The 112,852-nt window shown below is 63.1% G+C and carries 105 protein-coding genes, 2 tRNA genes and 1 riboswitch (2 of these 108 only partly in view); of the genes, 30 read left to right on the top strand and 77 right to left on the bottom strand.

What is annotated here, in order from left to right; genetic code table 11:
• The 3 genes from ACGYK9_RS04955 to ACGYK9_RS04945 form a co-directional block, all read right to left on the bottom strand.
• Positions 1–124, bottom strand: the 5' portion of a protein-coding gene (locus ACGYK9_RS04955; RefSeq protein ID WP_394412332.1) for a C4-dicarboxylate TRAP transporter substrate-binding protein. 932 nt of this gene lie to the left of the window's left edge; only the first 124 of its 1,056 coding nucleotides appear in the window; its start codon is at positions 122–124; its stop codon lies off the left edge, out of view.
• Positions 125–391: 267 nt separating this feature from the next.
• Positions 392–1,162: an MBL fold metallo-hydrolase gene (locus tag ACGYK9_RS04950; protein ID WP_394412335.1), complete on the bottom strand. Its 771-nt coding sequence runs from the start codon at positions 1,160–1,162 to the stop codon at positions 392–394.
• An 80-nt stretch (positions 1,163–1,242) separates the two neighbouring features.
• On the bottom strand, positions 1,243–2,073 hold the full coding sequence (locus ACGYK9_RS04945) for a 3-keto-5-aminohexanoate cleavage protein (RefSeq protein ID WP_394412338.1): 831 nt from the start codon (positions 2,071–2,073) through the stop codon (positions 1,243–1,245).
• A 148-nt stretch (positions 2,074–2,221) separates the two neighbouring features.
• On the opposite strand from ACGYK9_RS04945, the gene ACGYK9_RS04940 reads away from it, so the two are divergent.
• A complete protein-coding gene (locus ACGYK9_RS04940) occupies positions 2,222–2,689 on the top strand; it encodes an REP-associated tyrosine transposase (RefSeq protein WP_394412341.1) in 468 nt (155 codons plus the stop codon).
• Between the two features lie 148 nt (positions 2,690–2,837).
• Here the strand turns inward: ACGYK9_RS04940 and lepA are convergent, their stop codons facing one another.
• Entirely contained in the window at positions 2,838–4,640 is a 1,803-nt protein-coding gene (gene lepA, locus ACGYK9_RS04935) for a translation elongation factor 4 (protein WP_067266602.1), read from the bottom strand.
• A gap of 214 nt (positions 4,641–4,854) precedes the next feature.
• Here lepA and ACGYK9_RS04930 point away from each other — a divergent pair, with 214 nt between their 5' ends.
• Positions 4,855–5,217 carry a hypothetical protein gene (locus ACGYK9_RS04930; protein ID WP_276154098.1) on the top strand — a complete coding sequence of 121 codons (363 nt, stop codon included), beginning with the start codon at positions 4,855–4,857 and terminating at the stop codon, positions 5,215–5,217.
• Between the two features lie 4 nt (positions 5,218–5,221).
• Here the strand turns inward: ACGYK9_RS04930 and ACGYK9_RS04925 are convergent, their stop codons facing one another.
• The 7 genes from ACGYK9_RS04925 to ACGYK9_RS04895 all read right to left on the bottom strand — a co-directional run bounded on the left by ACGYK9_RS04925 (position 5,222) and on the right by ACGYK9_RS04895 (position 9,967).
• Complete coding sequence (locus tag ACGYK9_RS04925) at positions 5,222–5,683, bottom strand: low molecular weight phosphatase family protein (RefSeq protein WP_394412344.1); 462 nt, start codon at positions 5,681–5,683, stop codon at positions 5,222–5,224.
• Positions 5,684–6,187: a UPF0262 family protein gene (locus ACGYK9_RS04920; protein WP_269451601.1), complete on the bottom strand. Its 504-nt coding sequence runs from the start codon at positions 6,185–6,187 to the stop codon at positions 5,684–5,686.
• 149 nt (positions 6,188–6,336) lie between these two features.
• Complete coding sequence (gene hisD, locus ACGYK9_RS04915) at positions 6,337–7,638, bottom strand: histidinol dehydrogenase (protein ID WP_394412347.1); 1,302 nt, start codon at positions 7,636–7,638, stop codon at positions 6,337–6,339.
• Positions 7,639–7,688: 50 nt separating this feature from the next.
• Entirely contained in the window at positions 7,689–8,018 is a 330-nt protein-coding gene (locus ACGYK9_RS04910; RefSeq protein WP_394412350.1) for a hypothetical protein, read from the bottom strand.
• A gap of 30 nt (positions 8,019–8,048) precedes the next feature.
• Entirely contained in the window at positions 8,049–8,519 is a 471-nt protein-coding gene (locus ACGYK9_RS04905; protein ID WP_394412353.1) for a DUF2948 family protein, read from the bottom strand.
• Positions 8,516–9,787: a UDP-N-acetylglucosamine 1-carboxyvinyltransferase gene (gene murA / locus ACGYK9_RS04900; RefSeq protein WP_394412355.1), complete on the bottom strand. Its 1,272-nt coding sequence runs from the start codon at positions 9,785–9,787 to the stop codon at positions 8,516–8,518. Before murA ends, ACGYK9_RS04905 begins: the two co-directional genes overlap by 4 nt.
• 3 nt (positions 9,788–9,790) lie before the next feature.
• The gene (locus tag ACGYK9_RS04895) at positions 9,791–9,967 is read right to left on the bottom strand and encodes a hypothetical protein (RefSeq protein WP_168612795.1); all 177 of its coding nucleotides are present in this window, start codon (positions 9,965–9,967) and stop codon (positions 9,791–9,793) included.
• An 85-nt stretch (positions 9,968–10,052) separates the two neighbouring features.
• Here ACGYK9_RS04895 and ACGYK9_RS04890 point away from each other — a divergent pair.
• A tRNA-Thr gene (locus tag ACGYK9_RS04890) sits at positions 10,053–10,127 on the top strand.
• Between the two features lie 130 nt (positions 10,128–10,257).
• Here ACGYK9_RS04890 and ACGYK9_RS04885 read toward each other — a convergent pair.
• Positions 10,258–10,779: a superoxide dismutase family protein gene (locus ACGYK9_RS04885; protein ID WP_394412358.1), complete on the bottom strand. Its 522-nt coding sequence runs from the start codon at positions 10,777–10,779 to the stop codon at positions 10,258–10,260.
• A gap of 104 nt (positions 10,780–10,883) precedes the next feature.
• Between ACGYK9_RS04885 and ACGYK9_RS04880 the strand changes: the two genes are divergently transcribed.
• Positions 10,884–10,960: transfer RNA gene (locus ACGYK9_RS04880), tRNA-Arg, on the top strand.
• A gap of 28 nt (positions 10,961–10,988) precedes the next feature.
• Here ACGYK9_RS04880 and ACGYK9_RS04875 read toward each other — a convergent pair.
• From ACGYK9_RS04875 to ACGYK9_RS04865, 3 genes are all read right to left on the bottom strand, one after another.
• Positions 10,989–11,348, bottom strand: a complete 360-nt coding sequence (locus tag ACGYK9_RS04875) for a response regulator (protein ID WP_394412361.1) — start codon at positions 11,346–11,348, stop codon at positions 10,989–10,991.
• 6 nt (positions 11,349–11,354) lie between these two features.
• Positions 11,355–12,803 carry a histidine kinase dimerization/phosphoacceptor domain -containing protein gene (locus ACGYK9_RS04870; protein WP_394412364.1) on the bottom strand — a complete coding sequence of 483 codons (1,449 nt, stop codon included), beginning with the start codon at positions 12,801–12,803 and terminating at the stop codon, positions 11,355–11,357.
• Positions 12,804–13,132: 329 nt separating this feature from the next.
• A complete protein-coding gene (locus ACGYK9_RS04865) occupies positions 13,133–14,632 on the bottom strand; it encodes an MHYT domain-containing protein (protein ID WP_394412368.1) in 1,500 nt (499 codons plus the stop codon).
• A gap of 415 nt (positions 14,633–15,047) precedes the next feature.
• On the opposite strand from ACGYK9_RS04865, the gene ACGYK9_RS04860 reads away from it, so the two are divergent.
• Positions 15,048–16,853 carry a histidine kinase N-terminal 7TM domain-containing protein gene (locus ACGYK9_RS04860; protein WP_394412371.1) on the top strand — a complete coding sequence of 602 codons (1,806 nt, stop codon included), beginning with the start codon at positions 15,048–15,050 and terminating at the stop codon, positions 16,851–16,853.
• A 15-nt stretch (positions 16,854–16,868) separates the two neighbouring features.
• On the opposite strand, the gene ACGYK9_RS04855 is transcribed toward ACGYK9_RS04860, so the two are convergent.
• On the bottom strand, positions 16,869–17,576 hold the full coding sequence (locus ACGYK9_RS04855; protein ID WP_394412374.1) for an SDR family oxidoreductase: 708 nt from the start codon (positions 17,574–17,576) through the stop codon (positions 16,869–16,871).
• A gap of 67 nt (positions 17,577–17,643) precedes the next feature.
• The gene (locus ACGYK9_RS04850; RefSeq protein WP_168612790.1) at positions 17,644–18,363 is read right to left on the bottom strand and encodes a LuxR family transcriptional regulator; all 720 of its coding nucleotides are present in this window, start codon (positions 18,361–18,363) and stop codon (positions 17,644–17,646) included.
• A 621-nt stretch (positions 18,364–18,984) separates the two neighbouring features.
• Between ACGYK9_RS04850 and ACGYK9_RS04845 the strand changes: the two genes are divergently transcribed.
• From ACGYK9_RS04845 to arsJ, 3 genes are read left to right on the top strand one after another with little or no spacing between them, the layout of a single operon-like run.
• Entirely contained in the window at positions 18,985–19,827 is an 843-nt protein-coding gene (locus tag ACGYK9_RS04845; RefSeq protein ID WP_394412380.1) for a helix-turn-helix domain-containing protein, read from the top strand.
• Positions 19,824–20,822, top strand: coding sequence for an ArsJ-associated glyceraldehyde-3-phosphate dehydrogenase (locus ACGYK9_RS04840; RefSeq protein WP_394412382.1), 999 nt, complete (start codon positions 19,824–19,826; stop codon positions 20,820–20,822). Before ACGYK9_RS04845 ends, ACGYK9_RS04840 begins: the two co-directional genes overlap by 4 nt.
• Positions 20,819–22,081: an organoarsenical effux MFS transporter ArsJ gene (gene arsJ, locus ACGYK9_RS04835; RefSeq protein ID WP_394412385.1), complete on the top strand. Its 1,263-nt coding sequence runs from the start codon at positions 20,819–20,821 to the stop codon at positions 22,079–22,081. The genes ACGYK9_RS04840 and arsJ overlap by 4 nt, the downstream gene beginning before the upstream one ends.
• A 3-nt stretch (positions 22,082–22,084) precedes the next feature.
• Here the strand turns inward: arsJ and ACGYK9_RS04830 are convergent, their stop codons facing one another.
• The 12 genes from ACGYK9_RS04830 to ACGYK9_RS04775 form a co-directional block, all read right to left on the bottom strand.
• Positions 22,085–23,590 (bottom strand): mannitol dehydrogenase family protein, encoded by a 1,506-nt coding sequence (locus ACGYK9_RS04830; RefSeq protein WP_394412388.1) that lies wholly within the window; start codon positions 23,588–23,590, stop codon positions 22,085–22,087.
• Between the two features lie 72 nt (positions 23,591–23,662).
• Positions 23,663–24,667: an ABC transporter ATP-binding protein gene (locus tag ACGYK9_RS04825; protein ID WP_394412390.1), complete on the bottom strand. Its 1,005-nt coding sequence runs from the start codon at positions 24,665–24,667 to the stop codon at positions 23,663–23,665.
• A 15-nt stretch (positions 24,668–24,682) separates the two neighbouring features.
• Complete coding sequence (locus ACGYK9_RS04820) at positions 24,683–25,513, bottom strand: carbohydrate ABC transporter permease (RefSeq protein ID WP_136720471.1); 831 nt, start codon at positions 25,511–25,513, stop codon at positions 24,683–24,685.
• Between the two features lie 12 nt (positions 25,514–25,525).
• Entirely contained in the window at positions 25,526–26,392 is an 867-nt protein-coding gene (locus tag ACGYK9_RS04815; protein WP_136720472.1) for a carbohydrate ABC transporter permease, read from the bottom strand.
• A 117-nt stretch (positions 26,393–26,509) separates the two neighbouring features.
• The gene (locus tag ACGYK9_RS04810; RefSeq protein WP_136720473.1) at positions 26,510–27,814 is read right to left on the bottom strand and encodes a sugar ABC transporter substrate-binding protein; all 1,305 of its coding nucleotides are present in this window, start codon (positions 27,812–27,814) and stop codon (positions 26,510–26,512) included.
• 115 nt (positions 27,815–27,929) lie between these two features.
• The gene (locus tag ACGYK9_RS04805; RefSeq protein ID WP_394412393.1) at positions 27,930–28,961 is read right to left on the bottom strand and encodes a LacI family DNA-binding transcriptional regulator; all 1,032 of its coding nucleotides are present in this window, start codon (positions 28,959–28,961) and stop codon (positions 27,930–27,932) included.
• A gap of 148 nt (positions 28,962–29,109) precedes the next feature.
• The gene (gene eda / locus ACGYK9_RS04800; protein WP_394412395.1) at positions 29,110–29,763 is read right to left on the bottom strand and encodes a bifunctional 4-hydroxy-2-oxoglutarate aldolase/2-dehydro-3-deoxy-phosphogluconate aldolase; all 654 of its coding nucleotides are present in this window, start codon (positions 29,761–29,763) and stop codon (positions 29,110–29,112) included.
• 3 nt (positions 29,764–29,766) lie between these two features.
• The gene (edd, locus tag ACGYK9_RS04795) at positions 29,767–31,575 is read right to left on the bottom strand and encodes a phosphogluconate dehydratase (RefSeq protein WP_394412398.1); all 1,809 of its coding nucleotides are present in this window, start codon (positions 31,573–31,575) and stop codon (positions 29,767–29,769) included.
• A complete protein-coding gene (zwf, locus tag ACGYK9_RS04790; RefSeq protein ID WP_394412401.1) occupies positions 31,572–33,035 on the bottom strand; it encodes a glucose-6-phosphate dehydrogenase in 1,464 nt (487 codons plus the stop codon). Before zwf ends, edd begins: the two co-directional genes overlap by 4 nt.
• Positions 33,036–33,184: 149 nt before the next feature.
• Entirely contained in the window at positions 33,185–34,111 is a 927-nt protein-coding gene (locus tag ACGYK9_RS04785; protein WP_394412404.1) for a carbohydrate kinase, read from the bottom strand.
• 3 nt (positions 34,112–34,114) lie between these two features.
• Positions 34,115–35,242 carry an ROK family transcriptional regulator gene (locus ACGYK9_RS04780; RefSeq protein ID WP_394412673.1) on the bottom strand — a complete coding sequence of 376 codons (1,128 nt, stop codon included), beginning with the start codon at positions 35,240–35,242 and terminating at the stop codon, positions 34,115–34,117.
• 198 nt (positions 35,243–35,440) lie between these two features.
• Positions 35,441–36,511, bottom strand: coding sequence for an alcohol dehydrogenase family protein (locus tag ACGYK9_RS04775; protein WP_394412407.1), 1,071 nt, complete (start codon positions 36,509–36,511; stop codon positions 35,441–35,443).
• An 87-nt stretch (positions 36,512–36,598) separates the two neighbouring features.
• On the opposite strand from ACGYK9_RS04775, the gene ACGYK9_RS04770 reads away from it, so the two are divergent.
• The gene (locus ACGYK9_RS04770) at positions 36,599–37,132 is read left to right on the top strand and encodes a TetR/AcrR family transcriptional regulator (protein WP_394412410.1); all 534 of its coding nucleotides are present in this window, start codon (positions 36,599–36,601) and stop codon (positions 37,130–37,132) included.
• A gap of 18 nt (positions 37,133–37,150) precedes the next feature.
• Positions 37,151–38,086, top strand: a complete 936-nt coding sequence (locus tag ACGYK9_RS04765) for a DMT family transporter (protein ID WP_394412413.1) — start codon at positions 37,151–37,153, stop codon at positions 38,084–38,086.
• 14 nt (positions 38,087–38,100) lie between these two features.
• On the opposite strand, the gene ACGYK9_RS04760 is transcribed toward ACGYK9_RS04765, so the two are convergent.
• The 7 genes from ACGYK9_RS04760 to ACGYK9_RS04730 form a co-directional block, all read right to left on the bottom strand.
• The gene (locus ACGYK9_RS04760; protein ID WP_394412416.1) at positions 38,101–39,060 is read right to left on the bottom strand and encodes a 2-hydroxyacid dehydrogenase; all 960 of its coding nucleotides are present in this window, start codon (positions 39,058–39,060) and stop codon (positions 38,101–38,103) included.
• Positions 39,061–39,063: 3 nt separating this feature from the next.
• Entirely contained in the window at positions 39,064–39,225 is a 162-nt protein-coding gene (locus ACGYK9_RS04755; protein ID WP_394412419.1) for a hypothetical protein, read from the bottom strand.
• Between the two features lie 10 nt (positions 39,226–39,235).
• Positions 39,236–40,591, bottom strand: coding sequence for an amidase (locus ACGYK9_RS04750; RefSeq protein WP_394412422.1), 1,356 nt, complete (start codon positions 40,589–40,591; stop codon positions 39,236–39,238).
• On the bottom strand, positions 40,581–41,999 hold the full coding sequence (locus ACGYK9_RS04745; RefSeq protein ID WP_394412425.1) for a TRAP transporter large permease subunit: 1,419 nt from the start codon (positions 41,997–41,999) through the stop codon (positions 40,581–40,583). The genes ACGYK9_RS04750 and ACGYK9_RS04745 overlap by 11 nt, the downstream gene beginning before the upstream one ends.
• A complete protein-coding gene (locus ACGYK9_RS04740) occupies positions 41,996–42,580 on the bottom strand; it encodes a TRAP transporter small permease subunit (protein WP_093928097.1) in 585 nt (194 codons plus the stop codon). Before ACGYK9_RS04740 ends, ACGYK9_RS04745 begins: the two co-directional genes overlap by 4 nt.
• A gap of 75 nt (positions 42,581–42,655) precedes the next feature.
• On the bottom strand, positions 42,656–43,786 hold the full coding sequence (locus ACGYK9_RS04735; RefSeq protein WP_067266961.1) for a TRAP transporter substrate-binding protein: 1,131 nt from the start codon (positions 43,784–43,786) through the stop codon (positions 42,656–42,658).
• Between the two features lie 234 nt (positions 43,787–44,020).
• On the bottom strand, positions 44,021–44,968 hold the full coding sequence (locus tag ACGYK9_RS04730) for an SDR family oxidoreductase (protein WP_394412428.1): 948 nt from the start codon (positions 44,966–44,968) through the stop codon (positions 44,021–44,023).
• Between the two features lie 154 nt (positions 44,969–45,122).
• On the opposite strand from ACGYK9_RS04730, the gene ACGYK9_RS04725 reads away from it, so the two are divergent.
• The gene (locus tag ACGYK9_RS04725; protein ID WP_394412430.1) at positions 45,123–46,016 is read left to right on the top strand and encodes an AraC family transcriptional regulator N-terminal domain-containing protein; all 894 of its coding nucleotides are present in this window, start codon (positions 45,123–45,125) and stop codon (positions 46,014–46,016) included.
• 24 nt (positions 46,017–46,040) lie between these two features.
• Here the strand turns inward: ACGYK9_RS04725 and ACGYK9_RS04720 are convergent, their stop codons facing one another.
• The 7 genes from ACGYK9_RS04720 to ACGYK9_RS04690 form a co-directional block, all read right to left on the bottom strand.
• Positions 46,041–47,180: a M20/M25/M40 family metallo-hydrolase gene (locus ACGYK9_RS04720; protein ID WP_394412433.1), complete on the bottom strand. Its 1,140-nt coding sequence runs from the start codon at positions 47,178–47,180 to the stop codon at positions 46,041–46,043.
• 71 nt (positions 47,181–47,251) lie between these two features.
• Complete coding sequence (locus ACGYK9_RS04715; protein WP_394412436.1) at positions 47,252–48,424, bottom strand: M20 aminoacylase family protein; 1,173 nt, start codon at positions 48,422–48,424, stop codon at positions 47,252–47,254.
• Complete coding sequence (locus ACGYK9_RS04710) at positions 48,421–50,106, bottom strand: ABC transporter ATP-binding protein (protein ID WP_394412439.1); 1,686 nt, start codon at positions 50,104–50,106, stop codon at positions 48,421–48,423. The genes ACGYK9_RS04715 and ACGYK9_RS04710 overlap by 4 nt, the downstream gene beginning before the upstream one ends.
• Positions 50,107–50,109: 3 nt before the next feature.
• Positions 50,110–50,997, bottom strand: coding sequence for an ABC transporter permease (locus ACGYK9_RS04705; protein WP_394412442.1), 888 nt, complete (start codon positions 50,995–50,997; stop codon positions 50,110–50,112).
• 1 nt (position 50,998) lies between these two features.
• On the bottom strand, positions 50,999–51,940 hold the full coding sequence (locus ACGYK9_RS04700; RefSeq protein WP_067266948.1) for an ABC transporter permease: 942 nt from the start codon (positions 51,938–51,940) through the stop codon (positions 50,999–51,001).
• 111 nt (positions 51,941–52,051) lie between these two features.
• On the bottom strand, positions 52,052–53,662 hold the full coding sequence (locus ACGYK9_RS04695; RefSeq protein ID WP_394412445.1) for an ABC transporter substrate-binding protein: 1,611 nt from the start codon (positions 53,660–53,662) through the stop codon (positions 52,052–52,054).
• Between the two features lie 33 nt (positions 53,663–53,695).
• A complete protein-coding gene (locus tag ACGYK9_RS04690; RefSeq protein ID WP_394412448.1) occupies positions 53,696–55,252 on the bottom strand; it encodes a M81 family metallopeptidase in 1,557 nt (518 codons plus the stop codon).
• Between the two features lie 147 nt (positions 55,253–55,399).
• Here ACGYK9_RS04690 and ACGYK9_RS04685 point away from each other — a divergent pair, with 147 nt between their 5' ends.
• Positions 55,400–56,206: an IclR family transcriptional regulator gene (locus tag ACGYK9_RS04685; protein ID WP_209217109.1), complete on the top strand. Its 807-nt coding sequence runs from the start codon at positions 55,400–55,402 to the stop codon at positions 56,204–56,206.
• 146 nt (positions 56,207–56,352) lie between these two features.
• Positions 56,353–57,771 (top strand): amidase, encoded by a 1,419-nt coding sequence (locus tag ACGYK9_RS04680; RefSeq protein ID WP_394412453.1) that lies wholly within the window; start codon positions 56,353–56,355, stop codon positions 57,769–57,771.
• A gap of 97 nt (positions 57,772–57,868) precedes the next feature.
• On the opposite strand, the gene ACGYK9_RS04675 is transcribed toward ACGYK9_RS04680, so the two are convergent.
• The 9 genes from ACGYK9_RS04675 to ACGYK9_RS04635 form a co-directional block, all read right to left on the bottom strand.
• Positions 57,869–59,347, bottom strand: a complete 1,479-nt coding sequence (locus tag ACGYK9_RS04675) for a chlorohydrolase family protein (RefSeq protein WP_394412456.1) — start codon at positions 59,345–59,347, stop codon at positions 57,869–57,871.
• Entirely contained in the window at positions 59,332–60,537 is a 1,206-nt protein-coding gene (locus tag ACGYK9_RS04670; protein ID WP_271688999.1) for an amidohydrolase family protein, read from the bottom strand. The genes ACGYK9_RS04675 and ACGYK9_RS04670 overlap by 16 nt, the downstream gene beginning before the upstream one ends.
• 12 nt (positions 60,538–60,549) lie before the next feature.
• Positions 60,550–61,290 (bottom strand): aspartate/glutamate racemase family protein, encoded by a 741-nt coding sequence (locus ACGYK9_RS04665; protein ID WP_209217105.1) that lies wholly within the window; start codon positions 61,288–61,290, stop codon positions 60,550–60,552.
• Positions 61,290–61,922, bottom strand: coding sequence for a flavin reductase family protein (locus ACGYK9_RS04660; RefSeq protein ID WP_394412459.1), 633 nt, complete (start codon positions 61,920–61,922; stop codon positions 61,290–61,292). Before ACGYK9_RS04660 ends, ACGYK9_RS04665 begins: the two co-directional genes overlap by 1 nt.
• 5 nt (positions 61,923–61,927) lie before the next feature.
• Complete coding sequence (locus tag ACGYK9_RS04655; protein ID WP_322329008.1) at positions 61,928–62,965, bottom strand: oligopeptide/dipeptide ABC transporter ATP-binding protein; 1,038 nt, start codon at positions 62,963–62,965, stop codon at positions 61,928–61,930.
• Entirely contained in the window at positions 62,962–63,927 is a 966-nt protein-coding gene (locus ACGYK9_RS04650) for an ABC transporter ATP-binding protein (protein ID WP_394412464.1), read from the bottom strand. The genes ACGYK9_RS04655 and ACGYK9_RS04650 overlap by 4 nt, the downstream gene beginning before the upstream one ends.
• 9 nt (positions 63,928–63,936) lie before the next feature.
• Entirely contained in the window at positions 63,937–64,860 is a 924-nt protein-coding gene (locus ACGYK9_RS04645) for an ABC transporter permease (protein WP_168613040.1), read from the bottom strand.
• 12 nt (positions 64,861–64,872) lie between these two features.
• Positions 64,873–65,859 carry an ABC transporter permease gene (locus tag ACGYK9_RS04640; RefSeq protein WP_168613039.1) on the bottom strand — a complete coding sequence of 329 codons (987 nt, stop codon included), beginning with the start codon at positions 65,857–65,859 and terminating at the stop codon, positions 64,873–64,875.
• Between the two features lie 66 nt (positions 65,860–65,925).
• On the bottom strand, positions 65,926–67,491 hold the full coding sequence (locus ACGYK9_RS04635) for an ABC transporter substrate-binding protein (protein ID WP_394412467.1): 1,566 nt from the start codon (positions 67,489–67,491) through the stop codon (positions 65,926–65,928).
• A gap of 200 nt (positions 67,492–67,691) precedes the next feature.
• Between ACGYK9_RS04635 and ACGYK9_RS04630 the strand changes: the two genes are divergently transcribed.
• Both ACGYK9_RS04630 and ACGYK9_RS04625 read left to right on the top strand, forming a co-directional pair.
• Positions 67,692–68,387 carry a GntR family transcriptional regulator gene (locus ACGYK9_RS04630; RefSeq protein ID WP_394412470.1) on the top strand — a complete coding sequence of 232 codons (696 nt, stop codon included), beginning with the start codon at positions 67,692–67,694 and terminating at the stop codon, positions 68,385–68,387.
• A complete protein-coding gene (locus ACGYK9_RS04625) occupies positions 68,387–69,775 on the top strand; it encodes an amidohydrolase family protein (RefSeq protein WP_394412473.1) in 1,389 nt (462 codons plus the stop codon). Before ACGYK9_RS04630 ends, ACGYK9_RS04625 begins: the two co-directional genes overlap by 1 nt.
• A 58-nt stretch (positions 69,776–69,833) precedes the next feature.
• On the opposite strand, the gene ACGYK9_RS04620 is transcribed toward ACGYK9_RS04625, so the two are convergent.
• Both ACGYK9_RS04620 and ACGYK9_RS04615 read right to left on the bottom strand, forming a co-directional pair.
• Positions 69,834–71,288, bottom strand: coding sequence for an alanine/glycine:cation symporter family protein (locus ACGYK9_RS04620; RefSeq protein ID WP_394412476.1), 1,455 nt, complete (start codon positions 71,286–71,288; stop codon positions 69,834–69,836).
• Between the two features lie 225 nt (positions 71,289–71,513).
• Complete coding sequence (locus ACGYK9_RS04615; RefSeq protein ID WP_067268114.1) at positions 71,514–71,825, bottom strand: ETC complex I subunit; 312 nt, start codon at positions 71,823–71,825, stop codon at positions 71,514–71,516.
• A 141-nt stretch (positions 71,826–71,966) separates the two neighbouring features.
• Between ACGYK9_RS04615 and ACGYK9_RS04610 the strand changes: the two genes are divergently transcribed.
• Together ACGYK9_RS04610 and uvrB are read left to right on the top strand one after the other, a co-directional pair.
• Entirely contained in the window at positions 71,967–72,251 is a 285-nt protein-coding gene (locus ACGYK9_RS04610; protein ID WP_394402424.1) for an antifreeze protein, read from the top strand.
• 87 nt (positions 72,252–72,338) lie between these two features.
• The gene (uvrB, locus tag ACGYK9_RS04605) at positions 72,339–74,543 is read left to right on the top strand and encodes an excinuclease ABC subunit UvrB (protein WP_067268117.1); all 2,205 of its coding nucleotides are present in this window, start codon (positions 72,339–72,341) and stop codon (positions 74,541–74,543) included.
• Positions 74,544–74,603: 60 nt separating this feature from the next.
• On the opposite strand, the gene ACGYK9_RS04600 is transcribed toward uvrB, so the two are convergent.
• Both ACGYK9_RS04600 and ACGYK9_RS04595 read right to left on the bottom strand, forming a co-directional pair.
• Positions 74,604–74,873 (bottom strand): GlsB/YeaQ/YmgE family stress response membrane protein, encoded by a 270-nt coding sequence (locus tag ACGYK9_RS04600; protein ID WP_209217057.1) that lies wholly within the window; start codon positions 74,871–74,873, stop codon positions 74,604–74,606.
• A gap of 232 nt (positions 74,874–75,105) precedes the next feature.
• Positions 75,106–75,462: a PRC-barrel domain-containing protein gene (locus tag ACGYK9_RS04595; protein ID WP_394412480.1), complete on the bottom strand. Its 357-nt coding sequence runs from the start codon at positions 75,460–75,462 to the stop codon at positions 75,106–75,108.
• Positions 75,463–75,643: 181 nt separating this feature from the next.
• On the opposite strand from ACGYK9_RS04595, the gene ACGYK9_RS04590 reads away from it, so the two are divergent.
• Together ACGYK9_RS04590 and ACGYK9_RS04585 are read left to right on the top strand one after the other, a co-directional pair.
• Positions 75,644–75,829, top strand: a complete 186-nt coding sequence (locus tag ACGYK9_RS04590) for a PLDc N-terminal domain-containing protein (protein ID WP_394412483.1) — start codon at positions 75,644–75,646, stop codon at positions 75,827–75,829.
• A gap of 128 nt (positions 75,830–75,957) precedes the next feature.
• Positions 75,958–76,629, top strand: coding sequence for a hypothetical protein (locus ACGYK9_RS04585; RefSeq protein WP_394412486.1), 672 nt, complete (start codon positions 75,958–75,960; stop codon positions 76,627–76,629).
• A gap of 59 nt (positions 76,630–76,688) precedes the next feature.
• Here the strand turns inward: ACGYK9_RS04585 and ACGYK9_RS04580 are convergent, their stop codons facing one another.
• From ACGYK9_RS04580 to ACGYK9_RS04570, 3 genes are all read right to left on the bottom strand, one after another.
• Positions 76,689–78,977, bottom strand: coding sequence for a glycosyl hydrolase family 28-related protein (locus ACGYK9_RS04580; RefSeq protein ID WP_394412489.1), 2,289 nt, complete (start codon positions 78,975–78,977; stop codon positions 76,689–76,691).
• A 147-nt stretch (positions 78,978–79,124) separates the two neighbouring features.
• Positions 79,125–79,538 (bottom strand): DUF4864 domain-containing protein, encoded by a 414-nt coding sequence (locus tag ACGYK9_RS04575; RefSeq protein WP_209217053.1) that lies wholly within the window; start codon positions 79,536–79,538, stop codon positions 79,125–79,127.
• Positions 79,539–79,598: 60 nt separating this feature from the next.
• Positions 79,599–81,179 (bottom strand): lysine--tRNA ligase, encoded by a 1,581-nt coding sequence (locus ACGYK9_RS04570; protein WP_394402420.1) that lies wholly within the window; start codon positions 81,177–81,179, stop codon positions 79,599–79,601.
• 122 nt (positions 81,180–81,301) lie between these two features.
• Between ACGYK9_RS04570 and ACGYK9_RS04565 the strand changes: the two genes are divergently transcribed.
• Entirely contained in the window at positions 81,302–81,724 is a 423-nt protein-coding gene (locus ACGYK9_RS04565; RefSeq protein ID WP_394412495.1) for a tellurite resistance TerB family protein, read from the top strand.
• A 7-nt stretch (positions 81,725–81,731) separates the two neighbouring features.
• On the opposite strand, the gene dacB is transcribed toward ACGYK9_RS04565, so the two are convergent.
• A complete protein-coding gene (dacB, locus tag ACGYK9_RS04560) occupies positions 81,732–83,345 on the bottom strand; it encodes a D-alanyl-D-alanine carboxypeptidase/D-alanyl-D-alanine-endopeptidase (protein WP_394412498.1) in 1,614 nt (537 codons plus the stop codon).
• Positions 83,346–83,445: 100 nt separating this feature from the next.
• Here dacB and ACGYK9_RS04555 point away from each other — a divergent pair, with 100 nt between their 5' ends.
• The gene (locus ACGYK9_RS04555; RefSeq protein WP_394412501.1) at positions 83,446–84,279 is read left to right on the top strand and encodes a DMT family transporter; all 834 of its coding nucleotides are present in this window, start codon (positions 83,446–83,448) and stop codon (positions 84,277–84,279) included.
• Here the strand turns inward: ACGYK9_RS04555 and ACGYK9_RS04550 are convergent.
• The 3 genes from ACGYK9_RS04550 to ACGYK9_RS04540 all read right to left on the bottom strand — a co-directional run bounded on the left by ACGYK9_RS04550 (position 84,271) and on the right by ACGYK9_RS04540 (position 86,943).
• A complete protein-coding gene (locus ACGYK9_RS04550; protein WP_394412504.1) occupies positions 84,271–84,864 on the bottom strand; it encodes a nicotinate-nucleotide adenylyltransferase in 594 nt (197 codons plus the stop codon). The two genes, ACGYK9_RS04555 and ACGYK9_RS04550, sit on opposite strands and share 9 nt — an antisense overlap.
• A gap of 82 nt (positions 84,865–84,946) precedes the next feature.
• Complete coding sequence (locus ACGYK9_RS04545; RefSeq protein ID WP_394412507.1) at positions 84,947–86,494, bottom strand: alanine/glycine:cation symporter family protein; 1,548 nt, start codon at positions 86,492–86,494, stop codon at positions 84,947–84,949.
• 11 nt (positions 86,495–86,505) lie between these two features.
• On the bottom strand, positions 86,506–86,943 hold the full coding sequence (locus tag ACGYK9_RS04540; RefSeq protein WP_168612985.1) for a universal stress protein: 438 nt from the start codon (positions 86,941–86,943) through the stop codon (positions 86,506–86,508).
• Between the two features lie 342 nt (positions 86,944–87,285).
• On the opposite strand from ACGYK9_RS04540, the gene ettA reads away from it, so the two are divergent.
• On the top strand, positions 87,286–88,941 hold the full coding sequence (gene ettA / locus ACGYK9_RS04535) for an energy-dependent translational throttle protein EttA (protein ID WP_394412510.1): 1,656 nt from the start codon (positions 87,286–87,288) through the stop codon (positions 88,939–88,941).
• Positions 88,942–89,139: 198 nt separating this feature from the next.
• Here ettA and ACGYK9_RS04530 read toward each other — a convergent pair whose 3' ends face one another.
• Entirely contained in the window at positions 89,140–90,117 is a 978-nt protein-coding gene (locus ACGYK9_RS04530; RefSeq protein WP_394412513.1) for a PleD family two-component system response regulator, read from the bottom strand.
• Between the two features lie 374 nt (positions 90,118–90,491).
• Between ACGYK9_RS04530 and ACGYK9_RS04525 the strand changes: the two genes are divergently transcribed.
• Both ACGYK9_RS04525 and ACGYK9_RS04520 read left to right on the top strand, forming a co-directional pair.
• Entirely contained in the window at positions 90,492–90,698 is a 207-nt protein-coding gene (locus tag ACGYK9_RS04525) for a cold-shock protein (protein WP_067265226.1), read from the top strand.
• Positions 90,699–90,839: 141 nt separating this feature from the next.
• Entirely contained in the window at positions 90,840–91,391 is a 552-nt protein-coding gene (locus tag ACGYK9_RS04520) for a L,D-transpeptidase (RefSeq protein WP_394412516.1), read from the top strand.
• 314 nt (positions 91,392–91,705) lie between these two features.
• On the opposite strand, the gene ACGYK9_RS04515 is transcribed toward ACGYK9_RS04520, so the two are convergent.
• The 6 genes from ACGYK9_RS04515 to ACGYK9_RS04490 form a co-directional block, all read right to left on the bottom strand.
• Positions 91,706–92,686, bottom strand: a complete 981-nt coding sequence (locus tag ACGYK9_RS04515; protein WP_394412519.1) for an ABC transporter substrate-binding protein — start codon at positions 92,684–92,686, stop codon at positions 91,706–91,708.
• Between the two features lie 27 nt (positions 92,687–92,713).
• Positions 92,714–93,553, bottom strand: coding sequence for an ABC transporter permease (locus tag ACGYK9_RS04510; protein ID WP_271689920.1), 840 nt, complete (start codon positions 93,551–93,553; stop codon positions 92,714–92,716).
• The gene (locus ACGYK9_RS04505) at positions 93,553–94,413 is read right to left on the bottom strand and encodes an ABC transporter permease (RefSeq protein WP_394412522.1); all 861 of its coding nucleotides are present in this window, start codon (positions 94,411–94,413) and stop codon (positions 93,553–93,555) included. The genes ACGYK9_RS04510 and ACGYK9_RS04505 overlap by 1 nt, the downstream gene beginning before the upstream one ends.
• Positions 94,413–95,198, bottom strand: coding sequence for an ABC transporter ATP-binding protein (locus ACGYK9_RS04500; protein WP_067265237.1), 786 nt, complete (start codon positions 95,196–95,198; stop codon positions 94,413–94,415). Before ACGYK9_RS04500 ends, ACGYK9_RS04505 begins: the two co-directional genes overlap by 1 nt.
• Before the next feature lie 74 nt (positions 95,199–95,272).
• Complete coding sequence (hydA, locus tag ACGYK9_RS04495; protein WP_394412526.1) at positions 95,273–96,733, bottom strand: dihydropyrimidinase; 1,461 nt, start codon at positions 96,731–96,733, stop codon at positions 95,273–95,275.
• A 72-nt stretch (positions 96,734–96,805) separates the two neighbouring features.
• Positions 96,806–98,056, bottom strand: coding sequence for a Zn-dependent hydrolase (locus tag ACGYK9_RS04490; protein WP_394412528.1), 1,251 nt, complete (start codon positions 98,054–98,056; stop codon positions 96,806–96,808).
• Between the two features lie 156 nt (positions 98,057–98,212).
• Between ACGYK9_RS04490 and ACGYK9_RS04485 the strand changes: the two genes are divergently transcribed.
• On the top strand, positions 98,213–98,851 hold the full coding sequence (locus ACGYK9_RS04485; RefSeq protein WP_394412531.1) for a TetR family transcriptional regulator C-terminal domain-containing protein: 639 nt from the start codon (positions 98,213–98,215) through the stop codon (positions 98,849–98,851).
• A gap of 99 nt (positions 98,852–98,950) precedes the next feature.
• Positions 98,951–99,163, top strand: coding sequence for a hypothetical protein (locus ACGYK9_RS04480; RefSeq protein WP_394412534.1), 213 nt, complete (start codon positions 98,951–98,953; stop codon positions 99,161–99,163).
• A 24-nt stretch (positions 99,164–99,187) separates the two neighbouring features.
• Here ACGYK9_RS04480 and preA read toward each other — a convergent pair whose 3' ends face one another.
• A complete protein-coding gene (gene preA / locus ACGYK9_RS04475) occupies positions 99,188–100,501 on the bottom strand; it encodes an NAD-dependent dihydropyrimidine dehydrogenase subunit PreA (protein WP_394412537.1) in 1,314 nt (437 codons plus the stop codon).
• A gap of 25 nt (positions 100,502–100,526) precedes the next feature.
• Positions 100,527–101,858, bottom strand: coding sequence for an NAD(P)-dependent oxidoreductase (locus tag ACGYK9_RS04470; RefSeq protein WP_394412539.1), 1,332 nt, complete (start codon positions 101,856–101,858; stop codon positions 100,527–100,529).
• Between the two features lie 331 nt (positions 101,859–102,189).
• Here ACGYK9_RS04470 and ACGYK9_RS04465 point away from each other — a divergent pair, with 331 nt between their 5' ends.
• Positions 102,190–102,396 carry a cold-shock protein gene (locus tag ACGYK9_RS04465; protein WP_209217039.1) on the top strand — a complete coding sequence of 69 codons (207 nt, stop codon included), beginning with the start codon at positions 102,190–102,192 and terminating at the stop codon, positions 102,394–102,396.
• Positions 102,397–102,445: 49 nt separating this feature from the next.
• Here ACGYK9_RS04465 and ACGYK9_RS04460 read toward each other — a convergent pair whose 3' ends face one another.
• On the bottom strand, positions 102,446–103,102 hold the full coding sequence (locus tag ACGYK9_RS04460; RefSeq protein WP_394412542.1) for an arylesterase: 657 nt from the start codon (positions 103,100–103,102) through the stop codon (positions 102,446–102,448).
• Between the two features lie 50 nt (positions 103,103–103,152).
• On the opposite strand from ACGYK9_RS04460, the gene ACGYK9_RS04455 reads away from it, so the two are divergent.
• Both ACGYK9_RS04455 and ACGYK9_RS04450 read left to right on the top strand, forming a co-directional pair.
• On the top strand, positions 103,153–103,821 hold the full coding sequence (locus ACGYK9_RS04455) for an ABC transporter ATP-binding protein (protein WP_394412545.1): 669 nt from the start codon (positions 103,153–103,155) through the stop codon (positions 103,819–103,821).
• The gene (locus ACGYK9_RS04450; RefSeq protein WP_394412548.1) at positions 103,818–106,349 is read left to right on the top strand and encodes an ABC transporter permease; all 2,532 of its coding nucleotides are present in this window, start codon (positions 103,818–103,820) and stop codon (positions 106,347–106,349) included. The genes ACGYK9_RS04455 and ACGYK9_RS04450 overlap by 4 nt, the downstream gene beginning before the upstream one ends.
• 34 nt (positions 106,350–106,383) lie before the next feature.
• Here the strand turns inward: ACGYK9_RS04450 and gcvP are convergent, their stop codons facing one another.
• The 3 genes from gcvP to gcvT all read right to left on the bottom strand — a co-directional run bounded on the left by gcvP (position 106,384) and on the right by gcvT (position 110,852).
• Complete coding sequence (gcvP, locus tag ACGYK9_RS04445; protein ID WP_394412551.1) at positions 106,384–109,230, bottom strand: aminomethyl-transferring glycine dehydrogenase; 2,847 nt, start codon at positions 109,228–109,230, stop codon at positions 106,384–106,386.
• Positions 109,231–109,337: 107 nt separating this feature from the next.
• Entirely contained in the window at positions 109,338–109,697 is a 360-nt protein-coding gene (gene gcvH / locus ACGYK9_RS04440; RefSeq protein ID WP_067265267.1) for a glycine cleavage system protein GcvH, read from the bottom strand.
• A gap of 21 nt (positions 109,698–109,718) precedes the next feature.
• Positions 109,719–110,852 (bottom strand): glycine cleavage system aminomethyltransferase GcvT, encoded by a 1,134-nt coding sequence (gcvT, locus tag ACGYK9_RS04435; RefSeq protein WP_394412554.1) that lies wholly within the window; start codon positions 110,850–110,852, stop codon positions 109,719–109,721.
• A 149-nt stretch (positions 110,853–111,001) separates the two neighbouring features.
• Positions 111,002–111,088, bottom strand: a riboswitch (glycine riboswitch).
• A gap of 101 nt (positions 111,089–111,189) precedes the next feature.
• Here gcvT and ACGYK9_RS04430 point away from each other — a divergent pair.
• Positions 111,190–111,780 carry a gamma-glutamylcyclotransferase family protein gene (locus ACGYK9_RS04430; protein WP_394412557.1) on the top strand — a complete coding sequence of 197 codons (591 nt, stop codon included), beginning with the start codon at positions 111,190–111,192 and terminating at the stop codon, positions 111,778–111,780.
• 108 nt (positions 111,781–111,888) lie between these two features.
• Here the strand turns inward: ACGYK9_RS04430 and gltX are convergent, their stop codons facing one another.
• Positions 111,889–112,852, bottom strand: partial view of a glutamate--tRNA ligase gene (gene gltX / locus ACGYK9_RS04425; protein WP_394412560.1) — the 3' portion only. It continues 374 nt past the right edge of the window; only the last 964 of its 1,338 coding nucleotides appear in the window; its start codon lies off the right edge, out of view — the gene reads right to left on this strand; its stop codon occupies positions 111,889–111,891.

The raw sequence follows: 112,852 nt of genomic DNA, 5'->3' as shown, positions 1-112,852 counted from the left end.
ACGCCTGCGCGCGCGCACCGCGGTTCGGCCCGGCTTCCCCATGAATCAACACGGTCTCAGCGCTTACCGCGCCACCAGCCAGCGCCAGAGCTGCGGCGCAGCTCAGGTGTTTGAAAATTGTCATGTCGGCTCCTCCCAGAGACTTGTTTCGCAATGCGAACCGTTGTTTCGCATTTGTCGCAGGTCACGCTAGTCCGCGGACCGAAGGCGATCAAGCGAAACTTCGGCTAAAGGCAGGGAGAGCGGTTAGGCTATTGAATTTGTTAAGGGAAAATTTCCCGAAGGTTGGTGCAGGCGTGGAACAGCCCCACCAGACCCCGGAATCGGCTGCTCGGATCGAACGGCCCGTAGAAAAGGCGGCCACGCCCGCTCAGGACATGGCCGCTGAATCTTAATACCAGTCGCCGAATTTGACCTCGACATCGGTGCCGACGCGTTTGGCGAACTCTTGCGGGTCTTGGGTGCCGCCGTCTTTGCCCCGGAAGTGATAGGGGTAGACGTAAGCGGGCTTGAACTCGGCCACCGCCGAGGCGGCGGCGTTGGAATCCATGGTGAAGGGCAGGTTCATACAGACAAAAGCCAGCGAGATATCGGTCAGCCCGCGCATCTCGGGCGTGTCTTCGGTATCGCCCGAGATATAGACGCGGAAGCCGTCGAAGCCGAGGATATAGCCGTTGTCGCGCCCCTCGGGGTGGAACTTCTTGCGCTCTTCGGTGGTGTTATAGGCCGGGATCGCGTTGATCGGCAGGCCGTTGAACTCGGTATTCTCGCCATTGGCGATTTTGCTGGCCTTGGCGGCAAGCGCTTCGGGCAGCATGTCGAACACGGCGGGGTTGGTGATGATCTGCACGTCATCGCCTGCCAGTGCGGCCAGCGTATCTGCATTATAGTGATCCCCATGCTCATGGGTGATGAGGATCAGATCCGCCGGCGGGAAATCGCTGTATTGCGCGGGCTCGCCGACCGGATCAACATAGATCACGCCCTTTGGCGTCTCCAACACGATGGAGGCGTGATCGACGGGGTGGACGGTGATCGGTCCTGCGTCTGTGTCGAAGGTATCACCGCTCTGCGTGGCGGCGCGGGCGGCGAAAGGCAGCAGGGTCACGACGCCAGCGGCGGCGGCGGAGGTGGCAAGGAAATGGCGGCGGGTCTGGGACATTTCAGGCTCCTGTTGGTTGCTGGAACGGGACATAGCGGCCCCGCTCCGCATTTCAACGCGGCACCCGCCATGCGGCAAGCCTAGGCCGGGCGGAGGCCGAGAATTTCACGCGCTTGTGTAGCCGTGGCGACCGGACGCTCGTATTTCGCGCAGAGATCCGCCGCCCGCTGGATCAGCGCCGCGTTCGAGGGCGCCAGCGTATCGCGATCAAGGCGCACGTTATCCTCAAGCCCCGCGCGGGTGTGGCCGCCCGCCGCGATGGCCCATTCGTTCAGCACGATCTGGTTCGGCCCGATCCCGGCGGCACACCACTGCGCATCAGGCGCGAGGCGGTTCAGCGTCTTGATGTAGAAATCAAAGGTCTCACGGTCCACCGGCATGGCGTTTTTCACGCCCATGACGAATTGCACATAGAGCTGGCCGGGAATGCGCCCGTCGCGGTTCATCTCGGCGGCCTTGTGGATGTGGCTGAGATCAAAGGCTTCGATCTCGGGCTTGATCTCATGGGCTTTCATCTCCGAGGCCAGCCAATCGACCAATTCCGGCGGGTTCTCGTAAACCCGCGTCGGGAAGTTGTTGGACCCGACCGAGAGCGAGGCCATGTCGGGCCGCAGCGAAAGCATCCCGCCCCGCTCCCGCCCCGCGCCCGAACGCCCGCCGGTGGAGAACTGGATGATCATGCCGGGGCAGTGCTTTTGCACGCCTTCCATCAGCCGCGCGAACCTCTCGGGGTCCGAGGACGGGGTCTCGTCCTCGTTGCGCACATGGGCGTGGCAGATCGAGGCCCCGGCCTCGAAGGCCGCGTGGGTCGACTCGACCTGCTCGGCGATCGAGATCGGCACGGCGGGGTTGGCGGCTTTGGTGGGGACGGAGCCGGTGATGGCGACGCAGAGGATGCAGGGGGTGGTCATGGGGGGTGGTCCTGTAGTGTTTGGTGCTCAGGGTCGCATATGGCGGGGGCGGTGTACACTGGTTGGGAAGGTTCAGGCGCTGCCAAACCCCGAGGAGGTTTGGCACGAGGTTTACCATTCCTTTACCACCTGGGGGCAACCTCCACGGATGTCCTCCTATCGCCGTCCTCGCATTGCCGGTGCGACCATCTTCTTCACCGTCAACTTAGCCGACCGCCGGTCGGACATTCTGGTCCGGCATGTAGATTTTCTGCGCACTGCGATACGCCAAACCAAGGCAGAACGGCCGTTCCGGATCGACGCCTTCGTGGTGCTGCCGGATCATCTACATTGCGTTTGGACCCTGCCTCCCGGCGACTGCGATTACTCGCTGCGCTGGCGATTGATCAAGGCGCGGTTTTCAAGGGTCTTGCCGAAAGGCGCAACGCGGTCGAGCCATGACAGGCGCGGCGAACGCGGCCTTTGGCAGCGCCGCTTCTGGGAGCACCACATTCGGGATCGACGCGACTTCGACGCGCATGTCGGGTATTGTTGGAACAATCCCGTCAAGCACGGGTACGTCGAAAAACCAGAAGATTGGCGCTTGTCGTCCATCCACCGAAATGCGGCCCCGTAGGGTGCGTGGTCCCCACGCAACTTTGCATGCGAGGCGGCGCGTGCGTTGACGGTGTTCTTTGCGGGCGGTGACATGGTTTGAAAGGTGCGTGCGGAGCACGCACCTTACGGGTGGTTTTGGGGACCGCGCACCGAAAAATGGCCAGCTCTTAGCTGTCCATCTTCAGCGCCGAAATAAACGCCTCCTGCGGGATATCCACCTTCCCGAACTGGCGCATCTTCTTCTTACCGGCCTTCTGCTTCTCCAGCAGCTTCTTCTTCCGCGTGGCGTCGCCGCCGTAACACTTCGCCGTCACGTCCTTACGCATCGCCGAGAGCGTCTCGCGCGCGATGACCTTGCCGCCGATGGCCGCCTGGATCGGGATCTTAAACATGTGGCGCGGGATCAGGTCTTTGAGCTTTTCCACCATCGCCCGGCCGCGCATTTCGGCGCGGTCGCGGTGGACCATGGTTGAGAGCGCGTCGACGGGTTCATCGTTCACGAGGATCTGCATCTTGACCAGATTGTCCTGACGGTAGCCGATCATCTGATAATCAAAACTGGCGTAGCCCTTGGTGACCGACTTCAGCCGGTCGTAGAAATCGAACACCACCTCGTTCAGCGGCAGGTCATAGACCACCATGGCGCGGGAACCGGCATAGGTCAGGTCTTCCTGAATGCCGCGGCGGTCTTGGCAGAGCTTCAGCACGTCGCCGAGGTAGTCGTCGGGCACGAGGATCGTCGCCTTGATCCGCGGCTCCTCCATGTGATCGACCAGCGTCATGTCGGGCATGTCGGCAGGGTTGTGCAGCTCCTGCATCTCCCCGTCCTTCATGTGGACGTGGTAGATCACCGAAGGCGCGGTGGTGATGAGGTCGATGTCATACTCGCGCTCAAGCCGGTCGCGGATCACCTCAAGGTGCAAAAGGCCAAGGAAGCCGCAGCGGAAGCCGAAGCCAAGCGCGGCGGAAGTCTCCATCTCGTAAGTGAAGGAGGCGTCGTTCAGGGCGAGCTTCTCGATCGCCTCGCGCATGTCCTCGAAATCATTGGCGTCGACCGGGAAGAGACCACAGAACACCACCGGCACCGAGGGTTTGAAGCCCGGCAGCGCGGTTTCGCATTTGCGCTTCTCATGGGTGATCGTGTCGCCAACGCGGGTGTCGCGGACCTGTTTGATCGAGGCGTTGAGATAGCCGATCTCGCCGGGGCCGAGGCTGTCGACGCCGACCATCTTGGGCCGATAGACGCCTACGTCGTCCACGTCATAGGTGCCGCCGGTTTTCATCATGCGGATGCGGTCGCCCTTCTTCAGGGTGCCCTCCACGATGCGCACGATACAAATGACGCCAAGGTATTGGTCGTATTTACTGTCCACCAGCATCGCCTTCAGCGGCGCGTCGGGGTCGCCGCCCGTGGGCGCGGGCAGCTTGTTGACGATGGCTTCCAGCACGTCCGGGATGCCGACGCCGGTCTTGGCCGAGATCAGACAGGCCTCGGAGGCGTCGATGCCGATCACGTCCTCGATCTGTTCGCGCACGCGGTCGGGGTCGGAGGCGGGCAGGTCGACCTTGTTCAGCACCGGCACGATCTCATGATCTGCGTCGATTGCGGTATAGACATTGGCCAGCGTCTGCGCCTCAACCCCCTGCGTGGCGTCCACGACCAGCAGCGAGCCCTCGACCGCCTGCATGGAGCGCGCGACCTCATAGGCGAAGTCGACGTGTCCGGGCGTGTCGATCAGGTTCAACACATAGGTCTTGCCGTCCTTGGCCGGGTATTCGATGCGGACGGTGTTGGCCTTGATGGTGATGCCCCGCTCCCGCTCGATATCCATGTTATCCAGAAGCTGGCTTTGCATGTCGCGTTCGGCGACCGTGCCGGTGAGTTGGATCAACCGGTCGGCCAGCGTGGATTTGCCGTGGTCGATATGCGCCACGATGGAGAAGTTGCGGATGTTTTCAAGCGGTGTCATGCAAGGGGATATGGCGCAGAGCCGCGCCTGCGTCAATTGGCCATGAACGCGCCCATGCCCCCTGCCCGCACGTCACGGCGCTTTATCGCGGGTCGAAGGGCGCAGCCCCCCAATGGAGAATTGCGCGAAGCCCCCTTTTGCGGCATAGTGACGGGCAGAGCAGATCGGGCCGACAAGGGGAAAACCCCATGGTCCAGAACAATAGGGCAAATCAATGCGGACAGTTGCAAGTTTGATGGCGCTCGCCATCTTGGCGGGTTGTGGCGGATCACGTTATTCCAGCGATGCCGCCGTAGGACGTTTTTCCCCGACACCGGTGCTTTTCGCCACGGGACCAATTCAAAAGGCCTGTCTGGCCGATGGGCGCCGCGGTTCCAGCCATGCGCGCTGCGGCTGTGTGCAGGCGGTGGCGGATCAGACGCTGTCGCGCTCGGACCAGCGCCAGGGTGCCAAGATTTTCCGCGACCCGCACCGTTTGCAGGAAATGCGCCAATCCGATAACAAAAGCGACAACGCCTTCTGGAGCACTTGGAAAGCCTTTGGCCAAAGCGCTGCGGCGGCCTGTTCGAACACCTGAACGCTCAGCTTTCGCTAAGCGGCGGGCCAAAGCGGTCAATCAGCCGTCCGACGATCTGATCGCGGGCGGCGCGAAACTGCGTGAGCTTGGCCTCGCGCCCCTCGCCCAGCCCGGTGGGATCGAGGATCGGCCAATACTCCACATCAAGATGGTAAAACCGCGTCAGTTCCAGCGCCCGGCGCTGGCTGGCGGGGCTTAGCGCGATGACAAGGTCGAATGAACCAAGGTCGTCGCCCCATTCCTCCATCTCATCGAAACTGCGGCTGCGGTGGCGGTCCAACTCTACATCCAACTCGCTGCATACGGCGATGGAAAAGCCGTCGATCTCCATATCGTTCTTGACGCCGACGGATTGGACATAGGTGCCGGTGCCGTAAAACTTCTTCATCAACCCCTCGGCCATGGGAGAGCGGACGGCGTTGTGATCGCAGCAGAAGAGAACGGATTGAGGCAGCGGCTGCGTCATTTATCCGCCGAAATGCAGAACACAGATCAGGGTAAAGAGCCGCCGCGCGGTGTCGGTGTCGATCTCGGCCTTGCCCGACAGCCGCTCTTGCAGCACGCGGGAGCCTTCGTTGTGGATGCCGCGCCGGGCCATGTCGATCGTCTCGATCTGGCTGGGGGGCAGTTTCTTGACCGCTTCGAAATAGCTTTCGCAGATTTGGAAGTAATCCTTCACCACTTGCCGGAAGGGGCCGAGGGAGAGGTGAAATTCCGCTGCCTTTTCAGCCGCCTCGGTCTGCACATCAAAGACCAGACGTTTGTCGCGGATAGAGAGGGACAGATGGTAAGGCCCTTCGGGCACCGGCCCCTTTTCGCGTTCGGGCAGGATGAAACTGTTCTCTTCCAGCAGGTCGAACATGGCCACCTTACGCTCCTGATCGATCTCGGGCGTGGGCGGCGGCATGTTCGCGTCATCAAGCGCGATATGGGTGATGCGGGTCATCGGCGCATCCTTTTTGCTGGCGATACCCTTTCGTGGATAGCGCAGCGGTGGGGAGGGGGCAATGCGCGAGAACACGCGCGCCCGCGATTGCGCCCCGTCAGCGCATTTGACGATACGTCAGAAGCATCGGCAGGGCCGAGAGCGCGCAGGCGGGGGCAGCGCTGCCCCCTGCCCTAGTCGTTGAGTTTGCGCAGACGCGCGGTGACCGACAGGCCATGCGCCTCAAGGCTTTCGGACTGGGCCAGCCGCTCTGCCGCGGGGCCGATGGCCTTGAGCGCCTCGGGCGACATCTGCGCCAGCGTCGTCCGCTTCATGAAATCCAGCACCGACAGGCCAGAGGAGAAACGCGCCGAGCGCGCCGTGGGCAGAACGTGGTTCGGCCCGCCGACGTAATCGCCGATCGCCTCGGGCGTCCATTGGCCAAGGAAGATCGCCCCGGCGTGGGTGATCTTGTCCGACAGCGCCTTCGGGTCCGCCACGCAAAGCTCAAGGTGCTCTGGCGCGATGCGGTTGCTGAGGGCGGCGGCGGCGTCAAGGTCCGGCACGGTGATGATCGCCCCATTGTCGCGCCAGCTTGCGCCCGCGATGGCGCGGCGTTCGAGGGTGAGCAGACGTTTCTCAACCGCCTCTTCCACCGCGCGGGCAAAGGCAGAGTCAGTGGTGATCAGGATGCTCTGCGCGCTCTCGTCATGTTCGGCTTGGCTGAGCAGATCGAGGGCGATGAAATCGGGATCATTCTCTCCATCAGCGATGACAAGGATCTCGGATGGCCCCGCGATCATGTCGATGCCGACCTTGCCAAAAACGCGGCGTTTGGCGGCGGCGACGAAAGCGTTGCCGGGGCCGGTGATCTTGTCCACCGGGGGGATCGTTTCAGTGCCATAGGCCAGTGCCGCCACGGCCTGCGCGCCGCCGATGCGGTAAATCTCATCCACCCCGGCGATGCGGGCGGCCAGCAGCACAAGCGGGTTCAGTACGCCATCGGGCGTCGGCACGACCATCGCCAGACGCGCCACCCCCGCTACCTTGGCCGGGACCGCGTTCATCAGCACCGAAGACGGATAGCTTGCCAACCCGCCCGGCACATAGAGGCCCGCGGCGGAAACCGGCGTCCAGCGCCAGCCCAGCGTGGCGCCATCGGGGTCGGTCCACTCCGCATCCTCCGGCAATTGGCGGGCGTGATAGGCGCGTATGCGGTCGGCGGCGAGTTCCAGCGCCTTGCGGTCTTCGGGAGAGACTTCGGCCACGGCGGCGTCGACCTCTTCCGCGCTGATACGCAGGGTCTCGGCGGTCAGGGTCACGCGGTCGAATTTCTGCGACAGGTCGATCACGGCGGCATCGCCACGGGCGCGCACATCGGCAATGATCTCGGCCACCACGGCATCGACATCGGGGCTGTCCTCGCGCTTGGCGTTTAGCAGTTTGTCAAAAGCCGCTTCGAAATCGGCGGCAGAGGCATCGAGCGTGACGGGCATGGGTTCAAGCTTTCGTAGAGGGGCCGCTGCGCAGGGCTAGCCCGAAAATGTTAAGACGCCTGCGGGCGGCGCAGGCTCGGCTCGGCCCGCAGACCCGCGGTTTTAGAGGTGGCAGCGGGGGCGGCACGCTGCGCCAGTCGCATGGCGCGGGTGTCTTGAGCGTTGTCGAAGATTGCACGCGCCACTTGAGCAACAAGAATGGCAGACAAGCCACCCGAGACCAGCGCAAGCGGCACCACCAAAGTCGCGACAGAGAGCGATGCAAGCATTTGCACCCCGCCTAGCACACACCCTAGCAGGATCAGCGCCCAGCCGGAGACCTCGGTCAGAAACGCGGTGATGCGACCCCGGGTAAATCTGTTCTGTTTCAGTTCAGGCATCTTGCGATCCTTGCCCGCCGTGCGGCGGCGTCACTCAGGGTGAACGGGCCGTTTCTTGGACGGGGCGACATAGGGGCGGGTCACGTCCTTGAGCGTTACCTCAAGCGCTTCGACCTGCAACCGGATCGCGCCATCGCCAGCCAATGTCAGCGTCACATGGCCCGACGGCGCGTCGCCCTCTTCAAAAGCGATATCGAGCAGCGACAGGATCGTATCGGCATCGCCCTGCGGCACGCCTTGGCTGGCAACACGCTGCACGTTGTTGAACATCAGCACCGATTGCACCCGTTCGGGCGCATGACGCGCCGCCCCCGTATCCTCATGCCGCAAGCGGTTCAGCAGCAGCGCAAAGCGCGCGCCCGCGCGGTGCCAGCGCATTTCGGAGGCGGGAAAGACCGCGTCTTGGGTCAGCGAGGCGATCACCGTCAGATCCTCGGCATCCAATGCGCCAAGGTTCAGCGGCGCTTCGCGGCCATCTTCGAAACGTGCATCTTCGGTCATTTGTCGCTGATCCTTTCGATATCCGCCCCAACGCCGCGCAGTTTGGAGACCACATGCTCATAGCCGCGATCAAGGTGGTAGACCCGGCTGACCGTGGTCTCCCCAGTGGCGGCCAACCCGGCGAGGATGAGGGAAATCGACGCCCGCAGATCGGTCGCCATAACCGGCGCCCCTTTGAGCTTTTCGACACCGGTGACCTTGGCCGTACCACCCTGCACATCAATCCGCGCACCCATGCGTATCAGCTCCGGCGCGTGCATGAAGCGATTCTCAAAAATCTTTTCTTCCAGAACCGAGGTGCCTTCGGCGGTGCAGAGCAGCGCCATCATCTGCGCTTGAAGATCGGTCGGGAAACCGGGGAACGGCTCGGTGGTGACATCCACCGCCGAAATCCGCCCGTTGCGCCGTGCGACTTTGAGGCCCGCATCAGTCTCACTCACGTCGATGCCCGCCGCGTCGAGCTTTTCGCAAAACGCCTCCAGCAGGTCGATTCGCCCGCCCAGAAGCTCGACCTCACCGCCGCAGAAGGCGGGGGCCAGCATATAGGTGCCAAGCTCGATCCGGTCGGTCACGACCTTATGGGTGGCGCCATGCAGGCTGTCGACGCCCTGAATGGTGATGCTGGAGGTCCCATCGCCTTCGATCTGCGCGCCCATGGCCCGCAGACAATCCGCAAGATCGACGATCTCAGGCTCGCGCGCGGCGTTATTGATGACGGTGGTTCCTTTGGCGAGGGTGGCGGCCATGAGGATATTCTCGGTCGCTCCGACAGAGGCAAAGGGGAAGTCGATCACCGCCCCCTTCAGTTTGCCGCCCGCAGCCTTGGCATGAAGATAGCCGTCCCGCAGGTCGATCTCCGCCCCCATCTTGGCCAGACCGTCGGTGTGAATGTCCATCGGGCGCGCGCCAATCGCGCAGCCGCCGGGGAGCGAGACTTCGGCATGGCCTTCGCGCGCCAAAAGCGGCCCCAAGACCAGATTCGACGCGCGCATCTTGCGCACGATGTCATATTCGGCCCTTGTGTTGATCTCCCCATGGCTTGCCATGGTGATGACCTTGCCGTCCTGCATCGCGGCCACTTCGGCGCCGAGAGACTGCAAGAGCTGCGTCATCGTGCGAATGTCGCTGAGACGCGGCGCATTGGTCAGCGTCAGCGGCTCTTCGCTCAGCAATGTCGCGGGCATCAGCGCCAGACAGGCGTTCTTTGCGCCCGCGATGGGAATTTGCCCGTTGAGCGCACCGCCGCCCCTGACCAGAATGGAATCCATCGTTCAGCTGTCCTTTTCCGGCCCCTCGGGGCCATTGCCTGTATCCTGCGCCACATCCTCGGCCCGCGCGCGCGCCTGCGCCTTGCGCCGCGCCATATTCGCCTTGAGCGCAGCCTTCAGCCGCGCCTCCCGCGCAGAGGGTGTTTTCGCGTTCTTTTCCGGGGCGTTTTGCTTTGCCATGCCGCCTATCTAGCGCAGGGGGCAAGAAGGGTCCAGATCAGGGGTTGCGCCCCCTTTCGATTACGGCTAATCACCCGCCCACGGCGCTGCTGTAGCTCAGAGGTAGAGCACTCCCTTGGTAAGGGAGAGGTCGAGAGTTCAATTCTCTCCAGCAGCACCATGAAACTCCCTTATTTCCAGCTATGCCTCGCAAGAGCGATGGTCCCTCGACACCTCAAGCACCCTTACAGATCGAATCGACACCCCCGCCCCGATAACCCGGGACGGCGGCGCCAAAACCTCACATCAAATCACGACGCCTCAAACACGCCACAAGCGATACGCGAACCCGCGTCGCCCGATGGCTGCGATTCGTAATCGTCTGCGCCGCTGTGAATGATGAAGGCCGCACCGTCCTCATCATTGATCATGGTCTCGATATCGAGCAGGTCGAGAAAGACTTCGGCTTCCAGCACCCCATCTTCACCCACGACCATATTGGGCATATCACCGGGATGCGGCCCACCTTCGACGAGCACACCGTGCTTGCGGTCCCCCGCGATATGACCACCGGCGGATTTGAAATCCTCGGCCGAACAATCGCCGGTCTCATGCAGGTGCACGCCGTGGGTGCCCGCAGGCACGCCGGTCACGTCGATCTTGACCAAGGTGCGGCCCGATGCGGTCGTGTTCAGCGAAACATTGCCCGAGATATCGTTAGAATTGCCAGCGACCTGAGCCGTCGCCGCCGTTTGCATATGGCTTTCGGCCTGCGCCGCCACGGCGCCAGTTGTGGCCAAAGCAGCCCCGAGTAGGATATTGCGCAGATACATGGCTTCCTCCTTTGGGTTATATGTCCGATGATGGCTCAACCCACCCGGCCCGCGTCGGGTTCCTCTTGATGCAGGGCGAGGCTTGCCCCTATAAGCGGCCGAGTGCTCCCTTAGCTCAGCTGGATAGAGCAGCCGACTTCTAATCGGCAGGCCGAGGGTTCGAATCCTTCAGGGAGCGCCACTTTCTTCCACACTTGGGCCCTCCCCACCTAAACGCGCGAAAAATCCTCGATCGCCGCGGCGATGAGATGCGGGAAGGTCGGCTTGCCAAGCATGGCAACAGGCTCAAGCGCGCTTAGCCGCTGCTGGGTGAGATCGTCCAGATTGCCGCTCATGAAGACGCAGCGGATGTTGTGTTCTGCCAGCAGCCACTGCGCCACCTCTTCACCGGAATCGCCATTGGCGAGCCGCAGGTCCATGAAGGCCAGATCGGGCCGGGTCTGCGCCACCACCTCCCGGCAGGTCGCGAAATCCTTGACCGGGCCAAGGACGGAATGTTGAAGCTGTTCGAGCTGCATCTGAAGGTCCAACGCAATCAAGAATTCGTCTTCGACAATCAGAATATTCACCGGGCATCACCCGGCGGGCATGGGAACCTCAATTTCAACGCAATAACCATGCTCTGTTGCCCTCTTATCCATCGTCGCCCCAAGCTGGCCGACAATGCCCGCCACGATCTTCGAACCGAGACCGACCCTACCTACACTCTCCGCGTTGCCGATCCCATCGTCCGACACCGTTAACGTCAAAAGGTCTCCCTCTTGATGCAAACGAACATCAACCCTGCCCTGTTCCCGCGCGACGAAGGCATGTTTATGCGCATTGGTCACAAGCTCATTGATCAGCAGCGCAAGGTTGATGGCCAAATCGGTCGGCACGGTGACCGACGGCGCATCGACGACAGTCTCGATCTGCTTGCTATCTGTTTCGGTACTGGCTGAAAGGAAATCGACAAGCTGCGGGATGTATTCACCGACATCCACATGGGTAACGTTATGCGATTTATAGATAAGTTCATGGACGGAGCTTACCGCATGCACCCGGAGCGAGGCCTGTTGCAGGCTGTGTTTGACAGACGCATCGTCCACCGACGCAGCCTCAAGACGCAGAATGCTCGACACCAGATGCAGGCTGTTCTTAATCCGGTGGTTCACGTCGCCAAGCAGTGTTTCCTTCTGCTCAAGAAGCTTGTCACGCTCGGTCAGGGTCTTCTGCAAGACCTCTTCGCGCTTCTTGGAATGGGTCAGATCGAGGGTGGCACCGATGAACCGCGCGGGCTTGTCATGTTCGAAAAGAACTTCACCACGCGTGTTCAGCCACCGGGTTTCCCCATTGGGCAAGACGATCCGATAATCGGCATTCACCGTGGCATCATTGGCCATCGTTTCGCCCAAGCTTTGGTTCACATGCGCCAGATCATCGGGATGGATACGCCGGAACAGCTTGGCCATGGGGATTGTCCCCTCGGTATCGGCATAGCCGAACAGATTGGCCAATTCCTGCGAGATATTCGCGGTTCCGGTCTGAAGGTCCAACTCACCATAGCCGATCCCCGACACCTGCTTGGCCAGATTGAGCCGTATCGCCTGATCACGGCGACCGATAAATTCCGAGGTGACATCCTCGACATGGTGGATCAGCGCGATCAGCTTGCCATCTTCGAACACGGGCGTGTTCAATGGTTGCCAATATTTCTCTTCAAAGGCCCCGTCGGCGCTGTCGCGAATGGGGATATTGTACTTCTGCACGGCCATGCGGTGCTGTTTGCCCGTGGCGGCGACGATCTCAAGCGACTTGCCCAGATTATTGGTGCCATCTGCCGTCGCGTCGGAAGGGTCATCCGGGAAAGCGTCGAACAGATGTTTCCCGACGAGGTCCTCCGCTTTTGACCCGGTGATGAATAGGTACCGGTCATTCACGTCGATAATCTTCAAATCGGTATCTAGAACGAGATACCCGTGGGGGGATGCCGCAAAAATTGCAGATCTCGACACGCTACCGTTCGCCGATCTTTCACCACCCATATTCTTCCCTATAAACTTCCTTCAATCTCTCTGGCCACCATATCCCCTTAACTTTGAACAGAAAAGCTCAGCCTCCTTGATATAAGTTAAGCAGCGATATGGCGGCGCGCCGCAGCAAATGATGGCCTGCTCAATTATTCGGCAAGCTAAGAACTCAGGTAATGAATGACGCGCATAAATGGCGCGTCTTTTTACGATTGGCGCTTTTGCACCTCTATTCAAGTCGCAGCACCCTGAGGCGTGCCAATTGAATTAAGACTGCGCGCATTCGCTTACTCGACCGGCGTATTCAGAGGGAGAGGCCCCGCCCCGAATTGGGAAAGGGCCGATCACGCGGCCACAAGCGCTTCCTCTGCCGCGATTTCCGAGGCGCAGAGGGGCAGATCGACGGTGAACTTCGTCCCAATGCCAACGGTGCTTTCTACGCGGATGTCCCCCTCATGCGCGGCGGCGAGCTTTTTGCTGATCGCAAGGCCAAGACCAGTGCCGCCATCAGCGCTTTTGCTGGCTGTTTCCGCTTGAATGAAGGCTTGGAAAATCCGCTGCAAATCCTCTGCCGGCATCCCGCAACCGTTGTCTTCGACCTCAAGTCGGCATGTATCGCCGACCCGCTTGGCGCGCATGCGAATGCTGGAGGCCGAGGAGAACTTCAGCGCGTTGCCCAAGAGATTGATCAGGATCTGCTTGCAGCGCCCGCGGTCGGCGAAAACGTCAAATTCATCATATTCGATTTCCAGCACCGCCTGTTTTTCCTTGGCCAGCCCCTGAAATTGCTCTGCCAATTCGGCCAGCAAATCGCCCGCCGCAAAAGAGGTTCTGTTGAGCTTCACGGAATTCAATTCAATGCTCGTATAGTCGAGAAGTTCGTTGATAATGGTCAACAGATGGTCGCCCGCCGATTTGATACGCCCGCCGTAGCGCTCTGTCTGGTCGCCCAACTCATCGAAATGCACCTTTGAGATCGGCTCGTTCGGTTTCAGCTTGGCCATGGTATGGCCTTTGAGGTTGGTCAGAAAGCTGGCGTAGCCGTTGATGATGGTCAGCGGCGTGCGCAGCTCATGGCTCAGAACACTCATGAACTCCGACTTGGCGCGGCTGGCATCGCGGGCCTCATCCCGCGCTTGGCGCAGCTCGACGATGTTCTCCATCCGGGTGCGGTTTTCGATGAAATAGGTGAAAAGCCCGCCCATCACGATCATCGCAGCCGTCCCCGCGATGACCATCGCCAGCAATCTGAATTCATCCGGGTTGCTATGACCGGTCAAACAGGTCGGCGTCACATGAAAGGCGGCCATGCCGGTGAAATGCAGCCCGATGATCGCCAGCGCAAAGCTGCCCGTCATCTTGCCCGTGGCGTATTTCCCGTTTTGCGCGCCAAAGAACAAGGCCACAGTCGATAGCACCATGGCCAGCAGAACCGAGGCGACGAGATAGGTCTTGTCCCAAAAGATGACCCCCTCGATCCGATAGGCGACCATCCCGGTGTAATGCATGGCCGAGATCGACAGCCCCAAGATCACCCCGCCAATCACGGTGGTGACCCGCCTGCGGAACATCCCGGCGATCAGAATGCCCACCGTAGACCCGATAATCGCGATCAGTAGCGAGGCGAAGGTCAGCCCGAAATCAAAGCTGACCGGCGCGTCGGGCTGATAGGCCAGCATGGCGATGAAATGCGTGCACCAGATGGCGATGCCCGAGGTCACGGCGGTCAGAAAATACCACAACAACGCCTGTCGCGGCGTTTGTTTAAGCGCGTGCCGGTAAAGGTTTGCGATCACCCAGCTGCCGAATGCGCACAAAAGCGCGGCAAGCAAGACCAGCGTCATATCGTGGTCCGAGTGCATAGAATGAGCCACAGTCAGCATTTTTAAACCTCAAGATAATGAGGCCAGTGTTGCGCAAGGATTGCGTCGAAACATTGTTCGAGTGCGTTCTTTTTGGCGGTAATTTCATCTGATGAAACTCCAGCCCGGCCCAAAGGGCGCAGGCGGCACGCCAGCCGATAAACCGCCGCCCTCCCCTGCCGTTGAGGGCGCCGCGATCCCCGTTCTAAGCGCCCTTTCGCCCCGGCCCGGGCGGGGAATCACAGCGAGCAAACCGCGGGGATGGCGGTACAAAAAAGAGCGATTCACATCCAAGGGTTGCATTTACCGGCCATAATACGTCACTACAGCGCCAAACTTGCGCCGTATTTTAATGCTGGTCTGCGCACATTCATTTTGGTTCATAGGTATTTCCGCCATGCTAACGTGTTTCCAAGGGTTGATGCTCGACCCGGTCTATTGGACCGTGCTCGCCGTCAGCACGATCGCCGCAGCTGTCGCCTTTTGGACGCTCAAGTTCCAAGAGTTCCATGGCAAAATTTACTATGCGCTCACCTTTTTGGGGATGATCTGGACCCTGATGATGGTCGGGGCCGAAGCCGCAACGCCCGCCTATGCCTGCCAGATGCAACAGGCCCAGCTGGCGTGGTTGGGCCACGGGCTGGTGCCGGTGGCTTGGTCGTTCTTTATCTTCGAGTATGTCGGCCCCTCCAGCCAGTCGCGCGGATGGATGAGCCTTCTGGCCCTGATTGCCGTGCCGCTTGCGGCTTTCGGCCTTGCGGCGACGAACGATTGGCACCACCTGATCTATACCGCCGAGACCGCACTTCAGCCGGGCGACGATCAGATCACCTTTGAACATGGGCCGGGGTATTTCCTCGTTCTTGCCGGGCTCTATTGCTTCGTGATGGCGACGCTCATCTGGCTGGGGCGCGCGTTCTTCCGCGCCAAACGCGCGGCTTGGCCATTGCTGACGATGCTGGTGGTGATCACGCTGATCCCGCTGGGCGCGAACGCGGCCTACGCGCTGCTTGGTTTTACCGTCGTCGGCCTTGACCCGACGGCCTTCATGTTCACCTTGGGCATCTTCGCCTTTTCGTGGTTGCTGGTCACGAACAAGACGATGGACATGCCCTCGGTCGGGCAATCGACCCTGTTCGACACGATGAGCGAACCGCTGATCCTTTTGGACGCGCGGCGCCGCGTCATCCGCTCAAACGCCGCGGCCAAGCGCAGCGGGCTTCTGTCCGATCCGACATTGGGCCACGATCTGATCGCGGGGATCGAAGCACAAATGGCGCAGAACGGCTCGGCCCATATCACCTGTAACGAACGGCTGTATGAGCCGCGCGTTCAGCCCATCGAAAACCCCCTTGCCCCCGCTGGCCCCGCCATCGGCTGGAGCGTCACCTTCGTCGATGTCACCGACCGGATCGCCACCACCACGGCGCTAGAGCACGCGTTGAAAGAGGCGGATGAGGCGAACCGCGCCAAAGATGAATTCATCTCGGTCGTCAGCCATGAGCTGCGCACGCCGCTGACCTCATTGAAAGGCGGCCTGGCTCTGGCCCTCAGCGGCAAGCTGGGAGAGATCAAAGGCCCGCTGCGCTCCTCGCTCGACATTGCCCATCGCAACGGGGTGCGCCTGTCGCGGTTGGTCGATAATATCCTGCTGGTGCAAAAGCTTGAAGTGCAGGCGCTTTCGCTCGAATGGCTGCCGGTCGACCTGCCCGCCCTGCTGCGCGAGAGTATCGAGGAAAACCGCATGTATGCCCATGAGCGCGGCGTGCGGCTGGATATCGGCAGTGTCGGCCAGCCCGCCGTGGTCTTGGGCGATGCCTTTGCCATCCGGCAGGTGGTCGACAACCTGATCTCGAACGCGGTGAAATTCTCGAATGTGGGGGACACGGTGGAGGGCACGCTGACCACCAACAACGGCCGTGTGCGGGTCTCGATCCGCGATCATGGGCGCGGCATTCCCGAGGGGATGGAGGAAAAGGTCTTTGGCCGTTTCGGGCAGCTTGACGACGACGGGCAGAAATCGACCCAAGGCTCCGGCCTCGGCCTGCATATCTCCCGCCAACTGGCGCGGCAGATGGCGGGGGATCTGTTTTACGAAAGCGAAGTAGGCGTCGGATCGACCTTCCATGTCGAATTCGGCATCGGGGCCGAGGCAAAGACCGCCCAGCAAGCGGCCCCAAGCGCGTTGCAAAGCACCGACTAAGCCCCGCGCCCGCGCTTAAAGTTCAATACGGATATCGTGGATCCACAGTTTCGGCGGACGGGACAGGACAAAGACCACCACATCGGCCAGATCATCCGGCTCGGTGAAGATATGGTTCGGCACGTCCTCTCCGGCCTTGGCGAACATGCCGGTGTTGGTGCCCGACTGATACAGCCCGCCCACCCGCACGCCGGTGTTTTCCTCATCCGCCTTCAGCACCTCGGTAAAGCCGCGCACGCCGTATTTCGTGGCCGTATAGACCGACTGCCCCGCCTGCGCCACGACACCGGATTTGGAGACGACATTGAGAATGATCGCCTCGTCATTGTCGCGCAGCGCGGGCAGCGTGGCCTGCGTCATCTGCATGAGGCCAGTCAAATTGGTCTGCACCGTCGCTTGCAGCATTTCGGGCGCGATCGTGTCGAGCGGGCCTGCCTTGTGCCAGATCCCTGCGTTGTTGATCAGGATGTCCAAGCCGCCAAAACGGTCCACCACCTGCGCGGCGGTCTGGTCGATCGCCGAAGGGTCTTGCAGATCGCAGGTCAGCCCCACCGCCTCCGCCGCGCCGGCGGCTTCGCAGGCTTCTGCCACGGCCTGAAGACGTGTCTCATCGCGGCCCAGAATGGCCAGCCGCGCGCCTGTCTCCGCCAGTTTTAAACAGATGTGCCGCCCGATCCCGTCGCTGCCGCCGGTGACCAAAATACGTTTGTCGCGCAGTTCCATATCGCTCTCCTATGTTGCGGGCGGCTTACCGTGCGGCAAAGCCGCCGCCAAGCCCTGCCCCGCCCGGTCAGATCGTGATGATCTGGGCCCGGATCGCCTTGGCCACCGCATGGGTCTTGTTGGTCACGTCCAGCTTGGCACAGGCGTTATACAGATGATGGTTCACCGTGCTGGCCGCCACCGTCATGATCTGCGCCGTCTCCCATGCCGTTTTGCCCACCGCGGCCCATTTCAGCACTTCCTTTTCACGGTTGCTCAGCCGTGGCCCCGGCGCGGCGGGGGCGATATCCGCCACCATATCGCTTTGGATCAGACAGCCCAGATAGATCGCATCGGCGATGATCCCGCGCTTGTATTTGCGCCATTCGTGAATGCGCAGGTCAGAGTTCAGCGTCAGCACCGCCTTGCCATGCGCGTGGTCCCGAATGGGGATCGACACACCGTTCTGGCGCACGCCGAACTCCATCGCCTCGCCAAAGAAGTTGCGCGTGGTCCGGTCGACCTTGGGCAGCTCGCTCCAATCCACCGGCAGGGTACCTTCGAGGGATTTGTCGACCACCGGGTCGATCAGATGGTAGTTTTCCTCTTGGTAGCGCGTCAGCCAAGCGGGATCATAGGTCGAGTGAATGACCGGATCACTGCCACTGGCGCCAGTCTTGTGAAACCCCAGATAGGACAGGTTGTTCAGCCCCATATCCTGCGCCAAGACCTGCAACATCTCGGCGGGTTTGATGTCGGGGCGTTGTTCTTTCAATAGGAGGTAGCGGTCGGAAAGCGGTGTCACCATAGGGCGGCGTTCAAAAGCTCATGTGATTAAAAACTGAGCATTCAATTAGGGCACCTCAACCAGTGAGGGAACATGCCCGCCGTCGAATGATTTCTCGGAATAGGGGAAACGGGCCAAAACGTTGCAATTTTGTCCCTATGACCAAGGGTCAAGCGAAAGGCCCGCCCGACGAAAGGTCGGCACGTCCGCCTGCCCGCAAAGCGGTGCAGAGCATAAAGCGGCCCCCGCCCGAAAACCAATGCGCCCCTTACAAAAACACGGTCGTCCAACACAGCGGACAGGGGCGCGGCTTCCGAAAGCGGGGACCGAAACAGAGCCAAATAGCAGGCCCTGTCAAAAGGTCGCGTCAGCCTGAGCGCGCATCTTATGTCTGACGGCCATTCAGCACAGCCGCAAACTCGGATAGCAAGATTCGCGCCGTCGATCTTCAAGCATTTGTTATAGTTTGATTAAATTTCCGGCGCATCTTGACTGCGCGCGCCGGGGCGCATCTGTAAAGCTGGTAATATTTATAGGTTTCGATGAATCGCCGCGGATAGGGGCGATACGGGCGCAGGCGATTTGGCACTGTTACAAAAACTTCACTGGCGTAAAGCCTCATAATTCTGTAATTCATGAATTATGGAACAAATGATCCCCAACCGCCTTGCCACCCTCGGCCATCCGCAGCGCCTCGCGCTGTTTCGGCTGCTCATGCGCCGCTACCCTGACAGGGTGCCCGCGACCGAACTGGCGCAGGCGCTCGGCCTCAAGCCCAACACCCTCTCGACCTATATCGGCGCGCTGATGCAGGCGGGGTTGGTGAGCCAAGAACGGCAGGGCACATCCCTGCGCTATGCGATCGATATCGAAGCCGCGCGGGACACCATCGGCTACCTGCTGAACGACTGCTGCCGTGGCCGCCCCGAAATTTGCCTCCCCCTCACCTCTTCAGATGGAAACGCCCCCATGACCGACGACAAGTTCAACGTCCTGTTCATCTGCACCGGCAATTCCGCCCGGTCGATCTTTGCCGAAAGCATCCTGCGCGACCTCGCGGGGGACCGGTTCAATGTCTATTCGGCAGGCACCCGCCCGCAGTCTGAGCTGAACCCTTTCGCCGTCGAAGTGCTTGAACAAAAGGGCCATGACGTGACCCACCTCAGGTCAAAACATATCTCTGAGTTTCAGGCCGCGGATGCGCCTGCCTTCGACTTCGTCTTTACCGTCTGCAATCAGGCCGCCAATGAAGAATGCCCCACATGGCCGGGCCAGCCGATCACGGCGCATTGGGGGCTGCCCGATCCGGTCAAGGTCGAAGGCTCCGACGCGGAAAAGAGCCTCGCCTTCCAACAAGCCTATGGCACCCTGCGCAACCGGATGCTGGGTTTTACCAGCCTGCCACTTACCTCGCTCGACCGCATCTCGCTGCAAAAGGCGCTGGATGACGCGGGCCAAACCGACAAAGAAGGATCTCCCGCATGACCACCTACGCGATCAACGGCCTTGGCCGTATCGGCAAGCTCGCCCTGAAACCGCTGCTGGACCAAGGTGCCGAGATTGCATGGATCAACGATGCGGTGGGCGACCCGGAAATGCACGCGCATCTGCTGGAATTCGACACGGTGCACGGGCGCTGGCAGGCCGATTTCGCCCATGACGCCGACAGCGTGACGATCAACGGCACCCGCCTGCCCTTCATCGGCACGCGTGACCTCAGCGCGCTGCCGCTTGACGGGGTGGATGTGGTGATCGATTGCACCGGCGTCTTCAAGACCGAGGCGAAACTCGCCCCCTATTTCGAAGCCGGGGTGAAGAAGGTGGTGATCTCGGCCCCCGTAAAAGACGGGGATGCGGCCAATATCGTCTATGGCGTCAATGACGATGTCTATGATCCCGCACGGCACCGGATCGTCACGGCGGCAAGCTGCACGACCAACTGCCTCGCCCCGGTGGTGAAGGTCATCCACGAGGCGCTGCGGATCAAACATGGCTCCATCACCACGATCCATGATGTGACCAACACGCAAACTATCGTCGACCGCCCCGCCAAGGACCTGCGCCGCGCCCGTTCGGCCCTGAACTCCCTGATCCCGACGACCACGGGCAGCGCCACGGCGATCACCCTGATCTACCCCGAGCTTAAAGGCCGGTTGAACGGCCATGCGGTGCGGGTGCCGCTGCTGAACGCCTCGCTGACCGACTGTGTCTTTGAGGTGGAGCGGGAGACGACCGTGGAAGAGGTGAACGCCCTGTTCAAAGCCGCCGCCGAAGGAGAGTTGAAAAACATCCTCGGCTATGAGGAGCGCCCGCTGGTCTCGACCGATTACACCAATGATACGCGGTCCAGCATCGTCGATGCGCCCTCCACCATGGTGGTGAACGGGACGCAGGTGAAAATCTACGCGTGGTACGACAATGAGATGGGCTATGCCCACCGTCTGGTCGATGTGGCGTTGATGGTCGGGGCAAGCCTGTGAGCCAGAGCGCGACCCGCCCCGAGGGGCTTTCGGCCTATATCGCGGTCACGGCGGCCTATTGGGCCTTCATGCTGACCGATGGCGCGTTGCGCATGTTGGTGTTGCTGCATTTCCACCGGCTTGGCTTTTCGCCGGTGCAACTGGCCTATCTCTTTGTGCTGTATGAGATCGCGGGGGTTGTGACCAACCTCTGCGCGGGTTGGATCGCGGCGCGGTTTGGGCTGGCCTCGACGCTTTATGCGGGGCTGGGCTTGCAGATCGTGGCGCTGCTGGCGCTGGCGCAGCTTGACCCCACATGGGCGGTTGGCGCCTCGGTCGTTTTCGTCATGCTGGTGCAGGGGGCCAGCGGCGTGGCCAAGGATTTGGCCAAGATGTCATCGAAATCCGCTGTCAAACTGCTCGCCCCGGCTGAGGATGGCGGGCTGTTTCGCTGGGTGGCGCTGCTGACCGGCTCCAAGAACATGGTCAAGGGCTTGGGCTTTCTGCTCGGCGCGGCTTTGCTGGCGACGCTTGGCTTTGTCTGGGCGGTGCTCGGGATGGCCGCGATCCTTGCGCTGATCTTGCTCGCCGTGCTGACCGCCATGCCGCCCGGCCTGCCCAAGGGCCGCAAGGGGGCGAAGTTCTCGGAAGTCTTCTCAAAATCCGCCAATGTGAACTGGCTCAGCGCGGCGCGGGTGTTTCTTTTCGGCGCGCGGGATGTGTGGTTCGTGGTGGGCATCCCGATCTATTTCTACGCGGTCCTCTCGGATGGCACGGAGGAAAGCAACCGCGCGGCCTTTTTCATGATCGGCACCTTTATGGCGGTCTGGGTGATCCTCTACGGGCTGGTGCAAATCTACGCCCCGCGCCTGCTCCGCGCGAAATCCCGCCCGGCAGGAGACCTGATCTCAGCCGCGAAGGGCTGGGCGTGGTCGCTTGCCGCCGTGCCTGCGGCGCTGACGCTGGCGGCGCTGTTCAGCGACGGGCCGCAGGGCTGGCTCACCGTGACGCTTGTGATCGGCCTCTTGGCCTTTGGCGCGGTCTTTGCGGTGAACTCATCACTGCATTCCTACCTCATCCTCTCTTTCACCAAGGCTGAGCGGGTGACGATGGATGTGGGGTTTTACTACATGGCCAATGCCGCCGGGCGGCTCTTGGGCACGCTGATGTCGGGGCTAAGCTATCAGATCGGCGGCCTGCCCCTGATGCTGGGCGCGGCGGCGATCATGGTGGCCCTGTCGGCGCTGCTGGTCGGGTTCTTGAAACCCGACCAGAGTTAGCCCTCAGCCCACCTTGCTGGCGCGACCGTTGCTTTCATCGGCCTGCGTATAGGCGCTCATCGCCGCGACTGCGCCTGCGTCCCAGATGAGCGAGAGCCAAGCGACAAAGGCATCGCGGAACGCCTCGGCCTGGGCCAGATCACCGTAGAGGCGCTCTTGCTCAAGCCAGGCTTCAGGCCGTTCCCGCGCGGCCTGCGCCACGGCTTTCAGCGCGTCCCAAATGGGATCATTCGCCGCAATCTCCGTGCCATCTTCCCGCGTGCCCGCACACATCCGGGCCCAGAGCGCTTCGACCAAGGCCAAACCAGTAACCGAGCGCCCCGCCGCCAGCTGATCCCGCAGGATCGGCAGGACAAAGCCCGTGTGCCGCGCCGAACCGTCAAAGGCGACGCGGCGGGTAGTGTCGACGATGCGCGGGTTCGAGAAGCGCTGTTCGATCAGGTCGAGATAGGCAAGCGGCGTCATGCCCGGCACCGGGGCGACCGTCTGGGTGATCTCTTCGGCCTGCACGCGGTGGAACATCGCGCGGATCGCCGGATGGGCCATAGTGCCGGAAATCGTCTCGATCCCCAGCACCTCACCGACATTGGCCAAGACCTGATGGCCCGCGTTGAGGATGCGGATTTTCATCTTCTCATAGGCGTGCACCTCGTCCGAGAAGGTGGCCCCCACCTGATCCCAATCCGGGCGGCCCGCGCAGAAGTCGTCCTCGATCACCCATTGGCGGAAGGCTTCATGGGTGACGGGGGCCGCGTCGTTCACGCCGAACTCCCGCGCCTGCGCGATCTCGGCGGGGCCGGTGGCCGGGGCGATGCAATCGACCATGGAGTTGGGGAAACTGCCGTTCGCCTCGATCCAATCGGCCAGTGCCGGGTCGGACATGCGCGCCAGCGACACGACCGCTTGGCGCAGGATATCGCCATTGCCTTGCAGATTGTCACAGCTCAGCCCCGTGAACGGCCCCTGCCCCGCATCACGGCGCAGCCGCAGGGCCGCGACCATGGCCCCAAAGGCGGTGCGCGGGGTTTCGGGATGGGCCGCGTCATGGATGATATCCGCATGGGCCGCGTCGAACCCCTTGCTTACGGGGTCGATGTAATAGCCGCTTTCCGTGACCGTCAGCCCGACGATGCGAATGGCCGGATCGGCCATGGCGCGGATCAGGGCACCGTTGCCCTCTTCGATTGGCAGGTAGTCGATCATCGAGCCCACAACCTCGGCCGAGGTCTGCGCGGGGTCGAGTTCGATCAGCGTTGTCAGACAGTCCTGCGCCAAAAGCTTCTCGCGCATGGCCGCATCATAGGGGCGCACGCCCGCGCCGAGGATCGCCCAGTCATGCGCTTGGCCGCTCTGCATCAAACGATGCAGATACCACGCCTGATGCGCGCGGTGGAAATTGCCCACGCCGATATGCACGATGCCGGGGGTCAGGGCGCTGCGGTCATAGCTGGGGTGGGCGATGTCGAGATCACCCAGCGTCGCGTTCGAGAGGTCTACCAGTTTATCCATGATCCACATCCTTAAAGGGCCGCGCACCGGGGAAAGGGTGCGGGGGTCGGCCTGTCATTTCTGCCGCTTGCATTAGTCGACCCGAAGGCCCTGCGCGTCGAACCGGTGCAGCTTGTCCGCCTGTGGGGTCAGGAAAATCCGGTCCCCATGTCGGACCGACAATTCGCCATCCACGCGCACGGTCATCGGGTCGCAGCCCGCCACGCCATGGACGTGCAAGAAGGTGTCGGAGCCCAGATGCTCGGCCACGCCGATGGTGCCCTCCCATGCGCCTTCGGTGGTGGAGACGTCGAAATGCTCGGGCCGGATGCCGATGGTCGGCGCGCCGCGCGCTTCGGCTTCGGCGCCCTTGATCAGGTTCATCTTGGGCGAGCCGATGAAGCCCGCGACAAATTCGTTGCGCGGCTTGTAGTAAAGCTCAAGCGGGGAGCCGACCTGTTCGATATGCCCCGCCCGCAGCACCACGATTTTATCGGCCATGGTCATCGCTTCGACCTGATCGTGGGTCACGTAGATCATCGTTGTCGCCAGCCGCTTGTGCAGCTCGCTGATCTCAAGCCGCATGCCCACCCGCAGCGCAGCGTCGAGGTTCGACAGCGGCTCGTCGAAAAGGAAAGCCGAAGGTTCGCGCACGATGGCACGGCCAATGGCAACCCGCTGGCGCTGACCGCCCGAGAGTTGGCCCGGACGGCGGTCAAGATAGTCGGTGAGGTTCAGCGCCTTGGCAGCAGCTTCGATCCGGCGCTGCTGTTCCTCCGCCGGAACGCCCGCCATCTTCATCGGAAAGGCGATGTTCTTGCGCACCGACATATGCGGATAAAGCGCGTAGGATTGGAACACCATCGCCAGACCCCGTTTCGCGGGCGGCACGTTAGTCGCATCGGTGCCGTCGATCTCGATATGGCCCGAGGTGATGTCCTCCAGACCCGCGATCAGCCGCAGCAGGGTCGATTTACCGCAGCCCGAGGGGCCAACAAAGACCGTGAACTCGCCATCTTCGATGGTCAGATCAAGGGGCGGAATGACTTCCACATCGCCGAAGCTTTTGGAAACCTGATTGAGTTTGATTTGTCCCATGTGACTGTCCCTTGCTTACTTGACCGCGCCGAAAGTCAGGCCGCTGACGAGTTGTTTCTGGCTGAACCAGCCGAGGATGAGGATTGGCGCGATGGCCATGGTGGAGGCCGCGCTGAGCTTGGCGTAGAAGAGGCCCTCGGGGCTGGAATAGCTCGCGATGAAGGCAGTGAGCGGCGCGGCCTTGGCCGCGGTGAGGTTGAGCGTCCAGAAGGCTTCGTTCCATGCGAGGATGAAGTTCAACAACAGGGTGGAAGCAATGCCCGGCACCGCCATGGGGGTGAGGACGTAAAGCACCTCTTCGCGCAGGCTTGCCCCATCCATCCGTGCCGCTTCCAAGATCTCACCGGGGATTTCACGGAAGTAAGTGTAGAGCATCCAGACGATGATCGGCAGGTTAATGAGCATTAGGATGATGACCAGTGCGATCTTGCTGTCGAGCACGCCGAACTGGATGCAGAGCAGATAGATCGGGTAGAGCACGCCCACTGCGGGAAGCATCTTGGTCGAGAGCATCCAGAGCAGGATATCCTTGGTCCGCTTGCCGGGAACGAAGGCCATCGACCATGCGGCAGGCACTGCGATCATGATGCCAAGGATGGTCGAGCCGCCCGCGATGACGATGGAGTTCCACAGGAAGCGCCCGTAGTTCGACCGTTCCAGAACCGCCTCGTAATTCGCCAGCGTCCAGTCGAAGCCGAGGAAGATTGGCGGGTCGGCGATGGCCTGTGCTTCGGTCTTGAAGCTGGTGAGTATGGTCCAAAGGATGGGGAAGAAGATCAGGAAACCGATGCCCCAAGCGAGGGCCGTGTTGACGATCTTGCGTTGCCTTGTGACTGCGCGTGCCATGATGTCTCCTCCTCAGGCGTCCAGGTTCTTGCCGACGATGCGCATCAGGAAGATGGCGACGATATTGGCGAGAATGATTGCATAGACACCGCCCGCCGATCCGAGGCCGATGTTCTGGCTTTCCAGCACGCGCTGGAAGATGAGATAGGTCAGTGTTTTGGTGCCGAAGGCCCCGCCCGTGGTCACGAAAATCTCCGCAAAGATCGACAGCAGAAAGATCGTCTGGATCAAGATCACCACGGTGATCGCGCGGCCCAGATGCGGCAGGGTGATATAGGCGAAACGTTTGGTCACCGGCGCGCCGTCCATCTCGGCGGCGTCAAGCTGCTCGCGGTCAAGCGACTGGATCGCGGTGAGCAGGATCAGCGTCGCGAAGGGCAGCCATTGCCAGGATACGATGATGATGATCGACGACAGCGAGGCTTGGCTCATCCATTGCACCGGGGTGGCGCCAAAGAACTCCCACAGATGCGCGAAGAGACCATAGTTCGGGTCCATGAACATGTTCTTCCACACCAGCGCCGACACGGTGGGCATGACGAAGAAGGGCGCGATGACAAGGATGCGGACAAAGCCCTGCCCCCACATCGGCTGGTTCAACAGAAGGGCAAGTAGGATGCCAAGGCAGACCGTGATCGCCAGCACACCGCCGACGATGATCAGCGTGGTCATCACCGAGGGCCAGAAAGAGCTGGAGGTGACGAAGCGCACATAGTTGTCGAAGCCGACCCAACCCAGATCACCGCCGCGCATCGGCAGGTATTTCTTGAAAGAGAAGTAGAGCGTCATGGTCAGCGGGATGAGCATCCATCCAAGCAGCAAGACCACCGCCGGGGCCATCATCAGGCGTGCCGCTGATCGGGAATGTTGGGTAGCCATCGGGCACATCTCCTCTGCCGGCGGCGAATGCCGCGTTTAGGTGAAGGGTATCATATCGGGTGGTGGGGCGGAAAAGGGCGGCGGTGTTCGCCGCCCTTTAGCCTGTGAAGCGGCGGCTTAACGGTAGCCTGCGGCTTCCATTGCGTCGTTGGTCAGGTCTTGGGCCTTCTCAAGCGCCTCTTCGACGGTCTGTTGACCGGCATAGGCGGCAGAGAACTCTTGGCTCACGTCGGTCGCGATGCCTGCAAACTCGGGGATCGCGGCGAATTGCACACCGACGTAAGGAGTCGGATCGACGGTGGAGTTCTCAGGATCGGCCGAGAGGATCGAGTCGAGCGTCATCTGCGCGAAGGGCACTTTCTGGTACTCGGGGTTCTCGTAAAGCGACTTGCGCGCACCGGGAGGGACGTTCGCCCAGCCTTCGTTCTCGGCGACCATCTCAATATAATCTTTCGAGGTGGCCCATTCGATGAACTCCTTTGCGGCGTCTTCTTTCTGAGTGCCCGCCGGGATTGCCAGCGCCCATGCCCAGAGCCAGTTGGAGCGTTTGCCAAGGCCCGTGTCCGGTGCCAGCGCAAAGCCAACCTTGTCGGCCACGGTGGAATCCTCGGGGTTGGTCACGAAGGAGGCCGCCACGGTGGCGTCGATCCACATGCCGCATTTGCCCTGTTGGAACAGCGAGAGGTTCTCGTTGAAGCCGTTGGAGGCATAGCCCGCCGGGCCGCTTTCATCCATCAGGTCTTTGTAGAAGTTGATCGTGTTGGCCCATGCCTCGGTGTCGAACTGGGCGTTCCAGTCTTCATCGAACCAACGCGCGCCAAAGGAGTTGGACATCGCGGTGATGAGCGCACCGCCCTCGCCCCAACCGGCCTTGCCGCGCAGGCAGATGCCGTTGATGTCGTTCTCACGATCGGTCATCGCGGCGGCGGCTTCGCGGATGAATTCCCATGTCGGGTCTTTCGGCATTTCCATGCCGGCTTTTTCCATCAGATCAGTGCGATACATGATCATGGAGCTTTCGCCGTAGAACGGTGCCGCATAAAGCGTGCCGTCGTGGCTCAGGCCGCCGGCCATGGCGGGCAGGATATCGTCTGCGTCGTATTCTTCGCTGAGGTCGTCCAGCGGCACCAGCCAGCCGTTCGCGCCCCAGATCGGCGTCTCATACATGCCGATGGTCATGATGTCGAAAGAGCCACCCTTGGTCGAGATGTCGGTGGTGACGCGCTGGCGCAGCACGTTCTCTTCCAAAGTGACCCACTCCACTTCGTGGCCGGTCTCTTCGGTGAATTTGTCGGTGTAGCCTTGCATGCGGATCATGTCGCCGTTGTTCACGGTGGCGATGGTGATCGTCTCGGCAACCGCGCCGCCCGCCATGATCAGGCCCAGAGCCGTCGCAGCGTAAAGTGATTTATCGCAGAACATCGATAGTTCCTCCCTCTATAGATGATGAACCGAGACTAACGACCCACGCAACGCGCAGTCAAATTAAATTTTACGCGCGATAACTATTTTCTGAGCAACTCGCGAACTCAATGACTTAGGCAGATGCGCGCATCACCAGCTTGCCGTCAAATAGCGTTTCTTCGGGCTCGGCCAGCCGGGTTTCGCTTTCGATGATGCGAAACAGGGTACTGGCGGCACGATTCGCGATCGCCCCGTAATCCTGCGCGATGGTGGTCAGCGGCGGGCAGGTATAGCGCGAAAACGGGTGGTCGTCCTGCCCCGCGATCCGCATGGCGCAATCCTTGCCATGCCCCACCCGCAGCCCCATCCCATAGGCCGCGGAGAGCATCCCGATGGCCAGACGGTCGTTCGAGCAAAGCACCGTATCCGTCTCGAACGCCCCCGCCGAGATCAGCTTGCCGCCCTCGGTCGCGCCGATCTCTTCAAAGTTCCAGCCCTCCCCCGGCACCTGATGGATATGCGGCGCAAAGCCGTGCCGCTCCATCGCTTCCAGATAGGCTTGGCGGCGCTTGTTGGCGTTGGGGTTGCTGGGGGTCTTCATCTCGAAAAAACAGGGCGGCTCACCGCTGCGACAAAGGTATTCGACGATCAAATCAACGCTCTGGAAGTTGTCCGTGCCGACGAAAGCCTCGCAAACCCCTTCGACATTGGCGTCAAAGGCCACCACTGGCACGTCCTTGCAAAAGCGCGCGATCTTGTCGCGGTCCGAGGCTTTGCCGAAGGGTGCCAGCAGCACGCCCGCCGGTTTCAGCGCCCGAAGCGAGTCAAGATTGGCCCGCTCCTGCGCGGGATTGCCGTGAGAGCTGAGCAAAATCGGGCTATAGCCTTCGGCGAGACAGGCCAGCTCCACCTCACGGCCAATCTCGGAAAAGAACGGGTCCGCCAGATTGGGAACGACAACGCCGATGTTGCGGGTTTTGCGGCGGTTTTGGTTCACCGCATAGACGTTCGGGCGGTAGTCATACTGGCTCAGCGCGGCTTCGATCCGCTCCCGGGTCGAGCGCCGCACGCTGTCGGCATCGTTAAAGTATTTCGACAGGGTGGGCCGCGAAATGCCGCTCACGGCGGCAAACTCCTCCATATTGCGGATCTTCTGCTGGCCCATCTTAACCCTCCCTTGACGAAACGCTGCGCGCGTAAACTAAAGTCAATATAGAGATAAGTTTGTCCAGCCAGCAAGGGGTTGGTGGCGTCAGGCTTTCCGCGGCCCTTTGGGGTGCAACGGAAAGCCTGCGCTCGGCCCTCTTCCGGGGTTAACCGGCCTTGCCCAATTGCGCTGCGGCGCGGGCCAGCGCTTCGATCCCGGCCCAGTCCCCGGCATCGATCAGCTTCTTCGGCGCGACCCAGCTGCCGCCCGCGCAAAGCACATTTGGCAGGCTCAGGTAGCTTTCCGCATTGTCGGGGCTGACACCGCCCGTCGGGCAGAAGGTGATCTGCGGCAGGGGCGCGCCGATGGCCTTGAGCGCAGGCGCGCCACCCGAGGCTTCGGCGGGGAAGAACTTCAGCATGTCATAGCCGCGCGCGAACAACTGCATCGCCTCGCTCGCCGTGGCGGCGCCGGGCAAGAGGGGCAGCTCTTCCTCCTCGCAGGCCGCGATCAGCGCGTCGGTGGCACCGGGGGAGACGCCAAAGGTCGCCCCCGCCCGTTTCGCTGCACGCACATCTTCGGGGGTGACCAGCGTCCCCGCCCCCACATGCCCCCCCGCGACCTCCGCCATCGCGGCAATCGCGTCGAGTGCGGCAGGCGTGCGCAGGGTCACCTCCAAAGCAGGAAGCCCCCCGGCGATCAGTGCTTCGGCCAAGGGCCGGGCGTCGGCGACATCTTCGATCACCAGCACGGGCACGATCGGGGCAAGCGCACAGATTTCGCGGGTACGACGGCTGGCGTCTTTTGCAGTAAGGGTCATGGATCAACCTCCAAAAATGGTTGCGCCGGTAGTAGCAGAACCGACTGTGTCGCGGAACATAGCGAACAACTCGCGCCCCGTCCCGGCATGATAAGCAGAAAGATCAGCGGTGACGTTGGGACGGTCGTCGAATTCTTCGGCCAGCACGTCAAGCGTCCCTGCCACGGCATCAACCCGCAGCAGATCACCGTCTTGCACCCGCGCGATGGGGCCACCGTCGACCGCCTCGGGGCTGACGTGGATCGCCGCAGGCACTTTGCCCGACGCGCCCGACATGCGCCCATCGGTGACCAGCGCCACCTTCTGCCCGCGCCCCTGAAGGATCGACAGAAGCGGCGTCAGGCTGTGCAACTCGGGCATGCCGTTGGCCTTGGGCCCTTGGAAGCGGACGACGACGACCAGATCGCCGGTCAGCTCCCCGGCCTTGAAGGCCGCCTTCACCTCGTTTTGATCCGCGAAAACCCGCGCCGGGGCTTCGATAACGTGATGTTCGGGCGCCACGGCAGAGACCTTCATACAGGCGGTCCCGAGCGACCCGGCCATGCGGCGCAGCCCGCCGGTGGGCTGGAAAGGATCGCTGGCAGGGCGGAGGATTTTCTCGTTCAAGCTCTCGCCTGCGCCCTTCTCCCAGACCAGACCTTCGGCCTTCAGCTTCGGCTCGGCGGTGTAATGCTCCAACCCCTGTCCGGCGACGGTCTGGGTGTCGGGGTGCAGATGGCCGGAGTTGAGCAATTCGCCGATCATATAGCCCAGCCCCCCGGCAGCGTGGAAATGGTTCACATCCGCCAGACCGTTGGGATAGACCCGCGCCAGCAGCGGCGTGACGTCAGAGATGTCCGAGAAATCCTCCCAATCCAGAATGATCCCCCCGGCCCGCGCCATGGCGATAAGGTGGATCAGCAGGTTGGTCGACCCGCCCGTGGCGTTGAGCCCGACGATCCCGTTCACGAAGGCCTTTTCATCCAGAACCGAGGCGACGGGGGTATAATCATTGCCCATAGCGCTCAGCGCCAATGCGCGTTTCGCGCCTTCTTGGGTCAGCGCATCGCGCAAAGACCCATTCGGCGGCACAAAGCTCGCCCCCGGCAAGTGCAGCCCCATGAACTCCATCAGCATCTGGTTGGTGTTGGCGGTGCCGTAAAATGTGCAGGTGCCCGGCCCGTGATAGGCGGCCATCTCGGCGGCCATCAGCGCGTCGCGCCCGACTTCGCCCGCGGCGAACTGCTGACGCACCTTGGCCTTCTCATCATTCGACAGCCCGCTTTCCATCGGCCCGGCAGGCAGGAAGACGGCCGGCAGATGGCCGAAAGCCTGCGCCGCGATCACCAGCCCGGGCACGATCTTGTCGCAAACCCCAAGAAAAACCGCCGCGTCAAATGTGTTGTGGCTGAGCGCCACGGAGGCCGCCAAGGCGATCACATCGCGCGAGAAAAGCGACAGCTCCATCCCAGCCTCGCCTTGGGTCACCCCGTCGCACATGGCGGGAACCCCGCCCGCGACCTGCGCAGTGCCCCCCGCCGCACGAACGGCCTCGCGGATCAGATCGGGGAAGCGCTCAAACGGCTGATGCGCCGAGAGCATGTCGTTATAGGTGGTCACGATCCCGAGGTTGCCCGCGCTGGTGGTCGCCAGCCGGTCCTTATCCGCGCCAGAGGCGGCATAGGCATGGGCCTGCCCGCTACAGGACAGATGCGCGCGGGCCGGACCCTTGGCGCGGGCGGTTTCCATCCGGTCGAGGTAGGGCCGCCGGGTCGCCTCGCTGCGGGCGATGATACGGTCGGTGACGCGGTCAATCGTGGAATGCAGGGTCATGTCTCGTCCTTTCGTGTGATCTCGCGCCAGCGGCGGCCGTCGCGGTGCATCAGCATCAGCGCCTCTTCGGGGCCGGAGCTGCCGGGGTCATAGGGGTACGGGGGTTGCCGGGTCTCTTCCCAGCCGTGAATGATCGGATCGGCCCAGGCCCAAGCGGCTTCGACCTCATCCCCGCGCATGAAGAGCGTTTGATCGCCGCGGATCACATCCATGATGAGCCGCTCATAGGCGTCCTGCGGGGTGCCCTGTTCGCCCAAGGCATCGGCAAAGGTCATATCCAGCGCCACTTCGGCCAGACGCATGCCGCCGGGGCCGGGGTCTTTGATGGTGTTGCGCAGGGTGATGCCCTCGTCCGGTTGCAACCGGATGATCAGCGCGTTGCCCTTGTGGCCCTCTGTCGCGGGGAAGATCATATGCGGCGGGTCACGGAAGATCACCGCAATCTCGGAACTGCGCCCGCGCAGCTTTTTGCCCGTGCGCAGGTAGAACGGCGTGCCCGCCCACCGCCAATTGGCGATCTTGACCTTCATCGCGACGAAGCTTTCGGTGCGGCTGTCGGGGTCGCCCGCATGGTCGCGGTAGCTGCCCGCGCCATTGGCGGCGCGGTACTGGCCGCGAGCAATGTCCTTCTGCGCCACAGGCTCCAGCGCCTCAATCACCTTCACCTTCTCATCGCGCACCGCGTTGGGGTCAAAGCGCGAGGGCGGCTCCATCGCCGTCAGACACAGCAGTTGCATCAGGTGGTTCTGCACCATGTCGCGCATGGCACCGGATTTATCGTAATACTCGCCCCGCCCTTCGACACCGAGGCTCTCGGACACGGTGATCTGCACATGGTCGATATGTGTGGAATTCCACAGCGGCTCCCACAGCGCATTGGCGAAACGCAGCGCCATGAGGTTCTGCACCGTCTCTTTGCCAAGGTAATGGTCGATCCGGTAAATCTGGCTTTCGTCGAAATTGGCACGCAGATCGGCGTTCAGCGCCTGCGCAGTTTCCAAATCATGGCCAAAGGGCTTTTCGACGACGATGCGGCTTTCGGCGGTGGCGATGCCGTGGTCATGCAGCTTGCCACCGATCGTGCCGAACAGCGACGGCGAAACCGAGAGGTAGAAGGCCCGCACCACATCATCGCGCATCAGGTCTTTGAGGTCTGCCCAGCCCGCATCGCCCGAGGCATCCACGCGCACGTAATGCACCATGCCAAGGAACCGCTCCAAGGCGGCGCGCTCTTGCGCGAGCTTGGGGGCGAACTCCAACAGGCTGTCGCGGATCATCTTGCGGAAGGCGTCGGCATCAAGCTTTGAACGGGCCGCGCCGACGATCCACGCGGCTTCTGGCATCTGGCCGACGGTGAAGCGGTGGAACAGACCGGGCAGAATCTTGCGCCGGGCAAGATCGCCGGTCGCGCCGAAAATGACGAGGTCGAAAGGATCAACGGGGATTACGCGCGATACCATGGGGTCAGCCCTCCTGCCTGCGCAGGCGCGCTACGGCACCCTGTTTTCGATTGGACAAAGCCATCACCACCCCCTTCGCGCCCTCCTCCGGGCGGCCACTGGTAGCGCTAACATACTTGAGCGAAAAAGATAGGCGGTTCTTCAACATTTCATATTTCCTCTACCCAAGGTGGGTTCGCCCCGGCCCGCGAAACGGTCACGGCGGCAACCCGCGCGCCATAGGCCAGCGCTTCGGACAAAACCTCTGGCGCAAGGGTGGCAAGGGCAGATTTATGCAACTGCCCAAGCTCCGACATCTTGGCCAGAACGCCTGCGTTGAACGTGTCGCCCGCGCCGACCGTATCGACGATTTCGGCTTTGACGGCGGGCACTTGCACCTCTTCGCCATTCGCCAGATAGCCCGTCGCCCCCTCGCCCCCGCGGGTCAGGATGACAACCGATGGGCCCTTCTTTAGCAACTCGCCCACCTTGTCGCGCAGCGACAGCGGCGCGGGGTTGATCCAGTTCAGATCCTCATCCGACACTTTCACGATATCCGACAACGCCAGCATCCGGTCGAGCCTTTGACGGTAACGCTCGATATCCTTGATGAAACCGGGGCGGATGTTGGGGTCGATCATCACCGCGCGGCCCTCGGTGTTGCGCGCCAACAGCTCGGCATAGGCATCCGCCCCCGGCTCACAGGCCAGACTGATCCCGCCAAAATACAGCGCCGAAACCTCGCTCGAAAGCGCAGGCATATCCTCCGGCGCGATCATGCGACCCGCCGAGTTTTCGTCGTAGAAATCATAGGTCGCATGGCCGCCGACCAGCCGAACGAAGGCCAGCGTCGTCGGCCGGTCGGACAGGACAACGTGCGACACATCCACATGGCTCGCCTTCAGCCCGTCGACCAACTGCCGCCCGAACATGTCAGACGACAGGCCCGAGAGCATCCCCACCTGCGCGCCGAGCCGCCCCAGGGCGATGGCCGTGTTGAACACCGCCCCGCCCGCATGGGGCACAAAGCCATCGGGGCCTGCCTTGGTCGGGGTCGGGATCATATCGATCAGGGCTTCTCCGCAGCAAAGGATCATCTGTCAGCCTTTCAAAAATGCGTCACGGTCGACGAGGAAACGGTCCGAAAGCGGCAGGCTCGCCGCGCCGAGCGCGCGGGCGTCGCTGCCGACGGTGCCTTCGCGCAATTCGGGAAGGGTGACGCCCGGCAGGGGCCGGGCGGCGAGGTGGCGGCGCGTGCGGGCGACCAATTCGGCACGAACCTCTGCGGGCACAGACCCGTCGATCATCACCGTGTCGAAATCAATCAGACATGTCGCGGCCCGGATCGCCTGCGCCAAGGCCTCGGTCGTGCTGTCGAGCCATGGGTGCAAAATGTCATCGCCAAAACCCCAAGCCGCCGGATCGCTCCACGGGGCGCGGCGGGTCTCTCCGGCCTCTTGCAAGGCGCCCTCTAAAGTCGCCAAAGAGGCCACATCGACCAATTGCCGCGCCGCATCCCCGGCCAACGGCATGGAGCCGAGCGCCCCGGCATTGCCGCTTTTGCCGGTGTAGAGCTTGCTGTCCAGCACCAGCCCGCCGCCGACGAAATAGCCGATGTAGAAATAGAGGAAATCGCGCGGTTTGTCCTGCGCGCCAAAGACCAGTTCCGCCCCACAAGCAGCAGAGGTGTCATTGCAGATATAGATCGGCAGATCGACCAGTTCCGCCAAAGCCGCTTCGATATCAAAGGTCTGCCACGCGCTTAGATCGCCGCCCGCGACCTCCCATTCCCAGATGCCAAAGGGCAGGGCCACGCCCAGTCCAGCCACCCGCGCCTGCTGCTCGGCGGAGAGGATGGCAAGCGCGTCCTGCAAAGCGCGCGCGGCAAAGGCCATGACCGCATCGGGCGTGGGATGGGCATAGGTCTCGCTGCTGTGGCGGGTCACCTGCCCTTCGAAATCGGTCAGGATCAATTCGACGCTGCGCCGCCCGACCTTTAGCCCCAGAAAAAACGCGCCCTCGGCGTTCAGGCTGATCGGCACCGATGGCTGCCCCACCCGGCCCCGCACCCGCGCGCCTTTCTTCAGCAAACCCTCGGCTTCGAGGGCGCGCATAATGACGGAGACGGTCTGCGCCGAGAGGCCCGTAAGCCGGGCAATCTCGGCCTTGGACGTCGGCCCGCTGCGCCGGATGAGCGACAGGACCAGCCGTTCGTTATAAGCCCGCATCCCGCTCTGGTTCGAGCCGCGCGCGGCGCGGTCGTCGACTGTCTGTAGCTGCTGCAAACTGGCCTCCCCCCGGTTCATGCGGCGTTTCACCGGAGAAATCCCAGATGTAAGCAAGTGAGTCAACGCTTAAATCAATCTGATTGATTTATTGCGCGATGAAGGGCCGACCGCCTAAAGGCGAGCGGCCCGCTTTTGCGGTTAATCCGCCACAGTGATCCCGATTTTCCCCATATGGGACTTTTCGATGAACGCCTCCTGCGCCTGCTTCAGATCGCGCAGCGCATAGGTTTCCGCCACGACAGGCCGGATTTCTCCGCGTTCGATATAGCCCACCAGATCGGCAAAAACGCTCGGCTCTTGCCGGGTGCTGCCCAACAGTGTCAGGTCCTTGAGGTAAAGCGTGCGCAGGTCCAACTCCACGATCGGCCCGGCAATCGCGCCCGAGGTCACATAGCGCCCACGCGTCACCAGCGCGTCAAGCAATTTGGGCCAACCCGCCCCGCCGACGAGGTCGAGCACCACGTCATAGCTGTCCTCCGGCAGGGTCGCATCCCGGTCGAAGGTCTCATCCGCGCCAAGCGCCCTCAGCGCCTCCATCTTGCCGGGGCTGGTCACCGCCGTCACATGCGCGCCGCGCCGTATCGCCAGTTGCACCGCCGCCGAGCCGACCCCGCCCGAGGCGCCGGTGATTAACACACGCTCGGCCCCCAAAGCGGCACGCTGGATCATCCCCTCGGCCGTCGAAAAGGCGCAGGGAAAGGAAGCGAGTTCGAGGTCCGTGAGGGGGCTGTCGACCCGCAGGGCATTGCTGGCCTCGGCGGTTGCATATTCCGCGAAACCGCCGTCCCGCTCCGATCCGAAGGTGACGAGATCATCCGGCCCCGCGCCCGCAGGGCTGTACATGGGGCGGATCAGAACCCGTTCGCCAATCCGGCCTTGGTCGACATCCGCGCCCACCGCCACGATCTCTCCGCAGCAATCGGCCCCTTGGATGCGTGGGAAGCTCAAGGCACCAGCCCAGCCGCCATCGGCGTCCGACGCGCCGTCGTAACCTTCGCTCGCCGCCGAACCAGTGTCGCCGCGCACCGCTTTGGAATACCAGCCCGTGCGCGTGTTCACATCCGTGTTGTTCACCGCCGCCGCGCCGACGCGGACCAGAACCTCTCCGGCGGCGGGCTTTGGCACCGCGACATCTTCGCGCCATTCTAGCTTGTCCAAGCCGCCGTGGCCGGTCAGCAGCATGGCTTTCATGGTCTCTGGTAGTGTCATCGCGCGGGCTCCTTCAGGGTAGGATTGTCAAATGTAGAATGATTGCTCTACTTGCGTAGGTAGAGCGATCCCTCTACATCGTCAAGCATGATAGATACCAAAAGCAAGATCGCCGCCGGGCTGGAACGTGCCTTTGCCACCCGCGGCTTTGCCGACCCCAGCGTCGAAGACCTGCGCGATGCGGCCGGGGTGAGCCTGCGCACGCTCTACAAATACACCCCCTCGCGCGCCGAAATGGTGCTGGCGGCACTGGAGAACCGGCAACAACGCTATCTGGCGCTGGTCTTCGGCGATCTGCCCGAGACCCCGACCAAGGCGCTTGAGGCAATTCTGACCCGCGTCGGGCAGTGGATGGAAACGGAAACCTCGCACGGCTGCCTGTTCCACGCCGCCGTCGCCGCCGACCCCGGCAGCGAAAAACTGCACGCCTTGCTCTCACGCCATAAGGCCGAGGTCGCGGCCAAGGCCGCCGCAGCCGCCGATCTGCCGGGCGCGGAGACCGAGTTGCTGTTGATCCTCGAAGGGCTCACACAGACTTGGCCGCTACGCGGGGCGCAGGCGGTGACCGCCGCGCAGCATTTGGCCAAAACCCTGCTGCGCGATGCGCGCCAGCACCAATGACATGCTAGGGGCGTTTCCATGATGCAGGGCCACCGCTGGGGCGTGATCGCCATCCTTTTCGCTGCTGTGGTCTGGGGCACGACCGGCACCGCCGCCACCTTCGCCCCCGAGGTCAGCGCCGCCGCCATCGGTGCCGCTGCCATGGGGCTGGGCGGGATCGCACAGGCCCTCTCGGCCGGGCGGGGCATCCTGAACCAACGGCGGCGGCTCTGGCAACAGCGCCGCCTGCTGGTCATCGGGGCGCTTGCCGTGGCGGTCTATCCGCTGGCCTTTTACGGCGCGATGCGGCTGGCGGGGGTAACGGTGGGCACGGTCATCACCATCGGCTCCGCCCCGCTGCTCTCGGCGCTGATCGAATACCTGCTGGAAGGCCGACGCCTGACCCTGCGCTGGTCCTTCGGCGCGGCGGTCGGGCTGATCGGCATGGGGCTGATTTGCCTAGCCGAAGGCGATGCCCATGGAAGCGCGGTAAGCGCGCCCTCCGTCCCTCTGGGCGTTTTGCTGGGTCTGATCGGCGGCTTCACCTACGCACTTTATTCGTGGAGCGCGCGCCGGATGATGCTGCAAGGCACCGGCTCTGCCGTGGCCATGGGGGCGACCTTTGGGCTGGGCGGGCTCTTGCTGATGCCGGTGCTGGCGGTCTCGGGCGGGGCGTTTCTGGCCTCTTGGGCCAACGCCGCGGTGGGGCTCTACATGGCCGCCGTACCGATGTTTCTGGGCTACATCGCCTTCGGCTACGGCCTCGCCCGGGTGGAGGCGAGCACGGCCACCGTGATCACCCTGTTCGAGCCGGTCGTCGCGGCGGTGCTGGCCGTGCTGATCGTGGGCGAGCGTCTGCCCCCGCTGGGCTGGATCGGCGTGGCGCTGGTGATCGGCTGCTTGGCCATCATCACCCTACCCGCCCCACGAGGGTCGGGGCGGAACACCCCTGCCCCGCCACCGCGCGCCACCTAGAAGAGCCGCTGCCGCTACACCTGATCCGGCGGCGCCTCGCCCCGGAAAAAATGGGCGAGATTGTCCAGCGCCTTGAAGCCCATCGCGTCGCGGGTGGCCACGGAGGCGCTGCCGACATGGGGCATCATCATGACGTTATCATGGGCCGCAAAGGCCGGGTTGCCGCCCGGCTCGGTCACGAAGCAATCCAACCCCGCCGCCCCGACATGGCCCGAGGTGAGCGCGTCGAGCAGCGCCGCCTCATCCACCAGATTGCCCCGCGCGGTGTTGACGATCACGCAGCCCTTGGGCAGCCGCGCCAAGCGCGCGGCGTTCATCAGGCCCACCGTCTCAGGCGTGGCGGGACAGTGCAGCGAGAGGAAGTCCGAGACCGCCAGCAGGTCGTCCAATTCGGCGTGATACGTGGCCCCCGCCTCCGCTTCCGGGTCCAGACGGCGGCGGTTGTGGTAATGTATTTCCATGTCCAGCCCCCGCGCCTTGCGGGCAAAGGCCCGGCCCACGCCGCCCATCCCGATGATGCCAAGCCGCGCGCCGGAAAGCTGTTTTCCCACCAGCATCGCAGGCGACCACGACTGCCACTGCCCGCTGCGTACCAGCCGGTCCCCGGCAACCGCATGACGGGCCGCGCCCAGCATCAACATCAGCGCCAGTTCCGCCGTGGCATCCGACAAAACACCGGGCGTGTTCGTCACCACGATCCCCCGCGCCTTGAGGCTGGGCAGATCGCAGTGATCGACGCCCACGGAATGGTTCGCGATGATCTTGAGCCGGGGGTCGAGCCGGGCCACCACATCGGCGCTGAAATGTTCGGAATGGCAGGGGATCATACCATCGACCCGCGCGCTCATCGCGATGATGTCCTCGGCGCTGCCGGGCTTGTCGGCGGGATCCCAGATCACCTCGTAATCCCGCCGCGCGCGGTCGAGCGTGGCCTCTGACAGCTGCCGGGTGATCCAAATGACGGGTTTGCCCATGGCTCAGTCCCGATCTTTCCGGCTGGAGGTGGAAAAGTCATAGGCCACAAAAGCCAGCGTCACCGCGACGATGATGATCAGGTCGATGCTGGGCACCTCCACGGCGAGGATCAGCAAAAACACCGCAATCGCGGTAAAGGCGAGCAGGGCAAGTAGGCGGTTCATGGTCTCATCCTCATTCAGTTGCACCATCGGCCCAGTCGAAAAGCCACTGGGCGCTGCGCACCAAACGCCCGTCTTGACCGTGACCGCCGACCAGTTGCACTCCCATCGGCAAGCCCTCTTCCGAGGTCATCAACGGCAGCGACACACAGGGGCTGCCGCAGAACGTCCAGAGACCGTTGAAGATCGGATCGCCGGTGGTCTTCAACCCGCGCGGCGCGGGGCCGGTGGCTGCGGGGCAGAGCAGCACGTCGCAACGGGTCAGCAACTCTTCGAGTGCGGCGGTCAGCACCTTGGGCAGGTCGCGGGCCGATTGGTAATCGCGGGCCAGCACCTTATTGCCCGCCTCCATCGCCTCCCGTGCCACGGGTGAGAGCAGCTCGGCCCCGTCGCGCAGATAGGGGTAGAAGTGATAGGCCATCTCGGCAAAATTGATGCGTTTGCGCGCCTCGGCAGCCTCGTTAAAGACCGGCGGCAGGGGCATCTCGAAAGCCTGATCGCCAAGGGCCGCGACCAATTCCTCGAAAGCGGCATGCAGCTGCGGATCGGCATCCTCCCACCCCGGCGGGCGGACAAAGCCGAAAACCGGCGGGATCGGCGGCGCGCTGGTCGCCTCGGCCAAGAGCGCGGGGGTTGGGGCAAGCTCGGTCGCGCTGTCTTCGGGATCATGGCCAAACAGCACCTCGGCCAGCAGCGCGGCCCCAGCGGGATCGCTGGCAAAGACGCCAATGGTGTCGAGCGAGGGCGATTGCGTCAGCACCCCCCTGCGCGGGATCGCGCCGAAGGTTGGTTTGAACCCGGTGACCCCGCAATAGGACGCAGGCCGGATCACCGACCCGCCGGTCTGCGTGCCGATGGCCAAGGGCACCATCCCATCGGCCACCGCCGCCGCCGACCCTTGGGACGAGCCGCCGGGGCTATGCCCCGGATTATGCGGATTGGTGGTTTTGTTCGGATGCATGAAGGCCAGTTCGGTCGTGACAGTCTTGCCCATGATGATCGCGCCTTCGGCCCGCAGCCGCTCGACGATGAAAGCATCGCGCAGCGGCACGCGCCCCTTGTCCTGCGCCGCGCCGTTTTCGGTGGGGATGCTGCGCGTGTCGATCACGTCTTTCAGCCCCACCGGCAGCCCGTGCAGCCGCCCCAGCGGCCTGCCCGCCCGGCGATAACTATCAAGCGTTCGGGCCTGCGCGCGGGCGAATTCGGGATCGAACCATGCCCAAGCGCCCACCACCTCCTCGCGCGCTTCGATCCGCGCGATGTAGCTTTCCACCAGCGCCAGCGCATCCAATGCGCCGGTCGCCAGACGGTCCCGCAGCTCGACCACGCCAAGCGCTGCCGGGGCGGTCATCCGTGCCTCAGCGCCCATAGAACACCTCCGGCAGGTAGAAGACGATCTGCGGGAAAACATACATCAAGATCATCGACAGGATCACGCAGAACAGGAAGGGCATGACCCCCGCGAAGATCTGCGTCAACCGCAGCTCGGGCGGGGCAATCCCCTTGAGGTAATAGGCCGACATCGCCATCGGTGGCGTCAGGAACGAGGTCTGCAGGTTCAGCGCCACGAGGATGCCGAAGAACAGCGGGTCGATCTCGAAGACGGCCAGCAGCGGCAAGAAGATCGGCACGAAGATGATGATGATCTCGGACCATTCCAGCGGCCAGCCGAGCAGAAAGATGATGAGCTGCGCAAGGATCAGGAACATGATCGGCGACAGGTTCAGCGATTGCACGAACTCCGAGATCACATGCTCCCCACCAAGGTAGGAGAACACCGCCGAGAAGGTGTAGGAGCCGACGAAAAGCCAGCAGACCATCGCCGTGGTGCGCACCGTGAGATACACGCTCTCGCGCATCCGCTGCCATGTCATCGCACGGTAAATGAAGGCAAGGAAGATGCCCCCAAGCGCCCCGATCGAAGCCGCCTCTGTCGGGGTGGCGAGGCCAAAGAGGATCGAGCCCAGCACCGCAAAGATGAGGAAGGCCAGCGGCAGGAAGGAGGTGGCGATCATCAGCAACAGCTTGCCCATCGGCATGTCTGGCACCTCATCCGCCGTGGGGCGCGGGGCCGAGGAGGGCTGCAAGAGAGAGCGCCCGATGATGTAGATCAGGTAGAGCCCCACCAGCGTCAGCCCCGGCAGGAGTGCGGCCGCATAAAGCCGCACGATGGAGACATTGGTCGCCGCCGCATAGACGATCAGCATGATCGAGGGCGGGATCAGGATGCCCAGCGTGCCCCCAGCGCAGATGATGCCGGCGGCAAAGGACGGGTTGTAGCGCGCCTTCAGCATCGCGGGCAGCGCTAGCAGCCCCATCAGCGTCACCACCGCGCCGACGATGCCGGTGGCGGTGGCGAACAGCGCGCAGGTGATCAGCGCCGCCACACCCATGGAGCCGGGAATGTTCTTGGAGGCGATGTTGAGCGTAGTGAACAGCCGGTCAACGATATTCGACCGCTCCACGATATAGCCCATGAAAAGGAACAGCGGCACCGCCGTCAGCACTTCGTTCGACATCACCGTAAAGGTCTGGTTCACGAAAAGGTCGAATATTCGGTTGTTGAAGAACCCATCTATCCAGGTCGACCATTGCTCCCATTGGCCGGCCCCCTCGTCCAGCCGGTCGAAACTGCGCCACATGCGGCGCGCGTCGAAATAGGCGTAGTAGCCAAAGCCGATGCCCATGGCCATCAGCGTGAAAGCAATCGGAAAGCCCAGGAAAACAAAGACGATGAATAGCCCAAGCATCATCAGGGCGATTTGCGGATCGGTCATGTGAGATGGCCCTTTTCGGCCTTGTTGGCTTCGCGCATCATGAGGTCTTCGGTCTCAAAGACGTCTTCCTCGGCTTCGAGCCAGTAGTTGGAACGTATGGCGATGAGACAGCGGCAGACCTGCGCGATGCCTTGGATGAACAGCAGTATCCCCGCCGCCACGATGATCGCCTTGAATTGATAGATCGGAACCCCCGCCGGGCTGTTGACCGACACCTCGCCGTATGACCACGAGCGGGCGGCATACTTCCAGCCTGCGAGGATCAGCGCGGTGACGCCGGGGAAAAAGAAGATGATATAGAGCACGAGGTCGATCATGCCTTGGGTGCGCGGCTGGAACAGCCGGTAGAGGAAATCCCCCCGCACATGGCCGCCCCGCGACAGCGTATAGGCCCCGCCCATCATAAAGAGCGTGCCATACATGATGAAGGACACATCCAGCGCCCAAGCCGTGGGATTGTTCAGCACATATCGCACAAAAACCTCGTAGCCCGTGCCGATGGACATCAGCAAAATGAGCCACGCAAAAGCCTTGCCGAACCATGCGGAAAGGTTATCGGCGAACCGAATGAAAGATATCATGATGCCCTCGGTATCTCGCACGAACCCCGGCACGCCATGCGCCGGAGTTCGCGGTGATGTTATGGGTTTGCGGGATCAGAGTTTGATCTTGCCGGGGAAGTAATGCTCGTAAGCAAGCCCGTAATCCGGCGAGTTCATCAACTCGTAATAGGCCACGCGGTCGACCCATTCGCGCTGGCTGTCGAGGGTCTTTTTCATGAAAGGGTCGGATTCCAGCTCGGGGATCAGTTCATCCCATGCCTTAAGCTGCGCATCCAAGATTTCCTTGGAGGTGCGCCGCACGGTCACGCCAGCCTCGTTTTGCAGGAACTGAAGGTCCGCCGAATAGCGGTCCATCGCCTTGGCCGTGTTCGCGGTCGAAGCCGCCTCAACCGCGTATTTCAAGATTGCCTGAAGATCAGGGTCGAGGTCTTCGAGGAACATCTTGGAGAACAGGAACTCAAAGCTCTCGGAGGCTTGGTGATAGGACGACAGGTAGTAGTTCTTGGCCACGTCCTGCGCGCCGAAGTCCTTGTCCGACGAGGGGTTGTTGAACTCAAAGGCGTCGATCACGCCGCGCTCCATCGCGGGCACGATCTCCCCGCCCGGCAGCTGTGCCACCGACATGCCCAGCTTGGCCATCAGATCGGCCGCCAGACCCACGGTGCGGTATTTGAAGCCCTGCAGGTCGTCGACGGTATTGACCTCATTCTTGAACCAGCCGAAGGGCTGGGCGAACATCGGGAAGCCCATGTAGCCCACAACGTCGAGGCCCATGATGTCCTGCGTCAGCTCGTTATAAAGCTCCTGACCGCCGCCTTGATAGAACCACGACAGCATTGTGGTGGCAGAGCCGCCGAAAACCGGGCCGGTGCCAAAGAGCGATGCGGCCTTGTTCTTGCCGTACCAATAGACGGGCACCGAATGCGCCGCGTCGATCAGACCGTCGTTCACCGCATCGAGCACCTGAAACGCCGCCACGACCGCGCCCGCGGGCAGCACGTCGACCTTCAGACGCCCGCCTGACATCTCCTCGACCCGCGTCGCATAATCGCGGGCAAAGTCTTGCCAGATGTTCGCGTCGTTCCACGACGTCTGCATCTTGATGACGATCGGCGCTTGGGCCAGCACCGCTGGTGCGGCCAGCATGCTCCCCGTCGCCGCCCCCCCAGCAAGTGCGGACTTCGTCAGGAACGAACGTCGATTGAACTTTTTAGTCTCAGTCATGTTTCCTCCTCCCAGAGTGGCCGCCCCTTTGCTTACTTGAAATACGCTATTGGTCGGGCGACCCGAGATCAGAGACTAACCAAATGATCTCATTTGGCAAGAATTGTCCGCAAGGGACTCTTCAAGTGCAACTTTATTGTGCAAACGCTGCGAAAATCGACACTCTCCTTCGGCGCGGATGGCCCGCGGATATCGCGCGTTCTGAGCAGGGCGGAGACAGGCCCCACCCGCCCCTCAAACCGCCCAGCGAAAGCCGGTTTCCGCCTCGGACCGTTCCCAGAGCCTGACCATCGTCTCTTTGTCATAGGCATAGGGCTCCAACCTGCCGCGCCCGACCGGGCCGACCATCTCCATCCGGCCTGTGGGGCCATAAAGCGCGCGCTGCTCTAGCCCATCCTCGGTGGCGCACATGACCTCGGGATAGGCACCACGCTCCGCCGTTTGAACGATCGGCAATTTCGACATCAGCCACCAAGTGAACCGGGTCATCAGCCCGCCACTGGTGCGGATCAAAGAGGTGGCCGAGGCACCGGGGTGACAGACATAGACCGCCACCTGCCTCCCCGCCCGCGCGACACGGTCCTGCAACTCATAGGCAAACATCATCTGCGCCAGCTTGCTTTGGCTATAGGCTGGGTTGGCGCGGTAGTTCTTGTCCCAGTTCATGTCGTCGAACTGGATGGTGCGCAGGCCCATCTTGTAACCAAGGCTTGCCACCACCACGATCCGCCCATTGCTTTCGTCGATCCGGTCAAAGAGCAAGCCGCAGAGCAGGAAGTGGCCGTAGTGATTGGTGCCGAGCTGGCTTTCGTGGCCCGCCTTGGTCAACTGGCGGTTTGGCACCTGCGCGATGGCGGCGTTGCAGATCAGCGCATCAACGCGGGGAATATCGCGCAGAACCTCTGCCGCCGCGCGGCGCACCGACGGCAAATCGGCAAGGTCCATCTGCACGAAACGCACCTGCGCCGCTGCGCCAAATTCGTCTTTCAGGTTGGCCACCGCCTCTGCCGACCGTTCCGCGCTGCGGTTCAGCATCACCACCGCGGCACCTTTGCGCAGCAAGGTGCGCGCTGCCTGAAACCCGGCCCCGGCATTGGCCCCGGTGATCACAAAGGTCTTCCCCTCTACCCCGTCAATCCGCTCAGGGGTCCAGCCGTGCGCGCCGAAAGTCTTATCTGTCATGGTCTCGTTCCTTAGCTTTACTGAGGCATCGCGCCCCGTTGACCCTGCAGATAAATCTCAACCCCCTACGGAAATAGACCGGATCGTCGCGATTACTTGCCTGATCCTCTCACAGCCATTGCATGAAACACTCATGCGGCCCTAATCTCCACGCATGAGCAAAGACCAAATCCGCCATATCATCGAACGGCACAGCCATGCCGACGGGCTGACCGAGACCGGCATCAAGGGCGTGCAGTATTTCCGCGCCACCAGCGCGATCCCTTGCGCGCCTGCGGTCTATGAACCCTCTGTCATCGCCATCGTCAGCGGCGCGAAAGAGGCGGTGCTCGACGGTCAGCGCTATGTCTATGACGACAGCCGCTATATGTGCTGCCCCATGTCGATGCCGGTCAAAGCGGGCGCGCCAAGCGCCTCACCCCAGACCCCGCTATTCGGCGCCTACATCGCTCTGGACGCGCGACTTATGGCGGAGCTTTCGCTTGAAATGGAAAGCGCGGGGAGCCTCCTCCCCCCTGCCCCCGCCGACCTGCGCGCCGAGGGGATTAAACTCGCGGCATGGGACGGGGCTTTCTCCGACGCCCTGCTGCGCCTGCTGCAATTGAGCGAAAGCGAAACCGATCGCGCCGTGCTGGCCGAGGCGCGCCTGCGCGAACTTTACTACGCCATCTTGAAAGGAGAGGCAGGGCTCTTCGCGCGGCGGGCCTTCGGGGCGGGCAATGCCGTGGCGCGGGCCATCTCGCATGTCGCAGCCCATCTCGACGCGCCCATCTCCATCGACGCGATGGCCCAACGCGCGGGCATGAGCCGCGCGGTATTTCACCGCAAGTTCAAACAGGTAACGACGATGTCGCCGATACAATTCGTCAAATCCATGCGCCTGAACAATGCCGCCGTCAAAATCGCAGGCGGCGCCACGGTCAGCGAAGCGGCAATGGCAGTGGGCTATATCAGCGCTTCGCAATTCAGCCGAGAGTTCAAACGCATGTACGGCCAATCCCCCCGCGAATGGGGCGACGCGCAGCAGCTAGCGGCGGGGGTGGTTTAGAGGGGGTCTCCGCCCCCTCCCCCCTCAAGCCGTCAACCGACAGAACAACCCCGCCGCCAGTTTCGCACGTTCGGTGAGACTGTTGACATAGATATGCTCCTGCAACGTATGCAGCCCCTTGCCGCGCACGCCGATGGAATCCAGCGTCGGCAGGCCGAGGAAGCCGGTGAAATTGCCGTCCGATCCGCCCCCGGCAGAGCTTCCGGTGATCTCGATCCCCAGTTCGCCCCCAATCTCCTGCGCGAGCTTCAGCATCGCCATCGTGCCCGGCTGGTCGGGTTCCCAAACCGGGCGGGTGACGCCGCGGCGGATTTCCATGATCACGTCGCCTTCGTCCGAGTTCAGCGCCATCATCTTTTCCACGCCCGCGTCGAGCTGCTCTTGCGTTTTCGCCATCGTGAGCACTTCGGCATCGCAGACCGAGGATACGCAGTTGACCCATTGGCCCGCGTGAAAGACCCCGAGCGAGAAGGTGCAATCCTCGGTGGTCATGCCTTCGATCGTGCCCACGGCCTTGGCCATCTCCGCGATGGCCGAGCGGCCTTCGGCGAGCGCCCAGCCCGCGTGGCTAGGGCGGCCCCGGGTCTGGAGGTTGAACCGCGCGATGGCGTAGCGCCCGATCACCGCGCCGCCGTCGGGGCGAGCGGGTTCGGGGACGAGGATGTATTTATGGCGCTTCGCCTCTTCTTCGATCAGGCTACGAGTGGCGGGGGTGCCGATTTCCTCATCCGGGGTGAAAAGCACCGTCACCGGCAGCGGCGTCTCGACCCCGGCGGCCTGTAGTTTGCGCAGCGCATCGAGGTAGACGTAATTGCCGCCCTTCATGTCCATCAGTCCGGGGCCGTAGCAGATCTCGCCTTCGCGTTTGTAGGGCAGGCTCGCCAAGGTGCCGAGCGGGTGAACCGTGTCCATATGACCCAAAAGCAGAATGCCCCCCTCGCCCGCGCGGGGATGGGGCATTTCAGCGCGCAGGCTGTCGCCCAGCCCCATCGGGCTGGGAATACGTTCCGTCCGCGCGCCCAAGACCGCCAGATCGTGCTGCGCCACATCCATCATCCGGTTCACCGCCGCCCCGTCGAATGTGGGGCTTTCGGTTTCGATCCACGGGCGCAGGCCGGTGAGCATCTCTTCGGCATCAAAGGGCAGATCAAGCGGGTTTGTCATCGTCAAAATCCTTTCTTCCGCCCCGCAAAAACGGCGCAGATGACTTAAATAAACATTAGTAATACAAATACTTAGCTGCCGACCTTTGCCAGGCGCGTCTCGACGATCCGCGCATAGATCGAGGCACCGACCGGCAGAATGCCGTCGTCCAGCACGAAGCCGGGATTGTGCAAGGGCACGCTGCCCGCATGGCCCACGCGGCAATAGGCCCCCGGCACCACTTTCAGCATATCGGCAAAATCCTCCGACCCGCTGGCCTGTTCGGTCGAGACATGGGCGTTCTCGCCCCCGACCACGCTGGCCGCCGCTTCGACATAGGCGGTGGTCAGTTCGGGGTCGTTCATCAACACGTCAAAGACATTGCGGATGTCGACTTCGATCTCGATCCCATAGGCTGTGGCCATACCGGCGCAGAGTTCTCGCATCCGGGCCTCGGCCATTTCGATTACGTCTTGGTGGAAGTACCGGATCGTGCCCGCAATGGTGGCCGCATCCGGCACCACGTTATAGGCCGAGCCTGCGTTGAATTTGGTGACCGACAGCACGATCGGCTTGGTCGGCGGCGTGTTGCGGCTGACGACGGATTGCAACTGCTGGACCAGTGCCGTGCCGATGACGATGGGATCGCGCGACTGATGCGGCATGGCGGCGTGGCTGCCAGTGCCTTTGACGGTGATGTCAAAGAAGGCCGCCCCGGCCATTGCCGCGCCGGGGGTGACATTGACCACGCCCGGCTCTGAGTTTGGATCGTTGTGCATGCCGTAAATCTCGTCGCAGGGGAACTTCTCGAACAGCCCCTCCTCCAGCATCCGGCGCGCGCCGCCCAAGCCCTCTTCGGCGGGTTGAAAGATCAGCACCACGGTGCCGTCGAAATCCCGTGTCTCCGCTAAATAACGCGCGGCCCCCAAGAGCATGGTGGTATGGCCATCGTGGCCGCAGGCATGCATCCGCCCGGGGTTGGTCGAGGTGTAGGGCACGCCGGAATCCTCCACAATCGGCAGGGCGTCCATATCTGCGCGCAGCCCCACACGGCGGTTGCCACCGCCCGTGCCCTTGATGATCCCGACAACCCCGGTGCCACCCAGCCCTTCGTGCACCTCATCCACCCCGTAGGCGCGCAGCTTTTCGGCCACGATGCCCGCGGTGCGGACCTCTTCGAACCCCAGTTCGGGATGGGCGTGGATGTCTTGGCGGATAGCGGTGAGATCGGCGGCGAAGGCTTCGATCTTGGGAAGGACGGTCATGCGGTGGCTCCTGTCGTCATGGTGGCGCTGCCGAGCGCGCGGTAGTTGGCAAAATCCCAATGGCGGCCCGGGGCCGCTTCGATCAGGTTGCGCGTGTAGTCGTGATGCGGGTTGGCCAACACATCGCCCGCGGGGCCGTATTCGACGACCTGCCCGCGCTGCATGACCAAGACCTCGTCACAAATCTGCGCCGCGACGCGCAGGTCATGGGTGATGAAAAGCATGGCCACGCCGAACTTCTCTTGAATGTCATCCAAAAGATCGAGCACCTGCGCCTGCACGCTCACATCAAGGGCCGAGACGGCCTCATCCGCGACCAGCAGATCGGGCTTCATCGCCACCGCCCGCGCGATGGCGATACGCTGGCGTTGCCCGCCTGAGAATTGATGCGGATAGCGGTCGAGTGCGTCGCGTGGCAGGTCCACCAGTTCCATCAGCTCAGCCGCATGGCGCATCGCCTCTTCGCGCGGGGTGCCGAAGTTGATCGGCCCTTCGCAAAGGCTGCGCGCCACGGTCCAACGCGGGTTGAGCGAGCGGTAGGGGTCTTGGAACACGATTTGCAGATGCTTGCGGTGGTCGCGCAGCTGACGGCGGGAGAGTTTGGCGATCTCGGTCCCCGCGACATTCACGCTGCCCGCTGTCGGGTCGATCAGCCGCATGATGGCCCGCGCCACGGTGGATTTGCCCGAACCGGACTCCCCCACGATGCCCAGCGTCCGCCCCGGCTTGATGGTAAAGCTGACATCCTGCGCGGCCTTTACGCCTTCGCTGCGGCGCAGGAAACCGCCGCCGCCATAGGTCATGTCGAGCCCGGCCACACGGACCACTTCGCTTTGCGATGCCGCCGCCCTTGCGGGCCGCGGGGTGAGGTTGGGCACGGCGGTCAGCAGGGTGCGGGTATATTCCTTCTCCGGCTTGGTCAGCAGCTTTTCAATCGGCGCGCGTTCGACGATCTTACCCTGCTGCATCACCGTCACGGTATCCGCGATCTCGGCCACCACGCCCATGTCGTGGGTGATGAAGAGAACGGCGGTGCCGTGGCGCTCCTGCATCTCGGCGATGAGCTTGAGGATCTGCAACTGTGTGGTCACATCCAGCGCCGTCGTCGGCTCATCCGCGATCAGCAGATCGGGGTCGAGGATCAGCGCCATGGCGATCATGATGCGCTGGCGCTGCCCGCCGGAAAGCTGGTGCGGGAAGGCGCTGAAGATGCGGTTCACATCCGGCAGATGCACCTGATCCATCATGTCGAGCGTGCGTTTCTTGGCCTCGGATTGGCTCAGATCGCTATGCATGTTGAGCACTTCCATGATCTGCTCGCCCACCCGCAGCACTGGGTTCAACGCGGTCATCGGCTCTTGGAAGATCATCGCGATCCGCCGCGCGCGCAGCTGGCGCATTTGCGCGTGGCTGGCGCTGGTGATCTCGAAATCGTCCAGCGTGATGCTGCCGCTTTGCACCTCCAGCGCCGATTTCGGGAGCAGCCCCATAGCCGCCAGCGAGGTAACCGACTTGCCCGAGCCGGATTCACCGACGAGACAATGCGTCTCGCCCGCGCGGATGGTGAGGTCGATCCCGTCGATCACCGGTTTCGCCTGTGGCCGCCCGGCAAGCCCGATGCGCAGGTCGCGCACTTTGAGCACCTCACGCGCGTCGGAGAAGTCTTTGGTCTTGAACTGCATCTCTCAGCCCTCCCGTTTCTTCATGCGCGGGTCGAGCAGATCGCGCGCGGTATCGCCCAAAAGGTTGATCGACAGGATGCAAAGCGACAGCAGCAGCCCCGGCCAGAAGATCAGCCCCGGCTTGATCTGGAAATAAGTCCGCCCCTCGGCCATGATATTGCCCCATGTGGGGATCTCCGTGCTGACGCCCGCGCCGAGGAAGCTCAGGATCGCCTCGATCAGGATCGCCGAGGCGCAGATATAAGTGCCTTGGACGATCAGCGGCGCCATGGTGTTGGGCATCAGGTGCTGGATCAGGATCTTGGGCATCGACGAGCCGAGCGCGATGGCCGCCTCGACATAGGGTTCCTCCCGCGCCGACAGCACGACCGAGCGCACCAGCCGCACCACGCGGGGCACCTCCGGCACCGTGATGGCGATGATGACCGAGCCGAGCGATGGCCCGTTCAGCGCCACGAGCGCAATGGCCAGCAGGATCGCGGGGATCGCCATCAGGCTGTCCATGATCCGCATGATGATGCCATCCGCCACCCGAAAGAAGCCAGCCACAAGGCCGATGGCCAAGCCGATGGCGACGCTGACCAAGGCCGCCCCGACCCCGATCAGCAGCGACACGCGCCCGCCGGTCATCACCCGCGAAAACGTGTCGCGGCCATAGGGGTCGGTGCCCAAAAGATACTCTTCGGAAGGCGGCTTGAGCCGCGCGACAGAGTTCATCGCCAGCGGGTCATATGGCACGTAAAGCGGTGCCAAGATCGACGCCAGCACGATCGCCAGGAGGATAAGCGCCGCCAGCAGCGGGCCGATACCGACCCTTGCGCCCGCAGGCAGGGAAAGCAGTCCGGTCAGCACCTGAAAGGCGCTGTGACGGGATTGGGGTTGCTCGATCATGTCAGTACCGGATCCTTGGGTCGAAGAATGAATAGGAGACGTCAACCAAGAGGTTCACGAAGACGTAGATGCCCGCCGTCAGCAGGATCATCGCCTGAATGACGGGGTAGTCGCGCGCGAGGATCGCATCGACCGTAAGCCGCCCGATGCCGGGGATGTTAAAGACGCTTTCCGTCACCACCACGCCCGAGATCAGCAGCGCGAAACCGGTGCCGATGATGGTCAGGATCGGCACGGCGGCATTGCGCAGCGCATGGCGAAACAGCACGACATTCTCGCGCACGCCCTTGGCCCGCGCGGTGCGGATGTAATCTTCGCCCAGCACTTCGAGCATGGAGGCCCGCGTCATCCGCGCGATGAGCGCCACATAGATGGTGGCCAGCGTGAGCGAGGGCAGAATGGCGCGCGAGAAGAACGGCCCGATGCCCTCCGAAGGCGCCTTGTAGCCCTGCACCGGCACCCAACGCAGTTCGATCGCAAAGATTTGGATCAGGATATAGCCGATCACGAAGACCGGCACCGAAAAGCCCAGCACCGAGAAGGACATCACCAGAAAGTCGACCCAAGTGCGGTGACGCCATGCGGCGATCACGCCCATCGGCACCGCCAGCAGGACAGAGATGGTGATGGTCATCAGCGCGATGTTGATGGTCGGCCCCAGCCGGTCGCCCAACATGCCCGCCACGGAGGTGTTCGACAAAAGCGACACGCCCAGATCGCCGCGCAGCAATTGCCCGATCCATGTGAAGAACTGTGTCAGCAGCGGGTCATTCAGACCCAGCCGGTCACGGATCCGTTCAAGCTGTGCAGGGGTGGCGGCATCGCCGGCGAGAATGGCTGCCGGATCACCGGGGGTGAGACGCAGCAGGAGGAAGACGAAGATGGCGACGATCAGCATGACCGGGATCGTGGCCAAGACGCGCTTCAGGATATAGACGAGCATTTTCCGGAAGGTCCCTTTCGGCGGAAAGAAGGCAGGCCCGGAAGCGGGGGCGCTGCCTGCGGGCAGAGATGACGGTGGAGAGCGCGGCGGCCGCGCCCTCCGAAGGCTGGATTACTCCGCCTCTTTGGTCATGTTCCAAAACACCGGCACGGGCGATGGCAGCATGTTCTGGATCGTGTTCCGACGCGCCTGCGGGATCAGATATTCACCCATCATGATGTAGTTGACGTTGTCCATGACGTGTTTCTGGATCTCGACGGCCACTTCCTTTTGCGCCTCGGGCCCTTCGGCCTTCATGAACTTCGCACGCAGTTCTTCGATCTCGGGGTCATCGGGCCAGCCGAACCACGCCTCGTCGCCACGGCCACTGACCATCACGTTAGTCAGCGGATCCGAAATCTCGGGCACCATCCAGTTGGTGAAGAACATGTTCCAGCCGCCCTCAGAGACCGGGCTTTGCTGGGCGCGGCGCTGCACGACCGATTGCCAGTCCATCGACTGCATGTCGACTTCGAAACCCGCCTCGCGCAGGGCTTGGGCGGCCACCACCGGCTGGTTGATCAAGCTGATCACATCCGTCGGCGCCATCAGCACGATGGGCGTGCCGTCATAGCCGGCTTCTTCAAGCAGAGCCTTCGCCTTTTCCGGGTCCGCGCCGCCGGTCACGATCTCCGCATCCGCTTCGTCGCCCAGAGGGGTCGAACAGCCAAAGATCGCGCCGCAGACGTTATAATAGGCCGGGTCGCCCTGCATCGTTTGCAGCATGGATTCTTGATCCAGCGCCGCCATCGCCGCCTGACGCACCAGCTTGTTGTCGAAGGGCGGGTGCAGGTGGTTGGGCCGACCGATGGTGACATAGCCAAGGTCATCGCGGGTCTCGACCGTGACCTCGGGGCTGGCGTCGAGGATCGGCAGCAGGTCGATCTGCACCTGTTCGAGATAGTCGATCTCCCCCGCCGAAAGCGCGTTGATCGCAGTGAGCGCGTCGGGCATCGTCGTCCAGACCACACGGTCGACATTGACCACCTTACCGCCCGCCATCCACGAGGCTTCCTCGTTACGCGGGACGTAGTCGTCGAACTTCTCATAGGTGACGTTCACGCCGGGCTCGTATTCATCTTGGTTAAAGACGAAGGGGCCGGAGCCGATATATTCCGTAATCGTCTCATCCGCCGAGGTTTCGGCCACCCGCTTGGGCATGATGAAGGGCGGCACGGCAGATTGTTTGGAGATCACCGACAAAAGCGGGCCAAAAGGCTCGGTCAGGGTCCAGACGACGGTCTTTTCGTCGCTGGCCTCAAGGCTCTCGGTCACGTCAAAGATCAACTGCCCGCCGCCGTCACGCTTGCCCCAGCGTTTGAGCGAGGCCACGACATCTTCGCCAGTCACCGGCGCGCCGTCATGGAACATCAGCCCATCGCGCAGGGTGAAAGTATAGACGAGCCCGTCATCCGAGACCTCCCAGCTGGCCATCTGGGGCTGCGGCTCAAAGTTTTCGTCCACGGCGGTCAGCACGTCATAGACCATATAACCGTGGTTGCGGGTGATATGCGCGGTGGTGATGACCGGATCGAGAACCCGCAGGCCCGAGTGCATGACCGCGGTGATGGTCGTTTCGCCATCCTGCGCCGCCAGAGAGCCGGGTGCCAAAAGCGCCGTGGTCGCGGCAAAGGCGGCGGCAAGTCCGCGCGACTGTTTCAGTGCCGATCGTAGAGGTATCATGTGGTTTTCCCTTGTTGAGTGATCTTTTGGTTTTTATTGGGCCAAGGCGGTCTTGCCGCCCTGGTCGGGTGGTGCGCTTTGGGCACCCTTGGCCCCGAAACGGGGGCCATTCGGAGACAGCCGAAGCACTGCGCGCAGGCGCGTGAAGGGCAAATCGGCTGGATTGAGGGGCATCGGCCCCGGCGCACAGGCGACAAGGATGTCGCGCGCGATGGGGGCAAAGTCTGCGCGGAAATGGGTGGAGCTTTTGACCACCAAAAGATCCATCTCTTCAGGTTGGATGCCGACAAAGCGGAACATCTCGCGGTCGGCCATCTGGGCGATGCGGCTGGTCACGACGACATGGACCCCGCCGATGCGCAGACAGGCCGAGGGGCCAAGGTTCAGCGCCGTGCCGCCATAATAGGGGCCGGTCGCGCGCAGCGTTCCGTCGCAAAGATGCTGAACCGTCGCCGTCGTTTCAAACGGCGCGTCATCCGTGATGTCGGCATGTCCGCCAAGGCGCAGGTTAACCTCGGCACCGACCCCGGCCTGATGCGCCGCTTCGGCGGCGGCGGGGTCGACGATCAACCCGATGGCCGCGTTCTGGGCCTCGGCCTTGACGAGCGCGCGCAACATGCCGGTGGTGGCCGATACGCCGCCCGCGCCGGGGTTGTCTTGGGTGTCGGCGGTGACCACAGGCCCACGCCCCGGCCCGGCGGCACGCGACAGGGCCTCGGCCACGGCCCTGTCGGGATTATAGGCCTCATTTTCCAAGAAGGCGGGCGCTGCCGCCTCATAGGCTGCGGCAAGCCTGTCGGCGGCGGCGTCTGCTGCGGTCTGCGTCTCGCCATAGGCGACGGCCACGGGGCCGCAATCGGGAATATCCGCCGCCGGGAAGCCCATGAACAGGCTGGCCGAGAGCGCCCCCGCAGTTTCACAGGCGGCGACCCCCTCATAAAGCTCACGTCCCGGCGACATTTCGGTCGATTGAAATGGGATCGGCACCAAATATGACATCTGGCGAAAGGCTTTGGCCGGACGCTGGCCGGTTGTCATGATCCGGTCAAGCTGGCGGGCCGCGGCAGCGCCGGTATCTGCCATGTCCACATGCGGATAGGTGCGAAAACCGACAAGCACATCGACATTCGCAACGAAATCTTCAGAGATATTGCCGTGCAGGTCGAGCGCCGTGGCGATCGGCACCTCCGGCCCCACGACCGCACGCAAACGGCGGACAAGCTCCCCTTCCCCGTCGTCGAGATGCTCCGCCACCATGGCGCCGTGCAGGTCCAGAAAGACCCCGTCGAGCGGCCCGGCGTCCTGAATGCCTTCGATGATCTCACCCGCAATCGTCTCATAGGCCTCGCGGCTGACATGGGCCGAAGGGATCGCCCCCGCCCAGAGGATCGGCACGATGTCCCAGCCCTGCGCTTGGCCCACCCGCAGCGCGCCCGCCATGCCAAGGTTGACCTCTTCGAAGGCGGGCAACATCGCCGCGCCGCGCACCATGGGGACATAGCCACCGCCCAGTTGGAAAGCCTGCATATCCGCCGGATTGGGGGCGAATGTGTTTGTCTCGTGCAGAAAGCCCGCAACAGCCACGCGCATTCCAGAACCACTTTCCAAACCCGTCTCCTTCGCCTTCTCGGCCCCGTCATCCGCGGGCCACGCCCATTGTGTATCGCATTGCAATACAGCTATAGTGCACAGCAAGCGTAAGCGGCGCTTTAACGATTCGTCAACTACAGGCCATTTATGAGTAGATTTTTCCGTGAAGATGCCCCGCAGGCGGCGCAGAATCAGGCAGAGGACGACCGTTTGTTCGTCCGGGCGGCAGATCGCGCAATGCAGGTGCTGGGCGCCTTTCACAACGCGACCGGGCCGATGACCCTTTCCGACATCGCCAAGACCGCAGGCATCGACCGATCCGCGGCACAACGACTGGTCCATACGCTCACCAAACTCGGCTATATCCGGCGCAGCGGGGATGACCGGGGCTACCTGCCGGGGATCCGCCTGCTCGATCACACGCTTGATTTGCTGCGGCTCGACCCCGTGGTGCAGAAAGCCACGCCCGTCTTGCTGGAACTGCGCAAATCCCTGCGCGAGCGGGTCGATCTCAGCCTCTATGACGAGACGCGCCTGATCTATGCCCTGCGCATGCAAAGCAAACGCGAGACCTTTTTCGCCACCCTCGTGGGCCATAGCGTCCCGACCTTTTGCACCGCGGGCGGGCGTGCCGCGCTGGCACAGCTTCCCGATGACGCGGCGCGCGAAATCCTCACCCGCGCGCCCTTGCACCCCTTCACCGCCAGCACCAAGACCGACCCCGAAGCGATCATGGCCGAACTCAGCATCGCCCGCGAAAACCGCTTTGCCGTGGTCTGCGATGAATATGCCTTGGGCGAGGTCGCGGTGGGCGTCGCCATTACCGACCGGAACGGCGCGCCTCTCAGCGCGATACATCTCGCAGGCTCCCTTTCGGAATACACGCCGGAGGAATTTGTCGCCAAGGCTGCCCCCCTCGCCATAGAGGCCGCCAGCGCCATCATGGCCGGGTGACCGCTGAAAGCCTCGAATGTAGCCAGCCGCACCGCCGACAACGCATTTCGCCGCGAATTTACTTGCGTTGCTAAATTCTTTCTCCGAAGTTCGCGCCATCAGAGTGCGGATGCCGCTTTGAAAACGACTGATTGAAAGGAACCGGAATGACCGACAGTAAACCGCTTTGGCAATGGGACGCGCAGGAAATCGCAAGCGCGACCCGCGCAGGAAAACTCTCGGCGGTTGAAGCGACCGAGGCGGCGATTGCCCGTATGGAAGAGGTCAATCCGGCTTTGAACGCGGTGGTTGAGACCCTCGCCGATGAGGCCCGCGCCGAGGCTGCCGCCCTCGACAAAAGCGATGCGCCCAAGGGGCCGCTGCATGGTGTTCCGGTCACGATCAAGATCAACGTCGATCAAAAGGGCCATGCCACAAGCAACGGCGTGCCCGCCTTCAAAGACATCATCGCGCCCGAGGATGCGCCGGTGGTGCGCAACCTCAAACAGGCGGGTGCCATCGTCATCGGGCGCACCAACACGCCGGAGTTTTCCTTTCGCGCCGATACCGACAACCCGCTCTACGGGCGCACCCATAACCCTTGGGGGCAGCACCTTTCGGCGGGCGGCTCCTCCGGTGGGGCGGGGGCGGCTGTCATGGCCGGGGTCGGCGCGCTGGCTCATGGCAACGACATCGGCGGCTCCTTGCGTTTCCCGGCCTCGGCCAATGGCGCGGTGACGGTCAAGCCGGGCCTAGGCCGGGTGCCCGCCTACAACCCCAGCCAAAAGGCCGAGCGCGGTCTCTTGGCGCAATCCATGTCGGTGCAGGGGCTGATCGTGCGCAAGGCGGCGGACCTGCATCTGTCGATGCCCAGCCTGATCGCCGCAGATGCACGCGACCCCTTCCATGTGCCGCTGCCCTGGCGCGGCGACGCCATCGAAGGCCCGATCCGCGTGGCCTTCACCCGCGATGATTTCGGCTTTGGCCTGCACCCGGATGTGGCCACCGCGCTCGACAAAGCCGCCTCTGCCCTGTCCAACGCAGGCTACGCCGTCGAAGAGGTGGAACCGCCCCTTGCCTATGAAGCTGGCAAAAACGGCTATCGCGCCCTGATGGGCGAAGTCGAAGCGCTGATGGGCGAGGACATCCGAACCCATGGCTCTGACGATCTGAAGGCGATCTTTGAGGATTACTACGCCGAATACCCGCCCTTCAAAGGCACCGAACAGCTCGCCATGCTGGCCAAACGCACCCATTACGCGCGCGAATGGTCGCTGTTTCTTGAGAACTACCCCCTCGTGCTGACCCCCTTCATGTTCGCCCCCTTCTTCGCCGCCGGGCGCGACACCGAAGGCCCTGAGGGCGTGCGCGAAGTCTTGGGCAAGGGGCTTTGGTCCTTCGTCATGAACTTCACCGGCCTGCCCGCGGGCAACATCCCCACGCATATCGCGGAACTGCCCCAAGGGCCGCAGCCCATCGGCGTGCAAATCGCAGGCCGCCGTTGGCGCGAGGACCTGATCGTTGACGCGATGACGGCGATCGAAGGTGAGATTGCCCCGGTTTGCACCCGGTTGTGGGGGGCGTGAGCTAGCCTCAAAGCGTGACGCCGGTGGCCCGCATCTACTGTGAGGCGGGCCATCGGCTAGCGATAACTCAGGCGGTCGCGGGCTTCGTCCACAGCGGCTACGCGTTTTTGATCCCGTAGCTGCCCGCGAAAATCTCCTCCACCGGGGGATGGAACAACGTCCTGTCAGGATATTGCGCGACCATCCGGTCGAACTGCGCCTGCGCTTTGGCGTGATAGGCCATGTCGTCGACGCCGGGGATGACACCATCGCGCATGACGAACCGACCTGCAATCATCACGTCCGATACGTCGCGGCCAGAGCCGTTAAGCAGGATCGTCTGAATGGGGTCGATGCGCTGCCCGATGTCGGGGCTGTCCAGCCGGATGACGTTCAGGTCGGCGGCGGCTCCCGGAGCCAGCCGACCCAGATCCGGACGGTTCAGGGCCGCTGCGCCGCCGAGGGTGGCGGCATCATAGAAGTCGGCGGCGCGGACGGCGGTCGGATCACCCTCCGCGATACGGGCGGTCATCACACCCAGGGCCATGTTCTGGATCATATCGGCGGGATGCGTGTCGGTGCCCATACCGATGGGGACGCCGAGGTCGCGAAACCGTGCGAAGGACTGCATGATCTTGCCACTCCGGGCCATCACCAGCGGGCAATGGGCAAGGGCGGCACCGGAGGCCCTCAGGATTTCGAGATCGGGCGCGGCATGGGTGATGCCGTTGAGGCCCGACAGGAACAGCCCATGCGGCAGGATTGTGGACGGAGCAAAAAAACCGGTATCGCGCAGCAGTTCCAACGGGCTTTTGCCATGCTGTTGCAGCACCAGATCATATTCCAGCCGCGACTGGCAGCAATGCAGGCGGATCGGCACGCCGAGGGCGCGGGCAGCCGCACCGCTGCGGCGCAGAAGCTCGGGGGTGCAAGTCTCGATCCGGTCGGGGGCCAGCATGGTGCGGATCAGCCCGCCGTGGGTGTTTTCGTGCCGCGCGATAAAGGCTTCGGCCTCGGCCAGCCCCGCAAAGCCGCGCGGTTCATCATAGTGAAAACCGATTTGCCGATCTTCATTCACCACCAGATTGCCGCTGCGATAGGCGGGGCCAAGGTAGACCCGCAGCCCGAGGTCCGCCGCCGCCTCTGCTGCGGCATCGAATTCCTCTGTCGTCTCGCCCCAAGCGCGGTAGAAGAGCGAGGCAATGGGCAGCGCCGTGGTGATGCCGTTGCGGATCAGCCGAGTGAAGGCATAGCGTTTCTGAAAGGCCAGTTCCTCGGGCGTGTACATCTCACGCGGGCCAGCGGCCATGTAACTCTCGGGCCAAACCCGGCCCTTTAACTCAGGCGGATGGTTGTCATAGCCAAGTACAGTGGTGTCGAGATCGGCCAGCGCGTCGAGGTCGATGAACCCCGGCCCGATCAGCGCCTCGCCAAAGTCGATTGTCTCGGCCACGTCGCCCGCGAAGTCATGGCCGACGTGCAGCACCTTTTCGCCTTCCACGACCACGGTGCCATTGCGGTAGAGGCAGTGTTGCCCGTCCTCATGCCCCACGACCCAAGCGGCGGTCAGGGCGCTGCGTTTCAAGCGCTCTGCCATGTCGCCTCCGTCTCGCCATTGCGGGCCACGATCTGGCCGCCCGACAGGACCAAGCGGCGCGGCGGGCGTAGGGTGATGGCCTCCGAGACCGCCTCGACATCGACCAACACCAGATCCGCGCGGCAGCCTTCGGCGAGGCCGTAGCCCTCAAGCCCCATCACCTTCGCGCCTTCGGTGGTGCAGGTGTCGAGCGCCCAGCCAACCTCAACATCCGCGCGAAAATTGTTGCGCAGGCCGACGAGCATGGCACGCTCTAACATGCAGGCGTTGCCGTATGGGGTCCAAGTGTCGCGGATGCCGTCGTTGCCCGCGCAGATCGCGATGCCGCGCTCGCGGCAGGCGGCGACCGAGGGCACCGGGCGCGCAGCGGGGGCAGTGGTGGCCAGCGAGACCTCCAGCGCCGCGATCCGGTCGAGCAGCCCCGCCACCCGCGCCTGATCCCCCATGCCGAGGCAGAAGGCGTGGCTGACCGTCACCCTGCCCTGCATCGCCAGCGCCTCGGTCCGATCGAGGATCATCTCAAGGCTAAACGCCCCCATCTCCCCCGGCTCATGCAGATGAATGTCGATCGGCTTGCCGTGTCTCTCTGCCAGCCCGAAGACCGCGTCGAGCTGCCCCTTGGGGTCACGGTCAATGCCGCAGGGGTCGAGCCCGCCGACGATATCGGCGCCCTCGCGCAGGGCTTCGTCCATCAATTCCAGCGTGCCGGGGCGGATCATCAGGCCCGATTGCGGAAAGGCGACCGTCTCGATCTGCATGACATCCGCATAGCGCGCCCGGGTGGCGGCCACGCCCCGGTGCAGGCTCAACCCATGTTCGGTGTCGATATCGACATGGCTGCGGATCGCCGTGGTGCCCTTGGATAGCGCCAGCGCCACCTGCCGTGCCGATTGCCGCTCTGCGTCCATGTCCAACTCGTGACGCAGCTTGCGCTCGGTGTCGATCATCTGTTGCAGGCTTTTGCCCTGCTGATGCGGATGCCAGGGCATGCCCCAGAGCGTCTTGTCGAGATGTGCATGCGCATCGACGAGGCCCGGCAGCGCCAGCGCGCCGCCGCAATCCTCAACGGAGACCTCCCCGGTCGGCGTGATCTTAGGCGCGATCTGCGCGATGCGCCCGCCTTCGATTAGCACATCGGCGGCATCCGCCCCCATGAGGCGGAGGTTCTTGAGCAGCAAAGGCTTGGTCATGTCTTGTCCTGTCTATCGTGTCAGAGGGGCGACACGCGCTTGCGGTGCGGCGACTTGCTTGACCCGCGGGAGGGCATAGGCGCCGGTCTTGGCGGTCACCAGCCCGGTCGCGGCAAGGCCAGCGGCCATGCGGATGGCAAAGCCCACACCGTCGATCACCGGCACGCCCGCGTCGCGGCCCAATTGCTCCAAATGCGCGCTCATGCCCGCGCAGCCCAGCACCACGGCCTCGGCCCGGTCTTCCTCGACCGTCTGGCGGATCTTGCGGGCGATCAGCGGCAGGGTCTGCACCGGCGCATATTCGAGGTCGAGCACCGGGATGTCGGCGGCATGTACGGCGCAAAGCGCACGGCCACAGCCGTAACGGTCGCCAAGGTCTTCGATGATCGGCACGGCCCGGGGCAAGGTGGTGACGACCGAAAAGCGTTTGGCGATCCGCCCGGCTGCAATGAGCGCGGCTTCGCACAGACCAATCACCGGCCCCTTGGCCACGGCCCGGGCAGCATCAAGACCGGGATCATCGAAACAGGCGATCACATGGGCCGCAGCCCCTGCCGCTTCGGCCTCAAGAATGGCGTCGAGCATGGCGGGCACGGCGCGCGCCTCATCGGCATAGCCTTCGATGCTGGGCGGTGTCGCCCGCGCGGTGGCGGCAACAACCTCGACCCCCGGCCCGGCTTGGGCGCGGGCGGTGCGGGCGATGGCCTCGGTCATGCCCGCGGTCGAGTTTGGATTGATCAGGTGAATTTTCATCAATTGGCTTTCTGTGTCACGCCAACCGGCGGCGTCTCGGGAACCTTGAGTTCGAACTGCCGGTCGGAGGTGATGTAATTGTCGGCATGCAGCCGCGCGATGGGCTGATAATTTTCGGGCCGGACATAGCGGCCCGCCTCGTCAAGGCAGTTGTCGCGCACATGCATCTGCACGACACGGCCCAGAATGATCTCGCGCCGGGCATAGCGGATGGTCTCTTCGACCACGCATTCCATTGCGCAGGGGCTTTCCGCGATCCAGCCACCGTCGATCTGGCTGGCGGGGGTCATGGTCAGCCCGGCGGTCGCGATCTCATCCACGTCCGGCTCAAAGCTGATCCCGCAGGTAATCATCGCCTCGGCCAGCGCCATGTCGACCATATTGACGCAGAAGCTCTGACGCCGGTCGATGTTGGTGACCGTGTCTTTGATGCTGCCATCGGGACGGCACTGGATGCCGAGAATCACGATCGGCGGCTCCTGCGAGAAGACGTTGAAAAAGCTCATCGGCGCGGCATTGGGCACACCATCGGCGCTCAACGTGGTGACCAGCGCGATGGGGCGCGGCGCCACGAAGCTCGACAGCAGCCGGTAGCGGTCGCGTTCTGGCAGGGTGGTGAAATCGAACTCCATCCCCCCTACTCCGCCGCCAAACGAAGCCACGGCTTCAGCCGCCCCTCGTCCGCCGCGTGACAAGCCGACTTCTGCCCGCCCTCGCGCAGGTTGAGCGCGGGGGCCACGCTCCGGCAGGTATCATTCGCCATCGGGCAACGCGGGTGAAAGGCGCAACCGGGCGGCGGCGAGATCGGGTTCGGCACCTCCCCTGCCACGGGCGCGCGTTCGGCGCCGCCCACGGTCAGCTTGGGCACCGTCTCCATCAGCAGGCGCGTGTAGGGATGCTGCGGGTTGCCGAAGATCTCCTCTTTCGGGCCGACCTCTACGATCTTGCCCAGATACATCACCGCCAGCACATCCGCCATGTACCAGACGACCGCGAGATCGTGGCTGATGAAGATGTAGCTCATGTTGAACTCGTCTTGCAGGTCCTTCATCAGGTTGAGGATCTGGCTTTGCACACTCACATCCAACGCCGAGGTCGGCTCGTCGCAGATCAGCAGTTCGGGGCGTGTCGTAAGCGCCCGCGCGATGGACAGGCGCTGGCGTTGGCCGCCGGAGAACTCATGCGGGAATTTCTTGGCATCGGCGGGGTTCAGACCGACCTGGCTCAGCAGTTTCTCGACCTCGCGGGTGACCTCGGCCCGGGTCTTGCAGATGCCGAAGTTCTTAAGCGGCTCGCCGATGATGTCGCGCACCCGCCAGCGCGGGTTGAGCGAGGCATAGGGATCTTGAAAGATCATCTGCATTCGGCGGCGCAGGGCGGCAGGTTTGCCGGGGGGCATATGGGTGATGTCGTCCCCCTCAAAGCGGATCGTGCCGCCGCTCGGGCTGTGCAGCCCCATCAGCAGCCGCGCCACGGTGGATTTGCCGCAGCCCGACTCGCCCACCACGGCAAAGGTCTTGCCGCGCGGCACGTCGAAGCTGATGTCGTTCACCGCCGTGAGGATACGGCGCGGGCGGCGTTCCAACAGCCGGTTGAGGAAGGGTTCGGACACGTCGAAGCGTTTCGAGATGTTCTGCACGCTGAGGATGTCGTCGGGTGTGATCTGCGGGGTCATGACGTCTCTCCGTAAAGGTGGCAGGCGACTTGGCCGGTGCCGGCGTCCTGCGGCGCGGGGCGGATGCTGTGGCAATGGTCCATCGCCCGGGGGCAGCGCGGCGCAAAGGCACAGCCGGGCGCGGGATTGCGCAACCCGGGCATGGCACATTCGATCTGCGTGAGGCGCCGGTCGCGGATGCCGATCTGCGGGATCGAGGCCATGAGGCCGCGGGTATAGGGGTGCAGCGGCTCCTCGATGACCTGTTTCACATCGCCGATCTCAACCAGCCGCCCGGCATACATCACCGCAACGCGGTCCGCCGTCTCGGCGATCACGCCCATGTCGTGGGTCACCAGCACCACCGCCGTGCCGTTCTCGCGGCAGAGCCGCTTCAGCAGGGAAAGGATCTGCGCCTGCACGCTGACGTCAAGCGCCGTGGTCGGCTCATCCGCGATGATGAGCTTGGGCTCGGCGCAGAGCGCCAGCGCGATCACCACGCGCTGCCGCATCCCGCCCGAGAACTGGTGCGGATATTGGTCAAGCCGCGCCTCGGGGGCCGGGATGCCGACTTCGGCCAGCCAGTCGATGGCCCGCTGGCGGGCGGTCTTCTGGTCGAGGCCGAGATGCACGCGCATCGTGTCGATGAGTTGCTCGCCCACGGTATAGACCGGGTTCAGGCTGGTCAGCGGGTCCTGAAAGATCGCGCCGATCTCCTTGCCGCGAATGCGGCGCATCTTGTCGGCGGGCAGATTGTCGATCCGCGCACCGCGCAACCGCACCTCGCCCGAGCGGATCAGGCCGGGCGGTTCGATCAATCCGGTGATCGCCGCCCCCGTGATCGACTTGCCAGCGCCGGATTCACCCACCAGCCCAAGGATTTCGCCTTCGTCGAGGTCGAGGCTCAGGCCCTTGACGGCCTCCAGCGGGCCGCGCCGGGTTGGGAATTCGACAACGATGTTGTCCAGTTCGAGAAGTGACATGGGATTACCTCAGCGCAGTTTGGGGTTGAGCGCATCGCGCAGCCAGTCGCCCAGCAGGTTCACCGCCAGCACAAGGATCGCCAGCGCCGCGGCGGGAAAGACGACGACCCACCAGATGCCCGAGAACAGGAATTCGTTGCCGATCTGGATCAACGTGCCGAGCGAGGGCTGGGTGGGCGGCATGCCGACACCGAGAAAGCTCAACGTCGCCTCGGTCAGCACCGCCATGCCGAGGTTGATCGTCGCGATGACCAGCACGGGGCCCAGCACATTGGGCAGGATATGTTTGATCATGATCGCCAGCTTGCCGGTGCCGAGGGTGCGCGCCGCCTCGATATATTCCTTGCGCCGCTCCACCATGGTCGAGCCGCGCACGGTGCGGGCGTATTGCACCCAGTTGGTCAGCCCGATCGACAGGATCAGCACAATGAGCGCCGACTCGGCCTGCGCCGAACTGGGCAGCGCACCGCGCAAAATGCCGTTGATCAAAAGCGCCACGAGGATCGGCGGAAAGCTTAGCAGCACATCGGCGATCCGCATCAGCACCGCATCGACGATCCCGCCAAGAAAGCCGCCCAAAAGGCCAAGCGCCACGCCCATCACGGCGGCAAGGATCACGCTGGCGAAACCGACCAGCAGGGAAATCCGCATCCCGTACATGATCGACGAGAGCACATCGCGGGCCTGCGTGTCCGTGCCAAGCAGGTAGGCGGCGCTGCCACCCTCGGCCCAGGCGGGGGGCAACTCACTGTCGAAAAGGTCCAGTTCGGCGATGTTGAACGGGTCCTGCGGCGCAAGGCTCGGGGCGAAGATCGCCGTGAGGAACATCGCCAGCAGCACCAGCGCCGAGATCACCGCCACGCGCGACTTGCGGAAGCTGTAGGTGATATCGCTGTCCCAGAAGGCGTAGAGCATGGGCATGAAGTTTGACATGGGGGAACCTCCTCAGACGCCGCGCGCGGGCGTTCTTTCGGCCCGCAGGCGCGGGTCAGCGACGTTGTACAAAAGGTCGACCAGCGTGTTGATGACCACGAAGATGAAAGAAACCAGCACCAGATAGGCGGCCATCACGGGGACATCGGTAAAGTTCACCGCTTGGATGAACAGGAAGCCCATCCCCGGCCATTGAAAGACCGTCTCGGTGATGATGGCAAAGGCGATGAGCCCGCCCAGTTGTAGACCAAAGATCGTCATCACCGGGATGAGCGTGTTCTTCAGCGCGTATTTGAAATGCAGCATCCGGTTCGGGATGCCGCGGGCCTTGGCGAACTTGATGTAATCCGCGCGCAGCACCTCCAGCATCTCGGCCCGCACCAGCCGCATGATCAGCGTCATCTGGAACAGCGCCAGCATGATCGCGGGCAGGATCAGCGCCTTGAGGCCGGATACTGTCAGGAACCCCGTGGTCCACCAGCCGAGATCGACCACCTTGCCGCGTCCGAAGCTTGGCAGCCATCCCAGCGAGACCGAGAAGACAAGGATCAGCAGAATGCCGGTGACGAAGGTGGGCACGGAGATCCCCAGGAGCGAGATCACCTGCAACCCTTGGCTCAGCCAGCCGCGCGGGTTGAGGGCGGTATAGATGCCCAAGGGCACCCCAAGCGCCAGCGCCAGACCCGCGGCGACCAGCACCAGCTCGGCAGTGGCGGGAAAGCGTTCGGCCAGAAGGTCCGAGACGGGGCGGTTGTTGCGATAGGACTGACCAAAGTCGCCCTGCGCCGCATCTGCGATGAAACGCCCGTATTGCACCAGAACGGGGTCGTTGAGCCCCAGCTTCTCGCGCATCTCGGCGCGGTCCTGCACGGTGGCGTCTTCGGGCAGAAGGTTGGAAATCGGGTCACCCAGAAAGCGGAACATCAGAAAGGCGATCGAGGCGACGACGAGCATCACCAGCGCGGCCTGTATGATGCGGCGGATAAGAAAGGCGAACATGCTGGCCTCCGGCTGGCAAGGTTATCGGTGGGCGGGCGTGGGGAGGGGCGCCCGCCCGGGGGCAGGTTACTCGATCCGGGCGAGCCAGAGGCGCGGTTTGTCATCCGCGGTCTGGGGGATCTTCACCGCATCACGCGCGGCCCACGACAGGGGCTGGGCGTGCAGCGGCAACCATGCCACCTCTTGATCGGCGATGCGGAAGGCTTCGACCATCATCTCCATCCGCTTTTCGGCATCCAGCTCGGTCGCCACGGCCTTGGTCAGACGGTCAACCTCGGGGTTGGAGTAGCCGCCGGGGTTCCATGTGCCCATCTGCCCTTCGGGCGTGTGCAGCATCGCCGAGAGCACCGAATACCCGTCGAGCATCGGCAGCGTGGCCCAGCCCAGCATGAACATGTCGGTCTCATTGGCGCGGGCGCGCTCAAAATGAATCGCCTTGGTCTCTGCCGTGAGGTCCGCCTTGACGCCGACGCGGGCAAACATCGCCGCCAGCGCCTGACAGATCGCCGCGTCGTTGACGTAGCGGTCATTGGGGCAGTTCATGTTCAGGCTGAAGCCTTCGGGGTATCCGGCATCGGCCAGCATCTGCTTGGCCTTTTCGGGATCATAGGCGGGGATTTCATCGACCCCTTCGTCAAAGCCCGGCACCTGGGGGGCCACCAGACCGCCGAGGTTGCGGGATTTGCCGCGCATGATCTTGTCGCGCAGCAGGTCATAGCTGATGGCATGAACCAGCGCCTGACGGACCTCGACCTTTTGCAGCGGGTTGTCGTCTTGGTTGGGGTTGTTCGACGTGTCGGACATGTTGATGCCCATCATGATCGCGCGCAGGCCCGGCGCTTCGAGCACATGCATGCCTTCGGTCGCCTCGATCCGCTTGGCGTCCTGCAAGGGCGAGGGCACGATCATGTCCAGCTCGCCCGAGAGCATCGCCGCCACGCGGGTCGCATCGGAGTTGATCGGGTTCAGCTCGATCCGGGTCAGGTTGTGCTGCGGCTCGTCCCACCAATCCTCGTTCACGGTCAGCACGGTCTGCGCGTCCGGGGTACGGGATTCAAAGCGGAAGGGGCCGGTGCCATTGGCGTTGGAGGTGGTGTAGCCCTCCTCGCCCTTCTGCGCGTCGATCGGGTCGAGCGCATCATGTTCTTCGAGCCAGCCGCTGTCGAAGATCAGCACATTGGTCAGGAAGTTGTTCAAAAGCGGGTTCGGCCCGTCGAGCATCAGATCGACAGTCATCTCATCGACCATCCTGGCATCGACCAGACCGGCGATATTGCCGCGAATGGGGGAATCTTCATGCGCGGCCCGTTTGACCGAGGCCACCACGTCTTCGGCTGAGAAATCCTGCCCATCGTGGAACTTGATCCCCTCGCGCAGTTTGTAGCGCACGGTGGTCTCATCGATCTGCTCCCAACTGGTGGCGAGCGCCGGTTCGATTTTGAGATCGGCGTCATAGCGGACCAGCGCCTCATAGACGTGGTTCAAAAAAGAGACGGTGAAACTGTCGGTCATCGAATGCGGGTCGAGACCGTAGAGGTCGCCATTGGTGCCTAGGCGGAAGGTCTCGCCCTGCGCCATGCTGGCACAGCTGAGCGCCAAAGCCGAGGTGAATAGAAATTTGCGCGGTGTCATTGTTATCTCCCTGTTCGTGCCGCCCTGCGAGCACAGCGGACCTGCATCACAGCGACTAAAGCTAGGCTGGCACGATTCCATTTTTCTGTCTACAATTATTGTTAACAATCTGTGCTGACATAAATTGCTTGCACTTTATCGGGCGTTTCTACGACTATTGAGGCAAATTCAGTAAATAAAGATTTGAGGGGGGCCGATAGGTGACAGGAGCAAAGCTCACGGAGAAGCAGATCTATGAACGGATCTGGAAATCCATCGCCGAACGTCGCCTGCCACCCGGCACGCGATTGAAAGAGGAACGGCTGTGCGAAATCTTCGGCGCCAGCCGTCCGCGCATTCGCCGGGCGTTATACCAACTGACCCATGACGGGCTGGTCAGCCACATCCCGAACCGCGGCGCTTTTGTCACCACACCATCGGTCGACGAAGCCCGCGATGTCTTTTTCACCCGCCGCGTCGTGGAACGCGGCGTGATCGAAGCGCTGAAGAAACACGGCGCGCAAGAGAAACTGGCCGCCTTGGAAGCCCATATCGCCGAAGAACGCGAAGCGCTGGCGGCAGGGGACACGGCGCGTATCATCCGGCTCTCGGGCGCCTTTCATATGCTGCTGGCCGAACTCGCCGCCTCTCCCCTCTTGGCCGATATCCTGCGCGACCTCGTTTCAAAAAGCACCTTGGTCACGGCTGTGTTCAAACCGAAATGCGATACGCAATGCGGCCCGGACGAACATGCCGCCATCGTCGCGGCCCTCGCCGCAGGGGATTTCGACACCGCGATGACAGAGATGGAGGCACATCTTCTGGAAGCGGAGCGCACTTTGAAACTTGAAGCCTCGCAAGACGGCGCTGCGGCGCAGGACGATGTCCTCGGGGCCGCGTTGAGCGAGGACTTGTAATGACCAGCCATGCGATCACCCACACCACCGCGATCACGATGGACGCGGAGCGACGTGTCATCAACAATGCCACCGTGCTGTTCGAAAACGACCGTATCACCGCCGTCGGCCCTGCGGGCGATGTGCCCCTCCCCGAAACCGCCGAGGTGATCGACGGGCGCGAAATGATCACCCTTCCGGGGCTGATCGACAGCCATGCCCACGCAGGCCACGGGCTGACGCGCAACCTTGGCGGCGGCGATGGCGATGGCGATGCGTGGTTTCAGGCCTGCGAGACGATCTACACCCGCGGCTCCACCCCCGCGTTCTGGCAGGCCGAAGCCCGGCTTTCGGGGCTTGAGCGGCTAAAGGCGGGGATTACCACCTGCACGATGCTGCTTGGCGGCGGGGCGGATCATTACCGCACCGATACGGTAGAAGCGGGCAATCTCCATTGCGATGCCACGCGCGAGATTGGCATCCGAACGATGCTCGCCGCGGGCCTGAACCGCCGCCCCTTCCCCAAGCCCTACCGCAGTCTCGACCTTGACCGGGAGGTCAGCCTGTCCTTCGAGGATCAGTTACAGGTCTGCGCTGAACTCGCGCAAACCAACGGGGATTTCCTGAACGATGGCGCGGGGGTCTGCCTCATCATGCCGGTCTATTCGCCCGAGGACTTTGCGCAGGCCCCCGAGGACATCCGCGCGATGTGCCGCGCCGCGATGGACCTGCGTGAAAAACATGGGCTGCTGTTCACTCAGGATGGCCACCGGTCCGGCTCCATCGCGCTGGCCGAAGACCTCGGCATCCTCGGCCCATGGGCCTATCTGTCCCATTCGGTCGACCTCACCCCCGAGGATATGGACGCGGCCAAACGCAGCGGCGCGTCGATCGTTCACAACCCCTCGGCCATCATGTCGGTTCTGGGCCGCTGCCCCGCGCCCGAACTGCGCGAGATGGGGGTGAACGTCGCCCTCGGCTCGGACGCCGCAGCGCCGGACCGGGGCTATGACATGTTCCGCCACATGGCCCAATGCCTGCACTACCACCGCCGCCACTTCCGCGACCCGGAGGTGATGATGCCGCGTGATGTGCTGGAAATGTGCACCATCGACGCCGCCAAGGCGATTGGGATGGAGGCCGACCTCGGCTCACTCGAACCGGGCAAGAAGGCGGATATCGTCATGCTCGACCGCCGCAAACCGCATCTCTACCCGCCGATGATGCCCCTGACCACGGTCGCGCAATTCGCCAATGCAGCGGATGTGCATACGGTCATCGTAAATGGGGAAGTCCGCATGAGAGACCGCGAAACGGCACTGGACGAAGGCAGCATACTCGACGCCGCTGCGGGAGAACTGAATGCGGCCCTCGCCCGCTGCGACCTGTCGCATCTTCTCGTAGAATAACGAAATTCACGCGCGGAACAGTAAAGGCGAGGGGCCACCCCCTCGCCTTCTGTCGTGTTTATTCGGGCTTGGCGCCTTCCGTTTCACGGGCAACATTGCTGTTCCAGATCGTGTGATCGACGCCATCGCCAAGCTCGGCATATTCGGCGATCCTGAACATCGGCTCTTTCCCCGCCTTACGCTGCGCGAAATAGTCCCGCGTGAGTTTGGCGACGGTCTTGGACAGGATCAGGATGGCGATCAGGTTGACCGTCGCCATCAGCGCCATGGAGGCATCGGCGAAGTTGAACACGGTCGTGACCGCCTGCAACGAGCCCCAGACCACCATCGCGATCACCAGCGCCTTCAGCACGAGAAGCGGGATACGCTTGCCCATCCCAAGGAACTCCATCGCGTTCTCGGCATAGGAATAATTCCCGATGATCGAGGTAAAGGCGAAGAACAGGATGGCGATCCCGATGAAGATCGGGCCGAATGCGCCGATATGCTGTTCCAAAGCGATCTGGGTCAGCGCCATGCCGGTCGCCGCACCTTCGGAATAGTCGACCACGCCCGAGAGCAGGATCATCAGCGCCGTGGCCGTGCAGATCACCAGCGTATCTATAAAGACGCCAAGCCCCTGCACCAGCCCTTGACTGGACGGATGGTGCGGATCGGGCACCGCGACGGCGGCGATGTTCGGGGCCGAGCCCATGCCCGCCTCATTCGAGAACAGACCGCGCTTCACCCCGTTGAGCAGGGCCACCATGAAGCCCCCCGTAAAGCCGCCTGCCGCCGCTTCGAAACCAAAGGCCGATTTGACGATCAGGGCCAGCATGGCGGGCACATCGGCGATGTTCAGAACCACGACGAGCAGCGCCACGACGATATAGAGTCCGGCCATGGCAGGAACGATCTTTTCCGCGACCCGCGCGATGGATTTGATCCCGCCGAAGATGACGATGCCCGCAAAACCGCCGACGACAAGGCCGGTGACGAGTTTGGGAATGGCAAAGGCTTCCTCCATCGCGACGGAGATCGAGTTTGCCTGCACCGCCGAGAAGATCAGGCCGAAGCTGATGATAAGGCAGACCGAAAAGACATAGCCCATGGCGTTCGACCCGATGCCCCGGGACATGTAGAAGGCCGGCCCGCCACGGTATTGCCCATCCGCGTTCCGAACCTTGTAAAGCTGCGCCAAGGTCGATTCCGCATAGGCCGTCGCCATGCCGACGAGCGCCACAACCCACATCCAGAACACAGCCCCCGGCCCGCCGAGATAGATCGCCACGGCCACCCCGGCGAGGTTGCCCGTACCGACCCGGCTGGCGAGAGAGATCGTCAGCGCCTGAAATGGTGAAATGCCCGCGGCGGAAGTGTCACGCGAGGATCTGACCACGCGAAAGAACTCGGCGAAATGCCGGAATTGCAAGAAACCAGTGCGCCAAGTGAAGTAAAGCCCGACAGCCAGCAGGCCATATACGAGGACGTAGCCCCATAAGACGGTGTTCAGGAAATCGACGATTGCGGTCATATTCTTGTCCCCCTCGTTTGCATGTTCAACAACTAACGCGTCGGCAGACAAGGGAAAGCTTTGAACCGAAATGAAAACGCCCGGCGGGCGTCAGTATCGATCGTCGCGGGGCTGCACGCCACCGCGCGAAAATGTGGTGCTACCTGCTACGCGGTCAGATGAACAGTGGCGCGGGCCGAAGGGCGGGCGCATGGCCCGCGCAAGCAAGCGACCACCTTCACACCCTCAGTGCGTCCACGCCCCACGGCGGCCGGTCGCGAAATTCTCGCCATAGCCGCCGGGGCGGACGTTGGGCTTGCGCTTGTTGGGCAGTTGCACCTGCGCGTCGATGCCATGATCGCGGGCGTATTCTTCGGCGGCTTCGCGGGTGTCGAACTGCAAGCGCACTTGGCTTTGCGTATCATCGGAAGATGTCCAGCCCATCAGCGGATCGACCCTGCGCGCTTCCGCGGGCGAAAACTCAAGCAGCCAGACACGGGTCTTGGCCGTGCCGGAGGACATCGCTGTACGGGCGGGTTGGTAGATACGTGCGCGCATTTCGGGACTCTCGCTTCAATAACCTCGGGCTTTATCTAATATTCCGTGCCAAGGGGCAAGGGAATGCAGGCCCGCGCAAATAAACCCTACCATGCTGCGGTGCAGAGACTACATCAAGATCACCCCATTGGAGTGTTCCATATGACCCCCTTCGCCCTCTTCGCCCTGCAAAGCCAGATCGCCGCCCTCGCGGTGGAAACCCAGATCGTGATGTCGCTGCGCCTCTTGGGCATGGCAGGCGCGCTGCCCGCCCGCCCCGGTGAGAACAACCGCATGGTGGCCGAGAAAGGCCCGGCCATGGTCAAGGCCTTCACCGCCGGAACGCAGGCCATGATGCTGGGCAAAAGCCCGGATCAGATCATGGACGCCTCGCTCGCCCCTCTGGCCCGCAAGGTGCGACAGAATCGTAAACGGTTGATGAAGTAGCGGCAAAAGCGCCCTTCGCGGCCCCCTGCCCCTTGAACCCCGCGTGAAAGAGGGCACCTATGGGAAGCTTGACGAAGGATACCCGCGATGCCCTATGCCCATTCCGACAAGACCGAGGGGATGCCGATGCTGGCAAACCCCGCACCAGACGTGCGCAACCGCCCCAAGCTGGAGGGCGGCCATAAGTTCAAACTGGTCACCGAATTCGACCCGGCGGGCGACCAGCCCACGGCGATTAAGGAACTGACCGAAGGGGTGAACTCGGGCGAGCGCGATCAGGTGCTTCTGGGCGCCACTGGGACGGGCAAGACCTTCACCATGGCCAAGGTCATCGAAGAGACGCAGCGCCCCGCCATCATCCTCGCCCCCAACAAGACGCTGGCGGCGCAGCTTTACGGCGAGTTCAAGGGCTTCTTCCCCGACAACGCGGTGGAATATTTCGTCTCCTACTACGACTATTACCAGCCCGAAGCCTATGTCGCACGCTCCGACACCTTCATCGAGAAGGAGAGCCAGATCAACGAGCAGATCGACCGGATGCGCCACTCCGCCACCCGCGCGCTTTTGGAGCGTGACGACGTGATCATCGTGGCCTCGGTCTCCTGCATCTACGGCATCGGTAGCGTCGAGACCTATGGCGCGATGACCCAAGACCTGAAAGCGGGCAGCATGTACGACCAGCGCAAGGTCATCGCCGATCTGGTCGCCCAGCAGTACAAGCGCAACGACGCGGCTTTCCAGCGTGGCTCTTTCCGCGTGCGCGGCGACAGTCTGGAAATCTTCCCCGCCCACCTCGACGACCGCGCGTGGCGGCTCTCCTTCTTTGGCGAGGAGTTGGAGAGCATCACCGAGTTCGACCCGCTCACCGGTGAGAAGACCGACACATTCGAGCAGATCCGCGTCTATGCGAACAGCCACTACGTGACGCCGAAGCCGACGATGCAGCAGGCCATTCAGGGCATCAAGAAAGAGCTGCGCACCCGGCTTGACCAACTCGTCGCCGACGGCAAGCTTCTGGAGGCGCAGCGGCTGGAGCAGCGCACCAATTTCGACATCGAGATGCTGGAGGCCACCGGCGTCTGCAACGGGATCGAGAACTACTCGCGCTATCTGACGGGGCGCGCACCGGGCGAGCCGCCCCCCACCCTCTTCGAATTCATCCCCGACAACGCCATCGTCTTTGCCGATGAAAGCCACGTCTCGGTGCCGCAGATCGGCGGCATGTACAAAGGCGACTACCGCCGCAAGTTCACGCTGGCCGAACACGGCTTCCGCCTGCCGTCCTGCATGGACAACCGACCCCTCAAGTTCGAGGAATGGGACGCCATGCGCCCGCAATCGGTCTTTGTCTCCGCCACCCCGGCGGCATGGGAGATCGAGCAATCGGGCGGCGTCTTCACCGAACAGGTCATCCGTCCCACCGGCCTCTTGGATCCCAAGGTCGAGATCCGGCCCGTGGAGATGCAGGTCGACGATCTGCTCGATGAGGTGCGCAAGGTGGCCGCCGACGGTTACCGCACGCTTTGCACTGTGCTGACCAAGCGCATGGCCGAAGACCTCACCGAATACATGCACGAACAGGGCATCCGCGTGCGCTACATGCACTCCGACATTGACACGATCGAGCGGATCGAGATCCTGCGCGACCTGCGCCTCGGCGCCTTCGACGTGCTGATCGGGATCAACCTCCTGCGTGAGGGGCTCGACATTCCCGAATGCGGGTTGGTCGCCATTCTGGACGCGGACAAGGAAGGCTTCCTGCGCTCGGAAACCTCGCTCATCCAGACCATCGGCCGCGCCGCGCGCAACGCCGAAGGGCGGGTGATCATGTATGCCGACCGCATCACCGGCTCGATGGAGCGCGCCATGGGTGAGACCGAGCGCCGCCGCGCCAAGCAGATCGCCTATAACGAGGAACACGGCATCACCCCCGCCACGGTGAAAAAGAACGTCGAGGACATCCTCGCGGGACTCTACAAAGGCGACGTGGACATGAACCGCGTCACCGCCAAGGTCGACAAGCCGATGGCGGGCGGCAACCTGCAAGCCGTGCTCGACGGGCTGCGCGCCGATATGCGCAAAGCAGCCGAGAACCTAGAGTTCGAAGAGGCTGCGCGCCTGCGTGACGAGGTCAAACGGCTGGAGGCTGTGGACCTTGCCGTCGCCGACGATCCGATGGCGCGCCAGCAGGCAGTCGACCGCGCCGTCGATGCCGCGCAGCAAGCCTCGGGCCGCAGCACCTCAGGCCGCGGCGGCATGCGTGGCGGCAATGTAAAACGCCGTAAACGCTAAAGAAAAAGGGCCACCCTACTCGGGGAGGCCCCTGAACAATTCAGCCCTAAAACGCCGCAGCTACCGTCGCAGCGCCGCCACCAAGGCCAACACCAGCGCCGCACCGATTGCAGCGACGACCAGCAGCAACAGCAAGCCCCCCGCGGCCACCACCGTCACGCCCAGCGCGGCAAGGATGAAGGGCAGCGCCACGGCGCCGACGACCCCTAAAACAAGGTAAAGAATGCGGTTCCGGCCCGCCACGGCCCCGGCAATGGCCCCGGCGGCAAGCCCGACCACCACGAGTGCGATCAGCGCCACGGCGCCAAGCGTATCAAGAAAGGCTTCCATCGAAGGGTTCTCCTAAATCAAATGAAGGGTACGAATGGCACGCCGCATGCCCCAAGGGTCAGCAGCAGGCCGAGAGCGATCATTCGGCGCATCGGGGTTCCTTTCCAATCATGGCCAAACCAGCCGCACTCTCATCAGACCCGATCCGCCGCGCAAAAACAATGGGCTGCGCAGACTATCGCCGCAGCGAAAGGGAGGCGTCATCGCCTCCCCTAACCATTTGGAGCGCCTATCAAATCCAGTAATAAGGCACGCCGTAGTGATCGAACGTCCGCTCTTGCCACGCGCGGTCGCTGTGCCACTGCTCGGTCCGCTCCGGCGCGCCTTTGACCGTCGCCTCATCGATGTTGGTCATGAAACCATCGCGCGAGGGGTCATAGTTCAGCGCGTTCCACGGCACCGGGTAATGCTCCTCCCCGAGCCCCAGAAAGCCGCCGAAGCCCATCACGGCATAGGCGACCTTGCCGGATTGCTTGTCGATCATCAGGTGGTCGATATGGCCGATTTCGGTCCCATCCGCGCCGAAAACGGCGGTGCCGTTCACGTTGTCCGAAGAAACCAGCGATGCGGGTGCTGTCGTGTCAGTCATGGCTTGTTCCTCTCATGATTGCTGTACCCACAAAACCCAAGGCAGGCGGCACCGGTTCCCGCAATACGGGCAGACCGGCGGGGATCGGCTTAGGCCCAGCGCGGCGCGGTGCGGGAACAATTGCGCGCGCCCTTGGGTTGATCACTCAATAGACACGCACGCATTCGAGAGGGATCAAACAATGGAATATGGACTTTTAGGGCTCATCATCCTCATCGCCGACATCTACGCCATCTATCAGGTCGTCACCTCCAACGCCTCGGGCGCGGCCAAGATCGCATGGGTCTTGGGCATCATCATCCTGCCGGTGCTGGGCTTCATCGTCTGGCTCATCGCAGGCCCCCGCGGCAACAAGGCCCACGTCTGAGCCCACGCCGGGCGACCCTGACATTGAAACTGCAAAACCCGGTGCCCTCGGCGCCGGGTTTTCACCTTTCCCCCGGCAAGCAACGATTTGTTAACCGCCATTAACCAAGATCGCAGCAGGAGCCTGCCATGCGATCTGCCCTTTGCCTTACCCTACTGGCCTGCCAGTTCAGCCCCACCGCCGCCCACGCCGGGCCGTGGCTGCGCGAGGAAGGCACGACCTTCATCTCAAGCTCCTTCTCGGCGACTTACTTCTACGACCTCTCCCAAAGCACCTATATCGAATACGGGCTGCGCGAGCGGCTCACCCTCGGCTTCGACCTCAACACCGCGCAAAGCCGTTTTGGCCTGCAAAGCGGCCATGCCACCGTCTTCCTGCGCTTCCCCTTGGGGGAGCCGAGCGATACGGGTCGCTGGGCTTACGATATCGGCGCCGGAGCAAGCTGGTCGGGGGAGTTCATCTCGCCCCACCTCAGGGCCGGGCTGTCTTGGGGCCGCGGCTTCACCTTGGGCGAACGGAATGGCTGGCTTACCGTCGATGCCTCCGCAAGATGGGAGTTTGGCTTTTCCCAAGAGGTCATCAAAATCGACAGCACCGCCGGGCTCGACTTCACCCCCGTGACCACCGGAATGGCGCAGGTCTTTCTCACCTACACCGGGGGTGAGACCTATGCCAAATTCGCCCCCTCCATCGTTCTGTCGCCCAGCTTCACCAAATACCGCCTGCAATTGGGCAGCGAAATCCCCTTCGACGCGCCAGAGAATTCGGCCCTCACCCTCAGCCTCTGGCGGGAGTTCTAAAACAAATGGCCCCGCCGATCTCCGGCAGGGCCTCTTCACACCTCAGCGCAGCGCCACGGTCAGCGGTTGTCCATCCGCACCATGACAGAGACCTTGCCCTTCACCGGCGTTGGCCAAACCACATGCAACTGATCCCGGTCCGGCCCTTCGGCGTGTTTCACATAAGGCATGTCGAACTGCGCCACGTTGTTGCCGTTGCGGATCGCCCCATGGGCCACCACCGCGTCGCTGTTGAGCGCTTGCCCCTCGAACGGTAGATGCCCGGCGGTATCGATCACCCAAGTCTCTGACGGGGTCGACTGGGTGAACTCGATCTCGGCCATATTCTCCACCTGCGTGGTCACCGCATGGAAGGAATTGCCCTTCATCACCACGTTCTTGCATCGCGACAGGTTAAGATCGGCAAAGGTCGTATCCACCCGCTCGGCCCGGTCGATGCTGCCGTTAAGGCTGCGGAACCGGTTGCCGGTGATGGTCACCCCGCTCAGGAAATGCCCCGCACCATGCGGTTTTACCACGATATAGCTGAACCACGGGGCCACCTCCCCGGACAGAAAGATATTGTCGCTGATGCTGAGCGCGCTGAACGAATAGCCCGTGGTGAAGGCCGGGGTCGGGTCCTGCTCATTCGTCCATTCGATAAAGCAATTGTCGACGTAATTCCCGGTCACCACCGCGCTGGTATGGGCCGAAGCAAGGATCAGCCCCGCCGAGCGTACACCGTTGTCGACCGCATCCCCCTGAAAAAAGTGATTGCCCGTCACGATGCTGTTGCCCCCCGCCAGCAGCGCGAAATGGCGGAATTTGGTGGCGCGGCAGTCGCGCAGCTTCACGTCGTTGGCGTTGGTGTTAAGCGCGATGGAGGTCCGGTTCGGCACCGTCAGCGCATCCTCTGCCGACAGGAACTGACAGCGGTCAATCAACATGCCCTGACAGCCCCCGCCGATCGAGGTGACGCCGCGGTCTTTCGGGCGGCTGACAAAACAGTCCCGCAGGTGAAAGATCAGCCCCGAGGGCGCGAGGTTGATCGCGCTGCACCGGTTGTTGCACTGTAACTCGATATCATCGAGCACGAATTTCGACAGCGAGGCGAAGCCGCTGAAATCCACCATGTATTGGAACTTGCGGAAGGTGAAATTCTGCGTCCCCTCCGCATCGTAAAGCGGCGCGTTGAGCGTGATCTCCTGCGTGGCGACATTCTTGGACCGCACATAAATCTCGCGCCCCACCCCGGCCCCTTCGACCAGCGCGCCCACCGGCACACTGGCGATATTGGTCACATTGGTCAGCTTGCGCGCGTCCGAGGTCGCGTAGCGCGCCTGCGACGTCACCACCACCGTGTCCCAAGCGCTGCTCGACGCGGCCTCAAGCTGGCCGTTGCGGATCACCCGCCGGGTGGCATAGCTGGTCTTGTCCGGCACCGCCGCTTGCATGTCGAGCGGCCCGGTCACATTCACCTTGCGCCCCCCCATATCGAGCGAGTCGTGATCCGCGTTGTTCAAAAGCGCCTGAAAGGCTTTCAGAAAAGCGGTCTCTTCATTCTCGAAGGCTTCGATATAGCTGGGCAGGTCGAAATTGCGGCGCAACAACAGCACCGCCCCTACCGGCATGGTCACATGGCCCTCGAATTTGACCGGCGTGTCAAAGGTCACATCCCCGTTCAGCAGGTAGTTCCCCGCGGGCACCAGCACCGTGCGCCCCGCCGCCGCGGCATTTGCCGCCTCGAAAGCGGCGGTATCGTCGCTCACCCCGTTGCCCACCGCACCAAAGTCGCGCACATCGACCTGCGCCAGCATGTCCCGCAGAAAGACCGAGGTGACATCCTCGATCACGATATCGTCGATCCGAACCACGCCGCCCGTCGGCCCGGTCAGGTCCAACCCGAAATGCCCATAGACGGCCCCGGTGCCCCAGACCATATCGACCCCGCCGCGGTCGCCGCTGCCGATGATCGCGCTGACCTCGACCACCTCGCCATAGGCCGTCAGCGTGACCGACGGCCCGGCCTCTGTCACGCCGCTCACCCGGCCCCCGCCCGCCTGCGCCGGATAGCCCGCGATCCGCACCGTCGGCAGGTTGCCACTCACCGCCTTCACCCGCGCCGTGACCCGCAGATAGCAGCCCGGCAGCAGCGGGGTCTGCCCCATGTAGCGCAGCCGTTGCGTGGCCTGCGTCTTCAGCAGTTCCAACGCCCCGCCAAAATCCTGATCCGCGGGGACAAAAGCGGCATTGGCCGCGTCCTCATAGGTGTCCGACCCCGGCGTGCCGTCGCCGCTCGACCAGACATCCAGCCCCGCCGCAAAGGGGGTGGGCATCAACACCACGCCATCGGTAATCGCCTTGTTCATCGCTTTTCCTTTCCCCGGTCCGCACCTCCCACCGGGGCGCGCCGCTCAACTGCTCAGGCTCGGACAGGCCGAACCGCGAGGTCAGGGAAGTATCAACGATGTATTAACCCGCATTTGCCCCGCCGCGCGGGGGTGGCGCAACAATGGTCAGACATTGGCCCCCGGCGCGTCGAGGATTTGCACCGCGCCGATGCGCCAGCCCGCCTCTGTCCGTTCCATCAGATAGCCCAGCAGATGCGTGAACCCCTGAGGATCAACCACCTGCACCACCTGATAAAAACGCGCCCCATCCGCGCGCCGGTCGAGGAACCGCACCTCCGCCGGGTTCTGCACCATCGGGTAGCCATTGCTCACCATGCTGCGGAAATTCTCAGGGGTTTGGAAAAAACGCTGCAAATTCGGCGTGGCGAATTCTAATGCGGCGGCGAAATCATTCGCGCGAAAAGCGTCGAACTGGCGGTTGATCGTCTCTTCGATCTCAGCCTGCTGCGCCATCGCGCCAAAGCTCAGGAGGGCTGATAGCACCAGCCCTCCGAAAAACGTGAACATCCCTTTGCGCATTGCCTTTCCCCCTTGCCCTTGCTGAATGATCTAAGTCACGCAAGGGCAGAGGCAAAAGTTTCACGCGCCGGTCAGCTTGCCCGCCAGCGCATCGTCGATCAGCGCGACGGTCTCTTCCACGCCATAAAGCGCGATGAAGCCGCCAAACCGCGGCCCCTGATCGGCGCCCAGAAGCACTTGGTACAGCGCCTTGAACCAGTCGCGCAGCGGGTCGAAACGCTCCTTGCCGACGGCAAAGACCATGCTCTGCAGCGCCTCGGCATCCAGCCCGCCGTCCCAGACCTTCAGCCGGTCGCGCAGGTCTTCCAGCGCCTCGCGCTCAAGCTCGGTGGGCGCGCGGAACACCTTCGTGGGCTTCACGAAGTCGTTGAAATAGCGCACCGCGTGGCCCGCCGCCGCATCCATGCCGGGGTTGGTCTCGGGCGTCGCCTCAGGCGCATAGCGCTGGATGAAGCCCCAAAGCTGCGACTTGTCCTCGGCGCTCGACACGGAGGCGAGGTTCAAGAGCATTGAGAAAGGCACCACCATGTCCGACTTCGGAACATCACCGCCGTGGATGTGCCAGACGGGGTTATTCAGCCGCGCCTTCACGTCCTGCGTCTCATAGGCGCGCAGCTGTTGGTGGTATTCGTCGACCGCCTTGGGGATCACGTCGAAATACATGCGCTTGGCCGTCTTGGGCTTGAGGAACATGAAATACGACAGGCTTTCGGTGCTGGCATAGGTCAACCACTGGTCGATCGAGATGCCGTTGCCGGAAGACTTGGAGATCTTCTGCCCGTTCTCGTCGAGGAACAGCTCATAGCTGAAATGCTCGGGCTTCTTGCCGCCGAGGATCTCGCAGATGCGGTCGTAGATCGCCGTGTTGGTGGCGTGTTCCTTGCCATACATCTCGAAATCCACGTCGAGCGCGGCCCAGCGGGCGCCGAAATCGGGCTTCCACTGCAGCTTGACGTTGCCGCCGGTGACCGGCAGCGTCATCTCGTTGCCGTCCTCGTCGTCGAAGGTGATCGTGCCGTCCTTGGCGTTGACCTCCTTCATCGGCACATACATCACGCGGCCCGTTTCGGGGTGGATCGGCAGGAAGATCGAATAGGTCTGCGCGCGCTCTTCGCGCAGCGACTTCAGCATCACCGCCATGATCTCGTCGTACTTCTCGCAGGCGCGCAGCAGCACCTCGTCGAACTGGCCCGAGCGGTAGAATTCGCGCGCGGAATAGAATTCGTACTCGAAGCCGAAGGTGTCGAGGAACCGGCGCAGCATGGCGTTGTTGTGGTGGCCAAAGCTCTCATGCGTGCCGAAGGGGTCCGGCACGGAGGTCAGCGGCTTGTGCATATGCTCTTCCAGCATCTCCCGCTGCGGCACGTTGCCCGGCACTTTGCGCATGCCGTCTAGGTCGTCCGAGAAACAGACCAGCTTGGTCGGGATGTCGCTGATCTCTTCAAAGGCGCGCTTGATCATCGTGGTGCGCAGCACCTCGCCAAAGGTTCCGATATGCGGCAAGCCAGAGGGGCCATAGCCCGTCTCGAACAGGACGTAACCCTTCTCTGGCGGCTTCTTGGCATAGCGTTTGAGCACCCGGCGCGCTTCTTCAAAGGGCCATGCTTTGCTGCTGAGTGCCGCGTCTCGGGTCTCGGACATGTCAGATCATCCATCTTTTGGCGTCCCTGCGCCCAATGCGCACGGGGTCGCCCGTTCCTATTGCGTCACTCCCTGAGGGTCAATATTCTGCACCGCAACATACCTGTGCAAAGGATACCGCGATGCCCGACACATCTTCCCTCTCGCTCAGCGCCCAAGACAGCCTTGTCGCGCTGATGATCGCGGTCTCGGCCTCGGATGAGGACATCCGCACCGCCGAACTGGTCAAAATCGAATCCGCGCTGAACCTGCTGCCGGTCTTCTTGGGCTATGACAATGATCGCGTCTCGACGATTGGCAAAACGGTCTTTGACCTGTTCGAACAGGAGGACGGGTTGGATGCACTCTTTGGTCTGATCCGCGAGGCCCTGCCGGAGCGTTTGCATGAAACGGCCTATGCGCTGGCCTGCGACGTGGCCGCCGCCGATGGCACGCTGGACGAGGCCGAGCTGCGGCTGCTCGAAGAAATCCGCTATGAGCTTAACATCGACCGGCTCCACGCCGCCGCGATCGAACGCGGCGCGCGGGCGCGGCACCTGACCTGAGCGCGGGTTAGGACTCTTCCAGCGCAACTTCCGGCTCGGCCCCGACCTCGGCTTCGGCATCAGGGTCGGGCGCCGCTGGCGTCTCGGGCGCGGCTTCGCCCTCCGGCTCGGGCTTCACGGCGACGTTATACAATAGGCCCCACCGCTCCAGCAGCCCACGTTGCACACGTTTGGCCCGCGCGTTCCAAGCCCGCGCCCCCGGCGGACGCTCTCGCTCGGCCCGACTGATCTTGGCCCGTTCCTCGATATTCGCGGTCAGGATCGTAAAGGCCAGCACCCGGTCCTCGGGCGTGGTGAGGAACCCGGCCAGCGCCGAGACGAAGTTCAGCGTGCCGGTCTTCGCGTCGATCTCAATCGGATTGTCACGCTCAGGGCGGCCCCGATCATCGCGCAGATAGACCGGTTTCAAGATCGACCGCAGCCCGGTGCCATGAATGCGCGCCAGCCCCCCGGCCATGTCATGCACGGTCATCTTGCTGTCGTCGCCAAGCCCCGAATGGTCGATCATCGCCGGGTTTTCCATGCCCAGTTCCTCAATCGCCCATTTGTTCATCTCGGCGGCAGAGGCCCGCAGGCTCGGCACCGTACCCAACCGTTTGGCGCTGGCAGCCATGCCGACCATCTCGGCGGTGAGGTTGGTGGAGTATTTCAGCATGTCCTTGAGGATGGGCCGCAGCTTGGTACTGCGGTGGGTAACGAGGGTCTCGCCCTCTGGCAGCGTCTCAATCAGTTCCGCATCGCCCAGTTTGATGCCATGGCTCCGGGCGATGGTGGCAAAGATGTCGCCCGCATAGACACCGGGCCGCCGGATCGGCAGCCAACGCGCCCCGCCAGAGCCCAAGGCCCCCTCCGCGACCGTCCAAACATCGCGCTCAGGCCGGTTTTCGTAGGTATAAACCGGCCCGCTGCGGTCCACGACCTCCATCGTGGCGACGCGCACGGCGGGGGCATAGCGCGCCGCGCGGCCCTCCATCGTCACGTCATAACCGTCGCCGCTGCGCTTCCACTCGAAATGCACCCGGTTGTAGTTCAGCGCGATGCCAGAGACGCCGGGGTTGTAGCCGACATGGTCAGGCTGTTCAGGGTCAATCGCAAATGTCGCGGGCAGCGCGCCCTCATAGACCTTGAAACCGCCCTTCACGCCGATGATGCCCGCCTCTTTCAGGTCTTCGGCCATCTGTCCCAGATTGTCACTGTCGAGGGTCGGATCCCCCCCACCGACGAGGATCAGATCGCCCTGCACCTCACCATCGACGACACCGCCGGTCGCCAAAAGGCGCGTCTCGAACACATGATCCGGCCCCAGTTGATCAAGCGCATAAAGCGCGGTGATCGCCTTGATGCTGCTGGCGGGCGGGATGCCATCGGTGGCGTTGGACGCCTCCAGCCAGATGCCGGTGTCGACGTCGACCACGGCAAAGGCCACCGTGCCGGTGATCCCGCTGTCGGCGATGATCTCGGACACATTGGGAATGGCCTGTTTATACAGGTCGGCATCGCGCCCCACGGGGCGCAACGAAGTGGTCGGCGGCTCGGCCCAAGCAGAGGCCGCCGCCAGTGCAGCGGCAGCCGTCCCAAGGAAAATGCGGCGTGTGAAACGTCTTGAAAAACTCTGGCTCATGGGCTTGATATAAACCCCAAGCGGCGTTCGGCCACAACCGGTCTGACAAGGGTGGAGCTTTCGCGGTTGCACAAAACCGCCGACCTGCTAACCCAACGTCATGCAACGCGCTATTCCGATCATGTTCATCGCCATGTCACTGATCCCCGCAGGGGACAGCGCGGGTAAAATCCTGACCTCAGGCATGGGGGTGGCACCGGTCTTTGTAGCATGGTCACGCTTTGCCATCGGGGCGCTGATGGTCCTGCCGTTCCTGCCCCGGGGCACATGGGGGCTGATGCGCGATTGGCGGCTCTGGCTGCGGGCGGGCACCTTGGCCTTGGGGATCACCTGCATTCAAACCGCGCTCAGGACCGAGGCGATTGCCAATGTCTTCGCCGCCTTCTTTATCGGGCCGATGATCAGCTACCTGCTGGCCGCGATCTTTCTGCGCGAGCGCATCAGCCTGCTGCGCAGCGCGTTGATCCTCATGGGCTTTTGCGGCGTGCTGCTGGTGGTGCGCCCGGGGCTGGGTGGCGGCACGGGCGGGCCGGGGCTAATGTTTGCCGTGGCGGCGGGGCTGTTCTACGGCGTCTTTCTCACCATGTCGCGCTGGCTGTCTGACCTCGCCCCGCCCCTTGCGCTGACTTTCACCCAACTGGCGATGAGCGCGGTGATGCTGCTGCCTTTGGGGTTGATGAACCTGCCCGAAGCCACCCTGCCCGTCGCGGGGCTGGCCACCGCGAGCGCGCTGTTTTCCATGCTGGGCAATCTGCTGCTGCTCTATGCCTACCGCCGGGCGCCCGCCACGCGGCTGGCGCCGTTGGTCTATTTCCAACTGATCGCGGCGGTGCTGCTGGGGCTGTTCTTGTTCAGCACCCTGCCCGATGCGCTGACTTGGGCGGGGCTTGCGGTGATCATCACCGCGGGCATCACCTCGGCCCGGCTACGCTGAGCGCCAGCCCCCCGCCGCGCGCAATGCGGTGGAAGAGACATCGACCATCGGCACATTCACGAAACACCACGCCGGCGCCATGGCCCGGCCCAGCAACTGGCTGTTCCGCCCCGCGATCCGGTAGGGCGCATAAAGCGCCGCCGCCCGGCTCATCCGGGCCGAGATACGCTGCCCGGGCCGCGCCAGCACGCCCACCGGCACCGTCTCCATGATCTGCCGCCAGTCTTGCCACAGATGAAACTGCGCAAGGTTGTCGGCCCCCATCAGCCAGACGAACCGCACCCCGGGATAGTGCCGCCGCAGCGCTGCCAGCGTCTGAGCGGTGTAGCGCGTGCCAAGCTGCGCCTCGATCCCCGTGATCTCAACCTTGGGGTGATCCATCACCGCCCGCGCCCGCGCCATCCGCTGCGCCATGGGGGCCGGGCCATGCTCTTTCAACGGATTGCCGGGGCTCAGCAGCCACCAGACCCGATCCAGCCCGAACCGTTTCAACGCCTCGCGCGTGATATGCGCATGCCCCTCATGCGCCGGGTCAAACGACCCGCCCAACAGGCCCACGACCTGCCCCTTGGTGGCGAATGGCATGGTATTGCGCAAGAAAATGGCCCCCGATCCGAAATCAGGGGCCAAAGGAGGGGCATTGCAGCCCTTTGTCAATGCGAAGCCCTTACTTGTGCTTCACGATCTCGCCCGAGCGCAGCCGCGCGACATAGCTGTTCAACTCGCGCTTCACGATCGGCATCAGGAAATAGAGCGCGATGATGTTCACGATCGCCATGGAGAAGAGCATGGCGTCGCTGAAGTCGATCACCGGCCCAAGGCTCGCCGCCGCGCCGATCACGATGAAGAGGCAGAAGATCACCTTAAAGGTCAGCTCCTTCGCCGCCCCCTCGCCAAAGAGATAGGTCCATGCCTTGAGCCCGTAGTAGGACCAGCTGATCATGGTCGAGAAGGCAAAGAGCACAACCGCCACCATCAGCAGGATCGGGAACCACGAGAAGGCCCGCGCATAGGCCGCCGAGGTCAGCGCCACGCCGCTCACGTCGCCCTCAGTCGCGATCCGGCCCGCCTCGGCGTTCCAGATGTAGAGACCGGTTTCAGGGTCTTGGTTGAGCACGCCGCTGATCACGATGACCAGTGCGGTCATGGTGCAGATCACCACCGTGTCGATGAAGGGCTCCAAAAGGGCCACGTAACCTTCGGTCACCGGCTCCTTGGTGCGCACCGCCGAGTGGGCGATGGCGGCCGAACCGATGCCCGCCTCGTTGGAGAAGGCCGCGCGGCGAAAGCCTTGGATGAGCGCGCCGGTAAAGCCGCCGACCACGCCGAGGCCGGTGAAGGCGCCCATGAAGATCTGCCCGAAGGCCCAGCCGATCATATCCCAGTTAATGATCAGGATCAGGATCGAGACCAACACATAGAAGATGCCCATGAAAGGCACGATCTTTTCAGTCACCCGCGCGATGGATTTCAGACCGCCCGCGATCACCGCAAAGGTCACGCCCGCAAGGACCACCCCGGTGATCCAGCCTGGATAGTCACCCAAGACCCCCGCAAGCTGGGCATGGGCTTGGTTGGCTTGGAACATATTGCCGCCGCCAAGCGCGCCGAGGATGGTGAAGATCGAAAACAGCACCGCCATAAAGCCACCCAGCGGCAGGCCCCGCTCGGAGAAGCCTTTGACGATGTAATACATCGGCCCGCCCGAGACATGGCCGTCGGGGAATTCATTGCGGTACTTCACACCAAGCGTACATTCGGTGAACTTGGTCGCCATGCCGAACAGGCCCGCGATCACCATCCAAAAGGTCGCCCCCGGCCCGCCGATGCTGACCGCCACCGCGACGCCCGCGATGTTGCCCAGCCCCACGGTGCCCGACAGCGCCGTCGCCAGCGCCTGAAAGTGGCTCACCTCGCCCGCATCGTCGGGATCGGAGTAATCCCCCTTCACAAGCTGGATCGAATGCCAGAACCCTTTGAGCTGGATGGCCCCGAAATAGACGGTGAAGACCACCGCCCCCACGACCAGCCACAGCGCGATCCAAGAGAAATTCGTGCCCGGCAGCGGGGCAAAGATGAATGACACATACCAGCCGGTGTAATCGGCAAAGATTTGGTTGATACGTTCGTCGATGCCCGCAGCCTCTTGCGCGGCGGCAAGGCCCGGCAGCAATGACGCAAAGGCTGCCATCGCAAAGGTCAGTAACTTGTTCATGGCGTTTCCTTTCAGGGAATGATCGTGACCGGCACGCTGGAGCCCGCGACCAACCGGCCCGTCACCCCACCGAAGAGCCGCTTGAGGCCCCGCTCACCAACCCGCCCGACGACGATCTGAACCGCGCCGCGCTTTTTGGCCACCGCTTCGAGGATATCGGCCACATCGCCATGCCGCACGATCCCCTCAACCTCGACACCGGCGGCCTTGGCCTCGGCCACGGCAGGGTCGAGCACCACGTCATGGGCGCGCTGCAACTCCTGCTCGCGTCGCTTGTGGCGCTGCTCGTTCTCTTCCTTGGTCTGAAAGGTGAAAGGCGACCATTCGATCACAAAGCAAACGGTGATCGAACAATCCCCGATCTGTTTGGCCTGTGACTGGGCAAACGCCAAGGCTCGCGCGCCGGCCTCCGACCCGTCCAGACCCACAACGATGGTGGATTTTGTCATGAGTATTTCCCTGTTGTTGCGCTGAAACCGGCGCACCGCGAACGGTGAGAACCGCCTTCAACCTCCCTACTCTGCGGTAGGCGGTTTTTACCGTCCAACCGCAGATTGAATAAATTCTAGCGCGAAAACGGCAGAAAAGTCGACCGAATTTCACTGATCGACTGCGCGGACCGCCTGCCAAACCCTTGCAAAACCATCCAATAGCCTGCCCAGCCATGCCGCCTGCGCGCGCCACGCAAAGCCCCGCCGAGCAAGGTGCCTGCACGATACAGAGTGTTTGATATTGCGCCGTCCGGGCGATATTGCACTGCAAACCCCAAAACGCGTTGCAAGGATTCTCCAATGGCCGCCTATCAATACGTCTATCACATGTCCGGCGTCTCCAAGACCTATCCCGGGGGCAAGAAGACATTCGAAAACATCCACCTAAACTTCCTGCCCGGCGTGAAGATCGGTGTTGTCGGCGTCAACGGCGCGGGTAAATCCACCCTGCTCAAGATCATGGCCGGGCTCGACAAGGATTTCTCGGGCGAGGCATGGGCCGCCGAGGGCGCGAAAGTCGGCTACCTGCCGCAGGAGCCGAAGCTCGACCCCGAAAAAACCGTGCGCGAAAACGTGATGGAGGGCGTGGCCGAGAAGAAGGCGATCCTCGACCGTTACAACGAATTGGCGATGAACTACTCGGACGAGACCGCCGAGGAGATGGCCAAGCTGCAAGACGACATCGACGCGCAGAACCTCTGGGATCTCGACAGCCAGATCGACGTGTCGATGGAGGCGCTGCGCTGCCCGCCGGACGACGCGATGCCGGAAAACCTCTCGGGCGGTGAGGCGCGCCGCGTGGCGCTCTGTAAGCTGCTTCTCGAAGCACCCGACATGCTGCTGCTCGATGAACCGACCAACCACCTCGACGCCGAGACCATCGCTTGGCTGCAGCAGCACCTGATCGACTACAAGGGCACCATCCTCTGCGTCACCCACGACCGCTACTTCCTCGACGACATCACCGGCTGGATCCTCGAACTCGACCGTGGCCGCGGCATTCCTTACGAGGGCAACTACTCCGACTGGCTGGAGCAGAAGGCCAAGCGGCTGGCGCAGGAAGCCCGCGAGGACAAATCCAAGCAAAAGACGCTGGAGCGCGAACTCGAGTGGATGCGCCAAGGCGCCAAGGCGCGTCAGGCGAAATCCAAGGCCCGTATCGCTGCCTATAATGAGATGGCCGAACAGTCCGAACGCGAGAAGCTTTCTCGCGCACAGATCGTCATCCCCAACGGTCCGCGCCTCGGCAACAAGGTGATCGAGGTCGAGGGCCTGAAGAAGCACATGGGCGACAAGCAGTTGATCGACGGGCTCGACTTCTCGCTGCCACCAGGCGGCATCGTTGGTGTGATCGGCCCCAACGGCGCGGGTAAATCGACGCTCTTCAAGATGCTGACCGGGCACGAGAAACCCGACGAGGGCAGCATCGAATACGGCGACACGGTTGAGCTGTCCTACGTCGACCAAAGCCGCGATGACCTCAACGCCGAGGACACCGTCTGGCAGGCGATCTCGGGCGGGGCGGAATTGATCAAGCTCGGCGACGCCGAGGTGAATTCCCGCGCCTATTGCTCGTCCTTTAACTTCAAGGGCGGCGACCAACAGAAGAAAGTGGGCTTGCTTTCGGGCGGTGAGCGCAACCGCGTGCACATGGCGCGGCTGCTGAAAGAGGGCGGCAACGTGCTGCTGCTTGACGAACCGACCAACGATCTGGACGTCGAAACCCTCCGCGCGCTCGAAGATGCGCTGGTGGATTTCGCCGGCTGCGCCGTGGTCATCTCGCACGACCGTTTCTTCCTCGACCGGATTTGTACGCATATCCTCGCCTTCGAGGGCGAAGCGCATGTCGAGTGGTTCGAGGGCAACTTCGAAGACTACGAGGAAGACAAGAAGCGCCGTCTGGGTGCCGATGCGCTGGAGCCGAAGCGCCTGAAGCACAAGAAGTTCGCGCGGTAAGCATTGCGAATGAGCGATCTAAAGGGCGTCGGATTTCCGGCGCCCTTTTTCTTTTGCGCAACGCCGCAACAGCCCCGCCCGGTGGTACACCGGGCATCGCCCTCCCTCCCCCCGGAGGGCGACGCCCTTACCGCTTACCTTTAACGCAAAAACCCGCCCGCAATGCGGACGGGTCTATCCCTTCAAAGGCTCCTGCCCTCAGCGTTCGTCGTCGATCGCCGTTTCCAACTGGGCAAAGAGGTTATCCTCATCATGCCGCACCAGACCATGCAGCGGATCCCAGCTTTGCAAATATTCGCGCAGTTTGTTGCTTGCCGACAGACCCGACCAGAGGCGCTGTTCGGTCACCGAATGCACCTGCAAAGACGGGGGCAGCCCGCCGTTCATGCCCTTGCCATCCCAGTTCTTCTCCAGATGCTCGCGCATCCGCTCGGCCATAGAGGCCGTGTTCAACCGCGCGCGGCTCATCACCACGCCGATGAAACGCCCGCTGCCCGCATAGGCCAGATGAAAACACATGCCCTCCAGCGAATGTACCGAAGCGCGGGCCACCTGCTCCATCTGGCGGCGGAAGGCCGGCGCCTTGACCGCGCGATAGATGCCGCGCGCCCCCTCGACCGAGATTGAAAACAGGCTCATCGAGAAACAGCCGCTTGGCAGGCGCAGCAGGTAGTTCTCAAGCGCAGAGACATTGCTACAGGCCGAGACATCGAGGTCGAAATCCTCGTCAAAGCGGATCTGCATCATCTGCGTTAACTCGGTCAGCGTATGCTGCGCCTCGCGCTCGCGCAGCAGAGACGCGTTGAGCATGCTGGCGGCATTGATCCGCGCGCTGAGTTCGACACCATCCAACGGTTTGCAAAGGAAATCGGTGGCACCCGCGTCAAAGGCCCGCTGCATCATCGCAGGCTCTTTGCTGGCGGTGATCATGATGATCGGCACGGCGCGGTAAAAGGGCACATCGCGGATCATCTCACACAGGCTGATCCCGTTGATGCCCGGCATCATGATATCAAGCAGGAAGGAATCGAAGGGCCGGTTCGACTCCTGCATGATCTCCAGCGCTTCTTCCGAGCTTTCGCAGCAAGTCAGCTCGTAATTGTCATTCTCGGTCAGGCAACCTGTGAGCAGATCAAGGATGACCGGGTCATCGTCTACGGCAAGGATACGCATCATGTCTCGTTACTCCACATGGGGGGCGCTGGCAGGCGCACTTGGGGCTTTCCGGCAAAAAACCACCTGCGCCGGGCAGTAATGAGACCGGTTTGCGGCAAACTCGGGACGGTGAAATTTGGCGCGTTTCCCGTAAAATATGGGGATCACGAAACTTCGTGGCGGGAATTTGCCGAAATTCGCACTGCTGAACCCGCCGAAACCCGCCAAAATGCGATGCCCCTTGAACGAATCCCCCCCGAGTGCAATATAGACGGTGCAGACGTTATCTTTTTCGACCCACTGTCTCCCTCATACGGCGCTCAGTCTATCGATCCAGACCAACCACGCCGGGCCATCGCACCAACGCGGATGGCATCAATATGGAGACTACGGATATGGCCACTGGCACCGTAAAATGGTTCAACACAACTAAAGGCTTCGGCTTCATCGCACCCGACGGCGGCAGCAAAGACGTTTTCGTGCACATTTCCGCTGTTGAGCGCGCTGGCCTGACCGGCCTGGCCGACAACCAGAAAGTGACCTTCGACATCGAAGCTGGCCGTGACGGCCGTGAATCCGCGACCAACCTCGCGCTGGCCTAAGGCCCGGGGGCTTCGGCCCTGATGCAAGAATTCAAACCGATCTGCTGACACCGGCAGGTCGGTTTTTTTATGTCCAGCCTTGCTAAAATAGCCTCCCATGGCAAAATGCGGGCGAAACGCATTATTTTGATGGAGCCTGCCATGCGCCGCCGTACCTTTTTGACCAGCACCGTGGCCGCAGCCGCCCTTCCCCTGATGGCGCAGGCGCGCACCGCCGCCTATGACCCCGCCCCGCAGATGGTCCCGGTCAAGGCGCAATATGCGCCCGGCCAATTGCTGATCCTGCCGCGGAGTCATTACCTCTATTTCGTGACGTCGCCGGGCCAAGCGATGCGCTATGGCGTGGGCGTCGGCAAAGCGGGGCTGGAGTTCACCGGCACCGCGACCATCGACGTAAAAAAGGAATGGCCCACATGGCGGCCAACCAATGAGATGATCGAACGCGACCCGCAGGCCTACAAACGCTTCATCGGCAACACCGACGCCCAGCCCGGCGGCCCTGGCAACCCCTTGGGCGCGCGGGCGCTCTATCTGTTCCAGAACGGGCGGGACACCTATTTCCGCATTCACGGCACCACGCAGCCGAACTCCATCGGGCGATCCGTGTCGAACGGCTGTATCCGGATGCTGAACGCGCATGTGATCGACCTGTACCAGCGGGTGCCGATTGGGACGAAAGTCACGGTGCTCTAAGGCCAGCCTAGAGGAGAATAAGGCCCGAGCCTTGCGCTGGCCTTTACCGCCTCCATCGGCCCCGGTTCCAAGGGCCATCGTCTGCCCGTGGGGAGGCGATCACAACAGCAGGCAATGCCACTTTATGGCGCAGATTTGATGTGCGGCGGAAAGCGCAGAGTAACTCTCGCCAAATCGCCTACCCGCCGGGACGGGCAGGCGATGGCCCGGCGCCTGCGGCTTGATTCCGGGCCCTGAGACCACTTGGGAACGTCGCACAAACGAAAAAGGGCCAGCGCAGCGCCGGCCCCTCCCCTCATCATAGACCCCAAAGCTTACTGAAGCGCCTTATCCGTCACATCATGTGTCCAAGCGCCCTCAGGCGCCTTGGTGATCATCCCGCCTTCCATGGTGATCGCCGCACTGCGATCAAAGGCCGCCTCGTCCAGCCGCCCGTCGCTGCCCTCGGTCAGCTTGGCGATCTCGCCCATCATGCGGGTCTGGTGCTTTTCGGTCTGCGCGCCGGTCTGGTCATTTTCCAGCACGATCTCGGCGGCTTCCTCGACGTTCTCCTCGGCGTATTTCCAGCCTTTCATGGAGGCCCGGACGAAACGCGCCAGCTTGTCGACCATCTCGGGGTCTTCGAGGTTCTCCTCGGTGGTATAAAGGCCGTCTTCCAGCGTGGAGATGCCCTCATCTTCATATTTGAAGACCACCAGATCCTCGGGCGTGAGCCCTGCGTCGATCACCTGCCAATATTCGTTGTAGGTCATGGTGGTGGCGCATTCGACCTGCTTTTGCAGCAGGGGATCGACGTTGAAGTTGATCTTCTGGATCGTCACGCCGCCCTCGGAGCCATCGGTCGGATAGCCCAGCTTGCCCATCCAACTCATCAGCGGGATCTCGTTGCCGAAGAACCATGTGCCCAGCGTGTTGCCGGGGAAATCCTCGGGGCTTTCGATGCCGTGTTCCTTGAGGCAAGTGAGCATCAGGCCGGATTTCGCGAAGGGCTGTGCGATGTTGACGATGGGCGCGCCCTTCTCCCGCGCGGCCAGCGCCGAGGGCAGCCAGTCCACCATCACGTCGGCCCCGCCGCCCAAGAGCACCTGCACCGGCGCGATGTCCGGGCCGCCGGGCTTGATCGTGACATCCAGCCCCTCTTCTTCGTAGAACCCCTTGTCCTTGGCCACGTAATAGCCCGCGAACTGGGCCTGCGTGACCCATTTGAGCTGTAGCGTCAGGTCGTCGGCGGCCTGCGCCACGCCCCCCCAGAGGCCCAAGGCGGCCCCGGCGGCGATCTTCGTGATGGTTTTCATTTTTATCTCCCTGTTGGTTGGTCGTCTCTAGTTCCTTTGGCTGGGGTGCCAGAAGGTCACCCGTCCTTCGATAAGGGCCATGATACCATAGAACGCCGATCCGGCTATTGCCGCGACAACAATCTCGGCCCAGACCAGATCAAGCGCAAGCTGACCCACCGAGGTGGAGATGCGAAAGCCCATCCCCAGCACCGGAGAGCCGAAGAATTCAGCAACAATGGCGCCAATGAGGGCAAGGGTGGTGCCGATCTTCAACCCGTTGAAGACAAAGGGCATCGCCGCGGGCAGCCGCAGCTTCAGAAGCGTCCGCCAGTAGCCTGCGGCATAGGTGCGCATCAGGTCGCGTTGCATCGCGTCGCTGGCCTGCAGCCCCTGCACCGTGTTCACCAGCATCGGGAAGAACACCATGACCACGACAATCGCCGCCTTGGACTGCCAGCCGAAGCCGAACCACATCACCATGATCGGCGCCATGCCGATGATCGGCAGCGCAGCCACGAAGTTGCCCACCGGCAAAAGCCCGCGCTGCAAGAACGGAAAGCGGTCAATCGCCAGCGCCGTCAGGAAGGCCGCGCCGCAGCCGATGATGTAGCCGCTGAGCGCCCCCTTGATGACGGTCTGCACGAAGTCGATCCACAGGATATCGAGCGACGTGGCCATGCGCGCCGCGATCACCGAAGGCGCGGGCAGCAGCACTTGGTTAATCTCGAACCCGCGCACCACGCCCTCCCAAACGGCGATCAGCGTGACGCCAAAGACCAGCGGTGCCGCCAGCGACGCGCCCCGCGAGGGCCGCTGCCGCGCCAGCCAAACGTTGAGCGACAGGCCCGCGACCCATGCGACGATGGCAAAAAGAACCCAGCCCATCATGCCATCCCCATCCGTTTCAAGGTCAGCCGCTGCACCAGCCCGATAAGCCCCACCATGGCCGCCGCAAGCGCCGCCGCCATCAGAAGCGCGCTCCAGATCTGAACGGTCTGGCCGTAGTAGCTGCCCGCCAGCAAGCGCGCGCCGAGGCCCGCGACAGCCCCCGTCGGCATCTCGCCCACGATGGCCCCCACCAGCGAGGCCGCGACGCCGACCTTCAGCGAGGTGAAGAAATAGGGCATCGAGGACGGCAGCCGCAGTTTCCAGAAGGTCTGCCAGCCGCTCGCGTTCCATGTCCGCATCTGGTCAAGCTGCATCTGGTCGGGGCTGCGCAGCCCCTTCACCATGCCCACGACGACGGGGAAGAACGACAGATACATGCTGATGATCGCCTTGGGCAGCAGGCCCGAAAGGCCCACGGCATTCAGCACCACGATGATCATCGGCGCGATGGCGAGGATCGGTATGGTCTGGCTGGCGATCACCCAAGGCATCACGCTCATGTCCATCGTGCGGTTGAACACGATGCCGACGGCGAGAAGCGTGCCGAGCGCGGTGCCCATGACGAAGCCCAAAAAGGTCGCGCTGAAGGTGACCCATGTGTGGTAGATCAGCGAGCGTTTCGAGGTGACCTTCTTCTCCACCGTGGTCTTCCACAGTTCCGCGCCAACCTGATGCGGCGCGGGAAGTTTCGGTTTCTCCTGCGACCAGGTGTCGGCCACCAATTCCGAGAATGTCAGCGTTTTATCGGCCCGTGCCGCCACATCCCGCGCCCATTGCGCGTTGAGCGCGACAGCCGCGCCATACCAGATGACGATCAACAGACCCACGACCGTGAGAATGGGGATAATATTCCGCATCAATCGTCCCCATGCCCGGCGCGCAGCCCCTCGCGCACGCGATGCGCGATTTCCAGAAACTCGGGCGTCTCACGGATCTCCAGCGGGCGTTCGCGCGGCAACGGGCTTTCGATCACGTCGGCGATCCGGCCGGGACGCGGGCTCATCACCACGATCTTGGTGGAAAGATACACCGCCTCGGGGATCGAATGGGTGACGAAGGCGATGGTCTTTTCGGTCCGCGCCCAGAGCTTCAAGAGCTGCTCGTTAAGGTGATCGCGCACGATCTCGTCCAGCGCGCCGAAGGGTTCGTCCATCAGCAGGATGTCGGCATCGAAGGACAGCGCCCGCGCGATGGAGGCGCGCTGCTGCATCCCGCCCGAAAGCTGCCAAGGAAACTTCTTCTCAAACCCCGAAAGCTCCACGAGGTCGAGCACCCGTTTCACCCGCTGGTCCTGCTCGGCCCGGGGCACGCCCATGATCTCCAGCGGCAAGCGGATGTTGCCGCCGATGGTGCGCCATGGATAGAGGCCCGCCGCTTGGAAAACATAGCCATAGGCCCGCGATTTACGCGCTTCCTCGGGCGAGACACCGTTGATGGTCACGCTGCCGCCGGTGGGCTGCTCTAGGTCGGCCATGACCCGCAGGAAGGTCGTCTTGCCGCAGCCCGAGGGGCCGATGAAGCTGACGAAATCCCCTTTGTGGATCTCGAGGTTCACGTCTTTCAACGCGTGGACCGGCCCGTCATTGGTTTGAAAGGTCAGGTCAAGATTGCTGGCGCTGATCACGCTCTGGCTGTCATTCACGTATTTTACTTCCCTGTTGGTCGGCCGCTTTTAGCGCGGCACTTTACCCGGTTGTCGTGGCGGTTCTACATCGCTCAGATCCCCGCCGGGATGTTCAGCGGATCACGCTTGATCATCTTGGGGCTGTTGAGTTCCTTCCATTTGCTGAGGGCGACGTTGGCGCTCGGGAAGGCCGGGCGCGGCACGAAACGGCCCCGGCCGGGCTGCGGCTGGCTGTTCTGACCCCAGGCCCAGATCACCTCACCGCGGCTCAGGGTATAGCGGCTCTGCGCCTTGACCTCGAAGCCTTCGAAGACGTTGTAATCTAGCACCGAATGGTGGTTCGCGGGGCTGATCGTCTTGGTGATCTTCGGGTCCCAGACCACGATATCGGCATCCGCCCCTTCGACGATGGCACCCTTCTGCGGGTAGATATTGAGGATCTTGGCGATATTCGTCGATGTCGCGGCGACGAATTCATTGGGCGTGAGCCGCCCCGTCTCGACCCCTTCGGTCCAGAGCACGGCCAGACGTTCCTCCAGCCCGTTCGAGCCGTTGGGGATGATGCGGAAATCATCGCGGCCCGCGCGTTTCTGCTCAGTGCTGAAGGCGGCGTGGTCGGTCGCCACCACCTGCAGGCTGCCCGATTGCAAACCGGCCCACAGGCTGTCCTGATGGTCTTTCGAGCGGAAGGGCGGCGACATGACGCGGCGCGCGGCATGGTCCCAATCGGTGTTGAAATACTCAGACTCGTCCAGCGTCAGGAACTGGATCAGCGGCTCGCCGTAAACCCGCATCCCCTTCTGCCGCGCACGCCGGATCGCCTCATGGGTCTGCTCGCAAGACACATGCACGATATAGAGCGGCACGCCTGCTGTGTCGGCGATGGTGATGGCGCGGTTCGCGGCCTCGCCCTCAAGCTCCGGCGGGCGGGAATAGGCATGGCCCTCCGGCCCGGTGATGCCTTGGTCGAAATACTTCTGCTGCAACTCGGCCACCAGATCGCCGTTCTCGGCATGGACCATCGGCAGCGCACCCAACTCGGCACAGCGCTTGAAAGAGGCGAACATCTCGTCGTCCTCGATCATCAGCGCGCCCTTATAGGCCATGAAGTGCTTAAAGCTGTTCACCCCCATGTCGACGGCGTCTTTCATCTCGTTAAAGACGCTTTCGTCCCAGCCGGTGACGGCCATGTGATAGCCGATGTCCGAGCAGATCTGCGGCGCCGACTTGCGGTGCCATTCGTTGATCGCGTTCTTGATCGACCCATCGGCGCCGGGCAGACAGAAGTCGACCACCATCGTGGTGCCGCCGACTGCCGCGGCCCACGTGCCGGACTCGAAGGTCTCAGCCGCCGTGGTGCCCATGAAGGGCATCTCCAGATGCGTATGCGGATCGATCCCGCCGGGGATCACATAGGCGCCTTCCGCGTCGATGTACTCATCGCCCTTCAGGTCCTCGCCAATGCGCTTGATCTTCTCTCCCTCGATCAGCACGTCGGCTTTCCACGTCCGGTCCGCCGTGCAGACCATGCCACCCTTGATTACCTTGCTCATCTTTCTCTCCCCATCTTTCTGGCTATTCACATCGGGGGGCCGGGGCAGCACCCCCGCCCTCCGCCCGCGTGTTCAGCCCTCTATTTCCGCTGTCTCCAGCACCGCATGGAGCAGCACATCCGCCCCCGCCTTGGCCCAATCCTTGGTGATCTCCTCTGCCTCGTTATGGCTCAGACCATCGACACAGGGGCACATCACCATCGCCGTCGGCGCCACGCGATTGATCCAGCAGGCGTCATGCCCCGCGCCCGAAATCAGGTTCATATGGCTGTAGCCCAGCCGTTCGGCGGCGTTGCGCACAGCCGTCACGCAACCCTCGTCAAAGGCCACGGGATCAAAGCCGCCGACCTTTTCAAATTCGATCTGCACATCCATATCGTCGGCGATCTTTTGACCCTCTTCGCGCAGACGGACCTCCATATCCTCGATGACCGACAGTTCGGGCGACCGGAAATCGACGGTAAAGACCGTCTTGCCGGGGATCACGTTGCGCGAATTGGGATAGACCTCGATATGGCCCGCCGCGCCGACCGCATGGGGCGCGTGGCTGAGCGCGATCTCGTTCACCTTCTCCAACACCCGCGCCATGCCCAGCCCCGCATCGCGGCGCATCGGCATGGGGGTGGAGCCGGTGTGGCTGTCCTTGCCGGTGATCGTCACCTGCGTCCAGCTAAGGCCCTGCCCGTGGGTCACGACGCCGATGTCCTTGCCCTCGGCCTCGAGGATCGGGCCCTGTTCGATGTGCAACTCGAAGAAGGCATGCATCTTGCGCGCGCCGACTTCCTCCTCGCCGCGCCAGCCGATGCGCTGCAACTCGTTGCCAAAGCTCTTGCCCTCAGCATCGGTGCGCGCATAAGCCCAGTCTTGCGTGTGGATGCCAGCAAAAACCCCCGACGACAGCATCGCGGGGGCGTAACGGGTGCCTTCTTCGTTGGTGAAGTTGGTCACAACGATCGGGTGTTTGGTCTTGATGCCCAGATCGTTCATCGTGCGGATGATTTCCAACCCGCCGAGCACGCCAAGGATGCCATCGTATTTCCCGCCCGTCGGCTGGGTGTCGAGGTGGCTGCCCACATAGACCGGCAGCGCATCGGGGTCAGTGCCCTCCCGCTGGGCGAACATATTGCCCATCTGGTCGAGCCCCATGGTGCAGCCCGCCGCTTCGCACCATTTCTGGAACAGGGCGCGGCCTTCCGCGTCTTCGTCCGTCAGCGTCTGGCGGTTGTTGCCCCCCGCCACGCCGGGGCCGATCTTGGCCATTTCCATCAAGGAATCCCACAGACGGTCGGGATCAATCTTGAGGTTCTCTCCGGGCGCGGGCATAGGTCACTCCTCTGTCATCGGCTGGGGCCGTGTTGTTTTTTTACCATTTGGTAAATCCACGATTGCGATTAGGTTAGGCTCTGTCAAGAACTGGTTTGAAACAACCCGCCGCCGATCCGGCAAACGCCTTTTTTAGCAGCACCAAGGATCATTGCCTTGCCCGAAAGCACCGCCAAGAAACCCAGCCGCATCCAACGACGCAACCGCCGGGTGATTCTGGATGCCGCGCTCGAAGTCTTTTCCAAACACGGCTACCGGGGTGCCACGCTGGATCAGATCGCCGCCGAGGCTGGGCTGAGCAAACCGAATATTCTCTATTACTTCAATGGCAAAGAAGACATTCACGTCACTTTGCTGTCGCAGCTGATGGAAACATGGCTCGACCCGCTGGTGGAACTGGACCCCGAAGGCGACCCCCGGCGCGAGATTTTGGACTATGTCGAACGCAAGCTGACCATGTCGCGCGAATTGCCGCGCGAGAGCCGCCTTTTCGCCAATGAAATCCTGCAAGGTGCCCCGCGGATCGAGCCGGAATTGCACAGCCATCTCAAACCCCTGTTCGACGAGAAATGCGCCGTGATTGCGGGCTGGGTTGCGTCGGGCAAGCTGCCCGCGCTGGACCCGCAGCATCTAATCTTCTCGATCTGGGCGACGACCCAGCACTACGCGGATTTCGAGGCGCAGGCGCAAATCTTGCTCGGCCCCGAGACCGATCCCCGCCCCCGCGCGCAGGCACATCTTCAGGCGATGTTCGGCGCGCTTTTGGACCAGCCCGCGCCAGCGCCAAACGGTTAACCATAGCGGCCAGTGGCGCCCTGCGTTTAATCCCCCGTTAACACATGCCCCCCAGTCTGTCTGGCGGGTGTGGGCTCCTTCCAAGATAAAGGGGCAGTGATGAATGTAGGCGATATAAAGGGCGCAGGGGCTGCGCGGGATGCGAAGGGCGCAAATCCGGCAGCGTCCGATGAACCAGCGGGCGCACCGCCCGTCACCCGCGAAGAGATGGCCCGGGATGCGGCAATGGCGCTGATCGTGGCGCGGCGGGAGATGGCAGAGATACCGCCCCCCGCTGCCGATACCGCCACCCCGTCGCGCAGAAAGTCCTGAACGCGGGGCGCGGTGGCACTTGTCTTACTCCGCCGGTTCGACCGCGTGGACGGAGGGGTTATTGGGGTGCGTCGTCCAGTTGGCATAGTCCGGCGTCACCGTCTTGCCCGTGCGCAGGTCGGTGGCACCCGCCGCCAGTTCCTCCATCGAGATGCAGTCTTCGACCGGGCAGACATTGACGCAGAGGTTGCAGGCGACGCATTCCTCTTCGATCACGGTAAAGGTGCGGTCTTCGGACATGGCGATGGCTTGGTGGCTGGTGTCCTCGCAAGCCGCAAAGCAACGCCCACAGGAGATGCACAGGTCTTGGTCGATCTTCGCCTTGGCGACGTAGTTCAGGTTCAACTGGTTCCAGTCGGTCACGTTCGGCACCGCGCGGCCCACCAGTTGGTCGACCGAGGTCAGCCCCTTGTCGTCCATATATTCCGACAGGCCCGAGATCATCTCTTGCACAACCTTGAAGCCATAGGTCATCGCCGCCGTACAGACCTGCACATTGCCCGCGCCAAGGGCGAGGAACTCCGCCGCGTCGCGCCATGTGGTGACGCCGCCGATGCCGCTGATTGGCAGACCGTGGGTCTCGGGGTTGCGGGCGATCTCGGCCACCATGTTGAGCGCGATGGGCTTGACCGCCGGGCCGCAATAGCCGCCGTGGGTGCCCTTGCCGTCGATCGTGGGCTCAGGCGCGAAGAGGTCCAGATCGACCGAGGTGATCGAATTGATCGTGTTGATCAGGCTCACCGCATCCGCACCACCGCGCTTGGCGGCCTCGGCAGGGTAGATCACGTTGGTGATGTTCGGCGTCAGCTTCACGATCACCGGCATGCGGGTGTACATCTTGCACCAGCGGGTGACCATTTCGATATATTCCGGCACCTGCCCCACGGCAGAACCCATGCCGCGCTCGGCCATGCCATGCGGGCAGCCGAAGTTCAGCTCGATCCCGTCGGCGCCGGTCTCCTCCACATGCGGCAGAATGGCTTTCCACGCCTCCTCCTCACAAGGGACCATGATCGAGGCGATGAGCGCGCGGTCGGGGTAGTCGCGTTTCACCGCCTTCATCTCGCGCAGGTTCACTTCCAGCGGGCGGTCGGTGATCAACTCAATGTTGTTGAGGCCCAGCAGCCGCCGATCCGCGCCCCAGATCGCGCCGTAGCGTGGGCCATTGACGTTGACCACCGGCGGCCCTTCGGAGCCAAGGGTCTTCCAGACCACCCCGCCCCAGCCCGCCTCATAGGCGCGGCGCACGTTGTATTCCTTGTCCGTCGGCGGGGCGGAGGCCAGCCAGAACGGGTTGGGGGATTTGATCCCGATGAAATCGCTTCTCAGATCAGCCATGTTATGTCTCCCTCTCGGCGCGGCCTCAGCCCGCCGCCCCCATCAATGTGGTGTGAATGTCCATCGCCGCATCACGGCCCTCGGCCACGGCGGTCACCGTCAGGTCATCGCCGCCGCTGGCGCAGTCGCCCCCGGCCCAAACCCCGTCGAGGCTGGTGCGCCCGGTGCCATCGACCTTGATCTTGCGCCCGTCGAGGTCAGGCAGCCCCTCGCCCAACAGCGTCTGACCGATGGCCTTGAACACCTGATCCGCTTGCAGGCGCAGGGTTTGGCCGGTGCCCTTCATCGCCTCATCGACATATTCAAACTCGATCTCGCGCACCGACCCGTTGCCATGGACGGCAATCGGCACCGCATGGGTCACGATCCGCACGCCTTTGGAGGCAGCGAGGTCTTGCTCGAACACGCTCGCGTTCATCCGGTCGCGCCCGCGGCGATAGACCAGCGTCACATTCAACGCACCCAGCAGCTTCGCCTGCACCGCGGCGTCCACCGCCGTCATCCCGCCACCGATCACCACCACATCACGGCCAATCGGCACGCCGGAAAGATCGCCCGACTGACGCAGTTCCGAGATGAAATCGACCGCATTGGCGACCCCGGCCTTATCCTCGCCCTCGGCCCCGAGAGCATTGACGCCCACCAGTCCCATGCCGAGGAACACCGCATCGTAATCGGCCTTCAGCTCTTCGAGCGTGACATCCCGCCCCACGGCAACCTCGTGCCGGAAGGTGATCCCGCCGATCTGCATCAGCCAATCCACCTCGGCCTGCGCGAAGCCGTTCGGGGTCTTGTATGCCGCGATGCCATATTCGTTCAGTCCGCCGGGCTTGGGCCGCGCGTCGATGATCTCAACATCATGGCCCAGCATCGCCAGACGGTGCGCGCAGGACAGACCCGCAGGCCCCGCGCCCACCACTGCGATGCGCTTGCCCGTGGCTGCGGCCCGCTCGAAGGGATGCACGCCCTGCGCCATCAAATGATCCGTCGCATAGCGCTGCAACTGGCCGATCAACACCGGCTTGCCCTCGGCCACCTCGCGCACGCAGACTTCTTCGCAGAGCGTTTCGGTCGGGCAAACCCGCGCGCACATGCCGCCTAGGATGTTCTGGCTGAGGATCGTCTTGGCCGCCGCATCGGGCGTGCCGGTGGCGATCTGCCGGATGAACAGCGGAATGTCGATATCCGTCGGGCAGGCCGTCATGCAGGGCGCGTCGTGGCAGAAGTAACAGCGGTCCGCCGCAACCAGCGCCTCATGTTCGTCCAAGGGCGGATGAAGATCCGAAAACCCCTCCACGTAGTTCTGCGGTTCTAACCGCCCCGGAACGATCCCCGGCTCAAACACATCTCGTGCCATATCAAAATCCCTGTCGTTTTCTTGGTGTTTTGAAAACGCTCTCACGGAATCATTTTTTTATCAACTGGTAAATTTTTGAAGAGCGCGCCTTCCGGAGAATCCCGAAATGCCTGCCAGTTTTGTAACAGGCAGGTTATATTTCATGGGCGCTTCCTTGCTTGCGGCCCCTCGCCCCGTAAAAATCCTTGATTTTAAAAATAGAGATTCCAATATCACAACTGCGACGCGAAGACTTTTCGACCCGGCTGCCCTAAGGCTCCAGCGATCACGAATTCGACCGAGCCGCGCTGCCGCATGTTGCGGGCAGATCAAAGAGAGGGAGACACGGGGCATGGCTACTGGCACCGTAAAATGGTTCAACACGACAAAAGGCTACGGCTTCATCGCACCGGATGCGGGCGGCAAAGACATCTTTGTCCATATTTCCGCAGTGGAGCGTGCAGGCCTGACCGGGCTGGCCGACAACCAAAAGGTCACTTTTGACGTCGAAGCGGGCCGCGATGGCCGCGAAAGCGCGAGCAACATCGCGCTGGCCTGAACGGGCCATATCACGAGGATCGAAACGGACGCTGCGGCGTCCGTTTTTGTTAGCGGCGCTCGGCGGCGCGGGCGGCAAGCTCTGCCACCGCAGGGCCGATGTCTTCCACGATCAGCGCCACCCCTTCGGCATTCGGGTGGATGCCGTCGCCTTGGAAATAGCGCTGCACCGTCTCGCTCCGCGCGCTGGCGGCATTCTTTTCCTCGGCCAGCAGGCCGGTAAAGAAGTCCGGGTAGAAGAGCGTGTCATAAGCCTCGGCCAGATCGGGGTAGAGCGCTTCGAAATCCGCCTTATACCCCGCCCCGTAGTTGCCCGGCGCGCTCATGCCGACCAAGAGCACCTCCACCTCCGCCTTTTCCGCAGCGGCAAGGATGCCGTCGATGTTGCCGCGCGCCTGCGCCGGGTCCAGCCCGCGCAGCAGGTCGTTGCCCCCCAGCGTCACGATCATCGCGTCCACTTCGGGCGTCAGCGTCCAGTCGACCCGCGCCAGCCCACCTGCCGTTGTATCGCCCGACACGCCCGCGTTGAGGATCTTGGCCTCGACCCCCTCGGCATCCAGCCAGTCTTGCAATTGCGGCACGAACCCTTCCTCGGCGGGCAGCCCGTAGCCTTGGGTCAGGCTGTCGCCGAGGGCTGCGATCACCACCTCCTCGGCCTGCGCCGCGCTGCCTAAAATAAAGGCAAAACAGATCAATACCTTGCGCATCCTTCGCGGACCTCCATATCCATCACGTATCCCAAGCCAAAGGCGACCCGATGAGCGACCCTGTCTATGACCTTCAAGATGTCACGCTGAGCCTCGAGGGCAATGCCGGCCCCGTCGATATTCTGCGCGGCATTTCGTTGCAGGTCCAGCAAGGGGAGAGCATCGCGCTGACCGGCGCCTCCGGGTCGGGGAAATCCTCGCTCCTGATGGTCATGGGCGGGCTGGAGCGCGCCACCGGCGGCACGGTGATGGCTCTTGGCCATGATCTCAGCGCGTTGCGCGAGGACGGATTGGCCCAGTTCCGGCAGGGGCGTATGGGGATCGTCTTCCAGTCCTTCCACCTCATCCCCACCATGACCGCGCTTGAGAATGTCGCCACCCCGCTGGAGCTTTCCGGCGCCGATGACGCCTTTGACCGCGCCCGGGCCGAGCTTGAGGCCGTGGGGCTGGGCCACCGGATCAACCAGTACCCCGCGCAGATGTCGGGCGGCGAGCAACAGCGCGTGGCACTCGCGCGCGCCGCAGCACCCCGCCACGCGATCCTTTTGGCGGATGAGCCGACAGGCAGTCTCGACAGCCGCAATGGGGCCGCGATCATGGACCTGCTGTTTGAACTGCGCGACCGCCATGGCGCGACGCTGGTGTTGGTCACCCACGCCGATGATCTGGCGCAGCGCTGCGACCGGGTGGTGGAACTTCGCGACGGGCGCCTCGCATGAGCCTGCGCCTTGCCGCCCGTTTCGCCCGTCGGGAAATGCGCGGCGGCCTGCGCGGCTTTCGCCTGCTGCTGGCCTGTCTTGCGCTTGGCGTGGCCGCGCTGGCCGCTGTCGGGACTGTCCGCGCGGCGATCGAAGCCGGGTTGGAGGCCGAGGGCGCGGCCCTTCTTGGCGGCGATGCCGAGCTGGATTTCACCTACCGTTTCGCCACCCCCGAAGAGCGCGACTGGATGGCCGAACGCGCCATGCGCGTCTCCGAGATCGTCGAGTTCCGCTCCATGGCCGTCACCGGCGCGGGCGAGACCTCCGAACGCGCGCTCACGCAGGTCAAGGCGGTCGACGACCTCTATCCGCTGATCGGCGAGATGGTCTTGGACCCCGCCCTGCCGTTGGAAGATGCCCTTTCGCCCGAGGCCACCGCCCTGCCCGGCGCGGTGATGGAGCGGGCGCTGGCGGATCGGCTGGCCCTCTCCCCCGGTGACACTTTCGCCCTTGGCGAGGCGGAGTTCACCCTGACCGCGCTGATCAAACGCGAACCGGATTCCGCCGCCAGCGGCTTTTCCCTTGGGCCCCGCACACTGGTCAAACGCGCGGCACTTGAAGGCTCCGGCCTGCTTGTCCCCGGCACGCTCTTCAACAGCAAATACCGTCTCGAATTGCCCCAAGGCACCGCCCTCGCCCCGCTCGAAGCAGAGGCCAAGGCGCGTTTTGCCGATGCCGGGATGCGCTGGACCGACGCGCGCAACGGCGCGCCGGGCGTGGCGCGTTTCGTCGAACGGCTAAGCGCCTTTCTGGTGCTCGTCGGGCTCTCGGGCCTTGCCGTCGGAGGGGTCGGCGTGGCGGCAGCGGTACGGGCCTATCTGCAACGCAAAACCGCCGTCATCGCCACCTTCCGCGCCATGGGGACATCCCGCGCAACGATCTTTCAGACCTATTTCATCCAAGTCGGCATTCTGGCCATGGTCGGGGTCGGCCTTGGCCTGCTGATCGGAGCGGGGCTGCCCTTGCTGCTCGCGCCGCTGATCGAGGCAAGCCTCCCCCTGCCCGCGCGTTTCACCATCTACCCCGCCCCACTGATTGAGGCCGCGCTCTACGGGCTGCTGACCGCTGCTCTCTTCACCCTCTGGCCGCTCGCGCGCAGCGCCGATGTCCGCGCCGCGACCCTGTTCCGCGACGATTGGCAACGGCAATCACCTTGGCCCGCCGCGCCCTACCTCGTCGCGATGGCGCTGCTGCTGGCCACTCTGCTTGCGCTGGCGGGTTGGTTCAACGGCTCGTGGTCGCTCACGCTTTGGACGTTGGGCGGATTGGCCGTGACGCTCGCCGTGCTCGCGCTGGCGGCGGCGCTCTTGCGTCTGCTGGCCCGTGCGACGGCCCGCCGGGCGCGGGGCCATCCGCGCCTGCGGTGGGCGCTGGCGGCCATCGGCGGCCCCAGCGAAGGGGCGTCGGCGGTGGTGCTGGCGCTTGGCCTTGGCCTCTCGGTACTGGCTGCCGTGGGGCAGATCGACGGCAACCTGCGCCGGGCAATCTCGGGCAACCTGCCCGACGTGGCGCCCTCCTACTTTTTCGTCGACATCCAGAAAGACCAGATGCCCGGCTATACCGCCCGGCTTGAGGGCGATCCAGCCGTGTCGCGCATCGAAAGCGCCCCGATGCTGCGCGGCGTGATCACCCAGATCAACGGACGCCCCGCGCGTGAGGTCGCGGGCGATCACTGGGTCGTGCGCGGCGACCGCGGGGTGACCTATGCCGCGCAGCCGGGCGAAGACACGCGGATCACGGCGGGGGAATGGTGGGCGCAGGATTACAGTGGCGATCCGCAGATCAGCTTTGCCGCCGAAGAGGCCGAAGAGATCGGGCTGGAGCTGGGCGACACGCTCAGCGTCAACATCCTTGGCCGCGACATCACCGGCACGATCACCAGCTTTCGCGAGGTCGATTTCTCGACCGCCGGGATCGGTTTCGTGCTGACCATGAACCCCGCAGCCCTCGCCGGTGCGCCGCATAGCTTCATCTCGACCGTTTATGCCGAACCCGAGGCCGAAGCGGCCATCCTGCGCGATCTGGCAAGCGAATACCCGAACATCACAGCCATCCGCGTGCGCGATGCGATCGACGGCGTCGCGGCGGTGCTGGGTGGGCTCGCCTCTGCCATTTCCTTTGGCGCCTTGGCCACGCTGGCGACGGGGTTCATGGTGCTGATCGGGGCCGCCGCCGCAGGCACCGGCGCGCGCAGCTATGAGGCGGCGCTGCTGAAAACCATGGGCGCCTCGCGCCGCGCCATCGCCACCAGCTTTGTGCTGCGCGCCGCGCTGCTCGGTCTCTTTGCCGGGGCGGTGGCGCTGCTGGCCGGAATCACCGGCGGTTGGGCCGTGAGCCATTTTGTTATGGAGACTGATTTCGCCGTGGTCTGGCCCAATGCGCTGCTGATCATCACGGGCGGCGTCTTGGCCACGGTGCTGGCCGGTCTGGGCTTTGCGCTGAAGGCGCTGAACGCCCGGCCCGCGGATATGCTAAGGGCGCAGGAATGATCCCGCGCCCTTAGATGGTTTCTGGGTCTGAGCCTTACTCCGCCGCTTCGGCGTAATCCTCCAGCGGCGGGCAGGTGCAGATCAGGTTCCGGTCGCCATGCACGTTGTCAACGCGGTTGACCGGGGGCCAGTACTTGTCGACGCGGAAGGCACCGGGCGGGAAGCAGCCCTGCTCGCGGCTGTAGGGCCGGTCGCCCCATTCCACCACCAGATCTTCCACCGTATGCGGCGCGTTCTTAAGCGGGTTGTTGGCGCGGTCCATGCGGCCTTCCTCAATCTCGCGGATTTCTTCGCGGATCGCCAGCATCGCATCGCAGAAACGGTCCAACTCGGCCTTGGTCTCGGACTCCGTCGGCTCCACCATCAGCGTGCCTGCCACCGGCCAAGACATCGTGGGCGCGTGGAAGCCGCAGTCGACCAGACGCTTGGCGACATCCTCGTTGGTGATCCCCGCCGTCTCCTCATAGGGGCGCACGTCGATGATGCATTCATGCGCCACCCGGCCAGAGGGGCCTTTGTAGAGCACGTCGTAAGCCCCTTCGAGCCGCTTGGCGATGTAGTTGGCGTTGAGGATCGCCGCCCGGGTCGCCTGCGTCAGACCGTCCCCGCCCATCATCAGGCAGTAGGACCATGAGATCGGCAGCAGGGAGGGAGAGCCGTAAGGTGCCGCGGAGACGGCGGCGCCTTCCTCGTTCGGGTGGCCCGGCAGATGCGCGATCAGGTGCGATTTGACGCCAATGGGGCCCATGCCGGGGCCGCCACCACCATGCGGGATGCAGAAGGTCTTGTGCAGGTTCAGGTGGCTCACGTCGCCACCCAGATCGCCGGGGCGCGACAGCCCCACCATAGCGTTCATATTGGCCCCGTCGATATAGACCTGCCCGCCGTGGTCATGGGTGATCTTGGTCACCTCGTGCACGGTCTCCTCGAAGACGCCGTGGGTCGAGGGATAGGTGATCATGCAGCCGGCGAGGTTCTCGCTGTGCTGCTCGGCCTTGGCGCGGAAATCGTCGAGGTCGATATCGCCGTTGGAGGCGGTCTTGATCACCACGACCTTCCAGCCCACCATCTGCGCCGAGGCAGGGTTGGTGCCATGAGCACTCATCGGGATCAGACAGATATTGCGATGCCCCTCGCCCTTGGCGCGGTGATAGGCGGCGATGGTCAGAAGCCCTGCATATTCGCCCTGCGCGCCGGAGTTCGGCTGCATGGAGATCGCGTCATAGCCGGTGATCTCGCACAGCTTGTCGGACAGATCGTCGATCATCTCCTGATAGCCGAGCGCCTGATCGGCAGGCACGAAGGGGTGGATAAGCGAGAACTCCCGCCATGTCACCGGCATCATCTCGGCCGCGGAGTTCAGCTTCATGGTGCAGGACCCGAGCGGGATCATCGCGCGGTCGAGCGCGAGGTCACGGTCCGCAAGACGGCGCATGTAGCGCATCATCTCGGTTTCGGCCCGGTTCATGTGGAAGATCGGATGGGTGAGGTAGTCGCTGGTGCGCACCATCGCATCCGGCAGACGGTACTCTGGCTCGAAGTTGTCGTCGGACTGACGGATGCCAAAGGCACGCCAGACGGCCTCGATCGTGTCGGGGCGGGTGCGCTCGTCGAGCGAGATGCCAACCCGGGTCTCGCCCACGCGGCGCAGGTTGATGCCTTCGTCCACCGCCGATTTCATCACCGCCGCCTGCAGGGGGCCGACGTCAACGGTGATGGTGTCGAAATAGGCCTTGGGGTCGACCTTGAAGCCAGCAGCTTCCAGCCCCTTGGCCAGACGCACGGTCTTGCGATGGATGCGCTGCGCGATGGCCTTCAGCCCCTCCGGCCCGTGGAACACGGCATACATCGAGGCCATGACTGCCAGGAGCGCCTGCGCGGTACAGACGTTCGAGGTCGCCTTCTCGCGGCGGATGTGCTGCTCGCGGGTTTGCAGCGACAGACGGTAGGCGCGGTTGCCATGGGTGTCGATGGAGACACCGACGATCCGCCCCGGCATGGCGCGTTTCATGGAATCCTTGCAGGCCATGTAGGCGGCATGCGGCCCGCCGTAGCCCTCGGGCACGCCGAAGCGCTGCGTGCTGCCCACGGCGATATCGGCGCCCATCGCACCCGGTTCCTTCAACAAGGTCAGCGCCAGCGGGTCGGCGGTGACGATGCCCACAGCCTTGGCCTCGTGCAGGGCGGTCATGTGTTCGGTGAAATCGCGCACATGGCCATAGGTGCCGGGGTACTGGAAGATCGCGCCGAAGACCTTGTCGGCCTCCATCTTGTCCGGGTCGCCGATAATGACCTCGATGCCCAGAGGCTCGGCGCGGGTCTTCATCACGGCGATGTTCTGGGGGTGGCAGTCGCGATCGATGAAGAACCCCTTGGCTTTCGACTTCGACACGCGCTGCGCCATCGTCATCGCCTCGGCGCAGGCCGTGGCCTCGTCCAACAGCGACGCATTGGCGATCTCAAGCCCGGTGAGGTCGCTCACCATGGTCTGGAAATTGAGAAGCGCTTCCAAACGGCCCTGGGAAATCTCGGGCTGGTAGGGCGTATAGGCCGTGTACCATGCCGGGTTCTCTAGGATGTTGCGCTGGATCGCCGGAGGCGTGACGGTGCCGTGATACCCCTGACCGATCAGGCTGGTCAGGACCTTGTTTTTGCCCGCCACGCGGCGCATGTGCTCAAGCACTTCACGCTCGCTCATCGCCTTGCCGAAATCCAGCGGCTCTTTCGCGCGGATTGCTTTCGGCAACGTGTCGTCGATCAGCGCATCAAGGCTCTCGGCGCCCACGGTGTCGAGCATCTGAGACATCTCGGAAGGGGACGGGCCAATGTGACGCCGATTGGCGAAATCATAGGGCAGATAATCGGTGGGCTTGAAGCTCATGTCGGGTTCCTCGTCACGGCGCGGCAGGGCGCCCCCTGTTTGTGGCGCGCCGCCCATGGGGCGACGCAGGTGATCAGCATCGCCGGTCCCCCGGCGCGCGCGGCGGTTTAGCCGATGAATTTCTGATAGGCGGCTTCGTCCATGAAGTCGTCCATCTGGCTGGCGTCAGAGACCTTCATCTTGAAGAACCACGCCTCGCCCTGCGGGTCGTCGTTGACCATGCTGGGGTTGTCGGTCAGCGCGCCGTTCACTTCCGTGATCTCGCCATCGATGGGCGCGAGGATGTCCGAGGCGGCCTTGACGGATTCGATCACGACGACCTCGTCGTCCTTGCTGACGGTGGTGCCTTCCTCGGGCAGTTCCACGAATACGACATCGCCCAGCTGCTCGGCGGCGTGATTGGTGATGCCCACGACCACTTCGTCACCCTCGACGCGCAGCCATTCATGCTCTTCGGTAAATTTCATAATGGAGTTCCCTGTGTAGATTCAGCGTTTGAAGTTCGCCGCGACGAACGGCATTTTCGTGACAGTCAGTGGCAAGCGCTTGCCGCGCACCTCGCCCCAGAGCGCGGTGTCGACCTTTGCATGCTCGGCGCTGACATATCCCATGGCAACCGGGCCGCCAACCGTCGGACCAAAGCCGCCCGAGGTCACGCGGCCGATCTCGTTGCCGCCCTCGGCGGCATCATAAATGGCGACCCCCTCGCGCATCGGCGCACGCCCCTCGGGCAGCAACCCCACGCGCTTGCGCGGCGCGCCGTCGGCCAATTGTTGCAAGATCACGCCCGCGCCCGGGAAGCCGCCCGCGCGGTCGCCATCCTCGCGCCGCACCTTCTGGATGGCCCAGTTCAGCGCCGCCTCGACCGGCGTGGTGGTGGTGTCGATGTCGTGACCATAAAGGCAAAGCCCGCCTTCCAGCCGCAGACTGTCCCGCGCCCCAAGGCCGATCGGTTCGACCTCCTCCATCGCCAAAAGCTTCTGCGCCAGCGCCACCGCGTCACCATTGGCGACGGAAATCTCGTAGCCATCCTCCCCGGTGTAGCCCGAGCGCGACAGGGTGACGGTGATCCCATCAAGATCGACGTCCCGCGCCACATCCATGAATTTCATATCCGCCACCGAGGGCTGCAACCGCGCCAGCGCTGCCTCGGCCTGCGGCCCCTGGAGCGCCAGCAGCGCGCGGTCCTCCAGCACCTCAATCTCGCAACTGTCCGACAGGGCCTCCCGCATCAAGGCGATGTCATCATCCTTGCAGCCGGCATTCACCACGACAAACAGATGATCGCCCAGATTGGCCAACATCAAATCGTCCAAAATGCCGCCATTGGGATCAGTAAACATGGCATAGCGCTGGCGCATCTCCCCAAGGCCCAGCACATCGACCGGCACGAGCCGCTCCATCGCCAAGGCCGCATCCTCATAACTGCCAGACTTCGCGCGAACGACGACCTGCCCCATGTGGCCCACATCGAACAACCCGGCAGCGGCGCGGGTGTGCAGATGTTCCTTCATCACGCCCAAGGGGTATTGCACGGGCATGGAATAGCCCGCAAAGGGCACCATTTTGGCCCCCAATTCCACATGCAAATCATGCAATGCCGTCTGCTTGAGATCGCTCATCCGGTTCGCCTTTCCTGTCGCTTCCGGATGACCTTTTGACCATGCCGGCACCTTGGCGCCGCAAATGCTGCGCCTGATGCCCCCTCTGTCCTTCCGCCTGAGATCGTTATCCCTTCGGCGTGCGCATCCGCGCCCCTCTCCAGAGTCTTGGTCACATCACGGTCCTGGGGCCTGAGAGTTTCCGGGGCGGTTGCTCCTTCGGCATCGGTGTTAACCGATTCTCCCGTGACGATTGGGCCTTTCGTATGCTGGGGCATACCTCTGCGTCAAGCATGCTTGTGAGCGGATGCGACACATGTTTTCCTACCGGCAACACGGCAGATGGAAAGCACCCCACATGACCCCCTATTTCTTTGGCTACGGCAGCCTCGTGAACCGCAACACCCATAGCTACCCCGACGCCCGCCCGGCGCAGCTCGACGGATGGCGCCGCCAATGGGTCCGCACCGAGGGGCGCGATATCGTCTACCTTTCCGTGGTGCAGCACCCCGAGACCCGGATCGACGGGCTGATCGCCGCCGTCCCGGGCGCGGATTGGGCCGCGCTGGACAAACGCGAATACAGCTACGAACGCCACGCCTCAGGCGGCGCGGTGGTGCATGACCTGACCCCCGCCCCCGACATCGCTCATTACGCCATCCCCGCCGACATCGCGGTGACCCACGGCGATCACGTCATCCTGCTCAGCTATCTCGATGTGGTGGTCCAAGGCTTCCTGCGCGAATTCGGCACCGAGGGCGCGGTGCGCTTTTTCGACACGACCGACGGCTGGGACACGCCCATCCTCGATGACCGCGCAGCCCCGCTCTACCCGCGCCACCAAACGCTGACAGAGGCGGAAACCGCCGTGGTCGACCACCACATGGAACGCCTATCAGTGCAGATCAAAGAACGCGCCGAAACAACCTTCGCCGCAAGGAACTTCTAAGGACCGAAAACACGCCCCCCAAAAACTTCCTTCATCCTTTCTCCAATACCCTCGGGGGTCCGGGGGCAGCGCCCCCGGGAGGTTTCCTCAAGCCCCCAAGCCCGCCAATCAGCCGTGCGCCTTCACCACCTGCAACAGCGGCATCACCTGCGCCATCTCCGGCCCATGCTCCTGCCCCGTCAGCGCCAGACGCAATGGCCGGAACAGCCCGCGCCCCTTGCGGCCCGTGGCTTCCTTGACCGCTGCGGTCCAGCTGGACCAAGTGGTCTCATCGAAAGGCATTTCGGGCAGCAGCAGCATGGCCTGCGCCACGAATTCGCGGTCTTCCTCGGCAATCACCGGATCCGCCCCGTCGCGGAACATGGCCCACCAGGGGCCGAGGTCTTTCAGGGTCGAGATATTCTCGCGCGTCACGGCCCAGAATTGCGCGGCCTTATCCTCAGGCACGCCAAGCGCTGTGATGTCGTCTTTCACGGCCTCCAGCGGTAATTGCTGCAAGTAGCGCCCAGTCAGCGGGAAGAGGTCGGCCACGTCGAATTTCGTCGGAGCCGAGCCGAAGCGGTTGATGTCGAAGCCGTCGATCAGCTCTGCCATATCTGTGCGCAGTTCCACCGGATCAGAGGACCCGAGCCGTGCCATCAGGCTCAGAAGCGCGAAGGGCTGCACCCCCTGCTCGCGCAGGTCGCGCAGGGCCAGCGTGCCGAGCCGTTTGCTCAACGCCTCGCCTTGCGGGCCGGTCAACAGGGAGTGGTGCGCGAAGGAGGGCACCGGCCCATTGCCAAGCGCCTGCATGATCTGGATTTGCGTGGCGGTGTTGGTCACATGGTCCGAGCCGCGGACCACATGGGTCACGCCCATCTCGGTGTCGTCCACGACGCTTGCCAAAGTATAAAGGATCTGCCCATCGCCGCGAATGAGCACCGGATCGCTGACCGAGGCCGCGTCGATGGAGATATCGCCGAGGATACCGTCGTCCCATTCAATGCGCTCGTGATCCAGCTTGAAGCGCCAGACACCGTCGCCACGTTCGGCACGCAGAGCCGCCTTCTCTTCGTCGGAGAGGTTCAGCGCG

Origin of the sequence: Sulfitobacter sp. 1A15258, from assembly GCF_043557045.1 — a bacterium.
Lineage (GTDB): Bacteria > Pseudomonadota > Alphaproteobacteria > Rhodobacterales > Rhodobacteraceae > Sulfitobacter > Sulfitobacter faviae.
This window is presented reverse-complemented; position numbering and strand designations above follow the sequence as displayed.

Coding starts and splice junctions, on each gene's coding strand:
- ettA (WP_394412510.1), top strand. CDS start 87,286: ATGGCCGCCTATCAATACGTCTATCACATGTCCGGCGTCTCCAAGACC.
- ACGYK9_RS04450 (WP_394412548.1), top strand. CDS start 103,818: ATGAGCCTGCGCCTTGCCGCCCGTTTCGCCCGTCGGGAAATGCGCGGC.
- ACGYK9_RS04690 (WP_394412448.1), bottom strand. CDS start 55,252: ATGCGCGTGGCTGTTGCGGGCTTTCTGCACGAGACAAACACATTCGCC.
- ACGYK9_RS04570 (WP_394402420.1), bottom strand. CDS start 81,179: ATGTCCGAGACCCGAGACGCGGCACTCAGCAGCAAAGCATGGCCCTTT.
- ACGYK9_RS04540 (WP_168612985.1), bottom strand. CDS start 86,943: ATGACAAAATCCACCATCGTTGTGGGTCTGGACGGGTCGGAGGCCGGC.
- ACGYK9_RS04910 (WP_394412350.1), bottom strand. CDS start 8,018: ATGCCTGAACTGAAACAGAACAGATTTACCCGGGGTCGCATCACCGCG.
- ACGYK9_RS04620 (WP_394412476.1), bottom strand. CDS start 71,288: ATGACCGCAATCGTCGATTTCCTGAACACCGTCTTATGGGGCTACGTC.
- ACGYK9_RS04775 (WP_394412407.1), bottom strand. CDS start 36,511: ATGACACTACCAGAGACCATGAAAGCCATGCTGCTGACCGGCCACGGC.
- preA (WP_394412537.1), bottom strand. CDS start 100,501: ATGGCTGATCTGAGAAGCGATTTCATCGGGATCAAATCCCCCAACCCG.
- ACGYK9_RS04550 (WP_394412504.1), bottom strand. CDS start 84,864: ATGCCATTCGCCACCAAGGGGCAGGTCGTGGGCCTGTTGGGCGGGTCG.
- ACGYK9_RS04555 (WP_394412501.1), top strand. CDS start 83,446: ATGCAACGCGCTATTCCGATCATGTTCATCGCCATGTCACTGATCCCC.
- gcvH (WP_067265267.1), bottom strand. CDS start 109,697: ATGAAATTTACCGAAGAGCATGAATGGCTGCGCGTCGAGGGTGACGAA.
- ACGYK9_RS04770 (WP_394412410.1), top strand. CDS start 36,599: ATGATAGATACCAAAAGCAAGATCGCCGCCGGGCTGGAACGTGCCTTT.
- ACGYK9_RS04780 (WP_394412673.1), bottom strand. CDS start 35,242: ATGCGGGCTTATAACGAACGGCTGGTCCTGTCGCTCATCCGGCGCAGC.
- ACGYK9_RS04675 (WP_394412456.1), bottom strand. CDS start 59,347: ATGGCAGAGCGCTTGAAACGCAGCGCCCTGACCGCCGCTTGGGTCGTG.
- ACGYK9_RS04865 (WP_394412368.1), bottom strand. CDS start 14,632: ATGACGCTGGTCTTGCTTGCCGCGCTTTTGTGCGCATTCGGCAGCTGG.
- ACGYK9_RS04565 (WP_394412495.1), top strand. CDS start 81,302: ATGCCCGACACATCTTCCCTCTCGCTCAGCGCCCAAGACAGCCTTGTC.
- ACGYK9_RS04885 (WP_394412358.1), bottom strand. CDS start 10,779: ATGTATCTGCGCAATATCCTACTCGGGGCTGCTTTGGCCACAACTGGC.
- ACGYK9_RS04820 (WP_136720471.1), bottom strand. CDS start 25,513: ATGGCACGCGCAGTCACAAGGCAACGCAAGATCGTCAACACGGCCCTC.
- ACGYK9_RS04710 (WP_394412439.1), bottom strand. CDS start 50,106: ATGCAGTTCAAGACCAAAGACTTCTCCGACGCGCGTGAGGTGCTCAAA.
- ACGYK9_RS04840 (WP_394412382.1), top strand. CDS start 19,824: ATGACCACCTACGCGATCAACGGCCTTGGCCGTATCGGCAAGCTCGCC.
- edd (WP_394412398.1), bottom strand. CDS start 31,575: ATGACCCTGCATTCCACGATTGACCGCGTCACCGACCGTATCATCGCC.
- ACGYK9_RS04465 (WP_209217039.1), top strand. CDS start 102,190: ATGGCTACTGGCACCGTAAAATGGTTCAACACGACAAAAGGCTACGGC.
- ACGYK9_RS04950 (WP_394412335.1), bottom strand. CDS start 1,162: ATGTCCCAGACCCGCCGCCATTTCCTTGCCACCTCCGCCGCCGCCGCT.
- ACGYK9_RS04740 (WP_093928097.1), bottom strand. CDS start 42,580: ATGATATCTTTCATTCGGTTCGCCGATAACCTTTCCGCATGGTTCGGC.
- ACGYK9_RS04725 (WP_394412430.1), top strand. CDS start 45,123: ATGAGCAAAGACCAAATCCGCCATATCATCGAACGGCACAGCCATGCC.
- ACGYK9_RS04760 (WP_394412416.1), bottom strand. CDS start 39,060: ATGGGCAAACCCGTCATTTGGATCACCCGGCAGCTGTCAGAGGCCACG.
- ACGYK9_RS04755 (WP_394412419.1), bottom strand. CDS start 39,225: ATGAACCGCCTACTTGCCCTGCTCGCCTTTACCGCGATTGCGGTGTTT.
- ACGYK9_RS04625 (WP_394412473.1), top strand. CDS start 68,387: ATGACCAGCCATGCGATCACCCACACCACCGCGATCACGATGGACGCG.
- ACGYK9_RS04600 (WP_209217057.1), bottom strand. CDS start 74,873: ATGGAAGCCTTTCTTGATACGCTTGGCGCCGTGGCGCTGATCGCACTC.
- ACGYK9_RS04855 (WP_394412374.1), bottom strand. CDS start 17,576: ATGGAACTGCGCGACAAACGTATTTTGGTCACCGGCGGCAGCGACGGG.
- ACGYK9_RS04655 (WP_322329008.1), bottom strand. CDS start 62,965: ATGACCCCGCAGATCACACCCGACGACATCCTCAGCGTGCAGAACATC.
- lepA (WP_067266602.1), bottom strand. CDS start 4,640: ATGACACCGCTTGAAAACATCCGCAACTTCTCCATCGTGGCGCATATC.
- ACGYK9_RS04640 (WP_168613039.1), bottom strand. CDS start 65,859: ATGTTCGCCTTTCTTATCCGCCGCATCATACAGGCCGCGCTGGTGATG.
- ACGYK9_RS04615 (WP_067268114.1), bottom strand. CDS start 71,825: ATGCGCGCACGTATCTACCAACCCGCCCGTACAGCGATGTCCTCCGGC.
- ACGYK9_RS04510 (WP_271689920.1), bottom strand. CDS start 93,553: ATGGGCTGGGTTCTTTTTGCCATCGTCGCATGGGTCGCGGGCCTGTCG.
- gcvT (WP_394412554.1), bottom strand. CDS start 110,852: ATGAGCGATCTCAAGCAGACGGCATTGCATGATTTGCATGTGGAATTG.
- ACGYK9_RS04765 (WP_394412413.1), top strand. CDS start 37,151: ATGATGCAGGGCCACCGCTGGGGCGTGATCGCCATCCTTTTCGCTGCT.
- ACGYK9_RS04430 (WP_394412557.1), top strand. CDS start 111,190: ATGACCCCCTATTTCTTTGGCTACGGCAGCCTCGTGAACCGCAACACC.
- ACGYK9_RS04930 (WP_276154098.1), top strand. CDS start 4,855: ATGCGGACAGTTGCAAGTTTGATGGCGCTCGCCATCTTGGCGGGTTGT.
- ACGYK9_RS04715 (WP_394412436.1), bottom strand. CDS start 48,424: ATGACCGTCCTTCCCAAGATCGAAGCCTTCGCCGCCGATCTCACCGCT.
- zwf (WP_394412401.1), bottom strand. CDS start 33,035: ATGGTATCGCGCGTAATCCCCGTTGATCCTTTCGACCTCGTCATTTTC.
- ACGYK9_RS04635 (WP_394412467.1), bottom strand. CDS start 67,491: ATGACACCGCGCAAATTTCTATTCACCTCGGCTTTGGCGCTCAGCTGT.
- ACGYK9_RS04580 (WP_394412489.1), bottom strand. CDS start 78,977: ATGAACAAGGCGATTACCGATGGCGTGGTGTTGATGCCCACCCCCTTT.
- ACGYK9_RS04845 (WP_394412380.1), top strand. CDS start 18,985: ATGGAACAAATGATCCCCAACCGCCTTGCCACCCTCGGCCATCCGCAG.
- ACGYK9_RS04745 (WP_394412425.1), bottom strand. CDS start 41,999: ATGACCGATCCGCAAATCGCCCTGATGATGCTTGGGCTATTCATCGTC.
- ACGYK9_RS04575 (WP_209217053.1), bottom strand. CDS start 79,538: ATGCGCAAAGGGATGTTCACGTTTTTCGGAGGGCTGGTGCTATCAGCC.
- uvrB (WP_067268117.1), top strand. CDS start 72,339: ATGCCCTATGCCCATTCCGACAAGACCGAGGGGATGCCGATGCTGGCA.
- ACGYK9_RS04720 (WP_394412433.1), bottom strand. CDS start 47,180: ATGACAAACCCGCTTGATCTGCCCTTTGATGCCGAAGAGATGCTCACC.
- hydA (WP_394412526.1), bottom strand. CDS start 96,733: ATGAGCAAGGTAATCAAGGGTGGCATGGTCTGCACGGCGGACCGGACG.
- ACGYK9_RS04515 (WP_394412519.1), bottom strand. CDS start 92,686: ATGAAAACCATCACGAAGATCGCCGCCGGGGCCGCCTTGGGCCTCTGG.
- ACGYK9_RS04905 (WP_394412353.1), bottom strand. CDS start 8,519: ATGACCGAAGATGCACGTTTCGAAGATGGCCGCGAAGCGCCGCTGAAC.
- ACGYK9_RS04525 (WP_067265226.1), top strand. CDS start 90,492: ATGGCCACTGGCACCGTAAAATGGTTCAACACAACTAAAGGCTTCGGC.
- dacB (WP_394412498.1), bottom strand. CDS start 83,345: ATGAGCCAGAGTTTTTCAAGACGTTTCACACGCCGCATTTTCCTTGGG.
- ACGYK9_RS04490 (WP_394412528.1), bottom strand. CDS start 98,056: ATGCCCGCGCCCGGAGAGAACCTCAAGATTGATCCCGACCGTCTGTGG.
- ACGYK9_RS04940 (WP_394412341.1), top strand. CDS start 2,222: ATGTCCTCCTATCGCCGTCCTCGCATTGCCGGTGCGACCATCTTCTTC.
- ACGYK9_RS04585 (WP_394412486.1), top strand. CDS start 75,958: ATGCGATCTGCCCTTTGCCTTACCCTACTGGCCTGCCAGTTCAGCCCC.
- ACGYK9_RS04645 (WP_168613040.1), bottom strand. CDS start 64,860: ATGTCAAACTTCATGCCCATGCTCTACGCCTTCTGGGACAGCGATATC.
- ACGYK9_RS04660 (WP_394412459.1), bottom strand. CDS start 61,922: ATGGAGTTCGATTTCACCACCCTGCCAGAACGCGACCGCTACCGGCTG.
- ACGYK9_RS04530 (WP_394412513.1), bottom strand. CDS start 90,117: ATGATGCGTATCCTTGCCGTAGACGATGACCCGGTCATCCTTGATCTG.
- ACGYK9_RS04735 (WP_067266961.1), bottom strand. CDS start 43,786: ATGACTGAGACTAAAAAGTTCAATCGACGTTCGTTCCTGACGAAGTCC.
- ACGYK9_RS04695 (WP_394412445.1), bottom strand. CDS start 53,662: ATGATACCTCTACGATCGGCACTGAAACAGTCGCGCGGACTTGCCGCC.
- ACGYK9_RS04815 (WP_136720472.1), bottom strand. CDS start 26,392: ATGGCTACCCAACATTCCCGATCAGCGGCACGCCTGATGATGGCCCCG.
- ACGYK9_RS04805 (WP_394412393.1), bottom strand. CDS start 28,961: ATGGGCCAGCAGAAGATCCGCAATATGGAGGAGTTTGCCGCCGTGAGC.
- ACGYK9_RS04455 (WP_394412545.1), top strand. CDS start 103,153: ATGAGCGACCCTGTCTATGACCTTCAAGATGTCACGCTGAGCCTCGAG.
- ACGYK9_RS04810 (WP_136720473.1), bottom strand. CDS start 27,814: ATGTTCTGCGATAAATCACTTTACGCTGCGACGGCTCTGGGCCTGATC.
- ACGYK9_RS04460 (WP_394412542.1), bottom strand. CDS start 103,102: ATGCGCAAGGTATTGATCTGTTTTGCCTTTATTTTAGGCAGCGCGGCG.
- ACGYK9_RS04610 (WP_394402424.1), top strand. CDS start 71,967: ATGACCCCCTTCGCCCTCTTCGCCCTGCAAAGCCAGATCGCCGCCCTC.
- ACGYK9_RS04685 (WP_209217109.1), top strand. CDS start 55,400: ATGAGTAGATTTTTCCGTGAAGATGCCCCGCAGGCGGCGCAGAATCAG.
- ACGYK9_RS04785 (WP_394412404.1), bottom strand. CDS start 34,111: ATGATCCTTTGCTGCGGAGAAGCCCTGATCGATATGATCCCGACCCCG.
- ACGYK9_RS04705 (WP_394412442.1), bottom strand. CDS start 50,997: ATGATCGAGCAACCCCAATCCCGTCACAGCGCCTTTCAGGTGCTGACC.
- ACGYK9_RS04860 (WP_394412371.1), top strand. CDS start 15,048: ATGCTAACGTGTTTCCAAGGGTTGATGCTCGACCCGGTCTATTGGACC.
- ACGYK9_RS04470 (WP_394412539.1), bottom strand. CDS start 101,858: ATGGCACGAGATGTGTTTGAGCCGGGGATCGTTCCGGGGCGGTTAGAA.
- ACGYK9_RS04830 (WP_394412388.1), bottom strand. CDS start 23,590: ATGGATAAACTGGTAGACCTCTCGAACGCGACGCTGGGTGATCTCGAC.
- ACGYK9_RS04700 (WP_067266948.1), bottom strand. CDS start 51,940: ATGCTCGTCTATATCCTGAAGCGCGTCTTGGCCACGATCCCGGTCATG.
- hisD (WP_394412347.1), bottom strand. CDS start 7,638: ATGCCCGTCACGCTCGATGCCTCTGCCGCCGATTTCGAAGCGGCTTTT.
- ACGYK9_RS04870 (WP_394412364.1), bottom strand. CDS start 12,803: ATGGGTGGTGAAAGATCGGCGAACGGTAGCGTGTCGAGATCTGCAATT.
- murA (WP_394412355.1), bottom strand. CDS start 9,787: ATGGATTCCATTCTGGTCAGGGGCGGCGGTGCGCTCAACGGGCAAATT.
- ACGYK9_RS04945 (WP_394412338.1), bottom strand. CDS start 2,073: ATGACCACCCCCTGCATCCTCTGCGTCGCCATCACCGGCTCCGTCCCC.
- ACGYK9_RS04925 (WP_394412344.1), bottom strand. CDS start 5,683: ATGACGCAGCCGCTGCCTCAATCCGTTCTCTTCTGCTGCGATCACAAC.
- ACGYK9_RS04595 (WP_394412480.1), bottom strand. CDS start 75,462: ATGACTGACACGACAGCACCCGCATCGCTGGTTTCTTCGGACAACGTG.
- ACGYK9_RS04895 (WP_168612795.1), bottom strand. CDS start 9,967: ATGGCAAAGCAAAACGCCCCGGAAAAGAACGCGAAAACACCCTCTGCG.
- ACGYK9_RS04665 (WP_209217105.1), bottom strand. CDS start 61,290: ATGAAAATTCACCTGATCAATCCAAACTCGACCGCGGGCATGACCGAG.
- ACGYK9_RS04520 (WP_394412516.1), top strand. CDS start 90,840: ATGCGCCGCCGTACCTTTTTGACCAGCACCGTGGCCGCAGCCGCCCTT.
- ACGYK9_RS04750 (WP_394412422.1), bottom strand. CDS start 40,591: ATGGGCGCTGAGGCACGGATGACCGCCCCGGCAGCGCTTGGCGTGGTC.
- ACGYK9_RS04590 (WP_394412483.1), top strand. CDS start 75,644: ATGGAATATGGACTTTTAGGGCTCATCATCCTCATCGCCGACATCTAC.
- ACGYK9_RS04480 (WP_394412534.1), top strand. CDS start 98,951: ATGAATGTAGGCGATATAAAGGGCGCAGGGGCTGCGCGGGATGCGAAG.
- ACGYK9_RS04545 (WP_394412507.1), bottom strand. CDS start 86,494: ATGAACAAGTTACTGACCTTTGCGATGGCAGCCTTTGCGTCATTGCTG.
- ACGYK9_RS04650 (WP_394412464.1), bottom strand. CDS start 63,927: ATGTCACTTCTCGAACTGGACAACATCGTTGTCGAATTCCCAACCCGG.
- ACGYK9_RS04825 (WP_394412390.1), bottom strand. CDS start 24,667: ATGGGACAAATCAAACTCAATCAGGTTTCCAAAAGCTTCGGCGATGTG.
- ACGYK9_RS04850 (WP_168612790.1), bottom strand. CDS start 18,363: ATGGTGACACCGCTTTCCGACCGCTACCTCCTATTGAAAGAACAACGC.
- ACGYK9_RS04505 (WP_394412522.1), bottom strand. CDS start 94,413: ATGCGGAATATTATCCCCATTCTCACGGTCGTGGGTCTGTTGATCGTC.
- ACGYK9_RS04670 (WP_271688999.1), bottom strand. CDS start 60,537: ATGACCAAGCCTTTGCTGCTCAAGAACCTCCGCCTCATGGGGGCGGAT.
- ACGYK9_RS04730 (WP_394412428.1), bottom strand. CDS start 44,968: ATGACAGATAAGACTTTCGGCGCGCACGGCTGGACCCCTGAGCGGATT.
- gcvP (WP_394412551.1), bottom strand. CDS start 109,230: ATGAGCTTCAAGCCCACCGATTATCTGCCCTATGATTTCGCCAATCGG.
- eda (WP_394412395.1), bottom strand. CDS start 29,763: ATGACCCTTACTGCAAAAGACGCCAGCCGTCGTACCCGCGAAATCTGT.
- ACGYK9_RS04680 (WP_394412453.1), top strand. CDS start 56,353: ATGACCGACAGTAAACCGCTTTGGCAATGGGACGCGCAGGAAATCGCA.